The sequence below is a fragment of the Ruegeria sp. AL11 genome, assembly GCF_056540865.1.
The window spans coordinates 55,603-168,667 of the sequence record NZ_JBQFXO010000002.1 but is presented as its reverse complement, the minus strand read 5'-3'; the positions used below and the strand labels follow the sequence as shown (position 1 = coordinate 168,667).

General features: G+C 54.2%; 110 protein-coding genes and 1 tRNA gene (2 of these 111 running past the window's edge). 62 read left to right on the top strand and 49 right to left on the bottom strand.

From position 1 onward, the window contains the following. Nucleotides 1-502: the 5' portion of a bifunctional 2-polyprenyl-6-hydroxyphenol methylase/3-demethylubiquinol 3-O-methyltransferase UbiG gene (gene ubiG, locus ACR0IP_RS04475; RefSeq protein ID WP_170689404.1), read on the bottom strand. It extends 245 nt beyond the left edge of the window; the window shows 502 of its 747 coding nt (coding positions 1-502); its start codon is at nt 500-502; its stop codon lies beyond the left edge, outside the window. 49 nt (nt 503-551) lie between these two features. On the opposite strand from ubiG, the gene pip reads away from it, so the two are divergent. The 7 genes from pip to ACR0IP_RS04440 all read left to right on the top strand — a co-directional run bounded on the left by pip (nt 552) and on the right by ACR0IP_RS04440 (nt 8,859). Further along, on the top strand, nt 552-1,529 hold the full coding sequence (gene pip / locus ACR0IP_RS04470) for a prolyl aminopeptidase (protein WP_170550297.1): 978 nt from the start codon (nt 552-554) through the stop codon (nt 1,527-1,529). Continuing rightward, nucleotides 1,526-2,344 carry an ABC transporter substrate-binding protein gene (locus ACR0IP_RS04465; RefSeq protein ID WP_170764914.1) on the top strand — a complete coding sequence of 273 codons (819 nt, stop codon included), beginning with the start codon at nt 1,526-1,528 and terminating at the stop codon, nt 2,342-2,344. Before pip ends, ACR0IP_RS04465 begins: the two co-directional genes overlap by 4 nt. Nucleotides 2,345-2,503: 159 nt before the next feature. After that, nucleotides 2,504-3,094 carry a ribosome maturation factor RimP gene (rimP, locus tag ACR0IP_RS04460; RefSeq protein WP_170379971.1) on the top strand — a complete coding sequence of 197 codons (591 nt, stop codon included), beginning with the start codon at nt 2,504-2,506 and terminating at the stop codon, nt 3,092-3,094. After that, the gene (gene nusA / locus ACR0IP_RS04455) at nt 3,094-4,704 is read left to right on the top strand and encodes a transcription termination factor NusA (RefSeq protein ID WP_170379972.1); all 1,611 of its coding nucleotides are present in this window, start codon (nt 3,094-3,096) and stop codon (nt 4,702-4,704) included. Before rimP ends, nusA begins: the two co-directional genes overlap by 1 nt. A 23-nt stretch (nt 4,705-4,727) precedes the next feature. Then, nucleotides 4,728-5,351: an RNA-binding protein gene (locus tag ACR0IP_RS04450; RefSeq protein ID WP_170380130.1), complete on the top strand. Its 624-nt coding sequence runs from the start codon at nt 4,728-4,730 to the stop codon at nt 5,349-5,351. An 8-nt stretch (nt 5,352-5,359) separates the two neighbouring features. Continuing rightward, entirely contained in the window at nt 5,360-7,834 is a 2,475-nt protein-coding gene (gene infB, locus ACR0IP_RS04445; RefSeq protein ID WP_170379973.1) for a translation initiation factor IF-2, read from the top strand. A gap of 260 nt (nt 7,835-8,094) precedes the next feature. Further along, nucleotides 8,095-8,859 carry a caspase family protein gene (locus ACR0IP_RS04440; RefSeq protein ID WP_480524067.1) on the top strand — a complete coding sequence of 255 codons (765 nt, stop codon included), beginning with the start codon at nt 8,095-8,097 and terminating at the stop codon, nt 8,857-8,859. Nucleotides 8,860-8,887: 28 nt separating this feature from the next. Here ACR0IP_RS04440 and ACR0IP_RS04435 read toward each other — a convergent pair whose 3' ends face one another. The 6 genes from ACR0IP_RS04435 to ACR0IP_RS04410 all read right to left on the bottom strand — a co-directional run bounded on the left by ACR0IP_RS04435 (nt 8,888) and on the right by ACR0IP_RS04410 (nt 14,513). After that, on the bottom strand, nt 8,888-9,727 hold the full coding sequence (locus ACR0IP_RS04435) for an alpha/beta hydrolase (RefSeq protein ID WP_480524065.1): 840 nt from the start codon (nt 9,725-9,727) through the stop codon (nt 8,888-8,890). Continuing rightward, nucleotides 9,727-10,602 carry a tryptophan 2,3-dioxygenase gene (locus ACR0IP_RS04430; RefSeq protein ID WP_170689398.1) on the bottom strand — a complete coding sequence of 292 codons (876 nt, stop codon included), beginning with the start codon at nt 10,600-10,602 and terminating at the stop codon, nt 9,727-9,729. Before ACR0IP_RS04430 ends, ACR0IP_RS04435 begins: the two co-directional genes overlap by 1 nt. 64 nt (nt 10,603-10,666) lie before the next feature. Further along, nucleotides 10,667-11,695, bottom strand: a complete 1,029-nt coding sequence (gene tdh, locus ACR0IP_RS04425; RefSeq protein WP_170689641.1) for an L-threonine 3-dehydrogenase — start codon at nt 11,693-11,695, stop codon at nt 10,667-10,669. A gap of 19 nt (nt 11,696-11,714) precedes the next feature. After that, nucleotides 11,715-12,665 (bottom strand): PLP-dependent cysteine synthase family protein, encoded by a 951-nt coding sequence (locus ACR0IP_RS04420; RefSeq protein WP_480524063.1) that lies wholly within the window; start codon nt 12,663-12,665, stop codon nt 11,715-11,717. Further along, on the bottom strand, nt 12,662-13,849 hold the full coding sequence (locus ACR0IP_RS04415; RefSeq protein ID WP_480524061.1) for a glycine C-acetyltransferase: 1,188 nt from the start codon (nt 13,847-13,849) through the stop codon (nt 12,662-12,664). Before ACR0IP_RS04415 ends, ACR0IP_RS04420 begins: the two co-directional genes overlap by 4 nt. 100 nt (nt 13,850-13,949) lie before the next feature. After that, complete coding sequence (locus ACR0IP_RS04410; protein WP_170379979.1) at nt 13,950-14,513, bottom strand: XRE family transcriptional regulator; 564 nt, start codon at nt 14,511-14,513, stop codon at nt 13,950-13,952. Nucleotides 14,514-14,631: 118 nt separating this feature from the next. On the opposite strand from ACR0IP_RS04410, the gene ACR0IP_RS04405 reads away from it, so the two are divergent. Continuing rightward, a complete protein-coding gene (locus ACR0IP_RS04405) occupies nt 14,632-15,807 on the top strand; it encodes an acetyl-CoA C-acyltransferase family protein (RefSeq protein ID WP_170379980.1) in 1,176 nt (391 codons plus the stop codon). Nucleotides 15,808-15,905: 98 nt separating this feature from the next. Here the strand turns inward: ACR0IP_RS04405 and ubiB are convergent, their stop codons facing one another. Together ubiB and ubiE are read right to left on the bottom strand one after the other, a co-directional pair. Then, nucleotides 15,906-17,435: a 2-polyprenylphenol 6-hydroxylase gene (gene ubiB / locus ACR0IP_RS04400; protein ID WP_480524059.1), complete on the bottom strand. Its 1,530-nt coding sequence runs from the start codon at nt 17,433-17,435 to the stop codon at nt 15,906-15,908. Further along, a complete protein-coding gene (gene ubiE / locus ACR0IP_RS04395) occupies nt 17,436-18,188 on the bottom strand; it encodes a bifunctional demethylmenaquinone methyltransferase/2-methoxy-6-polyprenyl-1,4-benzoquinol methylase UbiE (RefSeq protein ID WP_170689392.1) in 753 nt (250 codons plus the stop codon). Nucleotides 18,189-18,274: 86 nt separating this feature from the next. On the opposite strand from ubiE, the gene mutM reads away from it, so the two are divergent. The 6 genes from mutM to recF all read left to right on the top strand — a co-directional run bounded on the left by mutM (nt 18,275) and on the right by recF (nt 24,870). Further along, entirely contained in the window at nt 18,275-19,126 is an 852-nt protein-coding gene (mutM, locus tag ACR0IP_RS04390) for a bifunctional DNA-formamidopyrimidine glycosylase/DNA-(apurinic or apyrimidinic site) lyase (protein ID WP_170643547.1), read from the top strand. Nucleotides 19,127-19,192: 66 nt separating this feature from the next. Beyond that, the gene (locus ACR0IP_RS04385; RefSeq protein ID WP_170689390.1) at nt 19,193-19,969 is read left to right on the top strand and encodes an enoyl-CoA hydratase; all 777 of its coding nucleotides are present in this window, start codon (nt 19,193-19,195) and stop codon (nt 19,967-19,969) included. Nucleotides 19,970-20,196: 227 nt separating this feature from the next. Next, nucleotides 20,197-20,460: a 30S ribosomal protein S20 gene (gene rpsT / locus ACR0IP_RS04380; RefSeq protein WP_142638226.1), complete on the top strand. Its 264-nt coding sequence runs from the start codon at nt 20,197-20,199 to the stop codon at nt 20,458-20,460. Between the two features lie 530 nt (nt 20,461-20,990). Further along, nucleotides 20,991-22,367, top strand: a complete 1,377-nt coding sequence (gene dnaA / locus ACR0IP_RS04375) for a chromosomal replication initiator protein DnaA (RefSeq protein ID WP_480524057.1) — start codon at nt 20,991-20,993, stop codon at nt 22,365-22,367. Nucleotides 22,368-22,591: 224 nt separating this feature from the next. After that, nucleotides 22,592-23,713, top strand: coding sequence for a DNA polymerase III subunit beta (gene dnaN / locus ACR0IP_RS04370; RefSeq protein WP_480524055.1), 1,122 nt, complete (start codon nt 22,592-22,594; stop codon nt 23,711-23,713). A gap of 59 nt (nt 23,714-23,772) precedes the next feature. Then, nucleotides 23,773-24,870 carry a DNA replication/repair protein RecF gene (recF, locus tag ACR0IP_RS04365; RefSeq protein WP_480524053.1) on the top strand — a complete coding sequence of 366 codons (1,098 nt, stop codon included), beginning with the start codon at nt 23,773-23,775 and terminating at the stop codon, nt 24,868-24,870. On the opposite strand, the gene ACR0IP_RS04360 is transcribed toward recF, so the two are convergent. After that, the gene (locus ACR0IP_RS04360) at nt 24,867-25,433 is read right to left on the bottom strand and encodes a carboxymuconolactone decarboxylase family protein (protein WP_480524052.1); all 567 of its coding nucleotides are present in this window, start codon (nt 25,431-25,433) and stop codon (nt 24,867-24,869) included. The two genes, recF and ACR0IP_RS04360, sit on opposite strands and share 4 nt — an antisense overlap. A 100-nt stretch (nt 25,434-25,533) precedes the next feature. Here ACR0IP_RS04360 and ACR0IP_RS04355 point away from each other — a divergent pair, with 100 nt between their 5' ends. From ACR0IP_RS04355 to ACR0IP_RS04345, 3 genes are all read left to right on the top strand, one after another. Then, the gene (locus tag ACR0IP_RS04355) at nt 25,534-26,106 is read left to right on the top strand and encodes a TetR/AcrR family transcriptional regulator (RefSeq protein WP_480524050.1); all 573 of its coding nucleotides are present in this window, start codon (nt 25,534-25,536) and stop codon (nt 26,104-26,106) included. A 102-nt stretch (nt 26,107-26,208) separates the two neighbouring features. After that, a complete protein-coding gene (gyrB, locus tag ACR0IP_RS04350; protein WP_170643552.1) occupies nt 26,209-28,626 on the top strand; it encodes a DNA topoisomerase (ATP-hydrolyzing) subunit B in 2,418 nt (805 codons plus the stop codon). Between the two features lie 72 nt (nt 28,627-28,698). After that, entirely contained in the window at nt 28,699-29,220 is a 522-nt protein-coding gene (locus ACR0IP_RS04345) for an endonuclease I family protein (RefSeq protein WP_480524048.1), read from the top strand. A 307-nt stretch (nt 29,221-29,527) separates the two neighbouring features. Here the strand turns inward: ACR0IP_RS04345 and ACR0IP_RS04340 are convergent, their stop codons facing one another. Genes ACR0IP_RS04340 through ACR0IP_RS04330 form a run of 3 tightly spaced genes read right to left on the bottom strand, consistent with a single transcriptional unit; the run spans nt 29,528 to nt 31,873 of the window. Next, nucleotides 29,528-29,818: an HNH endonuclease domain-containing protein gene (locus ACR0IP_RS04340; protein ID WP_480524046.1), complete on the bottom strand. Its 291-nt coding sequence runs from the start codon at nt 29,816-29,818 to the stop codon at nt 29,528-29,530. A gap of 38 nt (nt 29,819-29,856) precedes the next feature. Further along, on the bottom strand, nt 29,857-30,435 hold the full coding sequence (locus ACR0IP_RS04335; protein WP_480524044.1) for an SLATT domain-containing protein: 579 nt from the start codon (nt 30,433-30,435) through the stop codon (nt 29,857-29,859). After that, a complete protein-coding gene (locus ACR0IP_RS04330) occupies nt 30,425-31,873 on the bottom strand; it encodes an SMODS domain-containing nucleotidyltransferase (protein ID WP_480524042.1) in 1,449 nt (482 codons plus the stop codon). The genes ACR0IP_RS04335 and ACR0IP_RS04330 overlap by 11 nt, the downstream gene beginning before the upstream one ends. Before the next feature lie 268 nt (nt 31,874-32,141). Between ACR0IP_RS04330 and ACR0IP_RS04325 the strand changes: the two genes are divergently transcribed. From ACR0IP_RS04325 to ACR0IP_RS04315, 3 genes are read left to right on the top strand one after another with little or no spacing between them, the layout of a single operon-like run. After that, nucleotides 32,142-32,567 (top strand): helix-turn-helix domain-containing protein, encoded by a 426-nt coding sequence (locus ACR0IP_RS04325; RefSeq protein WP_480524312.1) that lies wholly within the window; start codon nt 32,142-32,144, stop codon nt 32,565-32,567. Then, nucleotides 32,564-33,085 carry an ImmA/IrrE family metallo-endopeptidase gene (locus tag ACR0IP_RS04320; protein WP_480524040.1) on the top strand — a complete coding sequence of 174 codons (522 nt, stop codon included), beginning with the start codon at nt 32,564-32,566 and terminating at the stop codon, nt 33,083-33,085. Before ACR0IP_RS04325 ends, ACR0IP_RS04320 begins: the two co-directional genes overlap by 4 nt. Before the next feature lie 22 nt (nt 33,086-33,107). After that, nucleotides 33,108-34,508, top strand: a complete 1,401-nt coding sequence (locus tag ACR0IP_RS04315) for an exonuclease domain-containing protein (protein ID WP_480524310.1) — start codon at nt 33,108-33,110, stop codon at nt 34,506-34,508. 114 nt (nt 34,509-34,622) lie between these two features. Here the strand turns inward: ACR0IP_RS04315 and ACR0IP_RS04310 are convergent, their stop codons facing one another. Continuing rightward, nucleotides 34,623-35,264 carry a hypothetical protein gene (locus ACR0IP_RS04310; RefSeq protein ID WP_480524038.1) on the bottom strand — a complete coding sequence of 214 codons (642 nt, stop codon included), beginning with the start codon at nt 35,262-35,264 and terminating at the stop codon, nt 34,623-34,625. A 190-nt stretch (nt 35,265-35,454) separates the two neighbouring features. Here ACR0IP_RS04310 and ACR0IP_RS04305 point away from each other — a divergent pair. Both ACR0IP_RS04305 and ACR0IP_RS04300 read left to right on the top strand, forming a co-directional pair. Continuing rightward, nucleotides 35,455-36,581, top strand: a protein-coding gene (locus ACR0IP_RS04305; RefSeq protein WP_480524036.1) for an IS3 family transposase whose coding sequence is annotated in 2 segments (ribosomal slippage) — nt 35,455-35,716 and nt 35,716-36,581 — 1,128 coding nt in all. Because the reading frame shifts where the segments join, the coding sequence is not laid out codon by codon here. 411 nt (nt 36,582-36,992) lie between these two features. Continuing rightward, nucleotides 36,993-38,465 (top strand): SidA/IucD/PvdA family monooxygenase, encoded by a 1,473-nt coding sequence (locus tag ACR0IP_RS04300; protein WP_480524035.1) that lies wholly within the window; start codon nt 36,993-36,995, stop codon nt 38,463-38,465. 2 nt (nt 38,466-38,467) lie between these two features. On the opposite strand, the gene ACR0IP_RS04295 is transcribed toward ACR0IP_RS04300, so the two are convergent. From ACR0IP_RS04295 to ACR0IP_RS04275, 5 genes are all read right to left on the bottom strand, one after another. Next, on the bottom strand, nt 38,468-38,713 hold the full coding sequence (locus ACR0IP_RS04295) for a hypothetical protein (RefSeq protein ID WP_480524033.1): 246 nt from the start codon (nt 38,711-38,713) through the stop codon (nt 38,468-38,470). A gap of 410 nt (nt 38,714-39,123) precedes the next feature. Beyond that, a complete protein-coding gene (locus ACR0IP_RS04290; RefSeq protein ID WP_480524031.1) occupies nt 39,124-39,282 on the bottom strand; it encodes a catalase-related domain-containing protein in 159 nt (52 codons plus the stop codon). Then, nucleotides 39,282-39,581, bottom strand: coding sequence for a catalase (locus tag ACR0IP_RS04285; RefSeq protein WP_480524029.1), 300 nt, complete (start codon nt 39,579-39,581; stop codon nt 39,282-39,284). Before ACR0IP_RS04285 ends, ACR0IP_RS04290 begins: the two co-directional genes overlap by 1 nt. A gap of 226 nt (nt 39,582-39,807) precedes the next feature. After that, nucleotides 39,808-40,026, bottom strand: coding sequence for a GDCCVxC domain-containing (seleno)protein (locus ACR0IP_RS04280; RefSeq protein WP_480524027.1), 219 nt, complete (start codon nt 40,024-40,026; stop codon nt 39,808-39,810). 4 nt (nt 40,027-40,030) lie between these two features. Further along, nucleotides 40,031-40,354: a hypothetical protein gene (locus ACR0IP_RS04275; protein ID WP_480524025.1), complete on the bottom strand. Its 324-nt coding sequence runs from the start codon at nt 40,352-40,354 to the stop codon at nt 40,031-40,033. Nucleotides 40,355-40,453: 99 nt separating this feature from the next. On the opposite strand from ACR0IP_RS04275, the gene ACR0IP_RS04270 reads away from it, so the two are divergent. The 3 genes from ACR0IP_RS04270 (at nt 40,454) to ACR0IP_RS04260 (ending at nt 43,003) form a co-directional block, all read left to right on the top strand. Further along, nucleotides 40,454-40,852, top strand: a complete 399-nt coding sequence (locus ACR0IP_RS04270; protein WP_480524023.1) for a MerR family transcriptional regulator — start codon at nt 40,454-40,456, stop codon at nt 40,850-40,852. A 103-nt stretch (nt 40,853-40,955) separates the two neighbouring features. Further along, nucleotides 40,956-42,359, top strand: coding sequence for a sensor histidine kinase (locus tag ACR0IP_RS04265; RefSeq protein ID WP_480524021.1), 1,404 nt, complete (start codon nt 40,956-40,958; stop codon nt 42,357-42,359). Continuing rightward, nucleotides 42,356-43,003, top strand: a complete 648-nt coding sequence (locus ACR0IP_RS04260; RefSeq protein WP_170529248.1) for a response regulator transcription factor — start codon at nt 42,356-42,358, stop codon at nt 43,001-43,003. Before ACR0IP_RS04265 ends, ACR0IP_RS04260 begins: the two co-directional genes overlap by 4 nt. 75 nt (nt 43,004-43,078) lie before the next feature. Here ACR0IP_RS04260 and ACR0IP_RS04255 read toward each other — a convergent pair whose 3' ends face one another. From ACR0IP_RS04255 to ACR0IP_RS04240, 4 genes are all read right to left on the bottom strand, one after another. Then, nucleotides 43,079-43,951: a hypothetical protein gene (locus ACR0IP_RS04255; protein WP_480524019.1), complete on the bottom strand. Its 873-nt coding sequence runs from the start codon at nt 43,949-43,951 to the stop codon at nt 43,079-43,081. 147 nt (nt 43,952-44,098) lie between these two features. Further along, complete coding sequence (locus ACR0IP_RS04250; protein WP_170782187.1) at nt 44,099-44,980, bottom strand: cation diffusion facilitator family transporter; 882 nt, start codon at nt 44,978-44,980, stop codon at nt 44,099-44,101. A gap of 165 nt (nt 44,981-45,145) precedes the next feature. Next, nucleotides 45,146-45,973, bottom strand: a complete 828-nt coding sequence (locus tag ACR0IP_RS04245) for a c-type cytochrome (RefSeq protein ID WP_170689380.1) — start codon at nt 45,971-45,973, stop codon at nt 45,146-45,148. Between the two features lie 94 nt (nt 45,974-46,067). Next, the gene (locus tag ACR0IP_RS04240) at nt 46,068-46,535 is read right to left on the bottom strand and encodes a cytochrome c (protein ID WP_170689379.1); all 468 of its coding nucleotides are present in this window, start codon (nt 46,533-46,535) and stop codon (nt 46,068-46,070) included. 86 nt (nt 46,536-46,621) lie between these two features. On the opposite strand from ACR0IP_RS04240, the gene ACR0IP_RS04235 reads away from it, so the two are divergent. The 4 genes from ACR0IP_RS04235 to ACR0IP_RS04220 all read left to right on the top strand — a co-directional run bounded on the left by ACR0IP_RS04235 (nt 46,622) and on the right by ACR0IP_RS04220 (nt 50,453). Next, nucleotides 46,622-47,467 (top strand): LysR family transcriptional regulator, encoded by an 846-nt coding sequence (locus ACR0IP_RS04235; protein ID WP_480524017.1) that lies wholly within the window; start codon nt 46,622-46,624, stop codon nt 47,465-47,467. Between the two features lie 201 nt (nt 47,468-47,668). Next, nucleotides 47,669-48,484 carry an alpha/beta fold hydrolase gene (locus ACR0IP_RS04230; protein WP_480524015.1) on the top strand — a complete coding sequence of 272 codons (816 nt, stop codon included), beginning with the start codon at nt 47,669-47,671 and terminating at the stop codon, nt 48,482-48,484. Between the two features lie 372 nt (nt 48,485-48,856). Continuing rightward, the gene (locus tag ACR0IP_RS04225) at nt 48,857-49,423 is read left to right on the top strand and encodes a hemerythrin domain-containing protein (protein WP_170471023.1); all 567 of its coding nucleotides are present in this window, start codon (nt 48,857-48,859) and stop codon (nt 49,421-49,423) included. A 76-nt stretch (nt 49,424-49,499) separates the two neighbouring features. Continuing rightward, on the top strand, nt 49,500-50,453 hold the full coding sequence (locus ACR0IP_RS04220; protein WP_480524013.1) for a glutathione S-transferase C-terminal domain-containing protein: 954 nt from the start codon (nt 49,500-49,502) through the stop codon (nt 50,451-50,453). A gap of 154 nt (nt 50,454-50,607) precedes the next feature. Here the strand turns inward: ACR0IP_RS04220 and ACR0IP_RS04215 are convergent, their stop codons facing one another. From ACR0IP_RS04215 to ACR0IP_RS04175, 9 genes are all read right to left on the bottom strand, one after another. Further along, nucleotides 50,608-51,546, bottom strand: a complete 939-nt coding sequence (locus ACR0IP_RS04215) for a helix-turn-helix domain-containing protein (RefSeq protein ID WP_480524011.1) — start codon at nt 51,544-51,546, stop codon at nt 50,608-50,610. Between the two features lie 554 nt (nt 51,547-52,100). Then, nucleotides 52,101-52,697, bottom strand: a complete 597-nt coding sequence (locus ACR0IP_RS04210; RefSeq protein WP_171235225.1) for a hypothetical protein — start codon at nt 52,695-52,697, stop codon at nt 52,101-52,103. Nucleotides 52,698-52,701: 4 nt separating this feature from the next. Further along, the gene (locus tag ACR0IP_RS04205) at nt 52,702-52,890 is read right to left on the bottom strand and encodes a hypothetical protein (RefSeq protein ID WP_170408641.1); all 189 of its coding nucleotides are present in this window, start codon (nt 52,888-52,890) and stop codon (nt 52,702-52,704) included. Between the two features lie 2 nt (nt 52,891-52,892). After that, nucleotides 52,893-53,204, bottom strand: coding sequence for a hypothetical protein (locus ACR0IP_RS04200; protein WP_480524008.1), 312 nt, complete (start codon nt 53,202-53,204; stop codon nt 52,893-52,895). Continuing rightward, nucleotides 53,201-53,356 (bottom strand): hypothetical protein, encoded by a 156-nt coding sequence (locus tag ACR0IP_RS04195; protein ID WP_480524006.1) that lies wholly within the window; start codon nt 53,354-53,356, stop codon nt 53,201-53,203. The genes ACR0IP_RS04200 and ACR0IP_RS04195 overlap by 4 nt, the downstream gene beginning before the upstream one ends. After that, nucleotides 53,349-53,513, bottom strand: a complete 165-nt coding sequence (locus tag ACR0IP_RS04190; RefSeq protein ID WP_170815738.1) for a hypothetical protein — start codon at nt 53,511-53,513, stop codon at nt 53,349-53,351. Before ACR0IP_RS04190 ends, ACR0IP_RS04195 begins: the two co-directional genes overlap by 8 nt. Beyond that, nucleotides 53,503-54,564: a hypothetical protein gene (locus tag ACR0IP_RS04185; RefSeq protein WP_480524004.1), complete on the bottom strand. Its 1,062-nt coding sequence runs from the start codon at nt 54,562-54,564 to the stop codon at nt 53,503-53,505. The genes ACR0IP_RS04190 and ACR0IP_RS04185 overlap by 11 nt, the downstream gene beginning before the upstream one ends. Further along, entirely contained in the window at nt 54,557-54,718 is a 162-nt protein-coding gene (locus ACR0IP_RS04180; RefSeq protein ID WP_480524002.1) for a hypothetical protein, read from the bottom strand. The genes ACR0IP_RS04185 and ACR0IP_RS04180 overlap by 8 nt, the downstream gene beginning before the upstream one ends. Before the next feature lie 19 nt (nt 54,719-54,737). Next, nucleotides 54,738-54,831: transfer RNA gene (locus ACR0IP_RS04175), tRNA-OTHER, on the bottom strand. A gap of 465 nt (nt 54,832-55,296) precedes the next feature. Between ACR0IP_RS04175 and ACR0IP_RS04170 the strand changes: the two genes are divergently transcribed. The 3 genes from ACR0IP_RS04170 (at nt 55,297) to ACR0IP_RS04160 (ending at nt 58,659) form a co-directional block, all read left to right on the top strand. Further along, complete coding sequence (locus ACR0IP_RS04170) at nt 55,297-56,271, top strand: adenylate/guanylate cyclase domain-containing protein (protein WP_480524000.1); 975 nt, start codon at nt 55,297-55,299, stop codon at nt 56,269-56,271. A gap of 265 nt (nt 56,272-56,536) precedes the next feature. Continuing rightward, nucleotides 56,537-57,772, top strand: coding sequence for an adenylate/guanylate cyclase domain-containing protein (locus ACR0IP_RS04165; protein WP_480523998.1), 1,236 nt, complete (start codon nt 56,537-56,539; stop codon nt 57,770-57,772). A gap of 437 nt (nt 57,773-58,209) precedes the next feature. Then, complete coding sequence (locus ACR0IP_RS04160) at nt 58,210-58,659, top strand: DUF411 domain-containing protein (RefSeq protein WP_171239031.1); 450 nt, start codon at nt 58,210-58,212, stop codon at nt 58,657-58,659. A 72-nt stretch (nt 58,660-58,731) separates the two neighbouring features. Here ACR0IP_RS04160 and ACR0IP_RS04155 read toward each other — a convergent pair whose 3' ends face one another. Together ACR0IP_RS04155 and ACR0IP_RS04150 are read right to left on the bottom strand one after the other, a co-directional pair. Next, nucleotides 58,732-59,340, bottom strand: coding sequence for a Spy/CpxP family protein refolding chaperone (locus tag ACR0IP_RS04155; RefSeq protein WP_480523996.1), 609 nt, complete (start codon nt 59,338-59,340; stop codon nt 58,732-58,734). Nucleotides 59,341-59,533: 193 nt separating this feature from the next. Further along, complete coding sequence (locus ACR0IP_RS04150) at nt 59,534-61,237, bottom strand: alkaline phosphatase family protein (protein WP_480523994.1); 1,704 nt, start codon at nt 61,235-61,237, stop codon at nt 59,534-59,536. A gap of 269 nt (nt 61,238-61,506) precedes the next feature. On the opposite strand from ACR0IP_RS04150, the gene ACR0IP_RS04145 reads away from it, so the two are divergent. The 3 genes from ACR0IP_RS04145 to ACR0IP_RS04135 are packed head-to-tail and all read left to right on the top strand — an operon-like array spanning nt 61,507 to nt 66,323. Continuing rightward, nucleotides 61,507-62,502: an HlyD family secretion protein gene (locus ACR0IP_RS04145; RefSeq protein WP_480523992.1), complete on the top strand. Its 996-nt coding sequence runs from the start codon at nt 61,507-61,509 to the stop codon at nt 62,500-62,502. Beyond that, on the top strand, nt 62,499-65,198 hold the full coding sequence (gene rbbA / locus ACR0IP_RS04140; RefSeq protein ID WP_480523990.1) for a ribosome-associated ATPase/putative transporter RbbA: 2,700 nt from the start codon (nt 62,499-62,501) through the stop codon (nt 65,196-65,198). The genes ACR0IP_RS04145 and rbbA overlap by 4 nt, the downstream gene beginning before the upstream one ends. Further along, complete coding sequence (locus ACR0IP_RS04135; RefSeq protein ID WP_480523988.1) at nt 65,199-66,323, top strand: ABC transporter permease; 1,125 nt, start codon at nt 65,199-65,201, stop codon at nt 66,321-66,323. It abuts the gene before it with no gap. A gap of 322 nt (nt 66,324-66,645) precedes the next feature. Here the strand turns inward: ACR0IP_RS04135 and ACR0IP_RS04130 are convergent, their stop codons facing one another. Continuing rightward, the gene (locus ACR0IP_RS04130; RefSeq protein ID WP_480523986.1) at nt 66,646-67,266 is read right to left on the bottom strand and encodes a cysteine hydrolase family protein; all 621 of its coding nucleotides are present in this window, start codon (nt 67,264-67,266) and stop codon (nt 66,646-66,648) included. A gap of 287 nt (nt 67,267-67,553) precedes the next feature. Between ACR0IP_RS04130 and ACR0IP_RS04125 the strand changes: the two genes are divergently transcribed. Then, nucleotides 67,554-68,039, top strand: coding sequence for a GNAT family N-acetyltransferase (locus ACR0IP_RS04125; protein ID WP_480523984.1), 486 nt, complete (start codon nt 67,554-67,556; stop codon nt 68,037-68,039). Nucleotides 68,040-68,644: 605 nt separating this feature from the next. Here the strand turns inward: ACR0IP_RS04125 and ACR0IP_RS04120 are convergent. From ACR0IP_RS04120 to ACR0IP_RS04100, 5 genes are all read right to left on the bottom strand, one after another. Further along, entirely contained in the window at nt 68,645-69,829 is a 1,185-nt protein-coding gene (locus tag ACR0IP_RS04120) for an alpha/beta hydrolase (RefSeq protein ID WP_480523982.1), read from the bottom strand. Between the two features lie 273 nt (nt 69,830-70,102). Next, nucleotides 70,103-71,134, bottom strand: coding sequence for an L-glyceraldehyde 3-phosphate reductase (mgrA, locus tag ACR0IP_RS04115; protein WP_480524308.1), 1,032 nt, complete (start codon nt 71,132-71,134; stop codon nt 70,103-70,105). 440 nt (nt 71,135-71,574) lie between these two features. Next, nucleotides 71,575-72,636 (bottom strand): YeeE/YedE family protein, encoded by a 1,062-nt coding sequence (locus ACR0IP_RS04110; protein ID WP_480523980.1) that lies wholly within the window; start codon nt 72,634-72,636, stop codon nt 71,575-71,577. A gap of 42 nt (nt 72,637-72,678) precedes the next feature. Beyond that, nucleotides 72,679-72,987 (bottom strand): ArsR/SmtB family transcription factor, encoded by a 309-nt coding sequence (locus ACR0IP_RS04105; RefSeq protein ID WP_170380040.1) that lies wholly within the window; start codon nt 72,985-72,987, stop codon nt 72,679-72,681. A gap of 100 nt (nt 72,988-73,087) precedes the next feature. Beyond that, complete coding sequence (locus tag ACR0IP_RS04100; protein ID WP_480523978.1) at nt 73,088-73,462, bottom strand: hypothetical protein; 375 nt, start codon at nt 73,460-73,462, stop codon at nt 73,088-73,090. An 80-nt stretch (nt 73,463-73,542) separates the two neighbouring features. Between ACR0IP_RS04100 and ACR0IP_RS04095 the strand changes: the two genes are divergently transcribed. The 14 genes from ACR0IP_RS04095 (at nt 73,543) to ACR0IP_RS04030 (ending at nt 86,460) form a co-directional block, all read left to right on the top strand. Next, nucleotides 73,543-74,283: a cytochrome c biogenesis CcdA family protein gene (locus ACR0IP_RS04095; RefSeq protein ID WP_480523976.1), complete on the top strand. Its 741-nt coding sequence runs from the start codon at nt 73,543-73,545 to the stop codon at nt 74,281-74,283. Nucleotides 74,284-74,297: 14 nt separating this feature from the next. After that, on the top strand, nt 74,298-74,876 hold the full coding sequence (locus ACR0IP_RS04090) for a thioredoxin family protein (RefSeq protein ID WP_480523974.1): 579 nt from the start codon (nt 74,298-74,300) through the stop codon (nt 74,874-74,876). A 131-nt stretch (nt 74,877-75,007) separates the two neighbouring features. Continuing rightward, nucleotides 75,008-75,484, top strand: a complete 477-nt coding sequence (soxX, locus tag ACR0IP_RS04085; protein ID WP_170380044.1) for a sulfur oxidation c-type cytochrome SoxX — start codon at nt 75,008-75,010, stop codon at nt 75,482-75,484. A 46-nt stretch (nt 75,485-75,530) separates the two neighbouring features. Then, on the top strand, nt 75,531-75,947 hold the full coding sequence (gene soxY / locus ACR0IP_RS04080) for a thiosulfate oxidation carrier protein SoxY (RefSeq protein ID WP_170380045.1): 417 nt from the start codon (nt 75,531-75,533) through the stop codon (nt 75,945-75,947). Nucleotides 75,948-75,981: 34 nt separating this feature from the next. After that, complete coding sequence (soxZ, locus tag ACR0IP_RS04075) at nt 75,982-76,311, top strand: thiosulfate oxidation carrier complex protein SoxZ (RefSeq protein ID WP_170380046.1); 330 nt, start codon at nt 75,982-75,984, stop codon at nt 76,309-76,311. A gap of 70 nt (nt 76,312-76,381) precedes the next feature. Next, complete coding sequence (gene soxA / locus ACR0IP_RS04070; protein WP_170380047.1) at nt 76,382-77,227, top strand: sulfur oxidation c-type cytochrome SoxA; 846 nt, start codon at nt 76,382-76,384, stop codon at nt 77,225-77,227. Nucleotides 77,228-77,314: 87 nt separating this feature from the next. Further along, nucleotides 77,315-79,012 (top strand): thiosulfohydrolase SoxB, encoded by a 1,698-nt coding sequence (gene soxB, locus ACR0IP_RS04065; protein ID WP_170380048.1) that lies wholly within the window; start codon nt 77,315-77,317, stop codon nt 79,010-79,012. A 24-nt stretch (nt 79,013-79,036) separates the two neighbouring features. Then, complete coding sequence (gene soxC, locus ACR0IP_RS04060) at nt 79,037-80,299, top strand: sulfite dehydrogenase (RefSeq protein ID WP_480523971.1); 1,263 nt, start codon at nt 79,037-79,039, stop codon at nt 80,297-80,299. Continuing rightward, entirely contained in the window at nt 80,283-81,608 is a 1,326-nt protein-coding gene (locus ACR0IP_RS04055) for a c-type cytochrome (protein WP_480523969.1), read from the top strand. The genes soxC and ACR0IP_RS04055 overlap by 17 nt, the downstream gene beginning before the upstream one ends. A 38-nt stretch (nt 81,609-81,646) precedes the next feature. Further along, nucleotides 81,647-82,318: a c-type cytochrome gene (locus ACR0IP_RS04050; protein WP_480524306.1), complete on the top strand. Its 672-nt coding sequence runs from the start codon at nt 81,647-81,649 to the stop codon at nt 82,316-82,318. Between the two features lie 24 nt (nt 82,319-82,342). Continuing rightward, nucleotides 82,343-83,605 (top strand): FCSD flavin-binding domain-containing protein, encoded by a 1,263-nt coding sequence (locus ACR0IP_RS04045; RefSeq protein WP_480523967.1) that lies wholly within the window; start codon nt 82,343-82,345, stop codon nt 83,603-83,605. A gap of 78 nt (nt 83,606-83,683) precedes the next feature. Then, nucleotides 83,684-84,118 (top strand): DUF302 domain-containing protein, encoded by a 435-nt coding sequence (locus tag ACR0IP_RS04040; RefSeq protein ID WP_170722266.1) that lies wholly within the window; start codon nt 83,684-83,686, stop codon nt 84,116-84,118. A gap of 1 nt (nt 84,119) precedes the next feature. Beyond that, complete coding sequence (hemA, locus tag ACR0IP_RS04035; protein WP_480523966.1) at nt 84,120-85,343, top strand: 5-aminolevulinate synthase; 1,224 nt, start codon at nt 84,120-84,122, stop codon at nt 85,341-85,343. Nucleotides 85,344-85,401: 58 nt separating this feature from the next. Then, the gene (locus tag ACR0IP_RS04030) at nt 85,402-86,460 is read left to right on the top strand and encodes a YeeE/YedE family protein (protein ID WP_480523964.1); all 1,059 of its coding nucleotides are present in this window, start codon (nt 85,402-85,404) and stop codon (nt 86,458-86,460) included. A 1-nt stretch (nt 86,461) separates the two neighbouring features. On the opposite strand, the gene ACR0IP_RS04025 is transcribed toward ACR0IP_RS04030, so the two are convergent. Next, nucleotides 86,462-87,403: an MBL fold metallo-hydrolase gene (locus tag ACR0IP_RS04025; RefSeq protein ID WP_480524304.1), complete on the bottom strand. Its 942-nt coding sequence runs from the start codon at nt 87,401-87,403 to the stop codon at nt 86,462-86,464. 2 nt (nt 87,404-87,405) lie between these two features. Continuing rightward, a complete protein-coding gene (locus tag ACR0IP_RS04020; RefSeq protein WP_480523962.1) occupies nt 87,406-88,329 on the bottom strand; it encodes an MBL fold metallo-hydrolase in 924 nt (307 codons plus the stop codon). A gap of 934 nt (nt 88,330-89,263) precedes the next feature. On the opposite strand from ACR0IP_RS04020, the gene ACR0IP_RS04015 reads away from it, so the two are divergent. After that, the gene (locus ACR0IP_RS04015) at nt 89,264-90,157 is read left to right on the top strand and encodes a YegS/Rv2252/BmrU family lipid kinase (protein WP_170380058.1); all 894 of its coding nucleotides are present in this window, start codon (nt 89,264-89,266) and stop codon (nt 90,155-90,157) included. A 121-nt stretch (nt 90,158-90,278) separates the two neighbouring features. On the opposite strand, the gene ACR0IP_RS04010 is transcribed toward ACR0IP_RS04015, so the two are convergent. The 4 genes from ACR0IP_RS04010 to ACR0IP_RS03995 all read right to left on the bottom strand — a co-directional run bounded on the left by ACR0IP_RS04010 (nt 90,279) and on the right by ACR0IP_RS03995 (nt 94,426). Continuing rightward, nucleotides 90,279-91,373 carry an AI-2E family transporter gene (locus tag ACR0IP_RS04010; protein ID WP_480523960.1) on the bottom strand — a complete coding sequence of 365 codons (1,095 nt, stop codon included), beginning with the start codon at nt 91,371-91,373 and terminating at the stop codon, nt 90,279-90,281. 862 nt (nt 91,374-92,235) lie between these two features. Then, entirely contained in the window at nt 92,236-92,814 is a 579-nt protein-coding gene (locus ACR0IP_RS04005; RefSeq protein ID WP_170722252.1) for a TetR family transcriptional regulator, read from the bottom strand. Then, the gene (locus ACR0IP_RS04000; RefSeq protein ID WP_480523958.1) at nt 92,811-93,350 is read right to left on the bottom strand and encodes a dihydrofolate reductase family protein; all 540 of its coding nucleotides are present in this window, start codon (nt 93,348-93,350) and stop codon (nt 92,811-92,813) included. Before ACR0IP_RS04000 ends, ACR0IP_RS04005 begins: the two co-directional genes overlap by 4 nt. Nucleotides 93,351-93,715: 365 nt before the next feature. Then, nucleotides 93,716-94,426 carry a M48 family metalloprotease gene (locus ACR0IP_RS03995; RefSeq protein ID WP_170722250.1) on the bottom strand — a complete coding sequence of 237 codons (711 nt, stop codon included), beginning with the start codon at nt 94,424-94,426 and terminating at the stop codon, nt 93,716-93,718. 397 nt (nt 94,427-94,823) lie between these two features. Here ACR0IP_RS03995 and ACR0IP_RS03990 point away from each other — a divergent pair, with 397 nt between their 5' ends. The 3 genes from ACR0IP_RS03990 to ACR0IP_RS03980 are packed head-to-tail and all read left to right on the top strand — an operon-like array spanning nt 94,824 to nt 103,182. Further along, the gene (locus ACR0IP_RS03990; RefSeq protein WP_480523955.1) at nt 94,824-101,819 is read left to right on the top strand and encodes a GAF domain-containing protein; all 6,996 of its coding nucleotides are present in this window, start codon (nt 94,824-94,826) and stop codon (nt 101,817-101,819) included. Between the two features lie 3 nt (nt 101,820-101,822). Then, entirely contained in the window at nt 101,823-102,164 is a 342-nt protein-coding gene (locus ACR0IP_RS03985; RefSeq protein ID WP_170380064.1) for an Hpt domain-containing protein, read from the top strand. Then, nucleotides 102,157-103,182, top strand: a complete 1,026-nt coding sequence (locus tag ACR0IP_RS03980; RefSeq protein ID WP_480523953.1) for an adenylate/guanylate cyclase domain-containing protein — start codon at nt 102,157-102,159, stop codon at nt 103,180-103,182. The genes ACR0IP_RS03985 and ACR0IP_RS03980 overlap by 8 nt, the downstream gene beginning before the upstream one ends. A gap of 265 nt (nt 103,183-103,447) precedes the next feature. Here the strand turns inward: ACR0IP_RS03980 and ACR0IP_RS03975 are convergent, their stop codons facing one another. Together ACR0IP_RS03975 and ACR0IP_RS03970 are read right to left on the bottom strand one after the other, a co-directional pair. After that, nucleotides 103,448-104,611 carry a trimethylamine methyltransferase family protein gene (locus tag ACR0IP_RS03975; RefSeq protein ID WP_480523951.1) on the bottom strand — a complete coding sequence of 388 codons (1,164 nt, stop codon included), beginning with the start codon at nt 104,609-104,611 and terminating at the stop codon, nt 103,448-103,450. Then, on the bottom strand, nt 104,586-105,461 hold the full coding sequence (locus tag ACR0IP_RS03970) for a LysR family transcriptional regulator (RefSeq protein ID WP_480523949.1): 876 nt from the start codon (nt 105,459-105,461) through the stop codon (nt 104,586-104,588). The genes ACR0IP_RS03975 and ACR0IP_RS03970 overlap by 26 nt, the downstream gene beginning before the upstream one ends. Before the next feature lie 105 nt (nt 105,462-105,566). Here ACR0IP_RS03970 and ACR0IP_RS03965 point away from each other — a divergent pair, with 105 nt between their 5' ends. The 8 genes from ACR0IP_RS03965 (at nt 105,567) to ACR0IP_RS03930 (ending at nt 112,994) form a co-directional block, all read left to right on the top strand. Further along, nucleotides 105,567-105,800 carry a hypothetical protein gene (locus ACR0IP_RS03965; protein ID WP_170380068.1) on the top strand — a complete coding sequence of 78 codons (234 nt, stop codon included), beginning with the start codon at nt 105,567-105,569 and terminating at the stop codon, nt 105,798-105,800. A 75-nt stretch (nt 105,801-105,875) separates the two neighbouring features. Then, nucleotides 105,876-106,724, top strand: a complete 849-nt coding sequence (locus ACR0IP_RS03960; protein WP_480523947.1) for an alpha/beta fold hydrolase — start codon at nt 105,876-105,878, stop codon at nt 106,722-106,724. A 149-nt stretch (nt 106,725-106,873) separates the two neighbouring features. Then, a complete protein-coding gene (locus ACR0IP_RS03955; protein WP_480523945.1) occupies nt 106,874-107,350 on the top strand; it encodes an aspartate/glutamate racemase family protein in 477 nt (158 codons plus the stop codon). 36 nt (nt 107,351-107,386) lie between these two features. Beyond that, the gene (locus ACR0IP_RS03950) at nt 107,387-107,578 is read left to right on the top strand and encodes a hypothetical protein (protein ID WP_480523943.1); all 192 of its coding nucleotides are present in this window, start codon (nt 107,387-107,389) and stop codon (nt 107,576-107,578) included. A gap of 297 nt (nt 107,579-107,875) precedes the next feature. After that, complete coding sequence (locus ACR0IP_RS03945; protein WP_480523941.1) at nt 107,876-108,388, top strand: TetR/AcrR family transcriptional regulator; 513 nt, start codon at nt 107,876-107,878, stop codon at nt 108,386-108,388. 112 nt (nt 108,389-108,500) lie between these two features. Next, nucleotides 108,501-109,607, top strand: coding sequence for an alkene reductase (locus tag ACR0IP_RS03940; protein WP_480523939.1), 1,107 nt, complete (start codon nt 108,501-108,503; stop codon nt 109,605-109,607). A gap of 340 nt (nt 109,608-109,947) precedes the next feature. Further along, nucleotides 109,948-111,837 (top strand): SLC13 family permease, encoded by a 1,890-nt coding sequence (locus ACR0IP_RS03935; RefSeq protein WP_480523937.1) that lies wholly within the window; start codon nt 109,948-109,950, stop codon nt 111,835-111,837. Between the two features lie 236 nt (nt 111,838-112,073). Continuing rightward, nucleotides 112,074-112,994 carry a haloalkane dehalogenase gene (locus tag ACR0IP_RS03930; protein ID WP_480523935.1) on the top strand — a complete coding sequence of 307 codons (921 nt, stop codon included), beginning with the start codon at nt 112,074-112,076 and terminating at the stop codon, nt 112,992-112,994. 16 nt (nt 112,995-113,010) lie between these two features. Here the strand turns inward: ACR0IP_RS03930 and ACR0IP_RS03925 are convergent, their stop codons facing one another. Then, nucleotides 113,011-113,065, bottom strand: partial view of a LysR family transcriptional regulator gene (locus ACR0IP_RS03925; protein WP_480523933.1) — the 3' end only. Its footprint extends 833 nt past the window's final position; the window shows 55 of its 888 coding nt (coding positions 834-888); its start codon lies off the right edge, out of view — the gene reads right to left on this strand; it ends in the stop codon at nt 113,011-113,013.

Below are 113,065 nucleotides of genomic sequence, written 5' to 3'. Positions count from 1 at the left end.
GGTTGATGGTCGAGCAAATCTCGAGCCCGCCGGGTTTCAGCAATTGTTGCGTGGCGGTCAGGTAGCTAAGCGGGTCGGCGACGTGTTCGACCACTTCCATGTTCAGCACCACGTCGAATTGCTCTCCCGCGGCGGCCATGTCCTCGGCGGTGGTGTGGCGGTAGTCGATCTCAAGCCCGGATTGCTCGGCATGGATGCGCGCGACGGGCAGGTTGCCTGCAGCGGCGTCGGCCCCCACGACCTCGGCCCCAAGGCGAGCCATGGGCTCACTCAGTAGCCCTCCGCCGCAGCCGATATCCAGAAGGCGCAGGCCCTCGAACGGCATAGGCGCGGTCAGGTCGCGGTCAAACTCACCCGCAATTTGCTGTGTGATATAGTCCAGTCGGCACGGATTCAGCATGTGCAGAGGTTTGAATTTCCCATGCGGGTCCCACCATTCCGCTGCCATCGCCTCGAATTTAGCGATCTCGGATGGGTCGACCGTGTTCGGATGCGCTTGCATTCCTGTCTCCGTATGCTCTTTTACGTCTTAAGGACTATATAGGGCCATAATGGACAAGTACCCGGACCAAAAGCGCGCAGTGCAATATCTCTACCCGCCGATCGATCCTTTTGATCAGCGGTTGGTCAGTGTGGGCGATGGGCACCAGATTTATATGGAGCAAAGTGGCAATCCCGACGGGGTGCCGGTGGTTGTGCTGCATGGGGGGCCGGGCGGTGGCTGCAGCCCTGCGATGCGGCGGTACTTTGATCCACGTGTCTTCCGGGTGATTCTGTTTGATCAGCGCGGATGCGGGAAATCGCGGCCTCATGCTTCGGTCGAAGACAACACGACGTGGCATCTGGTTGAGGACATCGAGCGGCTGCGGTCGCTGTTGGATATTGACGAATGGACCGTGTTTGGCGGTAGCTGGGGCGCGACTCTGGCGTTGATCTATGCGCAGGCGCATCCGGATCGCGTCAGCCGTCTAGTCCTGCGCGGGGTTTTTCTTGCGACGCAGGCCGAGCTGGATTGGTTCTACGGCGGCGGCGCGGGCAAGTTCTGGCCCGAGCAGTGGGCAAAATTCACCGCCCTGCTGTCCGAGGAAGAGCTGTCGGACACGATTGCGGCCTACAACAAACGCCTATTCTCGGGCGACCGGGCGACCGAAGTCCTATATGGGCGCGCTTGGTCGGCGTGGGAGAACGCCCTGGCGTCGATCCATTCCAACGGATCGACCGGTGAAAGCCCCGGTGAATATGCGCGGGCCTTTGCGCGGCTCGAGAATCACTATTTCACCAACAGTGCCTTTCTACAGAAGGACGGGCAGATTCTGGATCAGATGGTTCGCATCGCGCATATCCCCGGACATATCGTGCAGGGGCGCTATGACATGATCTGCCCGCCTCAGGCGGCTTGGTCTTTGGCCGAGCGTTGGCCCAATGTAGAACTGAAGATGGTTCGCCATGCAGGCCACGCCCTGTCGGAACCCGGAATAAGTGCTGAGCTGGTCCGCATCATGGACCGTGTGGCCGAGGGGGCCGCATGACCCGGATGGACCGTCGTGCCCTGTTTGCCTCGGGTGCCGCCGCTGCGTTGCTGGCAGCCACGGGGGCGTCGCTGGCCGATACTCCGAAGAAAGGTGGCGCGCTGCGGCTGGCAGTTCCGCGCGATGGCAGTTTGGACCAGCTGGCCCGTGGGGCCGTGTTCGATACCCTGAGCGAGATCGCACCGGATGGCACATTGCGTGGGGAGTTGGCGACAGGGTGGCAGACCGAAGACAATGCGCGTGTCTGGCGGTTTGATCTGCGCCAAGACGTCTCGTTCCACGATGGAACGGCGCTGCACGCCGATGATGTTGTGGCCGTGCTGGCCGAACTTGGGCAGGCCGAAGCCCTGGCCGCTGATCTCGTGCGGCTGGAACTGGCCGAGGCCAATCCCGGTCTTCCTTTCCTGCTGGCTGATAGCCGTTTTGTCGTAACGCGCGATGGGCAGTCGGTTACGCCTTTGCATGCGGCCAACGGGACCGGATGCTACCGGGTCGAGCGGGCCGAGGATGGGCGTCATTTCCTGGGCCGCAAAGTTGCCGGGCACTACAAGGACGGGCAGGCCGGTTGGGTCGATACGGTCGAAATCATCGTGATCCCCGATGCGCGTGTTCGGGCCGAAGCTTTGCGCGACGGGTATGTGGACATTGCCGCCCTGCCCGAAAGGGGCGAACTTAAGTCCCAACGGGGGCTGCGCTACTACCCTAGCGAATCGGATATGGCGCTGGCTGTGGCGGCTCAGGTCGGGATGCCGCGGCAGATCGGCAAAGCGACGCTGGATGATGGTCGCATCGCTGAACGGTGGTGGTTGGCGTAAATCCGATCACGAATTGCGCCGGGGGTTGCAGACTCGGGAACTCCTGCGTATATGCAGTTGCAACAGCGGCGCGTTGGACTTCTGGTCCAAGGCTCCACCGGAAAATTCGACGGGCCGCGCGCCCGTTTTTTTGTGCCCGATCGAAGGGTAGAGAACCTGATGACAAACGACCTGATAGCCAAAGCGGCCATTGACCGGCGACTGGCCGAGATCATCACCCCCGTGATCGAGGATCTGGGGTATGAACTCGTCCGCGTCCGTTTGATGAGCGGCAAGCAAACCACGCTGCAGATCATGGCCGACAAGCCCGATGGCGGTATCGAAGTGGATGACTGCGCTGAGATTTCAAACGCCGTCAGCGCCACGCTGGATGTCGAGGACCCGATCCTTGACGCCTATACGCTAGAGGTCTCGAGCCCCGGTATTGACCGCCCTCTGACCCGTCTCAAGGACTTTGAGAATTTCGAAGGGTATGAGGCCAAGATCGAAACTGCCGAGCTGATCGACGGTCGCCGCCGATTCAAGGGTGAATTGGCCGGGATCGAAGGGGATGAGGTTCTGATCAACATCCCCGAGGGGTCTGAGACGATCACTATCGGTCTGCAATTCGACTGGCTGAGCGACGCCAAGCTGGTCCTGACCGATGACCTGATCAAGGAAATGCTGCGCCAGCGCAAAGACGCCGGTGCCCTGAACGAAAACGCTTTCGACGAGATTGAGACCGAAGGGTCCGAAGAGGAGACGAACTGATGGCAATCACCTCAGCCAACCAGCTGGAGCTGCTGCAGACCGCCGAGGCCGTGGCCCGCGAAAAGATGATCGACCCCGGTCTGGTTGTCGAAGCGATGGAAGAATCGCTCGCCCGTGCCGCCAAGAGCCGTTACGGCGCCGAAATGGACATCCGCGTGTCGATCGACCGCAAGACCGGCAAGGCGACCTTTACCCGCGTCCGCACCGTGGTCGAGGAAGAGGAACTGGAAAACTACCAGGCGGAGATGACCGTCGAGCAGGCGCGTCAGTACATGGAATCGCCTGAGGTTGGCGACGTGTTCGTTGAAGAGGTTCCGCCGGTTGAAATGGGCCGTATCGCGGCTCAGTCCGCCAAGCAGGTGATCCTGCAGAAGGTCCGCGAAGCCGAGCGTGACCGTCAGTACGAAGAATTCAAGGATCGTGCGGGCACTATCATCAACGGTGCGGTCAAGCGTGAAGAATTCGGCAACGTCATCGTCGATCTGGGCGGTGCCGAGGCCGTTCTGCGCCGCAATGACAAGATCGGCCGCGAAAGCTATCGCCCGAATGACCGTGTGCGTGCTTACATCAAAGAAGTTCGCCGCGAGGTTCGTGGCCACCAGATTTTCCTGTCGCGCACCGCGCCGGAATTCATGGCCGAGCTATTCAAAATGGAAGTGCCGGAAATCTATGACGGCATCATTGAGGTCAAGGCCGTGGCCCGTGACCCCGGCTCGCGCGCCAAGATTGCTGTGATCTCGTATGACGGCTCGATCGACCCCGTCGGTGCCTGCGTTGGTATGCGCGGTAGCCGCGTGCAGGCCGTTGTGAACGAGCTGCAGGGCGAAAAGATCGACATCATTCCGTGGAACGAAGATCAGCCGACTTTCCTGGTGAACGCGCTGCAGCCTGCCGAGGTTTCCAAGGTGGTTCTGGACGAAGAAGCAGGCAAGATCGAAGTTGTTGTTCCTGAAGAACAGCTGTCGCTCGCCATCGGTCGCCGAGGTCAGAACGTGCGTCTGGCCAGCCAGCTGACCAACCTGGACATCGACATCATGACCGAAGCCGAGGAGTCGGCGCGTCGTCAAAAAGAATTCGAAGCCCGCACCCAGCTGTTCATGGACAGCCTGGATTTGGACGAGTTCTTTGCGCAGCTGCTGGTTTCAGAAGGCTTCACCAACCTCGAAGAGGTTGCCTATGTTGAGCTGGACGAACTGCTGGTCATCGACGGCGTTGACGAAGGCACCGCGCAGGAACTGCAGGCCCGTGCCCGCGATTTCCTTGAGGCGCAGGCCAAAGCAGCATTGGATGCCGCGCGCGCTCTGGGTGCCGAGGACAGCCTTATTGAATTCGAAGGCCTGACACCCCAGATGGTAGAAGCGCTGGCCAAGGATGATGTGAAGACTTTGGAAGACTTCGCAACCTGTGCTGACTGGGAACTGGCCGGTGGCTGGACCACGGTCGATGGTGAGCGTATCAAGGATGACGGTGTGCTTGAGCCGTTCGGCGTAACGCTGGAAGAGGCGCAGGATCTGGTCATGACTGCTCGTATCATGTTGGGCTGGGTTGATCCGGCCGAGCTGGAGCAGGCAGAAGAAGACGTTGATGCCGAAGAGGAGGCCGAGGCCTGATCTCAGGGCCTCGGGTGGCTGAGATGGGTCGCGGTGGCGTCCATAAGGATCGGTCCGACGGACCTGAGCGCAAGTGCATCGCCACGGGCGAAGTTCAGCCCAAATACGGGTTGATCCGCTTTGTGTCGGGGCCGGATGGTCAGGTCTATCCCGATGTCGCGGCGAAATTGCCGGGTCGTGGGGTCTATGTGGCGGCAGATCGCGCAGCCTTGGACAAGGCGGTCAGCAAAAAGCTGTTCTCGCGCGGGTTCAAGTCGCAGGTTTCGGCCCAAGCGGACCTGGCCGATGAGGTCGAAAAACAAGTCGCGCGCCGTGTGGTTGAGCTTCTCAGCCTGGCGCGTAAGTCCGGCGATGCGGTCGCCGGATACGAAAAGGTCAAAACGTGGCTGGACCGGGAAGAGGCTCAGGTACTGATTCAGGCCAGCGATGGATCGGGGCGCGGCAAGTCGAAACTCAGCACGCCGCACTTCGGAAAATACATCGGATGGCTCACGGCGGACGAGTTAGGGGCGGCATTTGGGCGCCAAACCGTGATTCATGCGGCGCTGGCCTCTGGCGGACTCGCCAAACGTGTTGTAGAGGAAGCGCAGCGCCTGCGTGGCTTGCGCGAAACGGATGACGGCGGCAGGGGCCGCGCGGAAGGGTAAGAAGCTTTATGAGCGATAATGACGGCAAAAAGACATTGGGTCTTCGTGGCGGGGCACGCCCCGGAAATGTGAAACAGAGTTTCAGCCACGGACGCACCAAGAATGTCGTGGTGGAAACCAAACGCAAACGCGTGGTGGTCCCCAAGCCGGGTGCCGGAAAGCCGGGTGGCGGAGCAACGCCCTCGGGTGATCCGTCGCGCCGTCCTGCCGGGATCTCCGACGCGGAAATGGCCCGCCGGATGAAGGCATTGCAGGCCGCCAAAGCGCGCGAGGTCGAAGAGGCCGCCGCCCGTGAGGCAGCTGAAAAGGCGCGTGAAGAAGAACGCGCCCGTCGCCGTGCGGAACAAGAGGCCAAGGAACGCGAACAGCGTGAGGCCGAAGAGAAAGCCCGCGCCAAGGCCGAAGAAGAAGAGCGTAAGCGCCAAGAGGCGGAAGAAGCTGCCAAACGCGCTGCTGCCGCCCCGGCCCCGGAAGAGCCCAAAGCGGCCCGTAGCCCGGCCAGCAAGCCTGCGCCAGCAGCTGCTCCACGCAAGCAGGATCGTGAGCGTGAACAGCGTGGTCGTGGCAAAGGCCGTGACGACAACCGCCGTTCGGGCAAGCTGACACTGGGTCAGGCCACCGGTGGCGAAGGCAACCGCCAACGTTCGATGGCCGCGATGAAGCGTAAGCAAGAGCGTGCGCGTCAGAAAGCCATGGGCGGTTCGGTCGAACGCGAAAAGGTCATTCGTGACGTTCAGCTGCCCGAGGCCATCATGGTCTCTGAGCTTGCCAACCGTATGGCCGAGCGTGTGGCTGATGTTGTCAAATCGCTGATGCAGATGGGCATGATGGTCACTCAGAACCAGACCATCGACGCTGACACTGCGGAACTGATCATCGAAGAGTTTGGCCACAAGGTCACGCGTGTCTCCGATTCGGATGTTGAAGACGTCATCAAAGAGGTCGAAGACAGCGAAGATGATCTGCAGCCACGTCCGCCGGTCATCACCATCATGGGTCACGTTGACCACGGTAAAACCTCGCTGCTGGATGCAATCCGCGACGCGCGCGTTGTGGCAGGTGAGGCCGGTGGCATCACCCAGCATATCGGCGCCTATCAGGTGAAAACCGATGGCGGTACCACGCTGACCTTCCTGGATACTCCGGGCCACGCGGCGTTTACGTCGATGCGTTCGCGCGGTGCTCAGGTCACGGATATCGTGGTTCTGGTTGTTGCGGCTGATGACGCCGTGATGCCGCAGACGATCGAGGCGATCAACCACGCCAAAGCGGCCGGAGTGCCGATGATCGTGGCGATCAACAAGGTCGACAAGCCCGATGCAAACCCGGACAAGGTGCGGACCGATCTGCTGCAGCATGAAGTGATCGTCGAGAAAATGTCGGGTGAGGTTCAGGACGTCGAAGTCTCTGCCATCACCGGTCAGGGTCTGGATGAACTGCTGGAAGCCATCGCGCTGCAGGCCGAAATTCTGGAGCTGAAAGCCAACCCCGACCGCGCCGCCCAAGGTGCCGTGATCGAAGCGCAGCTGGATGTGGGTCGCGGCCCTGTGGCCACCGTTCTGGTTCAGAACGGCACGCTGCGTCAAGGCGATATCTTCGTTGTGGGTGAGCAATACGGTAAGGTCCGTGCGCTGATCAACGACAAGGGCGACCGCGTCAAGGAAGCCGGCCCCTCGGTTCCGGTTGAGGTTCTGGGTCTCAACGGTACGCCCGAGGCCGGTGACGTTCTGAACGTGACCGAGACCGAAGCGCAGGCGCGTGAGATTGCTGCCTACCGCGAGCAAGCCGCCAAGGACAAACGCGCCGCCGCCGGTGCCGCGACCACCCTTGAGCAGCTGATGCAGAAGGCCAAGGAAGACGAAAACGTCACCGAGCTGCCGATTCTGATGAAAGCGGACGTACAAGGTTCGGCCGAAGCCATCGTTCAGGCGATGGAAAAGATCGGCAACGACGAAGTGCGCGTGCGCGTTCTACACTCGGGCGTGGGTGCGATCACCGAGACGGATGTCGGTCTGGCAGAAGCCTCTGGTGCACCGATCTTCGGGTTCAACGTCCGTGCCAACGCATCGGCGCGGAACACTGCGAACCAGAAAGGTGTCGAGATCCGCTATTACTCGGTGATTTATGACCTCGTGGATGACGTGAAAGCGGCCGCTTCCGGCCTGCTGAGCGCAGAAATCCGCGAGAAGTTCATCGGTTACGCCGAGATCCGCGAAGTCTTCAAGGTCACTGGTGTGGGCAAAGTTGCTGGCTGTCTGGTCACCGAAGGCGTTGCCCGCCGCTCCGCAGGCGTCCGTCTGCTGCGCGACAACGTGGTGATCCACGAAGGCACGCTGAAGACGCTGAAGCGCTTCAAGGACGAAGTGGCCGAGGTTCAGTCGGGTCAGGAATGCGGTATGGCGTTCGAGAACTACGACGATATCCGCGCAGGCGACGTGATCGAAATCTTCGAGCGCGAAGAAGTCACCCGCACGCTGGATTAATCCGGTTCTGCAAGTAAGTTTGAAAACAGCGGCTCGACTTGGGCCGCTGTTTTTTTTGGCACATCGCGATCTACGTCTATTTTTTGGTTCAACGTGTTCCTCGTTACATTCAAGCTATGCAGGGGGCTGTAACAAGTTCGTATATGGACTTTCGAGGCCCGGTCTTGATTTACTGTTGGTCGGGAATGAACGGACCCGCAGCACTTAAGGGCCAAACGAAGAGACCTGCTTTTCTCGTTCGACAGGATTTGGAGATAGAATTGACGCGTATTTTTTTAGCACTTTGCTTTGTCATTACCCTGATCGCCGGGCCCGCATTGGCGCATGAGCGGTTCGCCCTCGTGATCGGAAACGCTGGGTACACAAGTGTCCCCGCCCTCGACAACCCTGTGAACGACGCGCGCTTGATGAGCGAAGAGCTGCGCGGTGCGGGATTTACGGTCACGACTCTGACGGATGCAAGCCGCGCTGAGATGGAGCAGGAGGTTGAAGCTTTTGCCAGCACCGTGCGTGCAGCGGGGTCCGAGGCCCTTGCAGTGTTCTATTTTGCCGGGCACGGCGTGCGCAGTGATGAGTTCAACTACCTTCTTCCGCTGGGTGTGAACATTCAGTCCGAGGCCGATATTGCGGACCAGGCTGTCCCGGCCGAGTGGGTTCTGGATCGCATTCACACGCCTCAGGCAGTCAGCGTCATGATTCTGGACGCTTGCCGCGACAATCCTTTTGGTAGTGAAACGGACGGTGCACTGGATGTCGGCGACGGGCTTGCGCGTATGACGGCTCGAACCAACAACCTGATCGCCTATGCCACCGGACCCGGCGACGTCGCTTTGGACGGGACCGGAGCCAACAGCCCCTACACAGCAGCCATTGCGCGTGCGATCGGAACCCGAGGTCTCACCCTTGAGCAGATGTTTGATAAGGTGCGCACGGATGTGATTGGCGAAACGGACGGAGTGCAATCCCCTTGGGCCCGGTCATCCCTGAACATACGGATTGGCATCAAGGACCCGAGTTTGAATTGACAGAGGCCAGCCCCGTGCATCGCGAAGGCTAGGACGTTCCCGACTGCTTTGAAGCTGTGAACGTCCCGGGATGCATGATGATGTCGAAATGCTGCATCCCCTTTTTCAGATCGAAGCTGACAGAGTGTCCGGCCTTTCGCAGGTGCTCGGCGTAGTCGCGGCTTTGGCGGATGAATTCCGGTGTGTCCCTCTCGGCCACGGTCACGTGGTAGCGCGGTCCGGGTAGTGGTACGTGACGTATGGGGGACAGGTCATTGACCTCAACCGGTGTCAGTTGCAGCGGGTCGTTGACCGAGGTCAGGCTGATCGGTTCCAGATCGTAGACCCCGCTGATCAGGATCACATCTCGCACCCGCAACCCGGCGCGGGCCAGAGCGTTCGCAGATTGCGCCATAACCATGCTAGCCAATTGCGCCCCGGCGCTGTGCCCTGACAAAGTTATTCTGCTGCGGTCAAACCCCAGCGACTCAGCCTGCGTCGCCAACCAGAGCAACGCATCACGGCACTCCTCGATCATGTCCGCGATGCGGGCATCAGGGGCCAGAGTGTAGTTCAGTGTCGCAAAAGCCTGACCCGCTTCAATCAGCGCCGGTGCCATCATGGCGGACTCGCGCTGGCTGAGGGCCTGCCAATAGCCGCCATGGATAAAGACATGCAGCGGCGCGCCTGCTCCGGCGGCTGGGAAGTAATCCAGAACCTGTGCCGGGCCTCCGCCATAGGTCAGATTTTCCTGAACCGTCAGACTGGCCCTCGCTTGCGCACTGAGGGCGCTATAGCTTGCAATGTAAGGCGTCAGATCACCGCCGATCATTGATCTCGGCGAATATTCCTGTTCCAGTTCAGCCTGTGAAAACCCGCGATACAGCATCAGTCCCCCGCATAGATCAGTTCTGTGCGCATATCATACAAATCGTGGAAGAAGCGCAATTCCAATGCTTTGCGTAAAAAGCCGACGCCGCTGGAGCCTCCTGTTCCCGGCTGCATCCCGATAACACGTTCAACGGCGGTTGCGTGATCGAACCGCCACCGTTGGAACAGGCATTCCACATCCATCAGCTTCTCTGCCAGCGCATAAAGCTCCCAGTGTTTTTCGGTGTCGCGAAAGACCTGAACCCAGATTTTCACCACCCGAGGATCGCCGGAGTAGGGCTGCGCATAGTCTCTCTCCAGCAGGTCCTGCGGCACGTCGAAGCCTTGGCGGGCCAGCATGTGCAGCACCTCGTCATAGAGAGACGGCTTGGTAAGGGCTGCGTTCAGTATCTCCATTACTTCGGGATCATGGGCGTGAACCTTCAGTGTCGAGGGGTCCTTGTTGCCCAGAATGAACTCAATCTGGCGGTAGCCATAGCTTTGGAACCCGGAGGAACTGCCCAAAGCGTTGCGGAAGGTCATGTAGTCGGCAGGCGTCATGGTCAGCAGAGTTTCCCAGGCCGCGATCAGCTGATGTTGGATGGCTTTGATGCGGTCGAGGTTTTTCATCGCCGGACCAAACTCGTCCTGTTGCAGGAAGCGGCGCACCTCGACCAGTTGGTGGTGCATCAGCTTCAGCCACAACTCGCTGACTTGATGGATGATGATAAACAACATCTCGTCGGGCTGGGCGGGGTCCTGAAATGTCTTCTGCAGGTTCAGCAGGGTCTTGAGTTGCAGAAAATCGCCATAGCTTTTGCGATGGGTTTCGGTGAAATCGGTGACCAGCGAGTCTTCGATCCCGCGTTCCAGATACCTGTCAGTGTCGCTCATTTGCTCCTCCAAACGCCTGAGGTTCCCCGATGTGTAAGGGGTCAGCCCGCGCAGCGCCAGAGGGTCAGGTCCAGTCGAGAACCACCTTGCCGGATTGGCCGGATTTCATAGCGGCAAACCCTTCGGCAAAATCGTCGACTTTCATCTGATGGGTGATCACGCGGCTGACATCCAGGCCGTTTTGCAGCATTGCGATCATCTTGTACCAGGTCTCGAACATCTCACGCCCGTAGACGCCCTTGATGGTGATGGCTTTGAACACGATGCGGGACCAATCGACTGGGGATTTGCCCGGCGGAATACCCAGCAGAGCGATCTTTCCGCCCATCACCAGCGCCTCGACCATCTGGTCCAGCGCGATTTGCGAGCCGGACATTTCCAGCCCCACATCGAAACCTTCCTTTAATCCCAGCTCGGCGATGACATCCTGCAGGTCCTCATTGGAGACGTCGACTGTGCGGACCGTTGGCACCACGTGTTCGGCCAGTTTCAGGCGGTCGGGGTTGATGTCAGTGATGACCACATTGCGGGCGCCGGCATGGCGGGCGACGGCAGCAGCCATGATGCCAATCGGTCCAGCGCCCGTGATCAGCACATCCTCGCCCAGCAGATCAAAGCTGAGCGCGGTGTGAACGGCGTTTCCCAGAGGGTCGAGAATGGCTCCGATTTCGTCTGGCACGTCGTCGGGCAGTGGGACGACGTTGAAGGCTGGTAGTTTAAGATATTGCGCAAACGCGCCTTGTTCGTTGACGCCTATTCCGCGCGTGCCGGGGTCGAGGTGGAACTTGCCCGCGCGGCTCTGACGGCTGTCCGTTCCGATCAGATGGCCCTCGCCCGAGCAGCGCTGCCCGATCTCAAGCCCGGTTACATTGCGGCCGATCTCAACGATCTCACCCGCGAATTCATGGCCGGTGATCATCGGAACGGGCACGGTTGCCGCCGCCCAGTCGTCCCAGTTCCAGATATGAATATCGGTCCCGCAGATGCCGGTCTTGTTGATCCGGATCAGTACCTCATCCGGGCCGATCTCGGGCACCGGTGCTTGGATCATCCACAGGCCTTCCTTGGGTTCGGATTTCTCCAGTGCTTTCATTGTATTGGGACGCATTACACTACTCCCATAAATCGGTGGACAGGTATTTCAGGCCGCTGTCACAAATGACGATCGCGACGCAGCCGCCACGCTCCGGGCCGCGCAGCAGATCGATCGCACCAGCAAGGTTCGCACCGGCTGAGTATCCGGCAAAGATCCCTTCGCTGCGCGCGAGCAGCCGGGCGCAGTCTCGGGCCGCGCTGCCTGACACCGAAAGGTGCCCAGCGAGGGAGACGCCGTTCATATGGGTCAGGTCAGCCATGGCATAGCCGCCGCCCTGTATCGGATGGTCGGGCGTGTCGACGACTTCACCAGCCAAGGCCCGTGCGCCTTCGGGTTCGATGGCGTAACACCGCACGCCATGCGGCGCGAAGAATGCCGCTGCTCCGGCCAAGGTGCCGCCTGAACCGGCGAAATCACAGAAGGCCGTGACCGCACCGCCAGACTGCTCCCAGATTTCCGGCCCGGTCCCTGTTGAATGCGCTATTGGGTTACCCGAATGACCGAACTGATCCGCGCGAAACGCGCCGCGTTCTGCTGTGACTTTCTGCGCCGCCTCATCTACCAGCGCCAGATCAGCGCCCGAAACCTCACCCGGTTTGCTGCCAGGGGCCTGAGGCACGATGATCACCTCAGCCCCCAACGCCCGCATCATGCGCGCGCGCTCGACCGAGTTTCCGGCGCTCATCACTGCGACAAAGGGATGGCCCATGATCCCGCAGACAATCGCCAGACCGGTTCCCATATTGCCCGAGGTCAGCTCGACCACAGTTTGGCTCGGTGTAAGCGTTCCGTCGGTGCGGGCCATTTCGATGATGGATTTGGCCGCGCGGTCTTTTTTCGAGAAGCCAGGCAACAGATAATCCAGCTTGGCCAGAATGCGACCGTCCAGCTGAAGCTGCTGGCAGATGCGCGACAAGTCCACCAAAGGGCTATCGCTGATGGCGTCGATGACAGAGGCAAGGGTCATTTGATGACTCCAAGCTCTTTGCCGACGTTCTCAAAAGCGGCAAGCGCCTGGTCAAGCTCCTGCCGTGTCAGTGCGGCGTTCATCTGGGTTCTGATCCGGGCCTGCCCGCGCGGGACCACAGGGAAGAAGAAGCCCGATACATAGACACCTTCATCAAACAACCGAGCCGCCATGTCCTGCGCCAATGTCGCATCGCCCAGCATGACGGGAATGATCGGGTGTTCACCGGGCAAAAGGTCAAAACCCAGCTTCTCCAGCCCCGCCCGCCAGTATTTGGCGTTGCCGAACAGTTGGGCGCGGAGCATGTCGCCTTGCTGGACCAGACGGATCGCCTCAATCCCGGCGGCGACGATGGAGGGCGGCAGCGAGTTCGAGAACAGATAGGGCCGCGCCCGCTGCCGCAGCAGGTCGATCACTGGCTGCGGCCCGGCGATATAACCGCCGATTGCCCCCCCAAGTGCTTTTCCCAAGGTTCCCGTCAGGATGTCGACATCGACACCGAAATGATCCGGCGTGCCCGCGCCGTTCGGTCCCATAAACCCGGTAGCGTGGCAATCATCGACCATGACGATGGCGTCATACTTATCGGCCAGCTCACGGATATTCGGCAGGTTGGCCAGATAGCCATCCATCGAGAACACGCCATCGGTCGCGATCATGATATGCCGCGCCCCATCCTCGCGCGCCTGTTTCAGCCAGGCCTCAAGGTCGTTCATGTCGTTGTTCAGATAGCGATAGCGCTTGGCCTTGCACAACCGTACCCCGTCGATGATCGAGGCGTGGTTCAGACTGTCCGAGATGATTGCGTCCTCGGGGCCGAGAAGGGGTTCGAACAGCCCCCCGTTCGCGTCGAAACAGGCGGCGAAGAGGATCGAATCATCCTTGTTCAGGAACTCAGCCAGCTTCTGTTCCAGCTCGCGGTGAATGTCCTGCGTGCCGCAGATAAATCGGACCGAGGCCATGCCGAACCCTTTGGGGGCCATTGCATCTGTGGCCGCTTCGATCAGCGCGGGATGGTCGGCCAGCCCCAGGTAGTTGTTGGCGCACAGGTTGATGACCTGTTTGTCGCCCACCGTGATTTCGCCGCCCTGAGGCGATGTAATCATGCGCTCGCGTTTATACAGACCTTCGGATTCGATCTGCGCGAGGGTGTCCGTGATATGGGACAGGAATGCATCTGCCATGGCGACCTCCGTTCATCTGAGTCGGATGTCTAACATAGCGGATACAATTCCCAAATAGGAGAATTACACTATACGGGAAAAATTTCCGTGAAGGCGGAATTTAGGCGTTTTTGACGATCAGAAAGACCCGCGCGGGGCCTTTCGAAGCAATGGAATGGGTCACATCAGCTGCATATCGGGCGGTGTCGCCCTGTTGCATCTCAGACATCGCAGTGCCCGAGGTGACGCGCACCGCACCTTCCAAAACCGTCAACTGTTCGCGTGTGCCGCGGGCATGCGGCTGACTGTTCAGTGTGCCGTCGTGGTCAAAGCGGATGTCGTAGACCTCGTGTCCTCCGGCCTCTTCCGGGGGCGACAGGATACGGATGCGGCAGTTCGTGCCCATGTTGTCGATGCTGGGCACTTCGGCCTGACGCAGAACCTCGATCTGGTCCGAGGTCTTGGTCTCTTCCAGCAGCCCTGCGAAATCCACCTGTAAGGCCCGCGTCAGGTTCCACAGGGTCGAGATGGTCGGGCTGCTTTCGCCCCGTTCTATCTGACTGACCATGGAACGAGATACGCCGCTAAGATTGGCAACAGCTTCCAGCGACAGGCCCTTGGCGCGACGCGCCTCTTTCAGGCGGGCGGGCAAAAGGGTCAGGATATCGTCTGTGTTTTCCGTCATGACGGAATCTAGTGCGCTTTTCACGGTGGGTTGTCAATTCTGCTTGTGACGGTACGTCGTATAGGACAACGCGCCAACTGGGCGTAATAGTGCCGCCAAATCCAAGAGGAGTAGAGACATGAAAGATATCGTCATTCTGGATGGGGCCCGTACGGCTGTTGGAACGTTTGGGGGTGCCCTGGCCTCGACCGCACCGATTGATCTGGCGACCGTTGTAACCGAAGCCGCTATGGAGAAGTCGGGCGTCGAAGGCGGCCAGATTGGCAATGTTGTGTTTGGCCATGTGATCAACACCGAACCGCGCGACATGTATCTGTCGCGTGCGGCGGCCAAACAGGCAGGTATCCCGGTCGAAACCCCCGCGATGAACGTGAACCGTCTGTGCGGTTCAGGGGCGCAGGCGATTGTGTCGGCGGTACAGTCGCTGATGCTGGGTGATGCCGAATTTGCTGTGGCTGGTGGGGCTGAGAGCATGTCGCGGAGCCCCTATATCCTGCAGCAGGCGCGCTGGGGTGCCAAGATGGGCGATATCAAATCGCTCGACATGATGCTGGGTGCGCTGAACTGCCCCTTTGGCACCGGCCATATGGGTGTGACGGCTGAGAACGTCGCCGATGAGCATCAGGTCACACGCGAGCAGATGGATGAGTTTGCTCTAACCAGCCAGACCCGTGCCGCGGCGGCCATTGAGGCAGGATTTTTCCAGAGCCAGATCGCGCCAGTTCAGGTCAAGGTTAAGCGCGACATGGTTGATTTCATGGTCGATGAGCATCCCAAAGCGACCTCGATTGAGGCGCTGGCAGGTCTGCGTCCGGCGTTTAAGAAGGATGGTAGGGTAACGGCGGGTAACGCCTCTGGCATCAATGACGGTGCGGCGGCGATGGTTCTTGCCACGGCAGAAGCGGCCGAGAAAGCTGGTCTGAAGCCGAAAGCGCGAATTCTGGGTTACGGCCACGCTGGTGTCCGCCCCGAAGTGATGGGCATTGGTCCGGTGCCTGCGGTTCAGAACCTGCTGGCGCGCACTGGTCTGTCGGTTGAGGATTTCGACGTGATTGAAAGCAACGAAGCCTTTGCTTCGCAGGCTCTGGCCGTGAATAAAGAGCTGGGTTTGGATGCCGCCAAGGTAAACCCGAACGGTGGTGCGATTGCGCTGGGCCACCCCGTTGGTGCAACCGGAGCGATCATCACGTTGAAGGCTTTGTATGAGCTGGAACGCACCGGCGGCTCTAAAGGTCTGGTGACCATGTGCATCGGCGGCGGTCAGGGGATCGCCATTGCCTTTGAGCTTCTCTGATTGCAGATGTTGGTGGGGGGCTGTCTGCCCCCCATCGCGCCGTTGGGCGCGATTCCCCCCGAGGATATTTTCAGCCAGATGAAGCAGGCGGATTGTGCCTAGCTGAGCGCTGTTAGCAACAGGACCACAGCAGCGCCTGCCAGGGCTCCGAGCGTGGCGGGAAGGGCTTTGGACCACAGTCGGGTGTTGGTCTGATCGTCTTTCTGGGTTTGTGCGATCAGGGCGTCTTCCACCAGCGCGGGCAGGCGTGGGCCGAACCGAGCCAGAACCAAAGCGGTTTTGCCAAAGTCGCGGAGCGCTGCGCGGGGGCCGATGGATTTCTTGATGTAATCCTCGACGACCGGACGCGCGACCTCCCATATATTGATATGCGGATCGAGTGATCGAGCGACGCCTTCGACCACAACCATGGTGCGCTGTAGCAGGATCAGCTCGGTTCGGGTTTCCATGCCAAAGCGTTCGGTGACTTCGAACAGGTAATTCAGCAAGCGGCCCATCGAGATATGGGTGGCGTCCATGCCGAAGATGGGCTCGCCCACAGCGCGCAGGGCGCGGGCGAATTCGTCGACGTCTTGATTGGCTGGGACGTATCCGGCCTCGAAGTGCACCTCGGCCACGCGTTTATAGTCGCGGCGGATGAAGCCAAATAGGATCTCGGCATAGACCCGGCGGGTGTATTCGTCGATATGGCCCATGATGCCGTAGTCATAGGCGATGATATCGTTGTTGGCGGCAACCTTCAGGTTGCCCTGGTGCATGTCGGCGTGGAAGTAGCCATCGCGCAGGGCGTGCAGCAGGAACAAGCGCAGGACACGCTCGCCCAGATCGCGGCGGTTATGGCCTGCGGCGTCCAGGGCGTCGTTGTCGCCAAGTGGGATGCCATCCGCCCAGCTGAGCGTCATCACCCGGCGCGCGGACAGAGACCACACGACCGGAGGCAACCAGAACCCGGCATCATCCTTGGTGTTGGCGGCGTATTCCGAGGCTGCCGAGCTTTCCAGACGCAAGTCCAGCTCGCCGCGCACCACGCCATCGAAGTGTTCGATCACTTCCATTGGACGCAAACGACGCGCGCCTGGGGCGCAGAGTTGTACCATGCGGGCGGCGAAATAAAACGCGTCGACATCCTTGCGGAAGGCGCGCTCGATTCCCGGACGCAGGACTTTGACGGCGACGTCCTCGCCTGTGCTGGTCAGCTTGGCCTTGTGAACCTGTGCGATCGAGGCCGCAGCTATTGGTTCGCTGAATTCGCTGAACATTTCTGAGATCGGCTGGCCCAGCTCCTTCTCGACCTCAGCCATGGCCTCGGCCTTCGGGAACGGGGGTAGCTTGTCCTGCAATACGCGCAGTTGTTCGGCCAGCTCGTTGCCGACCACATCTGGGCGGGTCGAAAGGACCTGTCCGAATTTGATGTACGCCGGACCCAGTGCGGTCAGGGCGCGTGTGGCAGGGGGCATCTCAGGGTCGCCCTTGTACCCAAGCCATTGAAACGGTTTGCCGAGCGTATGGGCCAAGATACGGACCGCGCGGGGGGCTTCGAACGCGTCCAGCACGACATTCATCGCGCCCGTGCGCTCTAGCGTGGCGCCTGTTCGGATCAGGCGTATGATGTTGTGAGGGCCACGCATTTAGATCTTCCAGCCGGAATGCAGCGCGGCGATTCCCATACTCAGGTTGCGGTACTTGGCGTTCTCAAAACCGGCGGCGCGAACCATGCCCAGAAACGTCTCTTGATCAGGGAACTTGCGGATCGATTCCACGAGGTACTGATAGCTGTCGTAGTCATTGGCGATTAGTTTGCCCATGCGTGGGATGACGTTGAAGCTATAGAGATCATAGAGCTTTTGCAGACCGTCATTGGGCAACTGGCTGAACTCCAGCACCATCAGGCGGCCGCCGGGTTTCAACACGCGGTAGGCCTCGTTCAGCGCCTCTTGCGGGCGAGTGACGTTCCGAATGCCGAAGGAGATCGTGTAGACGTCGAAGGTGTTGTCCTCGAACGGTAGAGACATCGCATCGCCGACGACCCAGTTCAGGCTATCCGACATTTGGTCGGCCTCAGCCCGTTGGCGGCCCTCGACCAGCATCGGCTCGGTCAGGTCCAGGACGGTGGCGTGGCCATAGCCCGCGCGTTTCAGGAAACGGAACGAGATGTCTCCGGTGCCGCCTGCGACGTCCAGCAGGCGCTGACCGGGGCGCGGGGCAAGCCAGTCCATCATCGCGTCTTTCCAAACCCGATGGATGCCCATCGACATGACATCATTCATCACGTCGTATTTCGAGGCCACCGAGTTGAAAACGCCCTGTACGCGCCCGGCCTTGTCGGCCTCGCGGACGGTTTCGAACCCGAAATGAGTGGTCTTGTCGCTGTTGTCGGACATTTGCCTTGCCGTTTGTCGAATTTCGCCTCTGTTATAGGGCCATCAGAGGCGGGCACAATGCGGCCCTTTGGAATAGGAGCCATCTAATGCCCGAATTGCCTGAGGTCGAGACAGTAAGACGCGGCCTGACCCCTGCGATGGAAGGGGTGGTAATCGAGCGTGCTGATGTAAACCGCCCCGATCTGCGCTGGCCCTTCCCGGAGCGTATGGCCGAGAGATTGACGGGACAGCGGGTGGATCGGCTAAGGCGACGTTCCAAGTACATTCTGGCTGATCTCAGCAGTGGCGAGACGTTGTTGATTCACTTGGGTATGTCGGGGCGTATGACGGTATCAGGTGACCCGTTGGGGCAGTTCGTCCATGACCATCCAATGCCCGAAAAGCATGACCATGTCGTGTTCCACATGGCCAATGGTGCCCGCGTGACGTTCAATGATCCGCGCCGGTTCGGGGCCATGGATTTACTGCCAACCGCAACCGCAGAAGACCACAAACTGATGTCCGTTCTGGGGCCAGAGCCATTGGGCAATGATTTTCACGAACAGCACCTGATTGATGCGTTCAAGGGCAAGAACACGCCGGTCAAATCGGCACTTCTGGATCAGGGAATCGTTGCCGGGTTGGGGAATATTTACGTTTGCGAGGCGCTTTATCGCGGCAAGGTGTCGCCACGTCGCAAAGCCGGACAAATTTCTGCGGCGCGTGTCGCAGCCCTTGTGCCGATCATCCGGCAGGTGTTGCAGGACGCGATCGAAGCAGGGGGATCGTCACTGAAAGATTTCCGTCAAGCCGATGGAGAACTTGGATATTTTCAGCACAGCTTCGATGTCTATGGCCGCGAAGGCGAATCCTGCCGAACCCAGGGTTGCGGTGCCGAAATCAAGAGAATCACCCAGTCCGGTCGCTCATCCTTCTACTGTGCGCAATGCCAAAGATAGCTTGATCCAGCGAAATCGCGTGTTAAGGAATCGTACCTGAACGGAACAACCGGAAGCTTATACCTCATGGCTTTTGAGACGATCATCGTCGAAATCGAAGACCACGTCGCCCTTATCAAACTCGACCGACCAGATGCGATGAACGCGCTGAACACCCAATTGGTGGGTGAGCTGTGCAACGCGCTGGAAGAGGCGGATCAAAACGACAAGGTGCGCTGCATCGTGCTGACCGGCTCGGAAAAGGCGTTTGCCGCAGGTGCGGACATCAAGGAAATGTCCGAGATGAGCTTTGTCGATGTGTTCAGCACCGACCTGTTTGCCTCGGTCAACGAGCGTGTCTCGGCCATTCGCAAACCGATCATCGCGGCGGTTGCGGGTTACGCGCTGGGCGGTGGCTGCGAAGTCGCCATGATGTGCGATTTCATCATTGCGGCCGATACAGCCAAGTTCGGCCAGCCCGAGATCAATCTGGGTGTTATAGCCGGTATCGGCGGCACCCAGCGCCTGACGCGCTTTGTTGGGAAGTCCAAGGCGATGGACATGAACCTAACCGGTCGCTTCATGGACGCAGAAGAAGCCGAGCGCGCGGGTCTTGTCAGCCGCGTGGTTCCTGCGAAAAAGCTGATCGAAGAAGCTGTGGGTGCAGCCCATAAGATTGCTGAGAAATCTCTGCTGACGGCTGCAGCCGCCAAAGAAGCAGTGAATCGCAGCTATGAGCTACCGCTTAGCGAAGGTCTGCTTTTCGAGCGTCGCGTCTTTCATTCGATGTTCGCCACCGAAGATCAGAAAGAGGGCATGGCGGCGTTTCTGGAAAAACGCGCCGCGCAATTCCGCGACAAGTAGGGTCGCGACAAGGAATTTCGAAAGGGCAGGCTGTGGCCTGCCTTTTTTTGTTGGCGTACGGGGGTAAGAATCGGCTTGGCAAACCTGTAAAACTTGGGTAGAGACCGCCGTCATACATGCGCGTGCGGCCCGCCTGGCCCGACTCACACTCGTGATTTCTGATCCGGTGCGGATAATTCCGTGGCGCGCAACCCTAGACAATCGTACCGAACAAAGGTCAGAGACACATGGCAAATTCGCCCCAAGCAAAGAAACGCGCTCGTCAGAACGAAAAGCGTTTCGCCGTAAACAAAGCGCGCCGTTCGCGCATCCGCACCTACCTGCGCAAAGTTGAAGAAGCGATCGCATCGGGCGACAAAGACGCTGCAACCGCAGCTCTGCGCGCAGCTCAGCCTGAACTGATGCGTGGCGTCACCAAAGGCGTTTTCCACAAGAACACCGCATCGCGTAAAATGTCGCGCCTGTCGGCACGCGTTAAAGCGCTGGGTTGATTCCCGCTGGAACACGTCAAGCGTTTTCCTACGTAAAGGCGTCGCGCATTGCGGCGCCTTTCTTGTTTGTTGCCAGAAAGCCGCGACCTCACGAAGTCGAGAGATTCTTTCGCCCTGAACCCCGAGTCAATATCAGAGTTTCGTTGCCGCGACAGGCAACATCTTGCTACCACTGAGTCAGCGATTCACTCGCTTGGGGGGACAGGCTGTTCCAGCCATCTGACTGACGGGCATTAGTCAGACAGCAGGAACCAGCGTTCGAAAACCGGCCTTGGCCGGTGAAACGATCTGCTCTGGGTCTCGGGTTTTCCGATGATCTCAGCCCTGTCAAACAATTGGGTTACTACGCGTGCCCCGGTTTTCCGGGATCCTGCTGCGGGATACGATTTGTGCATGCTGAGTATTCATTTACCCGCCGGATGGGACAGTCCGGCGCAGGGTACCCTTGTGCGTGAACGTCAATGACCGGGAAACCGGCGACGATTGATAAGACCGACAGGTCAAAAAAAATGGGATGCGTGAGGCGCTTGATGACACAAGAGAAATGGGGACAACTGCGTAACAAACTAATGAAGGCCGTTGGCAAGAACAACTTCACTACCTGGATTGAGCCTCTGGAATTTCAGGAGCTGCAGGACGGTGTAGCCGTGTTCTCGGTGCCAACCAACTTCATGGGGAATTACGTCAGCCAGAATTTCGCAGATTTGATTCTGTATGAACTGAATACCGCGGGTGAGACCGTCCAACGTCTTGCGTTCAAGGCGGCTGCCAATTCGACCACCCGACCGGCAGTTGTCACGGATGAACCCAAGTTGACCGCAGCTGCGGCGCCCGTCGCGGAGTCCGCCAATGCGGCGCTCGAGGATCTGCAGGCCGCACCATTGGATGCGCGCTTTACCTTTGACAGCTTTGTTGTCGGCAAACCTAACGAGCTCGCCCATGCTGCCGCCCGCCGCGTAGCCGAAGGTGGCCCGGTCACGTTCAATCCGCTGGTTCTCTATGGTGGTGTTGGGCTGGGTAAAACCCACCTGATGCATGCTATCGCATGGGAGCTGAAGACCAAAAGCCCCGAGCTGAACGTGCTCTATCTGTCGGCGGAACAGTTCATGTACCGCTTTGTTCAGGCTCTGCGCGAACGCCGGATGATGGATTTCAAACATCTGTTCCGCTCGGTCGATGTGCTGATGGTCGATGATGTGCAATTCATCGCGGGCAAGGACTCGACCCAGGAAGAGTTCTTTCACACCTTCAATGCGCTGGTGGACCAGAACAAGCAGATCATCATCTCGGCGGACCGCGCCCCGGGTGAGATCAAGGATCTGGAAGATCGCGTAAAATCCCGCCTGCAATGTGGTCTGGTCGTCGATCTGCATCCCACCGACTACGAATTGCGTCTGGGCATTTTGCAAAACAAGGTCCAGCAGCACATCGCCACCTATCCCGATCTTGTTATCGCCGATGGCGTGCTGGAGTTCCTGGCGCATCGCATCTCGACCAATGTGCGCGTTCTCGAAGGCGCTCTGACCCGTCTGTTCGCCTTTGCCTCGCTGGTGGGGCGTGAGATCGACATGGAGCTGACTCAGGACTGTCTGGCTGACGTGCTGCGCGCCTCAGAGCGGAAGATCACCGTCGAGGAAATCCAGCGCAAAGTGTCGGACTACTACAACATTCGTCTGTCGGACATCATCGGCCCCAAGCGCCTGCGGTCCTATGCTCGTCCGCGTCAAGTGGCCATGTATCTGTGCAAGCAACTGACCAGCCGCTCTCTGCCTGAGATCGGCCGCCGTTTCGGAGGGCGCGACCATACAACCGTCATGCACGGGGTGAAGCGCATCGAAGAGCTGAAAACGACCGATGGTCAGATCGCAGAAGACGTGGAAATGCTGCGCCGCTCGCTAGAGGCCTGAGCCGCACCATTGTCGGTAAATGCCCTGGGCCAGTGCGTCCGGGGCATTTTCTTGTGCGCTATTCTCCACGGTTGCGGAGGAATGGACGCGTTTCGCGCGCGTACCTCTTGACCACCGGGGTATTCCCACCCAGAAATCGGTAAAAAATCCTTGTGCCTCAGGGCTGAGACGCTAACGTGCCAGTCCCGCCCATTTTCGGCACGCAAGTCAGAGGAACAGAGGGTATGAAGATCAGCATCGAACGCGGCACCCTTCTCAAGGCCGTTTCCCAGGCCCAATCCGTTGTGGAACGTCGCAACACGATCCCGATCCTTGCCAATGTGCTGATCGAGGCCGAAGGCGACCAAACCCTGTTCCGAGCCACCGATCTAGACATTGAGGTTGTCGACAAAGCACCTTCGCAGGTCGAAAAGGCCGGTGCGACGACTGTGGCCGCTACTACCCTTCATGAAATTGTGCGTAAACTGCCTGATGGCGCTTTGGTCACCCTGACGGCCGACAGCGCCGCTGGCCGTCTGACGGTCGAGGCGGGGCGGTCGAACTTCTCTCTGGCGACCTTGCCGAAAGAGGATTTCCCGGTCATGGCGTCCTCGGAATATCAGTCAAATTTCACCGCGTCGGCGGCGTTGCTGCGTCGTTTGTTCGACAAATCGAAATTTGCCATCTCGACCGAAGAGACGCGGTACTACCTGAATGGAGTCTACATGCATGTCGCGGACGGGTCCGAAGGCGGCAAGGTTCTGCGCTGTGTGGCCACCGATGGCCACCGTCTGGCGCGGATTGATGCAGACTTGCCGGATGGCGCTGCGGACATGCCGGGTGTGATCGTGCCGCGTAAAACCGTGGGTGAGCTGCGCAAACTGTTGGACGATGACGAGATGGATATCGCTGTCTCGGTCAGCGAAACCAAGGTGCGCTTTGCCACGCCGGATATCACGCTGACCTCGAAGGTCATTGATGGCACCTTCCCCGATTACACACGCGTCATTCCGCAGGGCAATACGCGCCAACTGGAAGTGGATGCTGCCGAGTTCGCGCAAGCCGTGGATCGGGTTGCAACGGTTTCGTCAGAGCGTTCGCGCGCTGTGAAGCTGCAACTGGATGCCGATAAGCTGGTGTTGTCGGTCAATGCGCCGGATAGTGGCGCGGCTGAGGAAGAGCTGGCCGTTGCTTATGGCGATGAACGTCTCGAGATCGGGTTCAACGCGAAATACCTGCTGGAGATTGCATCGCAGGTGGATCGTGAGAACGCGGTGTTCCTGTTTAACTCGGCCGGTGACCCAACTTTGATGCGCGAAGGCAATGATCTAAGCGCGGTTTACGTTGTCATGCCGATGCGCGTCTGATCGCGCTGGCGCGCGACGCCTCCGGCGGAGGTATTTTTGAACAGAAGAAGGGAGGGGTCATGGGATTGGCCCTGACCGAGCTTACGGTCTCGCATTTTCGGTCTCATAAGCTGGCACGTTTGTCTTTGGATGGGCGCCCGGTTGCGATCCATGGGCCGAACGGGGCCGGGAAGACCAATATCCTTGAAGCGGTGTCGCTGTTCTCGCCCGGTCGCGGGATGCGGCGGGCCAGCGCGGCGGAGATGACCCGGCGGCCTGAGGCCTTGGGCTGGAAACTGTCCGGCCTGCTGAACGCGCAGGGCGGGCGATATGAGATCGATACGTGGTCCGAAGGTGGCGCTGCGCGTCAAGTTCGGATTGATGGCAAGGCTGCCAGTCAGATTGATCTGGGCAAGCTCGCGCGCGTGGTGTGGTTGATCCCGTCGATGGATCGGCTGTGGATCGAAGGGGCTGAGGGGCGGCGGCGGTTTCTAGACCGCATCGCGCTGAGCTTTGATCCCGCACATGCCGAAGCGTCGCTGACCTATGAGAAAGCTATGCGTGAGCGGAACCGGTTATTGAAAGATCAGGTCCGGGATGCCCATTGGTACACGGCTTTGGAAGGTCAGATGGCCGAGACGGGGCATCGGATCCATGCGGCGCGTCTTGCCGCATTAGACCATTTGCGTGCCGCGCAGGATCAGTCCGAAACGGCGTTTCCTTCAGCCGAGTTGGAGTTGATCCAAACGGAAGGCGCGATGCCCGAGACGGCCGATGATCTGCGCGAGGCGCTGAGCGAAAGCCGTTTCCGCGATCTTGCAGCAGGGCGGACTCTGGTCGGGCCGCATCGCTCGGACCTGTACGGGGTGTTCGCTGCCAAAGGGGTTCCGGCCAAGGATTGTTCCACGGGTGAGCAGAAGGCGCTGCTGGTGTCCCTGATCCTGTCAAACGCACGGGCGCTGGCGGGAATGGTCGGTGCACCACCGATTGTGTTGCTGGATGAGGTAGCCGCGCATCTGGATGCAGGACGACGCGCAGCGCTCTATGATGAGATCTGTGCGCTGGGCGCTCAGGCCTGGATGACGGGCACCGGGCCTGAGCTGTTTGCGGAATTGGGCGACCGGGCCCAAACGCTGGTTGTAACCGAAGGCGATGAAGGCTCGGTCGTGTCGGCTTAGGCTGGTTCGCCCACTTTACGTTCCCACAGGAAGCCGCGCATGACCTGATCGACCGGAGTTTTGGCCATGTGGTTGACGTAGTTCGACATGGTTTTCTGTGCGAGGCCCAGAACAACATCCAGAACGGCGCGGTGCGAATAGCCTGCGTCAAAGAACGCTTGCAATTGCTCTTCGGTCGGGTTGCCGTGGGTTTCCATCACTTGCAGGGTGAAAGTGCGCAGGGCCTCCAGCTTGGCAGTCGGCAGCGGGGTTTCGTTGCGCAGAGCTTCGGTGATCTCGTCCGAAATCTTCATCATCTTGGCGATGCCGGTATGGGCGGGGACACAGTAGTGGCAGTCATTCTCAACGTTGATGGTCTGCCAAACCACGGTTTTCTCATCATTGTCGAAATCGGTTTGCAGGAAGAGGCCGTGCAGAACCTGATAGGCCTCAAGATGCTGCGGGCTTTCCGCCATCACCTTGTGCAGACCGGGCAGGCGGCCAAAGGCGGCTTGCGATTTCTCCAGCAGCGGTTTGGACCCCTCAGGGGCGGATTCGAGATCGTGAGACGGGAAGTTGGCCATGTCAAAACTCCTGATTTCTGGCGCGATGAGCCGTATTTAGGGTTTCTTGAGCGATCACTCAAGTATATATTTGAGCAAATGCTCAAGAATTGGTGATCCAATGCCCCGCAAACCCGCATATGACCGAGACGCGCTGATCGTGCAGGCGCGTGATATCTTCTGGCGTCACGGCTGGGCCGGGACGTCGCTGAAGGACCTTGAGCGCGAGTTGAAGCTGAAGCCGGGTAGTTTCTATGCGGCGTTTGGCTCGAAAGATGCCCTCTATGCGCTGGCGCTGGAGCGCTACGCCCAGGACGGGGTCGCCAGTATGTTGGCCTTGGCTGAAGAGCTGGGGCCGCTCGGGGCGCTCAAGGCGCAGCCCTATCGCGTGATTGCTGCCTCTGACCTGCCGACCAAAGCTTGTATGCTGGCCAAGACCTATGCCGAGTTGCAGGCAAAGGATCACGATTTGGCCGGTCAGGCAGGTGCGCACATGATCGCTATGAAATCCTGTTTCGCAGACCTGTTCCGCCGTGCTCAGAAGGCCGGAGAGATCAGCCCTGATCACGATCCCGAACGCCTTGCTGCGCGCTATCAGTCGGACCTTCTGGGCCTGCGATTGACGGCCGAACGGGACGACGTCAACGCCGCCGAAATTGCAGCTGATATCGCGGCAGACCTCGATCGGCTTTGATCCGCAGATAAATCGGATCTCAACCACAAAATCTTGGGGGAGCGCGTGACATTCCCCACCAGAAAACGTATAAGTTACCAAAATAATATAGGTACTAACGGCATGTCCGAAGACGCACAGGCACCCCAGGAATACGGCGCAGATTCCATCAAAGTTCTCAAAGGCTTAGAGGCGGTTCGCAAACGTCCCGGTATGTATATCGGGGATACGGATGATGGCTCGGGTCTGCACCATATGGTGTATGAGGTCGTGGACAACGGAATTGATGAGGCTTTGGCCGGTCATGCCGACCATGTGACCGTGAAAATTCACGCGGATTCCAGCGTCTCGGTCAGTGACAACGGGCGCGGAATTCCGGTCGATATTCACCCCGAAGAGGGCGTCTCGGCGGCCGAGGTTATTATGACCCAGCTGCACGCGGGTGGTAAGTTTGACAGCAACTCGTACAAGGTGTCGGGCGGTCTGCACGGCGTGGGCGTTTCGGTTGTGAATGCGCTGTCCGAATGGCTGGAGCTGCGCATCTGGCGCGCGGGCAAAGAGCACGTTGCACGTTTTGAGCGTGGTGAGACCGCTGAGCATCTGAAAGTCGTCGGCGAATGCGGCGATCGCACCGGGACCGAGGTGCGTTTTCTGGCCTCGACAGATACGTTCTCGAACCTCGAATACTCGTTTGAGACGTTGGAGAAGCGCCTGCGTGAGCTGGCCTTTCTGAACTCGGGCGTGCGCATCATCCTGATTGATGAACGCCCTGCCGAACGGCTGGAGACCGAGCTATTCTATGAGGGTGGCGTCAAGGAATTCGTCAAATACCTCGACCGGTCGAAAAGCCCGGCCATGCCCGAGCCAATCTATATCAAGGGCGAGCGGGACGATATCGGTGTCGAAATCGCCATGTGGTGGAATGACAGCTACCACGAGACGGTTCTGCCTTTCACCAACAACATCCCACAGCGGGACGGTGGCACGCACGTGGCCGGTTTCCGCGGCGCTCTGACCCGGACGATCAACAACTATGCGCAGTCCAGCGGGATCGCGAAGAAGGAAAAGGTCAGCTTTACCGGCGACGATGCACGCGAAGGTCTGACCTGCGTGCTGTCGGTGAAAGTGCCGGACCCAAAATTCTCGTCGCAAACCAAAGACAAGCTGGTGTCGTCCGAAGTCCGCCCTGCAGTCGAAGGCCTGATGAACGAAAAGCTGGCTGAGTGGTTCGAAGAAAACCCCAATGAAGCTAAGGGTATCGTCGGCAAGATCATCGAGGCCGCATTGGCCCGTGAGGCCGCCCGAAAGGCGCGCGAGTTGACCCGCCGCAAGACGGCGATGGATGTGAACTATCTGGCCGGGAAGCTGAAAGACTGTTCCGAGAAGGACCCGTCCAAGACCGAAGTTTTCCTGGTGGAGGGTGACTCGGCGGGTGGCTCAGCCCAGACCGGTCGCGACCGTCTGACTCAAGCTGTTCTGCCCCTGCGCGGGAAAATCCTGAATGTCGAACGCGCTCGGTTTGACCGGATGCTGTCGTCGCAGGAGATCGGCAACCTCGTGATGGCGCTGGGCACCGGCATTGGCCGCGATGAGTTTAACATCGAAAAGCTGCGCTACCATAAGATCGTCATCATGACAGATGCGGATGTCGATGGCGCGCACATCAGAACCCTGCTGCTGACCTTCTTCTACCGTCAGATGCCGGAATTGATTGAAGGTGGCTATCTCTACATCGCGCAGCCACCGCTCTATAAAGTTTCACGTGGAAAATCAGAGGTTTACCTGAAAGATCAGGCCGCGCTGGATGACTATCTGATCAACCAGGGGGTCGAGGGTGCTGTTCTGAAGCTGGGCTCAGGCGAGGAAATCGTCGGCCAAGACCTGACTCGTGTCGTCGACGAAGCGCGCCAGTTGAAACGCGTTCTGGATGCCTTCCCAACTCACTACCCGCGTCACATTCTGGAACAGGCTGCTGTGGCCGGTGCCTTTGTGCCCGGTGCCGTCGATGCCGACCTGCAAGGCGTTGCCGACAAGGTTGCCGCCCGTCTCGACCTGATCGCGCTGGAATATGAACGCGGTTGGCAGGGCCGCATTACGCAAGATCACGGCATCCGCCTCGCCCGTATCCTTCGCGGAGTTGAAGAGGTCCGTACGCTGGACGGCCCGATGCTGCGCTCGGGCGAGGCCCGCAAGACCGGCAGCTTCACACAAAGCCTGCAGGAAGTTTACAACACTCCGGCTACCCTAATCCGCCGCGACCGGATGCAGGCGATCCACGGCCCGCTGGACCTTTTGCGCGCCATTTTGGAAGAGGGCGAAAAGGGCCTGTCGCTTCAGCGCTACAAGGGCTTGGGCGAGATGAACCCCGATCAACTATGGGAAACCACGCTGGACCCGGACGCACGCACCCTGTTGCAGGTACGTGTGGATGACATGGTTGAAGCGGATGATCTCTTCACCAAACTGATGGGTGACGTGGTGGAACCACGCCGTGAATTCATTCAGCAGAATGCTCTGAGCGTTGAGAATCTGGATTTCTGAGAACTTGTAGATGTTGCTGATGACGGGCGCGTCTATGGCGTTTACACCGGTTTCAATCAAGAAGCGCGGGACGTGACATTCCTAGATCCAATTAACCCTGAGCACACGGTCCCTCAGAGTTGGTTCAGTAAAGCTGAGCCCATGCGCAGCGACATTCTGCACCTGTTCCCAACCCACAAAGACGTAAACTCGGCCCGTGGATCAGACCCATTCGCTGAAATCCCCGATGCGGTTACGACGCGTTGGTACGGACTTACCGATGGTAATCGATTCACGATAAAAACACAGTCTCCAACAGAAGACATCGACTTGTACTCCGAAGACACACGTACCGAATTTGAGCCGCCGGAATCCCACAAAGGTGATCTCGCCCGTACAGCCTTCTACTTCTATACGATGTATCCTGGCCGAGCAGGCGAAATTGACGAACTCGCTGTCGATGGTATCGAGCAGTTTGGTGATTGGCATCGAAACGACCCAGTGGATGATTGGGAACGCGAGCGAAATGGCCGCGTGGAGCAGGTTCAAGGCAACCGCAATCCGTTTATCGATCACCCGGAGTTGGTCTGTCGCGCCTGGCCCGGTGCCTGTTGAGCGACGCCAAATGGCGATCACAGATTGAAACATCAGTAGAAGGTTTGTTGTTGCCTGAGAAATTCAGGAATGCCGCGTGACAAGACGGCTCCGTGTCACTCTCGCCTTGGCGTCTTTAGAGTGTTGATGATAACCAAGACCTCTCAGTACAGTAATCCGACTTTGCTAAATGTGCCGAGCGGCAGATCCCGATGTTAAACTAAATGCCTTACTGTGCGGTTGGGTTGAGATACCTACCAATTGTTTTTTGGGGCGCAGTTAACACTGATCATAGCGCCAGTAGCGCTAAAGGCGCTCTTTTTCGAGTTTACCAGCGGCGCTTGCGACTAGCAGTATTTGTGCGTGCGGGCGTCTTGTTCGATTTTCGTTGGTTAGCGCGAGTTTGCAGAGCCTGAAGATTCCGCCGTGCATTTGTTCCGCCCTTGGACTTGGGCCATACATGATCGACCTGCCATCCCATTGGGCTGTTTTTGCCATAAGCCGGTTTGTAAATCACGTTACCTTGGTTGTCCCGACGATAGAGGTTTGGGTTTTTACCTTCGATGCGACGCGCTTTGGACCAAACATGCCGAGCTTTCCAGTTAGTCAAATAGGGCATTAGTCTTCCTTTCCATTTCACTTCTTGCAGTTATTGTACTAGTCGATTGGACGTTTGGGTCTTCCCCCAGATCGCTTCAATGAGAGCGGAAGAAAGCAGTCAATTTCTTCGTCTGAGAAGGTCATGTCTTCCATTGTCTTCAATCGCTCTTGGGCCTCTGCGTATGCCTTTCCATTCGTACTGGGTGCCCCAACATAGAGAGCTGCGAGCGTGGCTTGCAGCTCATCGCGACGCTCGACGGCCTTTTCATGTGGAAGCAATGGCAGATCTGTGAGCAACGAAAGATAGCACTCTCGGACGTTCCAGAGACTGGCCGCTGCATCTCTGTGTTTTTGGGCTGTGGCGCCGGGTTCAAAATTCTTGAAGTATGCGGCAACCAGCAATGTGAGAAATGACACTACGACTGTGCCGATCTCGATCCAGTACTCATCTCGGACAACTATGCCGACGACGCCGGCGCTCGTAAGCGCAGAAAGAGCAATCTGAGCCCATTTGAACCGACGGAGGTCTAGATCAAAGTGATCCGCCATCCGCTCATGCGTTTTATGGGTATAGACCACTCGCCCATAACACTCACGAATTTGATCTTCGAGCTCGACGCTATAGCTATGCGGCATAGTGATCTTCCTCAGCGTCTTGCGCACGGATCGGAACAAGTATCGTGTCGCGTGCGACCACTACGCCCCGACTGATGGCATAGCATTCAACAAGATGGTCGCCCCGGAAGTTTGTTGTTTCTTGACGCTCGCCTCGGCCACCGTCTCGAGCAATTTGACCGCGGATCATGTCTCGGCGCTCTGCTTCTTCACCTCGGTTCAACACTTTCCAGTAGAATTCCACGTCTTCTGGCAGATCCGATACATCAGCTAGAAAGAACCGAAGTTTCTTTTGTGGTAAAAGAACACCGAGGCCTTCCAAAATTTCGCGAAGCATTGTTGGTCGGAATCCATTTTGGGTTACTTCGCAATTGATCCTCAGGTCGTAACGGACATCGACAGGGAACCTATCTTCAACGAACTCTTCTGTGTTCCTAAAGACATGAGCGAAAGCCGCAGCCTCACCTGCCGCGCTTCGCACGGGTGCAGGGTAGGCATTTCCAAAAATGTCACGCCATTTCTGACGTTCATTCTTTTGTCCGCTTGCGTTTATCGCCTTGAGACACAGCTCATATGCCTTTTTCGCCTTTCGTTCAAAGCGCTTCTTAACCCGAACACGTTGACGGCTGCCCAAGGCAGCGTATTCGGATTGCTTTGGTTGATCGGCCAGAAACTTAAAGAAGTCTCGGCACATATAGTCGAAATAGTGGTAGCTCTTCGTGTCGTATTTTTCGTTCGACTCCAAGAAGTTATAGGCAAGAGTATCGATCAAAAGACCACCCATCGCTACGCCATGTTTATTCTTCCAGGCCCGCGCCATTTTGCACAAACGACGAAGGTTCTGGTTCTTGCGCTCGTTGGCTTCTCTCATCTCATCAAGTTCAGCCTGCGGTTTTGTAATCTTCCACGATCCTTCATTCGCCGTGTCAGGATATTTGTAGCTACCATCGCCTTGCTTAAATGCGGGCATCACTTCGATGTGGAAATCATTGTACAAAACGCGAACAACTAGTCGGTCGACCTTGACGGTAGTTGATGGGTAGCGCCGTTTGATTGCGTCTTTTGCGTTCCTAAGGAGTTTGTACTGGCCTCCATTTTTGTAAGTGTCCCAGTCCGCCGCAGGCATGATGTAAATCATGTCTAGATCCGAGATTCCCTTGATTGCTGTCCTTCGACCATAAGAGCCAACTTGGAGGCTATTCGATGTCTTGGATTCAGTATCGCGAAACTCCTTGTTCAGTGCCGCGGTAACTTCTCCATATCGCGAGGAAATCGTTGCGACATTGTCAATTTTGATGTTGTTTAGAAAGGTCTTGAAATCGTCTGAGATGCCCATTTCTGCCTCGATGTATTTAAGGCCTTCAGTGGGCCAATTGATTGGTTGGTATTTGAGAACGTCGCATTGCCGAAGCTGCTTGTTACTTTTCCCTGAGAGTGGTTTTCGGGTTCGCTTTGCCATACTTCGCTGTCACAAACCTACCGCTTACAGCACTTCGGTAACTCCCACCTGTTGATCCGCTCCTACCTGGCGACTCTTTCACAGTCGTCCGCGGATGCGACTTCCCGTATGCATTTGATACATAGCGACCCGACTTTGCGCTCCGGTATCCGCCACCTTTCCCACTACCTGCCATTTTTCCGCTCCTTCTTTGTTGCGTTTTTCAGCACTTCGATTCGATGTTTTCAGCTTGAACGGTAGCCTAAATGTTGTCAATACAATCATTGTAATGTTTAATATACAAACAAATGTTTGTAATATTGACAAGTGCATGACAACCTTTGTAACAAGTACTATGTCAAAAGATCTGATACATGCGGCGTTCGGTCGTGCAGTGGCCATTCGACGAAAACAGCTGAACAACATGACCCAATTGGATCTTGCAAATAAGACCGGGTTATCTCGGGCGTCGATTGCGAATATAGAACGTGGCCAGCAGAACGTGGGTCTACACCACCTTTTTTCGATAGCGAACGCTCTAGAGGTGTCGGCTGTGTCTGATCTATTGCCACCTTTAAGTATTGGCCGTGAAGACAGGGAGGGGAAAGCAATGATGTTAACTAATGAGGTATTGTCCGAGACCAGCAAAGCGGGAGTTGAAGAGCTAATCCTCAAGGCACTCAATAGTAGATCAAAACAGAGTGGCGGACGATGAAAGCCAACAAGGATCGTGCTCGTAACGCTGCTCGCGGAGTTCTTGAAGAGCACAAGATTAAACGCGCGCCGGTTCCGATAGAGCGTATTATCAAGAGCAGAAATATAGTGCTCGATTATACGCCGTTGGATGAAGACTTATCGGGGATGGCATACAGCCAAGATGGAGTATCTATCATTGGTCTAAACGCGTTACACCATCCAAATCGCCAGAGGTTTTCAGCAGCACATGAGCTTGCCCACCATATTCTCCATGAAGAAAGACTGCGTGGAGAGGTTCATGTTTCTAAGGGGCTGCGCGCATTGCGGCGCGACTCAATTTCCTCAGAAGGTACAGATCCGTTAGAAATCGAAGCAAATACTTTTGCTTCTGAACTCCTAATGCCTCATGAGTTTCTGCTAGAGGCTTGCGGTGAGGAGGGCTTGGACATGGATGATGAGGTCAGTGTCGAAAAGCTAGCTAAGAAGTTTCGTGTTAGCGTTTCGGCAATGCGGTATCGTCTTGCAAGCTTGATGTAGTGCGAGCCAACGCTTGTCTTTTGTGTTTTTTGATACTGAAACCTCCGGGTTACATGCCGGATTTGATCAGATCGTTCAGTTTGCTGCGATTAGAACGGACAACAATCTCAATGAGATTGACCGAGTGGAATTGCGCTCACGGCTTGATCCGAACGTGGTTCCAAGCATCGGAGCCTTAAAGGCCAATGGCTTTTCAATTGAAGATTTGATCGACGGTCGCCACCTCACTCACTATCAGATGGTCAGAGAAGTGTGCGCGCGACTAACTTCTTGGTCCCCTTCCATTTTTTTGGGATACAATTCCATTCGTTTTGACGAAGAATTCCTTCGTCACGCACTATTCAAAACACTGCACTCTCCCTATCTCACCAGTCTGCATGGCAATGGAAGAAATGACATTATGTCGTTAGCATTGGCATGCCACGCGATTGGTGACGGTTCTATTGTTGTTCCACCAAAAGACAATGGTGGCGTGAGCTTTCGGCTTCAAGATTTGGCGGTCGCGAATGGCATCGAGGCCGTCAGAGCCCATGATGCACTATCAGATACCGAAACCGCGTTAGAGGTTTGCCGCCTCGTAAAACGAAGGACACCTGATTTGTGGCAGCGGTTTGTGCGGTTTTCCAATAAAGCGTCCGTTGCAGATTTTGTTTCTTCAGGAGAGCCTTTCTTGCTTACCGAGTTTTTTGCAAACGAAGCCTTCCATACGCCAGTGGTTTTTGTTGCAAGTGAACCGGGGCAGCCAAATGGAATGCTGTGTATGAACCTGAGCTCACCGGTAGACAGCATAACCTCTTTGACACACGAACAACTGAAAGCGAAGCTATCTAGTAGACCCAGTCCAATTCGAAGAATTCGAACGAACGCCGGACCTACAATGATGCCTTTGTGGGAGGTGGCAGACGAATTCTTCGGGGAAACATCGTGTGAAGAATTGGAAGAACGAGCTGCTCAAATTTCTGATGATGAGCACCTTGGTAGCAAAATCGTTGCCGCCTTTGCTGATACCCGTACGGAATATCCAGAACCGACGCACGTTGAAGAAAAACTGTATTCATGCTTTCTGACTAGGGATGACGAGGCGCTTTGTCGCCGTTTTCATGAAGCACCCTGGAATGAAAGATTGGACATTGTGCGGCGTTTTAACGACGACCGATTAAAAGAGTTAGGAAAGCGCCTAATCTACTTCGAAAGCCGTTCGTCTTTACCAAAGGACGTTGCGCGAGAAATGGACATTGGTCTTGGGGAACGTTTGATGTCTTTGGACGGTAAACCGTTGTCTATTGTGCAGGCGTTGAAACAAGTTGAGACAATGAAGCTTGAATCAGAGGAAAGCCCGAAATCCGGAGCTTTGGTAGATGGGTATACAGCTTACTTGACAGAGCGCAGCTCAAAGGTCTCCCGGTATCTCGGATCTATTTGAGCCATACTGTTTTGACCATCGCACTCTTTGATTGCGCGCGCAAAGAAGACCGGCATTCCTATCAAGTAGTTTACATAAGTTCCTGTCTGGGCTGCTATCGTAGCTTATTTCTAACTACCGCAGTATCCAGCTTGTACAGCTTTTATTCAGACAATGCCTTTCATTGCGCCACATTCTTTCCGCTTCTAGTGCCGCGGCGCGGCGTTGTTCTTCAAGACGTTTTTCTTCCTCAAGACGTTGCCGCTCAAGCTCTTCATCACGCTGACGCTGCTCCTCAAGTGTGCGCTGCTCCTCCGCTAGTCGCGCCTGTTCAGCTTCCATTACCGCTTGCCTCTCAGCTTCTAAGCGAACACGTTCAGCTTCTTCAGTAGCCGCAATTTTAGCCAACCGGATCTCTTCTAGTCTGGCCTTCTCCTTTGCAATTGCTTCTTGACGCTCCACCTCTACCAGACGTCGCTTCTCAATTTCTGCTTCAACTTGAGCGCGGTATTCTTGTGAAACAATCATTCTATGTGCTGCCCACGAACGTTTCAGATCACGGTCGATTAGATCAAGGTATTCCAACTGCCGAACAAGGTTCTTTTCTGCTGTAAATTGCGCAAAGCCAATTTCGACGGACTCTTGCAAACGATCATCCGCATCAATGTTTGGCCATATCCAGGGAATGAGAGAGATTACCGCTGCGACTACAGCTACGAATAACCCTCCCAGGAAGCCGTAGATCGCCTCTGTCTTATTCGGCTTGGCCAGTTTCAATTTCGTCGATCCAAAACTATTTGCTGCTGATTGATTATCAAAGACTGCAAAGATCCGGCAAGAATTAACAAGTGATGCATTTTCACTCTATTTTGCATCGCATCAACGTGATTGTAAAAGCCATGTTTCTGCACTGAGCCTCCCCACCTGAACTGGTCCACCGTTATGTTTAGGAAACGGAGGACCACGAATGGCAAACAAGAGACCGAAGCCCGAAGAGATTGTCTCGAAGTTGCGGCAGGTTGAAGTTCTGATGGGACAAGGCATATCCCGTCTTGATGCGATCAGGCAGATCGGCGTTGTCGAACAAACCTATTACCGCTGGCGCAAGAAGTACGGCGGAATGGGTGTAGATCAGTTGAAGGAACTGAAACGGCTTCAGAAAGAGAACGAGCGATTGCGGCGCGCGGTTTCTGACCTGACGTTGGTCAAACTGATCCTGACGGAAGCCACAAAGGGAAACTACTGAGCCCCGCTCGTCGTCGTGCCTGCATCGATCATGTCCGCAGCCAGCTCAAAGTATCTGAGCGCCGCGCCTGCCGCGTGCTTGGACAACACCGGTCCACGCAACGGCGTATCCCAAGAGGTCGCGCAGACGAAGACCGATTGGTGGCCGACATGATCGAGCTGACCCGTCAATATGGCCGATATGGCTATCGCAGGATCGCTGCACTGCTGAGAGAGGCTGGATGGTCTGTCAGCGATGGGCGAATTGAACGGCTTTGGCGACGAGAGAGGCTGAAAGTGCCAGTGAAACAACCGAAGAAAGGACGGCTCTCGCTGAACGATGGCTCGTGTGTTCGGCTGAGGCCGGAGTATCGCAATCATGTATGGAGCTATGACTTCGTTCATTGCCGAACCGATGATGGCAAAGCTTTCCGGACGCTGAACATCCTTGATGAGCACAGCCGGGAGTGCCTGGCGATTAGAGTGAAGCGCAAGCTGAACTCGGTCGATGTGATCGATGCCCTGACGGATCTGTTCATACTTCGCGGCGCGCCCAGTTTAGTACGTTCTGACAATGGGCCGGAATTTGTCGCCCAAGCTGTCCGAGACTGGATCGCCGCTGTTGGCGCCAAGACGGCTTACATCGAACCTGGCAGCCCGTGGGAGAACGGATACTGTGAAAGCTTCAATGGCAGGTTCAGAGACGAACTGCTCAACGGCGAAATCTTCTACAGCCTACGCGAAGCTCAAATTCTGATCGAACAATGGAGGAAACACTACAACACAAAACGCCCCCACAGTGCTCTGGGCTATCGCCCGCCAGCGCCCGAAACCATCATCCCGATGGATCACAGGCCGACTATGCACTAACAATCAATTTGGACCAGTCAGATGAGGCTGCTCACTGAAGGAAACGTTATGGTACGGGCGCGCTGGAGTGATGCCCGACTGGTCGGGTCGTTTGACGCCCGCTGAGATCCGGCAGCTCACCATGTACGTTGTTTGGGCGGGGATGTTCGACCGTGACAAGTAACCGTGAGAGACAGAGCAAACACATGATTGCGCTCATCATTGCCGTTTTGCTGGTGTGCTATGTCGGAATGAAGTTTTGGCATGTCCGGTTGGTTATTGATGTATATGAAGGACAACCGCTGTCTGTAGGCAGTTTGGAAGTAGGCCAATAGTTGTACTCTGAAGTGTTTTGCTTAACGTTTTTCTGAGCGACGAAAACACTAAATGATCCGACTTCGGGTAGTTCCCCAATGAAGACAAAATGATTCGTTGCAAGACAGAATTGTCGACTGGAAATCGCGTAAAGCGATATATAAAAAGAACAAAATAGAAGAGCAGCAATCATGCGAAGGAGCGGATGTGACCAAATCTAGATTGGCAATTATAGGTGGAGGTCCCAAGGCGTGTGCAATCGCCGCGAAGGTGGCAATACTATCTGAGGCTGAGTACAAGCATCCGGCAATCACTGTTTTTGAACCGGTAGGTGCAGGCGCACATTGGTCCGGTGGAAGTGGTTTTACAGACGGTTTTCAGGAACTTTGCACATCGGCACTAAGGGATGTCGGATTTCCGTACAACGACCCAGTGACTAATGAACTGGATGAGAAGATGTTGGCCTACTCATGGCCCAGTTACTTGATTTCTCGCGAGAACGACATGAGTTATTCAGACTGGGTATCTTCTGACTCACCTAGACCTTCCCATTCACTTTTTGCAGAGTACCTGCAGTGGTGCCTCGAGCGCGCAAAGGCCTCTAGTTCAGTTGAGGTTGAAGAGGCAAGCGTGACAGAGATTGATTTTGACTTTGAAAAGCAAGAGTGGATCGTCACAAGTTCTGACGAGAATGAGAATTCAAAGTCATTACGCTTCAACGGGGTTGTTGTTACCGGCATCAAGGAGCGAGACAGTGGGCTAATAGCGGGTGAGAAAGGGCCGTTTTACTTCAACGGTAAAAGCTATTGGGAAGAAGAGGGCTATTCTGCCCTCGCTGATCTGTATGAGCGTCGCAAAGATAGCCACGAAGAAGACCTTGATTTATCAGGCGTGGTCATCGGTGATGGTGGTACTGCAGCGGCAATAACTCTTTCGCTGAGCGAGCGTTTCGCTGATGCTGACTTGCAGATGATTGGTTCTGGCGTATTTCTTCAAAGTCGCCCGCCGAATTTCTTTTCAGATCGTATCTTTGGCAACCGCGATGACTGGGAGGAGCTTTCTGATGCTCAACGCGAAGCTTTCTCGGCGAGACTAAGCTCGGGTGCCATCTGGCAACCGATTGTAGATCGGCTGACTAAAGCGAGCCGCTTCAAATACCATATTGGAAGAGCCGAAAAGATTGAGTGGTACGAGGAAGTTGTTTCCAGGGATAGAGTTCCAGACTTTAAGTATTCGATCAAACTAGAAAAAGACTCGTCTACAGAACCAGAGGATGTATCTGAAGAGATAGAAACCTTCACTGCGGACTTCGTCGTTGATGCGACCGGCTTTGAGGTATTTTGGTTCAAGGAGTTGCTTTCTTCCAACCTGAAGGAATTCCTGAATTGGAATGATCGGAGCACTTTAAGTAAGCTAAGAGCAGACTTAAGCGACGGCTTAGACATCGTGTACACCAATTCGGAGGGGCAAGCGTTCCCAACTGGCTTGGTTGTTCCGATGATCGGAGATTTGCGCCATCCGGCTGCGCCGAATTTGATGGCATTGGGGAGCGTTGCAGATAAAATTCTGCAACGCTTTAGGAGGCCTTGAGGTTAGTCCGAGGTAGCATAGAGGCGTTGCATCGCCTCTTTTGCACGCTTTGACGCTTTCTTGTGATCAACCTCAACCTCATTGATTGAGAGTTGGTTCTTGTTGTTCTCCAGCTCTGTCCAAGCTTGCTCCAGTCCGACAGCAATCATTTTACGAACGAGCGTGGCTTTGCTTTCGTTGGTATGGGTTGCGAGCATACGAAGTTCGCTATCCATACCGGCGGGTAAGTGGAAAGACCGCAGAATCATAGGTGCCTCCATTCCTTGATAGACCATCTATACATATATATGTACATATGCCATGTCAAGATGTAAGGGCACTTGAATAGAAAAGTGATTAATCTCAATAAAGAGGAGCACAGAATCATTGGCCCATCGCAACTCTGCAAGCTCCACAAGTGGCTAGCCTCGCTGCATACTTCCTCCGCGCGCATAAAGAAATGCGTAAATTTACAAACTTCTAAATGACCACCAAGACTAAGTTCAACGGGAAATTGAACGTAAAAAGTAATCATCGAGCCATCCAAATGTAACCGGACCCGCATAAATTTAAGGGAAAGAACTTGCTGACTTCATTTGGCTCAGATTTGCAAAAACGAAGAGTGCCCGACTAGAGTCTGAGTTCAACAGGCTCCAATCGGGCGTTGTTCAACGAAGTCTTATTCCACAGCCATACCAAGTGCGTCTGCGATACCCCTGCCATAAGCTGGATCGGCAAGTGAGTAATGCCGGATATGGCGCTTCTTAACCTCTTCTTTCGCATCACCTATGGAGCCTGCGGTGTTTTCAAACAAACGTTGTTGCTCGTCTGAGCTCATCAGTCTGAAAAGGTTGCTGGTTGGGAAAAGTAGTCCTCGTCGGTGCGATGGTTCCATCGATCTGCTGCGCCAGACAATTCCATCGGAGGTTCAGAGAAATCAGGCTGCTCTTGCCACTCTCCGTTACTATTGGGCTCATAGGATGTTGACCCCCCATAGTTACCATCTACGCGCATTGCGCCGTCGCGATGATAAGCATGGTAGGGGCACCGGGGCGCATTGACCAGGATCTGATGGTGGTTCACGTATAAGAATTGCGGATTTTTCCCCCGATCCACAGACTGATTGGGATTTAACATAAGTCGCAATTATGGAGCGGTTGCGTTCTAGTCAGCCAACCACCGGCTAGATCCGAACAACGGTCAGTCGTGAAATCTAGATCAGTGGCAGTTTTTAGTCCAAAGTTCAAAGTGCTTTTTCGCACTTAAAGGTCAGCGATGCGCAGAAACCAGACTTTGCTAACTTTGGCGGACGAACCAGTGCGGACAATCAACACCTTTCTCGGATGTTGCTATTGCGGCCCGTTTATCCGCAACAGCAGTCACCTAACTGAATTGGCGGACACGGGACAGTTGCGTAGGAACAAAAAACACAGCAATCGCCTTCCAATGGTTTCAAAACTGCCTTGCATGATTTGCATTCATAAAACCACTGGCACGAGTCGGTTGGCATTTTCTCGGTTTCAAAGTGCCCACACTCAGGGCAGGTCAAAGTACTATCGAGCACCACAGTTTGTTTTGTCATTGTCTCACATCTGTATGATTAGAAGATCGTTGATTTGAGCCTCATTGAACAAGATGACCCATGCCAACGCGGTGATCGTCGTGCTTCCACCAAGCCACCACTTCAGATTTGCCAAGGTCGCGTTTCGATGCGCTACGATCCATGAAACCGCGACCAGCGCTGTTGAGATGGCGAGGACATAGTAGCTTGCTGCCGCTATTTTTCCGAATGTCGCCAACCAACTGCCACCCAAGCCGAGCAACATCATGGCCATTGGAAGAACACAGCATGTCGCGACCCCCAGAGCGGCAACCGATCCCAGGTAGCTGAGGGTCACATATTTCTTCATCTTTTGCTCCCGAGGTGCTCGATTTGATTGTGTTGAGGCACCGGCATTCAGAACGTATAACTCCTGTAGCAACTACAGGATCAATAGGGGGCACTTCACATGATTGCGATAGGTGAGGCTTCCCGGCAAAGCGGGGTCGGCATAGAAACTATCCGCTACTACGAACGCGAAGGTTTCGTACCAAGACCCGCACGAGCTCTGAACAATCGTCGCCTCTATTCGGCAAACGATGTGGGAAGACTTCGATTTTTGAAGAAATGCCGCGACCTGGGGTTCTCTCTCTCAGACGCAAAGGCGCTTTTGGAGCTGTCAGAAGGAAGCGCCGACGACTGCCGATCAGTTAAAGAATTGGCCGAGGCTCACATTGCCAGCGTTCGAACCAAGATAAAGGAGCTCAGACGCCTGGAGCGTGCCTTGAGTGAGCTTACAGCCAATTGTGATAGTGGTAAGGTTCACTGCCCGATGCTGCAAAGACTGAGAACGATGGATGACATCTGACTGTGGCCGCTGCGCGGAAGCTCAGGGTCTGAGATTTAGCTAAATGACGTCAGACCAAGGTCTGTGGTGCGATAACAGATTGTAGTTCATAGTCGATTTCACGATGAGAACGAAAGTAGCTGACCTGACGATTGGCAATTGGTCGTTGTCGCGAGTCTTCCTTGCGGCCAGCATTTTCGTGATGGGTACTGCTACCGCAATCGTCGGGGTCTGGGTGTCTAATCGAATCCAGAACGCCGTCGTGCAAAACTCTGCCAACTCTGCAGCGCTGTATATGGAAAGTGTAGTATCCCCGCTCAGCCAGGAATTGGCACATGGCGACCGCCTTTCGGAGCAAGCGAGCCTGGCGCTGGACGAGATTTTCATGACCCAGCCAATGCGAGACCGCATTGTCTCCTACAAATTCTGGAAGCAAGGCGGTGTGATTGCGCACGCCTCGGATACAGCCATCATTGGAAACCGTTTCAATCCAACGGATGATCTAAGGCGAGCGTGGAGCGGTGACATCTCCGGCTCATTCGAAGAGCTTGATCATGCCGAAAGCGCCGCTGAGGCGGCATTGGGGATACCACTACTTGAAGTTTACAGCCCGATCCGCGAACTCTGGTCTGGCGAGATCATCGCAGTTGCGGAGTTCTATGAAAGAGCTGATCAGCTGGAGTTAGACTTAGCCAAGGCCAGACGAACAAGCTGGTTGGTCGTCGGTTCCGCATTTCTGGCAAGTACGATTGTTTTGTATTCCATCGTCGCAATTGGCGACAAAACAATTCGACGACAGGGGTCTCTTCTTAAACAACGCCTGACAGAAAGTGAGAGGATGGCGGAGCAGAATGCCCTGCTGCGGTCGCGTGTGGTCGAGGCGTCGGAAAGATATGCCACGCAAACAGATCGATTCCTCAAGAAACTTGGCTCCGAGCTACATGATGGTCCTGCGCAATACTTGTCACTCGCCGCCCTTAGATTGGAGGCGGCGTTTGCCAAAGAGTCCGAAATGCCTAAAGAGGCAGTGGAAATTCAGCAATCTTTGCAAAAATCTCTGGCTGAAATTCGCGCGATATCGCGAGGGCTGTCCGCGCCGGATATCGATGGTCTGTCACTCGTCGATGTCGTGAAGAGAGCTGTAGAAGATCACGCCGAACACAGCCCATTGCGACCGGATATTTCGTTCTTGGGTAGCCAGGCCCCAGAGTTGTCATTGTCCGACAAACTGTGCGTTTTTCGGTTCCTTCAGGAAACGCTTTCCAATGCCGCGAGGTATGCTCCAGCATCCAAGTGCACGGTTATCTCTGAGGCGCAGAACGACCGCATAGTTGTAAAGGTCAAAGACGACGGACCTGGATTTGACAGGTCAGAAGAAACCGCGTTGCGAGACGATGGTGGCCAGGGGCTAATGGGCTTGCGAGATCGGGTCGAGAGTATTGGTGGCAGGTTCGAAGTCGCATCAAGACCGGGCGAAGGCACCACCATAGCTATGACACTCTTTCCCAGAAAGTTAGGCACATCATGACTACATCTGTCGTAATAGCTGATGATCACCCGATATTCAGGGATGGCTTGCAACGAACGTTGGATGAAGCGGATGGCTTCGAAGTTTTGGCCGCTGGGTCCAACGCTGAAGAGGCAGTATCGCTGGTCGGCACGCATCAGCCGGACATAGCTATTCTTGACCTCTCTATGCCCGGTGGCGGGATAAGCGCGACACGTAAAATTGCGGCGATGGAAAATCCACCCGTCATTGCAATCTTGACGGTCTCAGAGAACAGCAGCGATGTCGCGGACGCCTTGGAGGCGGGCGCGATTGGGTACATTGTGAAGGGAGTAACCGCAAGCGAACTAACCGCTTCCTTACGCAGCATCGCCGCAGGTGAAGGGTTCGTTTCTCCGGGCTTGGCTTCACGAGTATTGCTGCAAATCAATGCTGACACCGGCATGTCTACTAACAGCTGCATTCTCGATGACCTTACGCATCGTGAGGAAGAAATACTTCGACGTGTGGCCAAAGGACTGAGTAATCGTGAAATCGCTGATGAGTTAGACCTTCAGGAAAAGACCGTGAAGCACTACATGACGGCAATCCTGTCCAAGCTTCACGCGCGAAATCGGGTAGAGGCCGCGCTAATTGCACATGATGTTTGGAATAAGGGAGATTAACGGCGGTCTCGTTAACGACGATGGCGGCCCCTCTCTATGAGAAGCCGCCAACGGATAATAGACTGGTGTTGCTGCTCAGTTGGCAACCGATTGTAACCTCTGGCGATCAGAGGCCGTTGCGTTTCTCTCAACAACAGTCCGGTTGTACGGGTCTTTCAACTCGTAGCGCCCGAACTCGATCTCCTCTTTCCACCCATTGGCATAGTTCACTTCGATATTATTGCCCTGGCGTTCGATTTTCGTGGGCCGACTTCCAGCAGTTCCGCCTTGCCCAGAAGAGCGCACGTTGTCGATTGAGATACCATTTGCCAAAGACCGAAGCCTTGAGACGTCAGCGCCGGTCGCGGGGCGTTCCTCAACAGTTCGGTTCTGCGCATTCTTTCTCTCATACCGCCCGTTTTCGATCTCCTCCTTGGTTCCGTCGGCGTACCGCACTTCAATACCGTTAGCGTTTGTTTCGACCTTCGTTATCCCAGCCGAACCCGACGGATTGCTCCCTGTTTGAGACCGATCCTTCTTTCCGCTGCCTCTATTGGAGCGTTTGGAGTCATCATCATCGTCGTCGCGACCACCTTTGCCTGATCCCGAATTGTCGTCCCGGTCATCATCTCTGTCGTCGTCGCGATCATCGTCTCTATCGTCATCCCGATCATCGTCCCGGTCGCCACCGCCGCCGCTATTGCCCGAACCTGAGTTGTCGTCCCGGTCACCGTCACTGTCACCACTACGGCCGCTATTGCCAGACCCAGAGTTGTCGTCACGATCATCGTCGCGACCATCCCCGTCGCTTCCCCTGCCGCTCTTGGCAAAGGCATATGACGGTTCAAAATGTAGGCGACCATCGGCGTCGAACGCTGGCACATAAGGCGTCGCCGCGATCAACGAAGCCAACGCCGCAGTACTTAGAAGTTGACCCAGCTTTCTTTGAATTTTCATTTTCGCCTCCAATTCTGAGCATCACGTTTCGTGACGTTGGAGACAGGTTACTTCTGGTTCGGCTTTCCCACATCGGGCTTAAGTCTGACGAATTTCAAGCCGAACGTCTTAGTAAGATCACTAAAACCAATAGAGTTTTTGCGGAGCCATGTGACCAGTTTAGTGGGATCTAACCCCGTCACCCTTCAGCTCGTCATCAGGTTCGAGGTGAATGACAAAGACGGAGTCCGGATACAAACGATCCAATTCGTCCTCGATGTCATTGCAAATATCATGCGCCGCGCTGACTGGCATTGTGCCGTCCACAACAAGATGGAACTCCACGAAGATGACATTTGCGGATCTGCGGCCTTTGAGGTCGTGGTACTCTAAGGCCGCGCCGAGATTTGCTTCGATTGCGTTGGAAACAGTCTGCAAGTCATGATCCGAAAGGGTCACATCCATTAGGCCATCGACAGACGCCCGAATAACTTTCCAGCCCTCCCACAAGATGTTCAGCGCAACAAGAATTGCCAGGATCGGGTCGAGGATCAGCCAGCCGGTGGCAAGCGCCAGTAGCAGACCTGCGATAACACCAACTGAAGTCAGGACATCCGTAAAAATGTGCCGAGAGCTTGCCTCCAAAGCAGGCGACCCCTCCCGCCTGCCGATTTTGAGCAATAGGTAGGCCCACGCGCCATTCACACCCGTTGCAATGACATTGACAATGATGCCGAGCAGCGGCGCATCCTCCAGATGCGGGTTTGGGAGCGCCAGCACAGCTTCTCTGATGATCAAGAACGCCGCCAGCACAATCAGCACGCCCTCGACGACAGCGGAAAGATACTCGGCCTTTTTGTGACCAAACGGGTGGTTTTCATCAGGGGGCTTGTTCGCGACCCGAACTGCGAAATACGCCAACAGCGCGGCAACGACATTCACGGTAGATTCCATTGCGTCCGACAACAAAGCCACTGAGCCCGTCAGCCACCAAGCCAACAGTTTTAGGGCCAGTACCGCAATGGATATTGGAATGGACCAAAGAGCGATTTTTTGTGTCATTTGGCCGCGACCCTCAGTCAATCATGAACAGAAACTCGGGTGATTGGTGAGCTCCGATGTTCAAAACGTAAAACAGGTGTTTGGTGAAAAGGGAATAGGCCTCACAGCTTCCTACTGGCGACCGGCAACAGCATCTGGTCCCCGCAGCATGGCGCCGAACGACTGTTACTCTGATGGAAGCCCCGTCGACGAAACAGGAACAGCTTTGAGATAGGCGGCAATCGCCAAACGGTCCTCATCCGTGAGGCGCGATGTGTTCTCAATGACGTCCACCATCTCACCACCTGCGCTGTCATAGTCCGGCGTGAAGCCGGATTTCAGGTACTCGGCGATGTCAGCCTCGGACCAATCAAGCTGGTCTGAGGTGAGGCCCGGGATGCGACCTTTCCCGTTTGGATTTGGTGCACCTGTCAGCCAAAGGTCTCGTTTCAGACCACCTAAGCCATTTCGCGGGGTATGGCATTCAGCACAATGACCCAGCGCCTCGACTAAATACCTTCCATGTCTTTGTTGGTCGGTCAAATCACCTTCGACTACCCAGCCTGGTGTCATGAACAACAGTTTCCATCCCCCCAATCCACGACGAACACTGAAAGGAAAACCTACCTCATGCGGAACGCTTGCAGTTGTGGCTGGCGGCAGAGTGTCGAGGAATGCGTGAAGCGAAACGATGTCATCCGCTGACATGTTGGCGTAAGATGTGTAGGGAAACGCTGGAAAATAGTGCTGCCCTTCGGCTCCGGTCCCATGGATCAAGGCATTGGCCAGATCCAGGGCAGACCAGGACCCAATACCGACTTCTGGGTGACTGGAAATGTTGGGGGCGATGAACGTGCCAAACTCCGTCTCAAACCGGCGACCACCGGAGAGCATCAGCTTTTCTTCACCAACCGCATCCGGCGCTGAATGACAGGATGCGCATCCTGCGGCGTGGAAAACGATTTCACCTCTGGCGAGATCTGGGTTTAAATCGTCAAGTTGAGATTGATCCATTCTTTGTGGTCGGGTCAGCACCAAACCGGCCAACCCAACCAAAAGTGCAGCGAAAGCAGTGAAAAGGAAAAACCGCTTCACAGCTTTCTACCATTTAGTCTTTCGGTGCTCTGTACGCTTTGTGACATGCCGAACAGCTTCCACCCAGATCTCCCATAGCCGCTTTCAGGGCATCAACATCTTGGCCAGCCGCAGCTTGCATCGCAACCGCGGCGTCTGCCATGGCCTGCCCTTTCGCACCAACGTCAGGGAAGTTTTCCCAGATCGCAGGTAGCGCGCGGGAGGACGGATCGGACACATTGTCAGATCCCGGAGGCCACATTGCGGATTGATCGATCTGCGTTAGCACAAGAAGGTTGTTTGCAGCCCGTGTCGCGGCCACGGCATCATAGTCCACCTCGCCTTTGGCCATGCCGCCAAGTGTACCAAGATTGAAGGCATAGAGCTGCATGATCGAGGTTCGAGCCTTCACAGCCGGGTTTTCACTTTCGTGGGCGATGGCTGTGCCAATTGCGGCCAATGACAAAAGACCCGCCGCGAAGATTGAGTACTGCTTCATCATGATGTGTCTCCCTGTTCAATGCTCCGAATGTTAGCTTGAACGAATTTTCTTGTAATTGTTTGTTATTGGTCGTCACTTGTTAATTTATGAACAACGAAAACTGGGATGACATTCGATACGCGCTAGCCGTAAGCAAATACGGTTCGTTGAACGCGGCGGCGACGGCCATGGGCGTCACGCATGCCACAGTCTTGCGCAGAGTAGCCGCATTCGAAGAGCGCAATGGCTGCCGGATTTTTCAAAAAAGCCCGTCAGGATACTCCATTCTCTCCGAAGCCAGTGCGATCTTTTCGGCCATGGAAAGCGTGCAAGAAGCAGTGCTGTCGGTGGAGCGGGCAGTTGTCGGAGCAAATCGCTCTCCTATGGGTCAGGTGCGCATTACATCGACCGATAGTCTTTGTCAGATTGTTCTCCCTCGCATCATAAACGAGATCTCAGCCCTTTACCCAGGTTTGAAACTGACTCTGCTAAGCCAGAACAGCCACCATGATCTTTCCCGACTGACAGCAGACATTGCTGTGCGCCCATCGATAAAGCTCGGGGAAGGACTGATCGGGCAGCGCGCGGGAACGCTGTCATTTGGCGTCTTTGACGATGGTTGCCCCAATCGCAATTGGATGAGGCTTGACGGAGCGTTGAGCCGTTCCCTCCCAGCTAAATGGCTAGCGGAGAATGTGGACTCTGACGAAATGACCAACGGAGCAGACAGTTTTCTGGTGCTACAGCAGATGGCTGCCTCAGGAGCTGGTAAAACTTTTCTGCCGTCATTTTTTGGCGACGTGGATACCCGCCTTAAAAGGTCGCAGGTCGTATGTCCTAAGATTGAGGTTCCCCTGTGGGTTGCGACGTTAGAGGAAATTGCGCAAACCCCAAGGTTTGCCGTTGTTCAGAAGGCGTTAGTTGAACGCATATCAGAAGCGCTAGCTAAGTGATTTGATGCAACACAGATATTCGATATCATGCAATTTTGACTTTCCAAATTTGCAAAGCCCAGTCGGAAATGCCCGCTTTTGGCTGCAAACAGTCCATTGGATAGGGCTTGGGAAAAGGCTTTGCGAACCAAAATTGGAACGCTCTAGTGAACTTTCGCCAGATTTCTGTTATTTTCGTCATTCCTAAGCAAAGAGAATTCAATGCCGACGGTTAGCCTAAACGGTGCACAGATCCACTACGATGATACGGGTGGCAAAGGAGAGACGGTCGTCTTTTCTCATGGCCTTTTGTTCAGTGGAGCGATGTTTGAAGCGCAGGTTTCTCAACTACGAGATCGCTATCGGTGCATTACATTCGATCATCGAGGGCAAGGCAGGAGTGGCGTTACGGATGCCGGTTGTGACATTGACACACTCACTTCGGACGCAGCTGCACTGATCAAGCATCTGGATGCAAAGCCGTGCCATTTTGTTGGACTAAGCATGGGCGGATTTGTCGGGATGAGATTGGCCGCGCGGGAGCCAAGCCTGGTCAAAACACTGACCCTGCTTGAAACAAGCGCCGATCCTGAAGATTCCCAAAACGCTCCGCGCTACAGAATGCTGAACTTTGTGGCACGATGGATTGGACTATGGGCTGTCATTGGACGGGTGATGCCAATTGTGTTTGGCCGCACGTTTCTCGAGGACACTAAACGCACTGAGGAAAAAACCAGATGGTCCAAGGCTATTACGGGAAATGATCGGATCGGCATTACACGTGCAGTCAAAGGCGTGATCGAACGGGCGGGCTGCATTGACCTTCTCGTCAACATTAAAGTTCCCGTTGGGATTGGCGTCGGGGACGAAGATGTGGCGACAGTTCCCGAAAGGTCCGAGCGCATCCGTCGAGAAATCAAGAGTTCTGAGCTGGTGGTGTTTCGCAGAGCGGGCCACTCGTCTTCTATTGAAACGCCTGACCAGGTGACAGAACTAATCGAGCGCACAATCCGAAGAGCGAACTGCCAAAAAAACTGAAGCCGATGAGCAGTTGGCTGCTTGGATCGGCACACGAGCTACCGCCAGCGATATTGGGTTGGCTATGCGTTGCAGAGGCGGGTCGGAGTTTTACACCTCAAGCCCAGATGAAAGTCTGATTTCCAAGTCGCGCAGTCGTCTATTTTCATATTAGGCAAGTCTCGCTTCTAAAGCTTACGTTTTCGCCCGCACCTCTAGCCGTAAAGAGCTGAAAGACTTCATCCAGCACGGCATCGAAGCCTAGAAGCGCAAGGACGCTGGTTTGTGTTGGACCGACTTTGCAGGGGTTCGCTGACGCATAGTGACTGTGCGTTCTCGCTAGTGGCGAGCGGTTGCCTGACCTCCCATCTTTGGCCTGAAAGGAGACAACCGATGCTCGATACATATACCATTCGCCAAGACGACATGCCTCAAGAAATGCGGTTTCTCTTGGACCAATACCCCCGCGACAGTTGGGAAGCCCATCCAGGTTTCAAAGAGAAAACCAAGCATTGGCTCGGCGCGCATGAGATGTTCCGCCGAGTGGCGGAACGTATTCGCCTGGATACAGAAGGGGTTTTGAGCAACGAGATGGGGTTGGACGACTACGTGGGGCGGCTGTCCTACTATGGCGGCAACCTGGTTGGGAACCTGCATGGCCATCACGGCTGGGAAGATCGCAGCTATTTCCCTGAACTATCTGCTGCGGACCCTCGTTTTGATGCGGGGCTTGAGTTGCTGGAACAGGATCACTTCGATCTGGATACGGTGCTGAGTGACTTCACCCGCACGGCGAACCGTGTGATCAAGCTATCCGCGCTTGATGAGGCTCAAGCTTACGATGAAGCCGGACAGCTCCATGCGACGAGCAACACGATTGAAGCGTTCCTGAAACGGCATCTCAGCGATGAAGAAGAATTGGCCGTGCCAATCATCTTGCATCACCGGCTGAGAGGATGATGCTGAAGTCATGACCGACACGTCTACCGAAGAAGACCAGACCGATATCAAAAAGCGCCGCGCACGGGGTGAATTCGTGCGCGGTGTCAGCGGCTTTCGCCACGCTATTGGCGATCCAGTGTTTCCGGCAGAACCTGATCGCTATCACCTGTTCGTAGCACTGAATTGTCCGTGGTGTCACAGAGTCACGCTGGCGCGAAATGTGTTGGGCCTTCAAAACAGCATCACGATGGACGTTGCATTTCCAAACCGCACTGGCGACGACGATCCAGAGGCGCCAAACCTATGGGAGTTTGCACCTGATCGGATTGCTTCGCTCACAGGTGAGGCTTTGCCCGAATGCACGAGTGAGACCGGCACCGGCAAAGGACTGCGCCTTGCCAAAGAAATCTATCGTACCGAAGGCTCTGAAGAGCAATCCCTTCCAATCCTGTATGACAAGATTGCAGGGCGCATTGTGAACAACGAAAGCGCTGAAATTGTCCGAATGCTGGACGCCTCAGCGGATTCTCTTGGCAGCACAATCCCAGCAGCTGAACGCGTTAGGCTTTACCCAGACGAAGTGCCGCTTCACCAAATTCACGACCTGAACGAACGGATTTATACAGCGATTAACAATGGTGCCTACAAGGCCGGGTTTTCGTCTGATCAAACGATCTATGAAACAGCCTTTGACGCCTATTTTGAGACACTCGAATATTTGGAGGAGCATCTCTCAGATGGTAGGCCCTATTTGACAGGCAACCACTTTTCAGAAGTAGATCTTCGCCTGTTTCCAACTCTCTATCGCCACGATCCCATCTACTATGTGAGAATGAAGCTTAATGGTGCGAGAATTCTAGATTACCCACACTTGTGGCGGTGGCTGTGCCGTGTATACGCGTCGCCCGGAATTGCCGAGGCAGGTTCTCTTGTACACTGCCGCCAGGGTTATTTCGGACGCAGTTGGAATAGCGTCGTGCCCAATGGGCCTTTCAAGCCAATGTCGTACCCAGAGGCCTATCGCCACCCTGACCTCGCAACACTGTAGGCCTCGTCAAGGTATATTGCCTTCGCAGCATATGCGGTTTTTGCCCAAGATGACGAAAGTGAGCTTCCTAGCCAAGTCGCTCGGATACTTCGCAATACCGCGAGTTCGTTTGGTTGAGCACCTCAACCCGAAGCGGAACTGGAAACTTTCAGCGTCAACCTGGCGGGAGTGTATTTAGATAAGCATCTCGAAGTTTAGCACTTCGACGCCCAACAATTGAATTGGCTATATCCGAGCAATGCAAAGCCCAGACCCCGAAGCCAGTGTATCTCTGGTGAGCTCCAAGAAACTTGAGGCCAAGATCCTCGCACAATTGAGTTCCAAGACCGTTCACTGAGATTGCTCCAATCTCACGAACAAAGATCTCTCTGTCGAGAAGCTCTTCCAACTCTGAAACAAAACCTGAGAGGAGCAAGCGAGTCGCATTCTCATGTCCACGCGCAACATAAATCGCCGGGCAGTATGCAAAGTAGTCCCCTGGCAACAAAGGACGTTTTAGATGATCCGGTGTAAGCTCCGCTTCATCGAACAGTAGTTCAAAGAAACGTTCTTCGGGATCGGACTTTGGAAAAATCAAGCCAACGTGTCCAACGATTTTCGACCCAAGCATTACATAGGGTCCAGACAAAAGGCCCGATTTTTGTATGTCACGCCATACCGTATCAGCGGCTGAAAACCCACTGGGTAAGCCATCTCCATAGTCCACCTCCATGCATGCCACGGCTTCTGTTACCGCCGATGAGGAGCCACCGAATTCGTTAAGCACTTCCTGATTGTTTAACAAACGATAGGCAGACCCTGAATGCTGTGGTCGCCCGGCCTCCCAATCCGCCCGGCAAGCAACCACATCCTCTAAGCTCCAACCGAGCTTTTCTTGCAGTTGGTACTCAAGGTCACCACGAATATACGACAGCGAGCGCTCATATTTGCTAATGGCGTCAACACTTACGTTGAGTATCATCGCCAGTTCCTCTTGCGTCATACGGCCATGGCGACCGCTGCCAATTCGATGGGAACGTAGTTTCTGAGCAAAAAGAGACGTCCAATTTTTCATTTTGGTATTGGGAACTGCTGGGTTCAACAGCACCAGCATGCCAAAAGTCTTCGCCTTGCCCAAGCTTCTTACGGGTTTCTTACAGGTTTTTACGGTTGTGGTCCGTGGGTTTCGGCCATGGGCTCGGGCAGCGTGAGCATTGTCGACCTTTGTTAAGGAGAAAGACTATGCCCTACTGGACGATACCCTTTGCGTCACTTTTTGAAATGCTATGCTTTGCGGGGCCGCGTGGTCGGAAAGGTCATGGACGACGAGCAGAAGAGGCAAGAAAATAGAACTAATAGGCAGTCGATCATGAGATCGAGGCTCAGCAAAAACGTTCAGCTTGCAATGCCTTTGTGACCCGCATTGTTCGCAACACTAGAATTGCAAAGTTGGATATTAAAGGCCCGCTTAGGGCTGGTTGCGGTCAACCATACTAATAGTAGAGACTGGTGGTACATAGTTCCGCAGAGCAGTGCTGGCGAAATGCTTATCTGGGGCGCTTTGGTTCCTAGCAGGAGAGGAGCTTAGAAGAAGCACGCAATACTACGACGACAGTCGCCATAGACTTCTTATGTCAAATATTGGTTAAGGGCGGCAGGTACGCTGTACTAGCGGTCTGGGTCTGTATCGAGTTTGCCCCAGAGATCATCAACCATATCTGAGAAGCCATCATTCGAGGCCTCCTTGGGCAGTAGACCAGCTCTTCGCCGGCGTTCGACCTCGGCCATTAGTTCTTCCTCTGTGGCTGTCTCAACCACATCACATCGAAGAGCTTCAATCTCGTCCGCTGTCCACGACTCAAATTTGTCAGCGTAGAAGCCCAGGGAATACGGCTCGTCATCAGAAATCTGCTTGATCACAGCATTCCAATCTTCGCTTTGGTTCGATTCCTTCTCGACCCTCTCATCTAGTTCGCGAATGGACTCACGGATCAACGACAGCAGCTTTGCCTGAGCGCTTTCTTCACCAGCACCAGTCCCTGCAAGCCAAAGGTCTGCGATCTTGCGAACAAGCGACCAAACAGTTTGATTTCTAGGGTGGCCTTTAATCCGGCCGCCGAGACCTCTTTCTTGAATGCCAAACTGCTCGGCAGCACGCTCGTTCATCCGGATATTGTAGTCGGACACGTCCGCGAGTTCTGAATCGTTCTCGGCCACAGCTCGGGCGACCTCTTGATCACCAACATAGACAACTACCTTCAACATCCCGCTACCCCTTCCTTCGCCGGTTCATCACTCGGTCCAGGTGGCTGTAGTCCAGATCTCGCATGATCCTTTGCACTTGCTCTGGATCGACTTCGCGATCTTTTCCGGCAGTGCGGACGATGTGTCTTACATAGATCGCCAACGCGACAATGATCACGGCGGATAAGATCAAGCTGAAATGCTCGTCCCCCATCACTAAGTCTTCTTCCTTGGGTCTTCGATCTCGAGGTCGTCAAAAACGTTGCCACTGCCTTCAGTAATTTCGACATCTTCGTCGTCAGTCACTAAATTCCAGTTGTTCTCTTTGACCCACTCGTCCCGCCACTTTGGCGCATCCGGCGGACGTTTTGCAAAATCGGCGATTTGCTCGAAAATCATTTTGCGCAATGCTAGCCAGACTTCCGGCCCCTCTTTACGACGGGCTTGAAGTTCCGCAATCAAGTCATCCAGAGGAACATCCTGTAACGGGCGCCCGAAGATCTCATCTTCTAAAAAATTATCTGTCATTGCTCAACATCCTCGACACTGATCGTCAAGACTAAGATCTTGTTTGGTTTTACAGTGATCTCTTTTCCTTCAATCTCTCGAAGTTTGCCGTTCACCAAAGTCTCGCAGATTACGAAAATTGGGATTTCCTCTTCTGTAGTCTCGTCACTCATCTGGCTTACCCTTCGGATCAGGCACCTTTCGCGACCGGATCTCATCCGAGGTAATCGGCTTGGTAAGTTTTGCTCGACCGGCCGCAATTTCAGCCTCCCGAAGCCTAAGCAAACGCAAGGTTTGTTCATCCAGCTCAATGTCGTCATCATCGCCCATCAGACTTCTCCCGAGTACAGTGACAGTGAGAACAGAGCACTTGAGACCTGTCGGCTGTCCGAACGATGTCACCAACGTGGCCACACTCTTCACACGTCACACCGCATCGAAATTCCATCCAGTCAGCGTACTCCTGAATGAGATCGTGGTATCGACTGAAACCGATGGAAATCTGGCCATCCTGGCCTTTCTTAATATCCGAGATCTGAATAGTTCCAGGGTCCAGTGCCCTGAAATCCTGACTGAAGGAAAGCTTGTGGAGTGCTTGCGAAATCACGACGAGCCAGCCCTTTCCGACAGCAGGAACAAGAGATGCGCAATCCGGAGAAACGAGGTCTGGATAGTTTTCCACAATGTCCAGCCTCAGGCTGTCGGGCCAGGATTCTTCGGCGCCCTCAAATCGCCGCCGCAGAGCATCATTGTAGCACCAGCTGCAAAGCGTCGTCATAAACCCAAGGATGTTCTGGCGTTGGGCAGAATTGGAACAACCTTCACAGGTTTGCTCAATCTGATCGACACGCCATTGAATCTCTTCACTCGTAGCCTTTTTGCAGCCCGGGCCCTCATAGACGCGCAAGCCTCCCCATTTCTGTTTGATCTGAACGATGGGCGGGTGTTCATCACCAAACAGGTCGGGCTGCTCGTCGATCAACCTCTTCACTTTCTCAAGTGCAAGCGTAAGCTGCTCCGCCCACCCGGCACGATGCTCACCAAGCTGCTTGAAGACGCTTCCATGAATATCGTTCCAGTCGACAACACTGCTCATCACTGACCTCCGGGCCCGCGCCTCATTGAGATCGTGTAAAACCTCCGCCATAGCAGTCATCATACGGTCGACCACTTCGAGGTCATCACACTCGACATGCAGACCCTCGGTCGACCATGTTACGTCAGAGACGTGCGGAGCTGGGTAGTTGTGCGCCATCACCAACCGCATCTCCTCGCTGTACCAGACGTCAAAAGATCGGAGATCATCTGGCGCTCCATGGTCCTCGATCACACCTCGGACCTTTTCCCGGAATTCCTTCCAGCTCTTTTCGACATCATCCATCAGTCATATTCTCCAGAACTTGGTCTTGTTGAGATGGAAGACCCCTCTCGAGATCCGGCAAGCCGGACCAGCCTTCGGGTGTGCGTCCGAGGCTCTCCTCGACCGATTGTTTGATGTCTTTGAAATCAATTGCGTTCGTGACGTCGCCCGCCATGTCGGACACCTCCTGAGGATGGTAGGAGGCGTCGGAATCGAACCGACTCGTGCACTCTAATCTGGAGCAATTACAAGGATATAAGCCTCGCCCGCATACCAATGCTGCCTCCCGCGGATTTCGCGTGGGTTATCGACCTCAGGCCGATATTCGATGGCAGTGGATGCGTGTGTACGTCATGACCAGAAGCTGAACCAGTTAGGGCTACTGTGTCAAGTCGACGTGCGCGGCAGCCCGAGATTCACCGCGTAGTTCTGGGAACCTTCTAGCTTAGCGTGTGCCAAAAAGAATGAAGCATCCTATTTTGCGGGTCAGTACAGCGTCGAGTAGCTCTCAGTCAGCGAAACGATTCGATACCCTGTGACCCGGACTCGAACTCAGAAACTCCGTCGATAGTGCGCTCTGAACCGACGCGCTTATTTTGATCTGCGTCTGATGCGCTCCGTTCTGGAGAAATACAAAAGTCTTGATCTGACCAAACCTCAGCGGCAGCATTGACCTGCATCTTTCGAAAAATGGAGATCCCGGTTGCAAGACCTTGTAAGCCTCATTCCATTTAGCGTCTCGAGTCATTTGTGATGATACGTTCCTCACCTGAGCTGCTGGCGGTTTCGAGGCGTTGGTATGAAATACTCAGAACCAAGAAGAATACTGACGAGTTGCAGGATTTTCTGTCGAAAGCAGATGAACTACGGTTCGTTGGGACAGGAGAAGGTGAGTTTTGGAGCGGGCAAGCAGTTCGCGATGGGGTTAGCGGCTTTTTCGCGGAGATCCCGGCACCAGTCGTTTTCGAAGAAGTTGAAGCTGAGGCCTTCGAAAACGGAGAGACGGGATGGTCATCCTTCGTCCACAAGATTCAGTTTGTCGGCTTTGATGAAGCCGTCTTTTACCGCACCGTTCTGATTTTTGTCCTGGAGGGAGCAGCCTGGAAGATCATCAATCGCCACGCTTCAGTGCCAACTCCAAATATTGAACTCGTGGGTAAAGAGCAGCTGGCCATCCAAAAACTGGTTGATGCTGCGCGCGAAGATGGGCCCGAGCTGATCCAAACCGAAGGTTTGGCTTCAGTACTTTTCACTGATGTGGAGGGCAGCACAACGTTGGCGGAGGCGTTGGGCGATCAGCGTTGGTCGGTGCTGATCGAAAACCACTTCCAAGTCTTGGCGGCGATCATTGAAAAGTATCATGGCCAGTTCGTGAAATCCCTTGGAGACGGAACGTTGTCCGTCTTTCCGTCCGCGAAGGAAGCGCTAACGGCTGCTGTCAAGATTCAGAAGGCTATTGCATCGGCTTCCGAGGAGCCGTCTTTCGGTGTCCGGATTGGAATTCACACTGGTGATGTCGTGCAATCTCGTGGAGATTTTTTTGGCACTGTGGTCAACAAAGCTTCACGCATAACCACGGTTGGTGCGGCGGGCGAGATACTCGTTTCAGATGCGACTCGCGCCATGGTCGGAGGACGAACTGATTTCTCGTTTTTTGAAATAGAACCCAGACTCCTGAAAGGTCTACGCGGTCACCACGTCTTGTATCGGTTGGATTGGCAAGATTAAGTGTTGGGGGCGCCGTAACTCCGGCAAATCGCCTAGTCTCCTAGGGGAGCAGCACCGCCAGTTGTTTTGAGGTTCGCAGCACACCTTACATCGCCAGTAATTCCCGATGAATTGCGACCATCGCCCAGGTGTCGCGCGTGCAATACGCCACAAGATCAGCATATACCTTAGGGCTGCAAGCGCAGTGGGAGAATTGAATTTGATGTGTCCTTGAAGTGAATTAGACTACGAGCCAACTGTTCAGATAGCTCACTAAGAGGACATCATGGCAGCTCCTTTAGTCCAAAACTGGGAACTGACTGCCGCCGTTAAGGACATAGCCGATTGGCTGGTTCAACAGGGCTTGGAGAATGCGCCTGTGGAGCTCTGGCTTGAGGCATTCTGCCAACGTCTTGTTTCGGCAGGAATTCCACTTCAAAGAGCAAACATCACTGTTCGCGCTCATCATCCCGAGATTGGGACTGTCGCTTTTCGCTGGCACAGGGAAGGCGGTAATGAGCGAGAGAACTTTGTCCGAAGAACGGATGCGCCTGAGCAATACGTTCTAAGCCCGATTTACCATCTTTTGGCAAACAACGTTGAAGAGATCAGACAAGATCTGACAGTCGAAGAACCCGCGCTCAACTTTCCGATCTTCGACGAACTTCGCGAGCGCGGTGCAACTGACTACTTCGCTGTTAAACGGTTTTTCCTTATTCAGGACAATACTACGCCAGTCGATCCAATGCAGGCCGAGGAAGGTGCCATAATCTCATTGACAACCGACGCGAGCGGGGGCTTCACAAGCGAGCAACTTGATGGTTTGCGTCAACTGATATCTCCACTTTGCCTGACGCTGAAATGTGGGGCAAACCGGCTGATGGCTGAAGACATAACCGCCGCGTATCTGGGCAAAGACGCCAGTAGGCGCGTTCTTTCCGGGGACATCACCCGAGGTTCATCGGAAACTATTTCAGCGGTGATTTGGTATTTTGACCTGCAAGGATTTACCAAATTGTCAGAGGCGCTTCCGGGGGACTCAATCATAGAATTGCTAAACGACTACTTCGCGGAAGCTGTTGACGTAGTCGAACGCAATGGCGGTAACGTTTTGAAATTCATGGGAGATGGAATGCTTGCCATCTTCGATATCAATCAAGTTCCGGACGCTCGCCGCGTCGCAATTCACGCGGCCGTGGAGTTGCGAAATACCTTTGAGGAACTCAACCAACGACGGCAAGCTGATGGTTTGCCAACGACCGGCTTCACTCTCTCGTTGCACGCAGGCGATGTTCTTTACGGCAATATTGGCGGTAGGTCTCGCTTGGATTTCACAGTGGTCGGCCCAGCGGTAAATACAACTTCGCGCATTTTAGGCATGTGCAGCGCGCTTGATCAGAACATTGTGGTTTCCGATAAGGTGGCGGGTGACTTAGTGGGCTCCATTCCAAGTCTTGTTTCCCTGGGGCAATACAGATTGCGCGGTGTTGCTGAAAGACAGGAGCTGTTCACGATAGACTAACTGCCGCTATTTGGAAGCTGCCGCAATGGGGTGTTGACCTGCGTCAAAGCAAAGGTAGCCGGATTGCTACTAGGTTGGTTTGCACATGGAACAGAACTGTTGGATCAAGCACCCGCGAAGAGCGGCATTCTTGGTCATAGTGATTGCATTGTCAGGGTGCACGGGCAGGCACCACCAAGGCAATTGGCATGGCCACGGCTTAGAAGGTTGCTATGGACCTCACCACGACGTTGATCGCGAGGTCCATTGCCGAACGCTCGAGTGAACTTGAGCCATACGCGATGCAACTCACAAAACGTTTGGCGACCAGTGTTATTTGGATTGAGATTCAGATCTTGTATCGAAACTGCCCGTTTGATGCTCAGTCCGGTAACATTGAAAAATTTGGCCTTGGCACAATATCTTTGTAGTCCCATGAGGAAGCGGAGAAGAGACCAATGAAACGACGCGAATTTCTATTAGCGGGTACAGCAGCAGTGTTGGCTACTCCTTCCGTCGGACAAGAAGCCCCACTCATCAAAGTCTACAAGACTCCAACCTGCGGCTGTTGTGCCGCGTGGGTAGATCACCTGATTTCCGCAGGATTTCGTACCGATACGCTAGACGTAGGGCAGGAGCAGCTGTGGTCGCTTAAAGAACAAATGAAAATCTCAGATGAGCTTTCCAGTTGCCACACTGCATTTGTTGGGGGCTATTTTGTCGAAGGTCATGTCCCGGCAGAAGACATAAATCGACTTTTGTCTGAACATCCTGAAGGCCTCGGCCTGACAGTTCCAGGCATGCCGATGGGTTCACCGGGGATGGATTTTTCAGATGAACGAGAACCATATGAAACCTTGCTCGTTGGTCTGGATGGGACGACGAGTGTGTTTGCTCGGCACAGCTGAGAGATTGGATGAAGGGCAATCAGATTTCCCAGCTCCATGTCCAACATTAGTTTGCTCTGATTTCAAAACAATTCAGCTGCAACCGTTGTGTTTTTTCCACATGGCTGGGTCGTGGCCTTCAGGCACAGTAGAACACGGGTCGTTCGCATACCCTCTTAGAATGGTGTATTGCTGGATTTGATCAGCGCTCAACAGCGGTGTTGTTTGCAGGTGCCGGGACAGATGAACCAGTCGTAATTCGGCCCTGGCAGCTTCGGCCTCTTCAACAAGTTTGTTTAGCTCGACTAAGTCAAGCTGGTCACCGGCAAACGCTTCACCTAACGCCGCTTCGGCCTCAATGAACCGCTCACCTACGACGATTGCCTGTTCGCGCATTTCAGAATGGATCGCCTCAATTTTTTTCACCTGATCTTTCGAAAGTCCAAGTTCATCTTGCAATTCAAGCAAGTGTGCAGGGCCTGGTTTACCGTTAAGCTCCGCAGGTAAGGCAAAACCCCAACCTCCGCCACGCCGCAGCTCTTCTAAATCGGTCTCAGATAGGCTTTTGATGGTCCTGGATTGCAAACCAGCGTACGGCGTGGCTTCAGCGTCGTGAGTGTGACTTTGCGCGAGTGTTTCATGAGAGTAGTGGATCGTACAAAGCACTGTTGCGAACAGAAACCTAGGTAAAAACTTGATCATGAAGTCTCCTTGTGGGCTTACCCAAAATTCCTTCTTCGACATCGTATTTTAGCCCGGAGACTATTTTTTGCACTGTAATACCTGGAAGTGAGGTGGCTGTTTAGTAAATTCCGATCAATGCACGCCTTGTGGACGATGTCGTCGCGGTCTGGACTAGCGTGCTTCAGTATCAGGTCTCGCGCTTCACAGCGGTCTAATCCAAGACTTCTTTTAACACTTCACCGCTCGCACCATTAGGACGCGCCGTGCTCAATAATGCAGACAGTGTGGATGCGAGAGCAGTCGTGCAAACACGGCGTGCGACCCGTTGCGGTTTTAAGTTCGGTCCAGCAAAGATAATCGGCACATGTGTGTCACCGCGCCACGGTGATCCGTGGGTGGATGTGACGGACAGACCATCAAAGTCTGCGATGAACCAGCCGGGTTTGAAGACTACGTATATGTTCCCGGATCGGGTCGGATGATAGTTGTTGCGGATCAGGCGCATGATGTCTGTATCGGGCAGGAGGTTTGCTTCGATAGCCGTACTGGGGACGGCGAATGCCACATCGGGAAAGGATAGAAGCGCTTCTGCAATAGCTGACTCCAGCGTGGGTAAATCAATATCACTGCGAGCCAATACTTCGGGGGCGATATTGAGATAGGGGTGACTATAACCCTCAAGCAATTCCCCGGTGATCCCAAACCGCTCCTTAAGCTTGGCTATCTGTTCCGTCGGGTCCCAGGTGTCCGGAGCAACAAGGCCAGTTCGGATACCAACACTCTCCAAATAGCCCGGCGCATCGGTGGTGCCGTGGTCCGCCGATAGAACTATCAAAACGTTTTCCAGCCCAATCCGTTCGTCGATAAACGCGAATAGATTCATGAGAGTCTGATCGAGGCGGTATATCGTGTCCTCGGCTTCAAGACTGGAGGGGCCAAACACATGGTTGACGTAATCCACGGACGAGAAGCTAATCGCCAGATAATCCGTTACCGCATCTTGCCCGATATCCTCAGCATCAATCAATCGTTTGGCAAATTGCGCCGTCAGATCGTCGCCAGCGGGACTAAGCGTTAAAAAGGTCGTAAAGTAGGGATTTTCTAGCGGGTCAAACCCATTTTGCGTCGAAGAATAGCGATGAGGAAAGGTTATGCCGAACCCGGCGACATCCGTCTCCCATGGTTGGTTGTCGCGGTCGCCAAAGAGATAGGTTTCCTTTGGGTGCATCAACTCCCAAGAGGTTCCTTCAAAGGAGGCGCTCGGCGATGCGTCATTCCATGCGGAAACCCAATCCGGGTATTTGTCGTAGTAATAGGAGCTTGTGACAAAACGATTTGCGGCTTTTGAGAACCAGAAAGCTTTGCCGCTTTGTCCCGCCATCGTAATAGCCCCTCGATCTTTGATTGAAACTCCAAAGACCTTGGCCGCGCCAGCAGTGGAAGCGCTTAACTCGTCCGAAAGCGTCGTAACAAGCATAGCGCTTGGTGACCGCCCATCTGTGCCAGCTGCCGCCTGTGTTGGGTCAATTTCAATATCGTCATTGACGCCAGCGCCATCTCCAAGAAGCGGAGCGGTGCTGTCTTCAACGTTGTAGACAACGCGGTCCAAGGTTCTGTCGAACCAAATGTTTCCGATCATCCCGTGCACTGCCGGTGTTGCCCCGGTCGCCAATGTGGCGTGCCCGACAACCGTCTCTGTATTGGCATGGCAATGATGGGCGTCCAGATAGTGTACACCGTTTTTTAGTAAATACTTAAGGCCACCCTCCCCAAGATTCTCAAAGTAGCGTGTCGGCAGATCGCCCCGAAACGCGTCAACCGTCAGCTGCAAAACGAGACGAGGAGGTTCTTGCGCATACGCAGGAGCGATTGAAACCAACCACAAAGACAAACAAGCTCTCAGTGTTTTGGTCATAATGCTTCCTTTCGCTGTATTGCGCAGCAGGTTGGCGGCGACCGCAATTGCGCGTTAGAACAACCCGTTTCAATACCAAACTGATAACAAAAACGCTTCAAGTCTACTTCTTCCGACTTATCGCGAAAGAGCCTGCAACACCCAAACCGGTGTTCATACAGACAATTGCATGGCACTGAGGTGCCCGGATCGGTTTTGATCCAAAACAAGGCTTTGAGTCTTTTGAGACACTAGACTCTGCGCCAGAAACCCAGTTTCAGGTGAAAGCTATGACCAAAAACCTATCGGTTTTTCTTTTTTTGGCTGGTTTAGTAGTTGCTGGTGCGTTGCTGTATGTCGTTGTTGCTGAGGATGGCGATGAATTGCCGGTCGGATTTGTGCAAGGAAACGGGCGGGTTGAAGCGGAACAAGTCGAAATAGCACCAACTAATGCAGGTCGGGTTGCAAAGGTAACGGCAACAGAGGGCAGTATGGTTGCAGCCGGTCAAATCCTGGCCGAAATGGACATAGATGAGCTATCTGCCGCCCTGGACCGGGCTAGAGCCGAGGTAGCCTTGGCAAATCAGACAAGGGCCGAAGCAGAAGCGCTCGTTGTGCAACGCGAAAGCGAACAGCGCAGGGCCGAGCAAGAGCTTGATCGTGCCACGGCGTTGCTGGCAGGACAAAACATCTCCAAAACTATTTTTGAAGATCGCGATACCACTCATAAGGTTGCTACAGCAGTATTGGGCGCCGCCAAAGCCCGAGTTGCAACCGCGGAAAGCCGTATTGCTGCCGCTGAGGCGGAAGCCCGCAGGATTGAGGCACAGATTGAAGACAGCGCTCTAGTGGCACCTTTGCCCGGACGCGTGCTTTACCGGCTTGCAGAACCCGGAGAGGTGGTTGGCGCGGGCGAACCAATCCTGACTATTCTTGGCCTTGAGAACGTTTACATGGAAGTTTTTCTTCCCGCGCGTGAAGCTGGACTTTTGCCCATTGGAGCTGAGGCTCGCATCGTGCTCGACGCTTTGCCGGAATATGCGATACCTGCATACGTGAGCTTTGTTTCTCCCGAGGCACAATTCACCCCCAAACAGGTCGAAACCCTGGATGAACGAGAGCAACTGGTTTTTCGCGTTCGCGTCCGTATCCCAATAGACTTGGTTGAAAGTCGGATTGAGCACGTCAAAACCGGTCTGCGCGGTGTCGCAGTGATCCGGCTGAACCCAGCCGCTGCTTGGCCTGAGGCGCTTGAACAACGCATCCCAGAAGAGCTGTTCGAATGAGAGTAGAGGATGACGCTTACGATATTCACATTTCAGGTGTCACGCACCGCTATCGCAAGCATGTTGCGTTGGATTCTGTTTCGTTGGAACTGCCAGGCGGCCAGCTTGTTGGCTTTATCGGGCCGGATGGGGTGGGAAAGTCTACACTGCTTGGTTTGATCACCGGCGCAAAGAAACTGCAATCCGGCGATATCGACGTTTTAGGCGGCCCGATTGGCGATTCTGGCCATCGACACAGCATTTGCCCAGCCATCGCTTTCATGCCGCAAGGGTTGGGTCGAAACCTGTATCCGGAGCTGTCTGTACGCGAGAACCTCGAGTTCTTCTCAGGTCTCTTTGCTCAAGGGCATTCAGAGCGGGACGAACGTATCGCAGCGCTATTGGCTGCGACAGGGCTTGCGCAGTTTGAAGACCGTCTGATGGGCAAGCTCTCGGGTGGGATGAAGCAAAAACTAGGTCTTTGCTGTGCGTTAATCCATGACCCCAAACTTTTGGTTTTGGATGAGCCAACTACCGGGGTCGACCCGTTGTCGCGTCGGCAGTTCTGGGCTTTGATTGATGCAATCCGAGCAAAAAGCCCTGAACTGTCGGTATTGGTTTCAACGGCGTACATGGAAGAAGCCGACGGTTTTGACCGGATTGTCGCGATGGACGCGGGTCAAGTCATCTTTCATGGGAAGCCAGCCGAATTGAAAGGGAGTGATGTAGACCTCGAAAATGCATATCGGCGTCTGAGAGCACGGGAGTTGCCTGTCGAACCGGCGGGGAAAAACAAAATGAATGGGAAGATTGAAGCAAGCCCAGTGATAGTTGCGCGTGGACTGACACGACGCTTTGGTGATTTCACGGCCGTAGACAACGTCGACTTCACAATCAATCGTGGAGAGATTTTCGGGTTTCTAGGATCAAACGGTTGCGGCAAGTCCACGACAATGAAGATGCTGACTGGCTTGTTACCTTCCAGCTCAGGTGAAGCACTGCTGTTTGGCAACCCTGTCGATGCATATGACCGAAAAATGAGGCGTGAAATAGGCTACATGAGCCAGGCCTTTTCCTTGTATGGCGAGTTGTCGGTCCATCAGAACCTACAATTGCATGCGCGGATATTTACAATTACCGACCGAGAACAACGTATTTCGGAACTCACTGAGCGCTTTGGGCTCGAGGAGCACCTTCATACGTTGGCGACGGCACTGCCCCTGGGGATCAAACAGCGACTGTCGCTAGCCGTAGCTGTGATCCACCGTCCGAGAGTGCTAATACTCGACGAACCAACATCCGGTGTGGATCCAGAGGCACGCGATTCCTTCTGGGACTTGTTGATTGAGCTGTCGCGAAATGAGTCGGTAACGATCTTTGTTTCCACTCATTTCATGGGTGAGGCGGAACGCTGTGATCGCGTTTCTTTTATGCATGCTGGTAGAGTTCTAGCCGAAGGTACTCCGGCTGACCTGATCGCTGTTGAAGGGGCGGAAAACCTAGAAGACGCCTTCATTTCGATATTGGAAGCAGCAGAAAAACCAGTCTCTGTAGTCGCGCCAGAGGTGGGCTTTAGGACCAAATCCCACGCCGGGGGAGGAGCGTTTTCTCGTGTATTGGTATATGCGCGGCGCGAAACCGTTGAAGTAGCTCGCGACCCGGTGCGTCTGGCTTTCGCGTTTCTGGGTTCTGCTATTCTAATGTTAGTTTTTTGCTTTGGAATTACGCTGGATATCGATGAGCTTGAATTCGCTGTACTTGACCTTTCTCAGGGGCCGGAGAGTCGTGCTTATTCGGCTGAATTCGTCGGATCGTCCTACTTTAAAGCCACATCGCCGCTGCAAAGCGCCAGCGAAGGGCGCGACCGTCTAGTGGCAGGTGAGGTCTCTCTGGTTGTTGAGTTGCCACCTGACTTTGACCGAAAGATGAGTACGGGTGAACCGACCCAGATACTTGCGACTGTAGACGGTGCTATCCCATTTAAGGGTGAGACGGTTGAAGGCTATGTTTCCGGACTGCACCAATCATTTCTCGCGGAATATGCCGTTAACAACGGCAAAAGCCAGATAGATATCGCCAGGATCGAACCCCGGTTTCGCTACAATCAAAGCTTTGAAAGCATCGCCGCAATGGCTCCGGCAATGCCTGCTATCCTACTGATTATGCTGCCAGCTGTTTTGACTGCCGTAAGCGTAGCAAAGGAACGAGAGCTGGGGTCAGTTGTCAATTTCTACGTGACACCAACCACGCGGCTTGAATTTCTAGTCGGCAAACAAATTCCGTACATTTTGATTGCCTACGCAAACTTTCTGCTTTTGGCCGGAATGACCGTTCTTCTTTTCGGGGTGCCGTTAAAAGGAAATCCTTTCCCCTTGGCTCTTGGTGCCCTTCTTTACGTTTGGGCAACGACATCCTACGGGCTGTTGATCGCTACAATGACATCCAGTCAGGTGGCCGCAACATTTGCAACTGCCATCGCCTCAGTTGTCCCAACAATCCAGTTCTCAGGTCTGTTGCAACCTGTTTCAACGCTCGAAGGAGGCGCACAAGTGGTGGGCTCTCTTTGGCCTTCCTCATATTTCCTACACCTGAACGTTGGTGCCTTCACTAAAGGTTTGGGTTGGGAAGCCCTTGCGCCAGACATTCTGGCCCTCGCCTGCTTCGGACCCGTTCTGACACTGATCGCAGTCCTATGCCTTCGGGCGCAGGAGAAGTGAATGCAGCGCTTCTACTGCATATTCTGGCTGGGCTTGAAGGAAGTGATGAGCCTGCGCCGTGATTGGGTGATGATGGCATTGTTGGTTTGGTCTTTCACGCTGGCCCCGATCATGGAAGCAACGGGAGTGGCAAGTTCTGTAAACAACGCCTCGATAGCGTTCGCGGATGAAGACGACTCGCCACTTTCTCGAGCACTTGCCACAGCGTTTTTCCCACCAGAGTTCCAACCGGTCGTCCAAATCGAACCCGGAAAAGGACCTGCGTACATGGATGCTGGGCGTTTTATTTTCGTTGTGGCTGTGCCCCCCGGATTCGAAAAGGATTTGCGCGCAGGGCGCAGTCCGGAGATTCAAGTTCTTATTGACGCAACCGCTATGGAACAGGCCGGTATTGGTGCAAACTACATCACCAGTATCTTGAGCGCTGAAATACATCGCTATGCAATTGGTATCGATCTAGTAGATGCTCCCTCAATCAGTGTCATTCTAAGAAGCGCCTTCAACCCAAACAGAGACACCGTACGTTTTGCTGGTATCGTTGCTTTGATCGGCCAGATCATGTGGCTCACAACTATATTGACCGGAGCGGCAATGATTAGAGAGCGAGAGCACGGGACCATTGAACATCTCCTTGCCATGCCGCTTGCTCCATTTGACATTGCCATTGCCAAAATTTGGGCGAATGCAGCAGTGGTTTTGGTCGCCGCTGGTCTTTCACTAACCTTTGTGATGCAGGGTTCTTTGGGCATCAGTATCGCTGGATCCAAGATGTTGTTTTTGGTTGGCACGGCGTTGTTTCTTTTTACTGCGACGGCGCTTGGGGTGTTTCTGGCAACCATTGCACGCTCTATGGCGCAGTTCGCGCTTCTGGTCATGTTGATTGTGCTGCCAATGCTAATGCTGTCAGGTGGAGAGACCCCAATTGAAGGGCAGCCGGCGTGGTTGCAGGCAGGTACTTTGGTTCTGCCGTCACGCCATTACATGTCAGCAAGTCAGGCTATTGTTTTCAAAGGCGCTGGTATTGAGACTGTCTGGCCGGAATTCGTTTGGATGACGTTGTTGGGAATTGCTTTGTTACTAATGAGCCTACGGCTTTTTCGGCGTTCTCTTGCTCAGATCAGCTAGCGCTCCAATCTGTTGGCTGTGACAGATTGGAGCGCTATCTGATCTGCCTCAGAAAACAGTTTGGAAATCTGCTCGGCAGAGGTCAGGGCATCAGCGATTGTCTAAGCGTTAGCTTCACTATCTATAGTCATATTCGCATTATATCGCCGACGGCTGGATTGCAGTGCAATCGAGGTTTTAAAGGGCCATAGTCGCAAACTCAAAGGGTTGTATTGAAATTGCCGATTCCTTCTGCATCAAACGGGCAAGTCCAAAGCGTTCAAGCGACAAAAATCTCCGCCCGTTTCCGCACCCCAACCGGTACTAGCCGTTCGATAGCAATTTAGAGCGACGAGATGGCCTTGATCACTGCTTCTCGGCTCTGAACAGCGCCGGTTTGTAGATACTCCATTGCTTTGAGAGCAGCTTCATGGGCTTGGACAGATGACCCGCCAACGCAATCTTCTACTACACGGCAGAAGTAGTCTGATTGGTGGCCATCGACGAATGTGTAGTGCAAACAAACATCTGTCAGCCCGCCGCACAACAAAAGTGTGTCTACCTTTAAACCTCGCAGCAGGATTTCGAAATCGGTGCCAAAAAATGCAGAATACCGTCGCTTCGGTACGATGTAGTCACCTTTGCGATATCCCATCTCATCTTTTGCAGCTTCCGTTCTTGGATCACCTTCGAGACAGTTTATGTCTTCGTCACCATCCAGTTCACGGCCGAAGTCTATCCTATCGGGACGATGCACTTCTTGGATGAAAATGACGGGCACTTTGTTCTCATGCGCGGCGTCAACCAAGTCACGCGCAGCGATCATGCGCTGTTTGTAGCCCGGCATGTTGTCGATGGAGCGTACTTCGCTGTCATCAATAAACGTGCTTTTTTGAGTGTCGATTACGATTAGGGCAGGTCTACCCTCGATCAGTTTCCTGGCTTGTTTGGTTTTAGTTGTCATGTTCGACCTCTAATTTGCCAGGTCGTCCTGAAAATAACGCCCTTGCTTGGCCGGGTCGTCCCAGCGGGCAGATCAAACTTGGCTAATTGTGCAACTGATTACGGTCAAGGGTGTGCTGCGTTGTTGTGGAATGAAAAGCATGTGTTCGTGCCTAGGGCAACATTGCCCGCAAAGCCGCCGCTAGGGGTAGGTGCAGAGAGTGTCTGCGCCGAGCGCAGATTGAGCAATGGTGCGAACAAAACCGTCGGCGGCTATACAACTTGACCCATCGTTCATAGTGTAAATGCATGAGCCGAATTCGAAACGCCCAACCCTCTGATGCAATTCGATGCTTTGAGATCGAGACTGATGCCTATGAAGGCGGCGAAGCGGCTACCCTCGAAAAGATAGCAAAGAGAATCGAGGTCTATCCCGATGGTTTCCTTGTTCTTGAGGTCGAAGGCGAGGTCGTCGGCTTTGTAAATTGTGGATGTGCATACGACGTCGAAATGTCTGATGAGGAATTCAAAGAGCTTGTAGGGCATGACCCCGACGCGCCAAATGTCGTTATTATGTCTGTCGTCGTGGATCCGGAGCATCAAGGAAAAGGCCTATCGCGGGCATTGATGACTGAATTCGTCGGCCGTATGAGAAAAATGGGCAAATCCGCGATCTACCTTATGTGCAAAGAGCATCACGTCCCGCTTTATCAGAGATTTGGGTACAAGTATCTTCGCCCATCAACCTCTGATCATGGAGGAATGACTTGGCACGAAATGTCCATGCATCTTTGAACTGTTCTTTGGTTGAGCCTCGGTGAGTGGACATTCAAGGCCGACCGAGCAGCGCTACATTGAAAGGGATCTGCCGCGACCTCTCAATTGAGTTGTGTTGTTCGGTTTTGAGTTGAACTTAACTAGACAGAATGTACTTTTGATTGAGTTTTGATGCGTTAAAGCTGATCGAATTACTCTACAACAATCGAAGTTTGAGCGTGTATAGTGAACCGTGCAAACTTATGGGCAAATCGTGCAAACTTATGCGCAAATGCTGCGCAAAATTATGGGCGAAGCCCCCCAGATTTTCTGAATAAAATCAGTGTTAGGAATGCAGCGTTATGCGCGCACCTACAAACTTTTAGGATTACGCAAAATCGTTCGAGAACGTACTATGGCAAGCGTTGTTAGCTTTGGTAGTAGCCATGACTGACACTAACGCAATCTTGCAAAAGGAATGCCCTAGACTTCGCTTAAAATTTCCCACCTAGCTGCACCCCAACGTCGAGTGCGGGCGTAAACAGGCATTCGCTGCGCTTGGCGCCAATGACAGCATTGCGTACAAAGCCGCCGTTTACATTTCTAATCGAAGAAGACTTAAAACATAGGGGAAAACGATCAGACTATCGTGTGCCCACGATTTCCACAGAAGCGTCACCGATCAGATCCTGAAGTTCTACAGTCGATCGTCTACTGGAACGTTTGCTTGTCCGGATTGCTTCACCAGATATTCGAACGACTTCTGGCGAAGCAGCGAATTTTGAGTGGCTGGTGCTCTTGGAATCTCTTACTTGGCTTAGATCGATAACGGTTACTCCGGACTTCGCGAGTTCCGCTGCATCTGTTGCGCCAACGCGATCTACTCCACCAGAAACGAATTTTGAGAAGTTTAGAATCTTATCGTCTGACGACACGAGGACAAAGATCTTTTGATTGTCGTGTTTTATTTTGGAAAGCTGGTTCTCAAAAACGGCCAAGTCTATATCCGGCGCCGCTAAAATAATGTTTCGCACTCTTTTTCGAGGATTGAATTCTCCGGCCAACTCCGCTTGCGAGATTGCTTCCATTGTAAGAAACGCTCCCATTGAGAATGCAAGAATATCGAATTGCTGAGCTTTTGATCGCGTAACTATTTCACCAGCTTTCAAGAAGTCCGATCTAGCAGCAAGCGCACTGTTGATATCGTAAACATACTTGAGGGTTTCTGCCGCAGAAGCCCAAGACATTAACACCGGAACCCCATCGTACTCGGTATCCTCAACAAATTGTGCCAATCTAAGAATGGCGTCACTTAGGGTCGTATTGTAGCCGTGAACAAAAAATAGGACGTTTCGCTCCGAAGCACCAAGTGCAAGAAGTTGTTTGTCAATGCCCGAAACAAAAGCGTTTTCCGATGCATAAACCTTTGGGTCGATGATAGTGAAATGCTTCGAAGGGTTGGGGGGGAGAGCGTTGGTTCTTTCTATTTTTCCAACTTTGTGAATTGGCGGAATGGTGACTACCACCGAAGCTAGTCCAAGTGTATCGCTGCGGTCGCCCGAATAAAAAACACCCTCTGCTCCGGACGCCTGTCGCGTTGTGGCAATAAAGACTGTCTGGCGTTTGGCCTCAACTACATCTGACGCAGGATATTGGGGATTTTCGACGCCTACGAGTTCTGGAGGTCGAATGCATGAAGTTACGCTTAGAACTACTACTAAAAAAAAGAAGCGTAGCCCTAGCGTTTTAGTTAGACCTGAAATCCCATTCCAAAGAGGCTTCATTTTCAAATGTTCATGCAACATGACTAGATCAATATTTTTTAGCATGCTGCTTGTCTGTCAACAGACTAGCGATAACGGCCCTCTTTTTGATCCGAGTAGTGATTTCTGTACAAACGTTTTGACTTCACTCTCCATCAATTCATGCTGCTTCAGCGATTGGTGGCTTGGGAGGGTCAAATTGCAGAAGAGTGGTTCTTTGGCCAATGAACATATTGGGCCGATGGCTCATGTTAGCAGGTAGGCCGAACTAAAAACGTTCAATCCGCCAAAGATCGTAAGCCTCAAAGAACCAGGGTTTTGCGTACGTTCAAATTATGGTCATTCTGTTTCTGACGACCGCGCCCACAAATTGATATCTTCTTCCGAACTGATTTCATCGATCTTTTTGAGCTCGTCAGCACTGAAGTCGAGATTATCAACGACGCCTGCGCAATCTATGATCTGTTCCGGCCGGGACGCACCAATCAGAGCGGTCGTCACCCGTCCACCTCTGAGTACCCAGGCCAGCGCCATTTGCGCCAGAGTCTGCCCACGTGCCTGGGCCATATCATTTAACGCCCGGACACTTGCCAGCGACCGCGCGTTGATCATGCCATCAAGCAATGACTTCCCTTGCGTGGCACGGCTGCCACTCGGAATATCGGTCAGATATTTGGAAGTCAGAATGCCTTGTGCCAGCGGCGTGAACGCAATCGACCCAACCCCAAGATCATCCAGACTATCGAGCAAACCGTCCCGCTCCACCCACCGATTGAGCAGATTGTAAGAAGGCTGGTGAATCAGACAAGGTGTCCCAAGGTCGTTGAGAATTTTCACCGCCTCGCGCGTGCGTTGGGAGTTGTAGCTCGAGATACCTACGTAGAGCGCGCGGCCCGATCGTACGATATGATCCAACGCGCCCATCGTCTCTTCGAGCGGGGTGTCGGGGTCAAAGCGGTGGGAATAAAAGATGTCTACGTAATCAAGCCCCATGCGCGCAAGTGATTGGTCACAGGACGCTATCATGTACTTGCGCGACCCCCACTCTCCGTAGGGTCCCGGCCACATGTCGTAGCCTGCTTTGGAGGAAATGATCAGCTCATCCCTGTAATCCGCGAAGTCCGTTTTGAGGATCTGGCCAAATGCTTCTTCGGCTGAACCGGGCGGTGGACCGTAGTTGTTCGCCAGATCAAAGTGAGTGATCCCATGATCAAACGCAGTTCGACACATGGCGCGCTTATTTTCGTGCGTCGAGTCCGCTCCAAAATTGTGCCACAGCCCTAGGCTGACAACAGGAAGCTTCACTCCGGATCGCCCACATCGACGATACGCCATCCGCTCATATCGGTCCGGCTCCGGAGTGTAGGGAATTGGTTTTGGCTTTGGCGGTCTTTGAGCTTTGGTCATGCGCACATAATCAATGGATTGTTGGGCCTGTCAAACGGATCACCTCCAGCAAGATCGACGCGAGCTCATTTTCGTCCTGGTGGTTAGCCTTGCTCCATGTGTGAAAGATTTCACGATCCGATAATTCGCATTCATCGCCAACTCTCCAACGCAGCGGATGTCTCCTATGGTGAACCACACCGCAGCGAAGAGCAAAACAAACGGGAAGGTTTTGAGGCGTAAATCGGAAGTTGCGGGTCTTTTGCTTACACACCGGCGGCATGGACCGCGATGGTCATCTTACTTTTCGAACTGCTAACGGGCATGGTTTGCGGAATATTTGCCTTCAAAAGCGATCGGTTTCTCAACAAGAGCGAACTACTGAAACCGTCCTCCACACGTGAATTCTAGTTTGAACTGTGACGTCAACGCTCAGCTATGAAGGACAGCCCAGACACGAGTTGTTTCAACCCAATCGCCGCACCGGCGAATATGGCAGCGAATGTTACAGGCGCGCTGTAGGCCAAAAGTGAGAAGGCAGATATACCTTGTCCGACGCTGCAACCGACCGCGATGATCGCGCCTGGCCCCATGATCGCCGCGCCGAGCATCTGACGCTTGAGTTCACGTGGATCCTCGCATGCTTCCCATCTGAAATGACCTTTCGACCAGGACCCCAAAAATGCGCCAATGAGAACGCCGGAGACTGATCCTACCGCAAAGGACAAAGTGTTTCCGGAGGCTGTCATTAGGTAGAATATTGTGTCGCCAAGGGGCGCAGCGAAGGTATGGGTTTGAACTGGCTCACCGTCGAAACCGTGCGTCGCCACCCAATTCGTACCGAGCCACCCAGATACGATCGCCAGTCCAACTACAGATCCCCAGAACACCTGTGCGGGAGTTCGGCGGAAACGCTGGTTTGCCAAGGCGAAAATCACCAATGCAACGCCAATAACGGAGCCAATGAGCCAAGCTGGGATAGAGGTCAGTTGTTCGGCAAGGAAGCTGATGCTTTGGGGGCCACTAAGACCCATCTCCTCGGGGAAGACCCAAACGCGCAAATAGGCCAGGGGCCCGGACATGACAACGTAAGCAGATAGACCCATGATCAATACTATGACGAATGATCGAAGGTCGCCGCCCCCAAGCCTTGCCAGCGCGCCATAGCCGCAATTCCCGCTGATGGCCATTCCGTAACCGAACATGAGGCCACCTACGATCGACCCAAGTGGGTTCCAGGTCTGTGCAAGATACCTTGTTTCAACAGGCTCCAGCCACCCGAAAGCCATAGCCAAGTGGCTGCCGACAATTGCTACGCCGATCGCAATTGCCCACATGCGCAGCCGCCGGTCATCATCTGCGTAAAGGTAGTCTTCAATTGCACCCAGCGTGCAAAAACGGCCAATGCGTGCGGCCAAGCCCAACACAATGCCACCGATCAAACCGATCAGGGCGACGGTGTTGGCGTCTCCCAATGTTTCAAACATTGCCAGTCTCCTCCCAAAGCTGGCGGGTATTTTTGGCGGCTTCTACTTTTCCCTGCAGAATAGATCGTAGACGACTTCCAGAATCTGTGTCGATCGATCATCCGCCAATCTGTAATAGATCGTTTTCCCCTCGCGTCGCGTTTTGACCAAGCCCTCGAAGCGTAAGCGAGATAGTTGCTGAGACACGGCGGCCTGGCGTGCCGAGAGCATTTCTTCCATCTGCGTGACAGATTTTTCACCCGAAGACAGGTAGCACAAGATCATCAAGCGCCCTTCATGGCTGATTGCCTTGAGGAAATTTGACGCCGTCTGAGCATTTTCCATCATTCTGTCCAGGTCTTCGGCGCACATGTCCTTGGAGAACACAGGCAGTTTCGAAGATTTGTCCAACAAGATCGCCTCGCTTTCATAGCTTCACGCATTCGAAACAGTTTATTTTATTGGCCACGTTTTATCCAGAGGTCTCAATCGGAACCCCAGCGTCACGCAGCAAAACGCCCAGCAACCCCCAGAAAAAGTCTTCGCCGGGATAGCCTTCGATCCGTCCAACCTCTTGACCATTGTCCAGCAGAACAAAGGTCGGCGTGTAGTAGAGAGGCCGCTCCAACGCGATGCCTTCAGGCATAGCTGCGTGGATATCGATGCGTTGAAGCGGCGCCGCATGTCCTTCGGACGTCTTGGGATAGATCTCCGCGATTTCGGTGTCCCAACGTGCGCACCACATACATCCATCTTCTTCGGCCATAAGAAGCGTCATTTCTGCCCGTGAAATCACCGGAGAAACGAGCAACGTGATTGCAAGCAAAAGCAGAAATAGGTGGCGCATCTTAAGCTCCGATTGACCGCAGCGGCATATCTTTACTATTTTGAATATGTGAATGATAACGTGCCAGGACAGGTTTGACCATGCTCGACATTACATTTGCAGGAGCTTTGGTCGCAGGACTGTTGTCTTTCCTGTCGCCCTGCATCCTACCTATCGTGCCGTTTTATCTTAGCTATCTGGCAGGCGTCGGGATTGATCAGATATCTGCGGGCTCAACACTTTCCGCCGGTGTTCGTCGCAGGGCAACGCTTTCTGCGATAGCATTTGCAGCTGGGATCATAACGATTTTCATGGCGCTAGGGGCGACAGCTTCGATCTTCGGGCAGCTGGTCCGAGAGTATTTCGACATCCTGCGCTGGATTGCAGCGGCCATCATCATTGCGATGGGGCTGCATTTCCTGGGGGTCATTCGCATCGGGTTCCTGTATCGCCAATTTCGTGCGGACGTCGGTGAGACATCAAATGTAAGCCTTGTTGGGGCATATGTTCTTGGATTGGCATTTGCTTTTGGCTGGACACCCTGTGTTGGGCCTGTGCTCGCTGCGATCCTGTTTACAGCGGCCGGAACCGAGACGGCTTGGCGTGGAGCGGTGCTTCTATTCGTCTACGGGGTTGGAATGACCGCACCGTTTGTTCTGGCGGCCTTTCTGGTCCGCCCTTTCATGCAATGGATGGCGCAGTTCAGAAAGCACTTGCCCCTCATCGAAAAGGCCATGGGTGGCTTTCTGGTGCTCTTCGGCATCCTCATCGCAACCAATTCCATCAACTACATCGCACAATGGATGCTCGACCATATGCCTTGGCTCGCAGCCATTGGATAATCCGGGAGGAAGACATGAAACGAGTTTTGTCAGTATTGATCGCGTGTCTGATCGGCGGGACAGTTTCCGCCGCTGAGCTGGGCGACGACGGTTTGCATAAAACACAGTGGATGCGCGACACGTTCAAAGACCTCCGAGAGGATCTTGAAGAGGCCTCAAGCGAGGACAAGCGGTTGGTTTTATTTATTGAGCAACAAGGCTGCATCTACTGCAAAAAAATGCATGAAGAGGTGTTCCCCCAGCCTGACCTTGCAGCGTTCATCGAAGAGAATTTCTTTGTCGTCCAACTGGATCTGCATGGCAGCACCACCGCTACCGACTTTGACGGGGAAGAAAATGAGCAAAGAGCGCTGATGCGAAAATGGGGGATTCTGTTTACCCCGACGCTTGTTTTTCTGCCGGAAGAGGTGCCGGAGGGCGCGACAGCCATCGATGCTGCGGTCGCTGTTATGCCCGGAGCGTTCTCAAAGGGAACAACCTTAGACCTTTTCACCTGGGTCGATGAAAAGCGATATGAGCTTGATAACGGTGAAGATTTCCAACGGTATCATGCGCGGCGCATTCAAGAGCGAAACAATATTTCTCAAGATTGAGCGCTGCCGTTATAAATAAAAAAATTCATTATTATGAATTTAATGTTGCGACAAGCGGTACTCGTCGACTACGGTACACAGAGGCTTTGGGTCGCAAGGCGCCGTCGGCGCGTTAGCAAATGGGAGGGATCATGAAGCTGAGACTCTTAACATTGGTCTGCGCAATGACGGGCGTTGCTGCATATGCGGCAGATACAGACCCGCAGGACGTAACCTATGACGACTATGGTGCCATTGAGGCTTCGTTGACCGGTGCCGCTGGCGACGCGGCCAATGGCGCGCTCATCGTTGGCGACAAGTCAAAAGGCAACTGCGTTGCGTGCCACGCGGTCACGGTTTTGGCGGACATCCCGTTCCACGGTGAAGTCGGTCCAATGCTGGATGGTGCCGGTGATCGTTGGACCGAAGCAGAGCTTCGCGGGTTGGTCGCAAACGCAAAGATGACATTCGAAGGCACGGTGATGCCAGCTTTCTACAAGGATGACGGCTATATCCGCCCGGGCGACGCCTATACCGGAAAAGCGCCAACCGCGCCTTTGACGTCGATCCTGACAGCGCAGGAAATCGAGGACGTGGTCGCGTTTCTTGCGACCCTGAAAGAGGAATAGTCGCGCTTTTAGGCGTGTATTCACGAAGTTTCAAAGGAGATTGAAAATGGAACTCTCTCGCCGCGAGACACTGGCCCTAGGGCTGGGCGCCGCGTTCCTGACAATTATGCCGCTTCGGGCAAATGCAGCTGCTGAAGATGCCATCGCGGCATTTACAGGCGGTGCAGATGTGGCTGACGGCGGTGTTACATTGACCGCACCGGAAATCGCAGAAAACGGCAACACCGTACCAATCGAAGTCAGTGCTCCGGGCGCAGCTGCAATTCTTATCGTGGCTGCAGGTAACCCCGAACCGGGCGTTGCAACTTTCAATTTCGGTCCATTGGCTGCTGAACAAGCCGCATCAACCCGTATTCGTCTTGCCGGAACGCAGGATGTCATTGCCGTGGCGAAGATGGCAGATGGCAGCTTTTCCAAAGCGTCCGCGACCGTAAAAGTGACAATCGGCGGCTGCGGCGGCTGATCGCCACGCGCCCTGAAGAACAGGAGACTAACCAATGGCATCCGGTGTAAAACCCCGCGTCAAGGTTCCAAAGACAGCCGCTGCTGGAGAAACCGTTACGATCAAGACATTGATCAGCCACAAGATGGAAAGCGGCCAGCGCAAGGACAAAGAAGGCAACGTCATCCCGCGTTCGATCATCAACCGTTTCACCTGCGAGTTTAACGGAGAAATGGTGGTTGATGTGACGATGGAGCCGGCGATTTCGACCAACCCGTACTTCCAGTTCGAAGCGACTGTGCCCGAGGCCGGTGAGTTTGTCTTCACCTGGTACGATGATGACGGCTCTGTCTACGATGAGAAGAAAACGATCGAGATCGCCTGACGGCTCGACGACTAAGGCAGATCAGCGCGGGTCCGAGGAATTGGCGCTGATCCACCAAGGGAGGAACGCAATGAATACCAAGGCAATTACGGCGATCGCGGCAATTCTGGTTGTCCCGGCTGCAGCGATGGCTGGACCGGACGAAGACAATCTCACGATCAATGATGAGCTGGACATGACCTCGGTCACTGAAGCTCCGGCACATCTGGAAAATTTGGACACGATCTATTCGGGTTGGCATTTCCGCACGGATGAAACGCAAGCGCTTCAAATTGATGACTTCGACAATCCTGCAATGATCTTCGTCGATCAGGCCGCCGATCTCTTCGAGACCGTTGATGGTGCCGCTGGCGAGAGCTGCGCCTCATGCCACGATGGGGTGGAAAGCTTCAAGGGATTGCAGGCGTCCATGCCGAAGGTGGATGCCGAAACCGGCAAGCTGGTCGTCATGGAAGATCTGATCAACAAGTGTCGTACGGACCGCATGGAAGCGGATGCCTGGAAATGGTCCGGGGGCGATATGCAAGGCATGGTCGCTTTGATCGGTCTGCAGTCACGTGGGTTGCCAATGAATGTCGCAATTGATGGCGATGCTGCCCCGTACTGGGAGCAGGGTAAGGAGATGTATTATACCCGCTATGGTCAGTTGGAGTTGAGCTGTGCCAATTGTCATGAAGACAACTGGGGCAACATGATCCGTGCTGACCACCTGAGCCAAGGTATGATCAACGGGTTCCCGACTTATCGTCTGAAACAGGCCAAGCTGATCTCGCGCCACAATCGTTTCCGCGGCTGTATTCGCGATACGCGGGCGGAAACTTTTGCGGAAGGATCGGACGAGTTTCGCGCGCTTGAGCTCTACGTGGCCTCACGTGGCAACGGGCTTTCAGTCGAAACTCCTGCAGTACGCCAATAACGAACGAGCCGCGCGGGCGTTGTCCTGCGCGGGTTTTTCATGCATATAACATTCACACATTTATATGTGTCATAGGAAAGCTGATAGATGATTTCTCGACGTGACTTCTTGCAGGTTTCAATGGCAGCCTCGGCTCTGTACGGGGCGTCCGGGTTTGGCAACTGGTCCAGGCTCGCTGCGCAACAAAGCCTAACGCAGGATCAATTGCTGGAGTTCGAGACCTTCGGCAATATCAGCTTGATCCATGTCACCGATATTCACGCGCAACTCAAGCCGATCTATTTTCGCGAACCTGAGATAAACCTTGGTATTGGCGATGCGCGAGGGCAGATGCCGCATGTCACAGGGGCGGCTTTCCGCAAGGCGTACGGGATCGAAGATGGAAGCCCGTCGGCCTATGCGCTGACCTACAATGATTTCTCTGCGCTGGCCAAGACATACGGTCGGGTTGGTGGATTGGACCGCGTCTCAACTGTCATCAACGCCATACGTGCTGACCGCCCCGATGCGCTGCTGTTGGACGGGGGTGATACCTGGCACGGTTCCTACACCTGCTATCAGACGGCCGGTCAGGACATGGTCAATGTCATGAACGCGCTGAAACCCGATGCTATGACCTTCCATTGGGAGTTCACTTTAGGTAGCGACAGGGTTAACGAAATCGTCGAAGGTTTGCCCTTTGCAGCCTTGGGTCAGAACATCTTTGATGCCGAGTGGGACGAACCTGCAGAATTATTCCAACCCTATAAGTTCTTTGATCGGGGCGGTGCAAAGGTCGCTGTTATTGGGCAAGCGTTTCCTTACATGCCAATCGCGAACCCAGGTTGGATGTTCCCCGAGTACTCATTCGGTATCCGGGATGAAAACATGCAGGCTATGGTCGACGAGGTTCGCGATGCCGGTGCTGATGTCGTTGTCGTCCTGAGCCACAACGGCTTTGACGTGGACAAGAAGATGGCAGGTCAGGTGCAAGGGATCGACGTGATCCTCAGCGGTCACACCCATGACGCACTTCCCGAGCCGGTCCTGGTCGGACAAACGCATATCATCGCGTCTGGCTCGAACGGAAAATTCGTCAGCCGCGTCGATCTCGACGTGAGAGATGGACAGTTGATGGGGCTGAAGCACAAGCTGATCCCGATCTTCTCTGACGTCATCGCTCCTGATCCTGCGATCACCGCTCTGATAAATGATCAGCGCGCGCCTTATGAAGCTGCGCTGAGTGAGGTGATTGGCAAAACGGATTCGTTGCTCTACCGCCGCGGCAACTTTAACGGCACTTGGGATGACCTGATTTGCGATGCTCTGATCAATGAGCGTGAGGCAGACATCGCAATGTCGCCTGGCGTCCGTTGGGGGCCGTCAATCCTGCCGGGACAAGATATCACGCGCGAGGACATCTGGAACGTCACATCGATGTCGTATCCCAATGCCTATCGCACGGAAATGTCAGGCGAATTCATCCATGTGATCCTCGAGGATGTCGGTGACAACCTGTTCAATTCCGACCCCTACTACCAGCAGGGCGGCGATATGGTCCGGGTCGGTGGGCTTGGCTACCGCATCGATGTGACCAAACCACAAGGGCAGCGGATCAGCGAAATGACCCTGCTCAAAACCGGTGAGGCGATTGATCCATCGAAAACCTACGTCGTGGCTGGTTGGGCCAGTGTCAACGAAGGCACCGAGGGTCCGCCGATCTGGGATGTCGTCGAAAACCACATTCGCAACCTTGGCACCGTTACGGTGCAAGAGAACACCAGCGTCGATGTTGTCGGCGCTTAAGAAACAGATGGAGACCTAAGAGATATGGATGACGCGTTCAAACCGTCCCGCCGGGCCTTCCTGAAAGGCAGTGCTGCGGTCGCCGCAGGGTCAGTCGCGGGTGCGGCAGCGGCAGACACGCCCGATCCGCTGATAACAGAGCTTCAGGATTGGGCGTCTTACACGGGCGCCGGTGTCGATGAGTCACCTTATGGCATGCCAATCAGCTTTGAATCCCATGTCGTGCGCCGCAATGTGGAATGGCTGACCGCCTCTCCGATTTCGTCGATCAATTTCACGCCGATCCACGCGCTTGATGGCACGATCACTCCGCAAGGATGCGCTTTTGAGCGTCATCATTCGGGCGCGATTGAGCTGCGCAAAGAAGACTATCGCCTGATGATCAACGGGCTGATCGATCGCCCGCTTGTGTTTACTTACGACGACATTGAGCGTTTCCCGCGCGAAAACCATGTGTATTTCTGCGAATGTGCGGCAAATACCGGTATGGAGTGGGCGGGTGCGCAACTCAATGGCGTCCAATTTACGCACGGTATGATTCACAACATGGAATACACCGGTGTTCCACTGCGTACGCTGTTGCAGGAAGCGGGTGCCGATATCTCACCAGACAAATGGGTCTATGTTGAGGGCGCAGATGCGTCATCCAATGGCCGCTCCATCCCGATGGAAAAAGCACTGGATGACGTGTTGGTGGCTTTCAAGGCAAATGGTGAAGCACTGCGCATGGAACATGGTTACCCCGTGCGACTGGTTGTTCCCGGGTGGGAAGGCAACATGTGGGTCAAGTGGCTGCGCCGCATTGAGGTTGTCGATATGGCGGTCGAAAGCCGCGAAGAAACATCAAAATACACTGATGTCTACGCCGATGGCACAGCCCAGAAATGGACGTGGGTGATGGATGCAAAATCCGTCATCACCTCACCCAGCCCGCAAATGCCGATCAAACACGGACCGGGGCCTTTGGTCATTTCCGGACTTGCCTGGTCAGGCCACGGGCAAATTACGCGGGTCGATGTGTCCAAGGACGGTGGGATCACCTGGGAGACGGCGCGTCTTGGCAAGCAGGGCGACAGCAAGGCTTTGACGCGCTTCTATCTCGACACGAACTGGGACGGAGCACCGATGTTGTTACAGGCCCGGGCGATAGATGAGACCGGCTATGTGCAGCCGACCAAAGACCAGCTACGCGAAAAGCGCGGAGAAAACTCGGTCTACCATAACAACTGTATCCAGACTTGGTACGTGAGCGCAGAAGGGATCGCCGAGAATGTCGAAGTCTCTTAGTCATGTTTTCCTGCCTGTATTCGGCGGCACGGCGTTGGTGCTTGCGGCGGCAGTGGCTATTGCGAACCGGAACTACGGCCAATCGCAGATAGAAACCTTGGAAACCCGGATCAGTCAAGTTGAGGCGCACGCAGCTACAGCCCAGGAAACCGCGCAAGCAGAGTCCATCCGGGCAGCCGAACTTGCGGCCAAGGTCGAAGAAATCCAGACTGCAGCGGCCGATCGGGTCGCGAACGGGATGAACCTGACAGCGCCTGCGCCCAACAACGAGGGCACATACGGGCTTGGGCGCCCCGCGCTGGAGCAAGAGATCGTGGCCTGGGACGTTGATGTGTTGCCCGACGGGCGTGGCTTGCCAGTTGGATCAGGAGATGTCTGGACCGGAGAAGAAGTGTTTGTCGACCGGTGTGCGTCCTGTCACGGTGAGTTCGCCGAAGGCGCCGACAATTGGCCTGTTCTGGCCGGCGGTTTCGACACACTTGCCGACGAAGATCCTGTGAAAACCGTTGGGTCTTATTGGCCGCATTTGTCGACCGCCTGGGATTACATTTCCCGCTCAATGCCGTTTGGTGAAGCGGGCACGCTGACAGCGGATGAGACCTACGCAATCGTCGCCTACATCCTTTATTCCAATGATCTGGTGGATGACGACTTCGTTCTTAGCAACGAAAACTTCGCCGATTTCGAGATGTACAATATGGACGGTTTTGTCGTCGATGTTCGACCCGAGGCGGAATACGCGGAATGGCGAGAGGAACCTTGCATGGAAAACTGCAAGACAGAGGCCGCGGTTACTATGCGTTCTGTCTTTCTGGTTGAGACACCACCAGAAGGCGGTTCGAATTCGGTCATGAATGAAGCCAGTGCGGACGGGTTACCGACGTTCACGGCGGAAGGGCCCTCGTTCATTCCAGCCGCAGCGTCAAAACCTGAGGAAGAAGCCGCCGCAACACCGGCTGTTCAGGAAATCGACGAGGCTGACCAGACTACGGAACTGTTCGCAGCCGGTGAAAAGGTCTTCAAGAAATGCAAATCCTGCCATCAGGTTGGTGACGGTGCAAAGGACAGTACGGGTCCGGCGCTGAACGGGGTTATCGGAGCCAACGCAGGGTCGGTTGAAGGGTTCAAATACTCCAAAGCTATGAAAACAGCTGCCGAGGCAGGTCTTGTTTGGACCGAAGAAGAAATGGCGGCTTTCCTGGCAAAACCCAAGGACTACATGAAGGGCACACGCATGTCCTTTGCAGGACTTAAGAAACCAGACGATATTGAAGCCGTGATCGTTTACCTCAAGTCGTTCGGAAGCTGATCATGCGGTGGTTGAACATTTTGACCTGCGCGGCGGTTATGGTTGCTGTTGCTCCATCGACCCAGGCCACCGAAGGCCTCGGCGACGCCGAAGCCGGGAAAGAAGTGTTCGCCAAGTGTAAAGGCTGCCATCAGGTGGGCGAAGGAGCCCAAAACAAAATCGGGCCGCATTTGAATGGTGTCTTTGGGCGCAAGGCTGCTGGTCTGGATGGTTTCAATTACTCAAAAAGCCTAGAGCGTGCGGGTAACTCGGGTCTGGAATGGCACGCTGATACTCTGTCCGCCTACATTGAAAACCCACGCGCATTTGCGTCGGGCACGAGGATGAGTTTTCCCGGTTTGAAAGACCCGGAAGACCGCGCCAACGTGATCGCCTATTTGCGGGCGTTTTCTGACAATCCTCAGGACATCCCGGAAGCAGACCCAACGGCGAAAGGCACGGATCATTCGATCGACCCCGCAATTCTCGCGATTCAAGGAGATCCTGAGTACGGCGCATATCTCAGCAGCGAATGTACGACATGCCACCAGATTGAAGGAGGCGATGAGGGCATTCCTTCGATTGTGTACTGGCCTGACGAAGACTTCGTGGTCGCCATGCACGCTTACAAGGACAAACAGCGGCCACATCCGGTCATGCAAATGATCGCTGGACGGCTGAGCAATGACGAGATCGCGGCATTGGCCGCCTACTTCAATAATCCAGAATGAAAGTGCCCAAGGGGAGGAAACGCGATGACACTCAATAGACGAGTATTTCTTGGAGCCGCCGGGGTAGTGGCCGCCGGGCTATCCGCTCCGATGGTGCTGGCTCAAGGCAAGCCCCGTGTAGTGGTTGTTGGTGGCGGTGCAGGCGGTGCAACTGCCGCGCGGTACATTGCAAAGGACAGCAAAGGTGAGATTGACGTGACGCTGATCGAGCCGTCTCGGACCTACTACACCTGTTTCTTCTCAAACCTTTATTTGGGAGGTTTTCAGGAGCTATCGGACATCGCCCACAGCTACGGCACGCTTGCCGCGAACTACGGTATCAACGTCGTGCATGATTGGGCCACTGGGGTCGACCGCGACGCACAGACGGTGTCCTTGGCAGGTGGTGGGTCAGTTCCTTATGACAAGCTGATCCTTAGCCCCGGTATCGACTTTGTTGATGGCGCGGTCGAAGGCTGGGACCTCTCGGCCCAAAATAAGATGCCGCATGCTTACAAAGCCGGTTCTCAGACAGAGCTTTTGAAAGCGCAGATCATGGCGATGCCCGAAGGAGGTACCTTCGCGATGGTCGCTCCTCCTAACCCGTACCGTTGCCCGCCGGGGCCGTATGAAAGGGTTTCGATGGTGGCGCACGTGCTGAAGGCAAACAACCCAACAGCAAAGATCATTGTAGCCGATCCGAAGCCCAAATTCTCGAAAATGGCTTTGTTCCAAGAAGGCTGGGGAAACAACTATGAAGGAATGGTCGACTGGATCGGCGAGGATTTCGGCGGCGGCAATGTATCCGTGAATCCGGAAGCAATGACGGTGACCATCGACGGCGAAGAGACAAAGGTCGATGTTTGCAATGTGATACCGGCGATGAAAGCCGGTCGCATTGCGGAAATGGCGGGAGTGACCGATGGCAACTGGGCACCAGTAAACGCTGCGGACATGTCTTCCAAAGCCGATCCGGATATCTACGTTCTTGGTGATGCCAGCCAGCAGGGCGACATGCCGAAATCCGGTTTTTCGGCAAACAGCCAGGCAAAGGTCTGTGCGAACGCAGTAAGAGGTGCGTTGACCGGGTCAAAAGTATTCCCGGCCAAGTTCTCGAACACATGCTGGTCGCTCATTGACACCGATGATGGTGTGAAAGTTGGCGCGACTTATGAGGCGACGCCTGAAAAGATCGCCAAAGTCGATGGCTTTATCAGCCAGACCGGTGAAGATGCCGACCTTAGGAAAGCAACTTACGAAGAGTCTCTTGGTTGGTACGCCGGTATCACGTCGGACATGTTTGGTTGAGGTAATCGGGCTTTGACCGGTGTCAAAGACCCCGATGATCAATCTGAGAAAATGCGGTTTAGGAGGAGGACTAAAACCATGAAACACTTTATCGCCGCAGCCGCGTTTTCCACTGTTCTGGCGAGCCAAGGGCTTGCAGAAGAGATCATCACTATCCCCTTCGACGGCAGTTTTGATGATGCAACGTTCGCCGTGGAGTCCGCGATTGTGGGACAGGGGCTGGTCATCGACTATGTGAGCCATGTTGGGGAAATGCTGAATCGAACAGGCGCAGATGTTGGCAGCGACAAGCAGATATTTTCGGCCGCAGACATCTTCATTTTCTGCTCGGCAAAAATTTCGCGTGAGGTCATGGAAGCTGACCCAATGAATATTGGCTTTTGCCCTTACGGGATATTTGTGGCTGAAGACGACAGTGGCGTGATGGTTGGGTACCGAAGCTACCCTGACGGGCCAATGCAAAAGGTCCAGTCTCTGTTGTCAGGAATCGTCGAAGAAGCCGTTGGGAACTGAAATGAACTATCAGCAGTTTTTCCGTGGTCAACTCGACCAGCTTCAGGAGGAAGGGAACTACCGGGTCTTTGCGGATCTCGAACGACAGCGCGGCGCGTTCCCGACAGCACGTAGCTACGCGGAAAATGGCCCCGAGAAAGTCACTGTGTGGTGCTCAAATGATTATCTGGGGATGGGTCAGCACCCCAGTGTTATTGCGGCAATGCACAAGGTGATCGATGAGGTCGGTGCCGGGGCGGGAGGAACGCGGAATATCTCTGGAACCACCCACCAGCATGTTTTGCTGGAGCAAGAGCTTGCTGATTTGCATGGCAAGGACGCTGCGCTCCTGTTTACCTCCGGGTACGTCTCGAACTGGGCCGCGCTGGGAACCTTGGCGTCTCGCATTCCTGGCATCACAGTCTTGTCTGACGAGTTGAACCATGCCTCGATGATCGAGGGCATTCGCCACAGTCGGTGTCAGAAGCGTATCTGGAAACACAACGACGTGGCGGACCTTGAAAGGCACCTTGCTGAACTGCCTGCCAATGCCCCAAAGCTCATTGCGTTTGAGAGCGTCTATTCCATGGATGGCGACATTGCACCAATTGCCGAGATCTGTGATCTGGCCGATCGCTACGGCGCGATGACCTATTTGGATGAGGTTCACGCCGTAGGACTTTATGGACCGCGCGGCGGCGGCATAGCTGAGCGCGAAGGCCTGATGGATCGGCTAACAGTCATCGAGGGGACATTGGGCAAAGCGTTTGGCGTGGTTGGTGGATACATCGCCGCGTCGACAGAGCTTGTCGACTTTGTCCGATCCTTTGCTAGTGGGTTTATCTTCACCACTGCACTACCTCCCGCCGTGGCCGCAGGAGCTGCTGCGTCGGTTCGGCACCTGAAGCAAAGCAATTCGGAACGACATCTACACCAGCAGCGCGTGCGCGAGGTGCGAGACAGGCTGGACGATCTGGGTATTCCGCATACACCGAACCCAAGTCACATCATTCCTGTCATGGTCGGCGATCCGGTCAAGTGTCGCTTCATCTCTGACGTGCTGATGCGTGACTATGGGATTTACATCCAGCCGATCAACTATCCTACCGTCCCCAAGGGAACGGAACGTCTGCGGATTACACCTTCGCCAGTGCATTCCACCGAAGACGTGGATCGACTGGTATCTGCCTTGGGTGAGTTATGGACTCAATGCCAATTGGCGCGCAGGCCAATGGCTGCGCAGTGACAATGACAATTTGACCGAAAACGAGGACGCGCAAGCAACGAAGTGAGAGTTTCTCTTGATGGAAAGGCTCATCGATTTGTTGGGAGACCCTGGCGCTTTGGCATTTGCCGGTGCGCTTGTAGGTATCTTGTTCGGCGTGACGGCCCAGAAGTCTCACTTTTGCTTGCGAGCGTCAACCATCGAAGTCGCCGAAGGCGAGCTTGGTCCGCGCCTTGCGGTTTGGCTGATCGCCTTCACCGCCGCGCTCACCTTAGTACAGGCCTTTGTCGCGTTTGAGTGGTTAAACCTTTCCGAGACACGCGCGATCGCGTCGAGGGGCAGCCTTAGCGGCGCAATAATTGGCGGGGCGATGTTCGGCGTTGGCATGGTTCTTGCGCGTGGGTGTGCATCTCGCCTATTGGTATTGGCCTCCTGCGGTAATTTGCGCGCGCTGATTACAGGATTGGTTTTAACCTTGGTGGCTCAGGCTGCTTACACGGGCGTTCTTAGTCCCGCCCGCGAATTGCTTTCCGGGATCTGGACTGTCTCAGGAGGCGCCTCGAGGGATCTTTCGGAAATACTTGGATATTCGCCAGTGGCTTATACAGCCGTTGCAGCGTTGGGATTGGTGTCGGCAATTGCATTCGCATTCCACCGGAGAGTCGTGCCTGTCAGAATCATAACAGCGGCAGGCGTTGGCGTGGCTGTGGCGCTTGGCTGGATGATGACCTTTGCGATCGCGCAAGCATCTTTTAACGTCGTGCCCGTGTCGTCCATCACATTTACCGGACCGGCCACGGATACATTGATGGCGTTAGTTGCGGAGAGGAACGTTGTTTTGTCTTTCGGTATCGGCCTTGTTCCAGGCGTAGCAATAGGTGCTGCAGGCTCAGCCCTAACTGCAGGGGAGTGGAAGATCGAACGTTTTGGCCCTGATACTCCGATGGAGCGCTACCTTGCTGGAGCTGTCCTCATGGGGTTTGGAGCCATGCTGGCCGGAGGTTGCGCCGTGGGAGCAGGGCTTTCGGGAGGGTCCGCCCTGTCATTGACGGCGTGGCTTGCCGTATTCTTCATGTGGGTTGGAGCGATCAGCACGCATAGGTTATTGAGGCGAATGCCTGTTCTACAAACGTCCTGAGCTATTCGAATTCCATCTGCTCAAATACGCGCCCGGCATTTTTTGTCGCCAGTTCCTCAAACGTGTCCAAATGGGCATATGGTGACTGATCGACATAGTAAGCCTCTGCCAGATCGCCGCCAGCATCCATATGCTCTTGGATCTTGCCGCGCAGATAGGCCAGGTAGTCGCGTGTATAACGGCGCACCTGATCCATGTTCGTCGGATGGCCGTGGCCGGGGATGACATATGTGGCTCCCAAAGCTTCGAACTCGTTGTCCCAAGTCTCAAGCCAATCCGCCGTGTAGGTCTCTTGAAAGATCGGCAGCATGCGCTCGTGAAACGCCATGTCACCCGCGATGACAAGGCTTTGGTTCGGCAGCCAAATCGAGATATCGCCGGGACTATGGGCAGGCCCGAGATATTTGGCCTCAATCCGGAAATCACCCATTTCAACCACGTATTCATCCTCGAATGTCTCGGTTGGGCCAGCCAGAAAGGTTCTTTCCGCCTTGTCCTGATTGTACCGTTGCATTCCTTCAAGGATCTGAGGGCCGTATTCCTCGAACTCAGCCGCAGCATTCGAATGGGCGATGATTGGAACGCCGAGCTCTGACCAGTAGGCGTTGCCAAGCATCGCGTGCCCCTGGCCATTCTCGTTGAAGACAAGCTTAACCGGCTGATCCGTGATCGACTGAATTTCCTGGTGAAGCGCTTCAGCAAGCACATAGGCCGCGCCGCCGTTTATGACGATCACGCCCTCCCCGGTTACGATAAAACTGAGATTGTTGTTATGACCAGAGTTCTCGTAGGTCGGCGGGGCGGTTGCGCCAATGGCAGAGTAGACGCCGGGGACGTATTCGACCGGTTTGGAATACAGCACACTTTGCGGGTATTGGTCTGCAATATCCTCGCTTGCCCAAGCTGGTGTAGCCAGGGCCAAGATACTCGCCAGCGATCGCATCATTATGGTTCTCCAATGAACTTATAAGCAGAGCCAGTCTTCTCGACCCGGCCGATCCCACCATTTGGCAAGTGGAATCCAACTATCTTCATTTGCTCGTGGGAAATCTGATCCAGCAGTGAGTTCCGCGTTGCTGCGGCTGCCTGTTGATCCTGATCCGTGCCGCTGGGCCAGTCGGGGCGTTCAAAAGCTACGTGTGGATTTCCCAACGCGTCGCCCACAACCATCACGGATTCACTGCCGCTGCGAATTTCAAAAGCCATGTGGCCGGGTGTGTGTCCAAAGCTTGCGCGTGCGGCAATACCGGGAAGAATCTCTTGTCGGTCGTCAAAAAACGTGACCTGATCCTCAATTGCTGCCATACGCCGCTTCGCGCCTAAAGCGAACGCAGCGCGATCTTCTCCAAGGGTATCCACCGTCGAGGGATTCCACCAGTAATCCCACTCATCGCGGCCAAAGTGATGCGTGGCGTTGGGGAAAAGAAGGTCATCGAAGTCATCCAAAACGCCCCAGATGTGATCCGGGTGCGCATGGGTGAAGATCACGTGCGAGATGTCTTCGGGCGACAGGTTGATAGTTTCAAGAGATTCCAGAAGCTTGCCAGATGTTGACATGAAATCGGGCCCGGCTCCCACATCGAACAGCACCGTGTTTTGACCATCTCGATAAAGTGCGACATTGCAATCTGGCTCGTACTTGGTCGCGTCCACCTTGTAGCTGTCCAGAAGCTGCCTGAGTTCTTCCTTCGGCATGGCGCCGAAGACCATTTCCGGAGGCAATGAAAGGTACCCGTCTGACATAGTTGCAATCCGAGCCGAGGAACCGAGTTGTAGCTCTGCCCAAGCGATTTTGGACTGAACACCAAGTGCCGCGATACACGCGGCGTTGTGTAAGAAAGTACGTCGAGAAAATGAATTTTTACCCATACACAATCAATAAAATGAATGTTTTAATTTGTAAATGAAGAAAGATGGAGAAGGATGGAATTCGGCCAAGCTATCTGTAGGCGCGGGGCATTTAGAAGAGTTGTTGATTTCAACGCAAAGACGAAGATTCAAGGTTCGCGACCTCAGGCGTTTCCTGAATCAGTGAATCCACAGAACTGTGTTGCCAAGACACCCGATGAGATGGTGAGAGAACTTTTTGAGAAAAAGCCGGGACTCGAGCAGAGATTTCGTCGTCGGCTGCTCTGGCGGTACCCTCATTTCAGACTGCAGATGCGCCTTGAGCGCCTCTTCCGTTAGTTCTCCCAAACAGATACATTCTTCCATGTTTCTCTTGAAACGCGTGTTACTTTTAAGCAGCGCACTGATTTGTGTTGCATGCGCGAAAGGAAACTGAGGGTGCCTAGCTTTAGGGCTTGTGAGTTTGGACGCTCAGGATGACGGTGCTGTATAGGCGTTAGGGATCCCCGAAGCCTCAAGAAAATGCGCAAAATCATCTTTCTATGTTCAGGTTGTTCAGATGGAAAATTAGGGAAATGAGCTCGTTTGTGAATCTCGCAAAACGACTTTGTTTTCTCCCATAGGAGTTCACGAGTGAGATTGAAGCGCGAATTGTTTTGGACAATCGGCGAGAATTTATTTGGGCTGCTGCACGCAAAATTCCTCAATGATTTTGAGAAGCGACGTGAACGCGTTCGCGGCATGCACGTAGTATCAGGGAAGATCTTCGGATAGCCACTTACAGCCCGAAGAGGACCTTCACTACTAAGCTTTGTATACTCCGAGATGCGGAGAAAGCTGACTATCGTCACTTAGAGGTTGGCTAGCACAAATAAGGTTTCAATTGCTTGAGCGCCTCTGCCTTTAGAACTTTTAAAGCAGTTGCTCCAACGTGCGAGAGCTTTATGCTGGAACCATGGCCAAACGTACCCTGCTAATTCTCAATAGGAAGTCCGCAGCAAGACCGGATCTGCGTTCTGCTGTCCGCCCATTGGAAAAAGAGCTAGGCATTAGGGTAAGTATTCCTTGGTCAGGAAAAGACTTGAGGAAGACCCTTCGAGAAGCCGTAGGCGATGGAGTAACCAGGGTGATCGCGGGCGGTGGTGACGGCACTTTGAACTCGGTCGCGAGTGCAGTTTTGAAGTTGAAGACAAAGTCGCCTGTCTCGCTAGGTCTTGTTCCCTTGGGAACAGCGAACGATTTCGCTCGATCGTATGGCGATAAGGGTTTGGACTTGGCAAAATCTATTCGAGTTGCTGCATCGGGAGACGCGCGACCTATCGATGTCGGATACATAAACGGCCGTCCGTTTGTGAATGTTGCAAGCGGCGGTTTTGGCGCGATGATCACCGCAACGACTCCCAAGGAAATGAAGAAAAGACTGGGGGGACTCGCGTACACTCTATTTGGGCTTGCTCGTTTATCAGATGCAAAATCTGTTCCCGCAAAAATCTCAATTGATGACGAAGACCCGTACGACGTTTCCATTTCTGCTATTGCGATTGCGAACAGCCGCTATGCAGGTGGCGGTTTTGACGTGGCGCCTGAAGCGGAAGTATCCGACGGGTTGCTCGATTTAAGCGTGCTTTCCGCAGAGCGTTTAATGCCAGAAAATCTGCCCTTTGGCAGACTGCCGGACATCTCGGATCCCAAGGATGGCGTGGTACAGCGCTCTCGTCTGAGATCTATGGTCTTGGAAACCTCCCAACCGTTTCATATGAATTTGGACGGCGAGCCGTTGATCGATCAACGCTTTGAGGTTTCAATTAAACCAAATGCGCTGAACTTCGTTTTCCCAAGCGGTAAGTAGCTCGGGTTTCTCATTAAACTCAAACGTCGCACGCTGTTTCGAAATATGTGCGGGGCTGCTTCATACATTCGATGATATAGTTAGTTAAAAAGCCGCCATCCAGTCGGTGAACGTCTCTCGCTTAGCTGTTCACGGCGTCAGTGTTGTTTATTTTCCCATCACCGGACATCAGTATCGCGATTGGCTGGGTAGATGGGATATTCGATAGTACAATCATTATGCACACGGTGATAGGGACGCTCATCAACGCTCCGGCAATGCCCCAGATCGCAGTCCAAAACGTGAGCGCCAAAATGACCATGAATGGCGACAAATTCAGGCTTTTCCCAAGTAGCATTGGCTCCAGAATATTGCCGATAGAGAATTGAACTGCTCCACAACCAATTAGAACCACAAGAAATGGCACGACTTCTTCAAACTGTACCAGTGCGACAATGGAAGGAAGCGCGACGCCCACGATGGAGCCGACTGTCGGGATAAAATTCAACAAAAACGCAAAAACGGCCCAAGTTTCAGAGAAGTCCAGGCCGACGGATGCCATCACGGCATAGCTGCCCAAGCCAGTTAGTGCACTCACCAGCGTTTTGATGCCAACATATCTTTGAATGCTGTCGGACGTGCTTTCAAGAACGCGGCGAACTTTTTCAGCGGCTTCCCTGTCTTTGATTGCGAGCTTGATTTTGGCACGCATTGGAACACGTTCGACCAACATGAATGACACATAAAGCAGCACCAGGAAGAAAGCGCTTAGGAATGCCCCAGCAGAGCCGATCACTCCTGTCGCGAGCCCAGCCAGGTTGATCTGCTCCAAGGCTTTGATCGCGGCTGCATAGTTGTCTTGCCCAACCAGTGACACCAGCTTTGCGACTATGCTGGAAAACCGTTCCTCATAGCGCGGAAACGCTTCCGAAACCTCGCCGGCTTGACTGGATAGTATCGACAACACAAGCGAGAGGCCGATCAACACAATTGAAATTGCGGCCAAATGCGCAAGCCACTTCGGGACGGTACTGCCAAATATCTTGAATCTGCCAATTCGATCCGCAGTCGCTGTGAGGAGAACGAACAGGAGGGCCGCAAAAGACAGGGGAACCAGCACAGACGAAGCGAGGACTAACGACGCTATGGTCAAGAACACAAGGACGACCAACTGATACCAGAACGTGAGTCCCAAGAAACCTGATGAAGGATCTTGATGATGCATACCCTTTTTCATTTGTGGGCTCCCTACAGGACTGAGCGTTGTCCGGCCGCTTTCTGCAATGAATGATAGTGTATTAGCTCGCCTTGATCGTAACTTGGCAAGTGGCTCGGGTACTTCTCGATAGCGCGAATAGCTGAGATTTTCAGATGATGGTCCTCATTTCTTTGCCTTGAACTGGCCGTTGATTAGAAACCTTAGGCTGAAAGACTATCAGAAATAGTCTTGTTTTAACCTTCTTTTGAGATCGGATGTCGGATGGTTTGCGTGTGGCTCGGTTCTGTCATCTGAGCACTTTTGTCGGGTGTTCACAAAGCGACTGAAACCGGATTCGCAATACCAGTCAGTACCTCGGCAGCGTCTGTATTTACGTCCCGCTGACCACTTTCGCAGGAATCCGGCTGACAGTCACGAACTCGCGCTGTAGCTTTCCGCTGTAGACATCTCCCACCGGTCCTACAACGACGCCGGCATTCTCGCGGTTTCACCTAAGATGGCGCAGCGAGGCTTCGACTTTATGACCGTCGCTAGCGGCGTGAATAACCCTGTCGACAATGACGGCTTCCATTTTTCCGTTTTCTAAGCGCTTGGAGTGGATGGACCGGACAAGGGCAAATTCGTGCAAAATATGTTGCTCGTGCTTTGAGATATTCATTGGGAAGTCTCGATTTCACGAAAGCACAACAGAAAGGACACTCAGCATCGCGCGTGAGTGTGCTAGTAAATGTTGGTGTTCCTGAATTTAGATCGCAAGGAACAGGCGTTAGACCCGGGTCTCTTTCATAAAATCTCCTTTGTGCGAGGCGCTCTGCCTCAAACGTTTGGCGAACGTAGGCGTTCAAACGAGAACGGTCAAAATCTCAAAGATTTGAATGCCTCATTTTGAACAACCGTGCGCACCGCCGATCGCACGCTCCAGTACCCAATCAATACCTCGTAAAAAGTCGTCGATTGTTAACGGATTGTTTTTGCCGCTTGACGCAGAGAGGACAAAACCATGCGTGTAGTCGATAAGAAGATGCAAAAGCACATCGTTTTCGTCGCCATCGTCAATTTCCCGCGTGCATGCCCGCAGCTTTTCTGTGATGTCCAAGAGATCTTTGCTGATGAGTGTGACGTCTTCCAGAACTGCACGCAGTAGGTTGGCATTCGGCAAAGCTCGAAGATAGTAGGCACTCAGTATGCTACGCGCTTTTGCGCTGGCTCCTTCTTCAACAGTGGCCTGAAGCGTGTTTACAAAGGCCAGTTCAACCAGGTCAGCCAGCAGCTTTCGCTTGCTGCCAGAATGGTAAGTTACCGCCATCGGCGTGACCTTTAGCTTATCCGCAAGCAACCGAAACGAAAGCGCATCGGCTCCCTGCTTTTGAACAATTGGCAGGGCTGTTTGCAGGATAAGCTGTTTCGATAGACGTTCCTTGGCCTTTTTTGGTCGCCCGACAGTTGGTGCTTTGGTCATGCGCTTTTCACTTCGTAAACCAGATCGACCATACCCGATGGAAAGGGTGTGGCAGAGATCAGTTCAAGATCAATATCGCCATCCGTCTCACCGAAAATGCGAATGCCATCACCTAGTAGAATAGGAACCAAAGTAATCTTCATGTCTTGTACAAATCCGGCCTGAAGGAACGACCGAATGATCGCACCGCCATCGACATATACGCGGTTGTAACCGCGCTCGCGAAAGATTCCCCATAACTCTTCGGGGCTGGCAGTGGAGAACTCAATTTTGTCGTGTAGATTCTCAGGTACGTCCTGTTTCGTCATGGAGCGGCTGAGTACCACGACGGGTTTCTTATATGGCCATTCACCAAATCCAAGGACGGTTCGCAGTGATCCTGTCCCCATAACAAGAGCATCTACGCTGTTCATAAACTCGATGAACCCGTGGTCTTCATTTTCAGCGGGCTGTTTATTTAGCCAATCGAGCGAATGGTCTTTTCTTGCAACGAAACCGTCGAGGCTCATGGCCATCATGATGTGTCCGCTTGGCATAGCGTTCTCTTTTCCTCTAAATTATACAACGTATAAATAATTAGACAAATACCTGCAACTTGATAAGTCAAGATGCACCGCTCTAGCGAAGAAAGGGGACACTTGCCTATTCAGTAACCCAAGTGAATTAGGTTCGGCCGGGAAATCCCAACGTTCCAAGAGTGACCAGTTTGTGCAATAAGCCGCTTTAATGCACGATCTGTCATTGCTGGCGCAGCATTTGTACGCGATCGCATCACGGCCATCGCTGCATCAAAGCGAGTGTCAGCGGGGCGACCTTGAGAACGTCGAAATAACCCGGGTTCGAAACTCTCTTTAGCCGCGATCAGGCTTTGCGGCCCGGTGAAGACCTGAACTCAAAATGGTTAGCGACTAATCTGAGCCATTGTATCCTGCACCGCATAGTATCTTTGTGCGTTAGGAGGATGCGTCCCAAGAAAACGATCACCGGGATCAGGAACGCGCGCAAAGTAAAGCGCACCATTGAGTGGATCATAGCCAGCTTTGTAGGCTATTACCGTGCCTAGTCGATCAGCTTCCAATTCAAAGTTTTTTGAATAGCTTCGACTGCCCACAAAGGCTCCGAGATCTTGTGCTGCGGCAATGTCATTCGGCCCAGTCCCCGCAATTGTTGCCAGACCTGCCAAAAGTACCGCACCAGCCGCTGCATTTTGGGCCTGTAGCGCCAAATGCCCTTGAATGTGGTGAGCGGCTTCATGCGCCATGACAAATGCCAACTCATCGGCATTGTTCACATCTCGCGTCAGTGCTTGGGTCATTGTTATGACAGGGCGCCCTGACTTGCTTAAACTCTGATACGCGTTTGAGGGCGCATTTTTGTTTGGATCGATACGGATCAAAAAATCGCAATTCACGCCCCGAGTTTGGCGGCGACACTCGTTTTCGGCAACGGGCTCAATTCGAGAAGCAACCTGCTGAAATCTAGCTTGTGCCTGTTGTGAATTGACCTGGGCACTCGTGCGACCGGGATTTGGGATGGGTGCCGATGGCGGAGGCACGGTTGAAACGCATCCCGCCAGCAAAAATGCAGACAATACCGAGGCAATCCGCTTCATACCTAAGCCTTCCTACCTTTTTGGAGATCCTTAATAGAGCCCTCAGGCGTCGATAACCAACGCCGATACCCGAATCTTAAGGCCTGCAAAAATTGATATTCAATAACAGAGGAGGTTCGCTGTAGCCGCACCCGACTCCGATGCGACCAAAATGGTAGGCAACGTAAACGGCCTTGAGTCGAAGGATCGCAACTGCCCCTCGGGTATTAAATTATTATACCTATTGGTGGCATTCGCTCACATTGTCGTAGCTATCCTAGCTGAAAAAAATGCACTAGTCAGAAGAGGCAGCTCAGTCGCGGATACAGTCCAAAAAGAAACACTGTGACTTCTATCGTATGCCCTCTAAACTCCAGTCTTGTGTGTTTCATTAGTTTGCGTGGGGGCACGAACGCAGGTGGGTGGAAAGAAGGCATCAACAGAGACTGCTGACTCAGCGTCGTCATCTGCGCAAAGCTCTGGGCTCAGCGCGGATGATCAGCAGGCTCGGTTCGAAGCCACCGCGCGGGTTATGCAAGCGATCTCCGAGACCAAGGATGACATCCAGCCAGTATGCGACCTGATTGTAACGCTTGCAAAAGATCTGTGTGATGCCTTTTTTGCCGGTCTGGTGCTCGGGCAAGAAGGGGATGCTCGTCAGCAACTGGTTGCAAGCGTCAATTTACACCCGGATTTTCAACAGCTCTGGCTCGACGGCAAATACACGATGGAGCCAGGCAACTCCATTGTGACTGACACTATTCTCAGCGGTAAGACAAAACGTGTTGTCGATATGGGTGACACCGATTTTCACAAATCGGGCGATGAGCGCTTTAAGCTCATTGTCGACACGCATGGGTGCAGGAGCAATCTCTTTGTTCCATTGAAAGTGGGTGGCAGTGCAATCGGATGCCTGATGTTGGCACGGGATGAGGTGCGACCTTATTCCGACGATCAGGTCCAACTGGTTGAAACTTTCGCCGCACAAGCGGTCATTGCAATCGAAAATGTTCGCCAGTTTAGCGAGTTGCAGGTGCGTCTGGCGCGTGAAGGTGCCACGCGTGATGTTCTGGAGACGATCAGTCGGTCTCGGGATGATGAAGCGCCGGTATTTCAGACGATCTTGGAAAACACGGCCCGGCTTTGCGAAACAGATGTAGCAACGTTGAGCCTGCTAAATGAGGCGGGAACTCATTTGGAATACGCGGCCCATTTTGGTGATCAATTGGCTACATACAAGGTCGGCGTGGATCGCTGGTCTCTGGACTCAAATTTACAAATTGCCGAGTCCGTGCGGGAAGCGCGCGTCATTCACAACGTCGATTTGCGCGAGACAGACCACTACATCAACGGTGATCCCTGGCGTCGGCAATTGGTTGATGAGGAAGGTGTCCGTTCGTTTCTGACGGTTCCTTTGATGTCAGCAAATGGTGACCCTGTAGGTGTCATCGGGATCTACCGGCGCGAAGTGCGACCCTTTTCCGATGACGAGATTTCTTTGGTCGAGAGCTTTGCCGCGCAAGCCGTCATTGCCCTCGATAACACTCGTCAAATGAACGAGCTGCACATTCAGTTGGAGCGACAAACCGCGACGCAAGAAGTTCTGAGCGTCATCAGCAAAAGCCGCGACAATGATGCACGTGTCTTCGAAGCGGTGCTTCAGCAGGCCACAGAGGTTTGTGGGGCAGATCAGTCCGCGCTTCTGTTGGTCAACGCCGTTGGAACCCATATTCGATTGGCAGCAGCATGGGGCCATGACAGAACCGAAGTTGAATTGGGCGAAGAATGGTCTCTTGATAGCTCAATCACGGCAGCTGCGGCGATCCGAACTGGCAAAGTTGTTCGCGTCGAGGATATGGCTGACACCGATTTCTACCGCTCAGGCGATGCCACCGCACATCAAATTGTCGACGTCGAAGGTATCAGGTCGCGCGTTGTCGTCCCGTTGATGCAAGGTGAGCAGGCGATAGGTGCTATTGCGGTTAGCCGCCGCGAAGTGCGCCCGTTCTCTGATCCCGACGTACAATTCATCGAAGAGTTCGCCAATCACGCGGTCATAGCGATAGAAAACACGCGACAGTTTCGAGAGGTTCAGGAACGACTTGAGCGCGAAAAAGCATCGCGAGAAATCCTCGAAGTTATCAGCCGTAGCCGCGACGACGAAAGACCTGTGTTCCAAAGCATTCTCGAAAACTCCAGCCGTTTGTGCAAAGCCCCGCTGGCGTTTTTATGTGTCGCTGATAACGAGCGTGGGCTCGCAACGATCCCGGCCAATATCGGCGCAAGAACCGACTTTGACGAAGCGCTCAAAAACTTTGTCGAGCCGCTGACACGCACGGAATTAATTGCGATCAAACCAATGATCGACGGCGAGGTCATTCGCCAGGACGATATCGCGGACGACCCCCTGTACTTCAGGGATCGTGACCCGAAACGGGTTCAGATGGTTGAGATTGAAGGAGCCCGCTCGGTTCTGGCAGTTCCGTTGATGAAGGATGGCACCGGTCTAGGGGTGATCGTGCTCTACCGTCGTGAAGTTGCACCTTTCTCAGACGACGATGTCGCTTTGGTTCAAACCTTCGCGGCTCAAGCCGTGATCGCAATGGAGAACGTCCGCCAGTTCCGCGAAGTCCAGGATCGCACGGCGGAAGTGACGCAGGCTTTGGAATACCAGACCTCTACATCCGAAGTGCTGCGGGTGATTTCGGCATCACCAAATGAGTTAGCACCTGTTCTCGACGCTATCCTCAAAGAGGCGTCTCGCATCTGCGAATTGCAGGATGCTTATGTTGCTATGCTGAACCCCGACGATCAGCTTTTTCATGTTCATGCGATACTCACGCAGGACACGACCTTTGCGGAATATGTCAAAGCGCATCCTATTTCGCCAGATGAAAGCGGTGTCAGCGGGCGTGCCATTCTGTCGAAACGCACTGTTTATATCGAAGATATTGAAACCGAGACCTCTTATACCTGGATAGAAGACAGCGGCGTCGGGGAATATCGGTCCGTGCTCGGGGTCCCATTGGTCAAGAATGGCGAGGTCGTGGGTGTAATTTCGGTCGGGTCAACCGAGGTTTCGGGATTTTCCGCCAAACAGATTCAGTTGTTAGAAACCTTTGCCGACCAGGCCACTATCGCCATTACGAATGCCAACCTTTTCCGGGAAGTGGAGGAACGCACTGCCGAAGTCGTACAATCGTTAGAATATCAGACTGCCACGTCAGAAGTATTGGATGTCATCTCTCGCTCGCCCAACGATCTTCCACGAGTGCTGGATGCAATCCTGGAAGTTTCCTCGCGTATCTGCGACCCAGAATATGCATTCTTCGCAATGCGGGATGCTGACGATGGGTTGTACCGTGTGGCCATGTCCCACAATGTGAGCGATGCGTTTCTTAACTATTTGTCAGACAACCCTATTGCCCCGGAGGAAGGCTCGTGCATCGGTCGCACGGCTCTTTATGGCAAGACTGTTTACATAAAAGATACGAGTAAGGATCCAACTTACACATGGAAGGTGGCGGCGGAGATCGGTGATTACCTCACCACCCTCGGCGTTCCCTTAGTCAGCGACGGCGTGACCGTTGGTGTTATCGTCATGGCCCACCGGAAGCCCGGCGCGTTTAGTGAAAAACAGGTCAACCTGTTAGAGACATTCGCATCCCAGGCTGTGATAGCCATAAACAACACCCGGTTGTTCAAAGAAGTGCAGGCACGCACCGCGGAAGTTGAAGAAGCGCTCGACTATCAAACGGCCACGTCTGAAGTGCTGGGAGTGATCTCACGCTCGCCAAATGAACTTGATCCAGTTCTCAAAGCTATTTTGCAAGTGGCGGTTCGCATCTGCAAACCCGAAGCGTCATACGTCGCACTTCTAAACGAAGAAACCGGAATTTATGACGTTGCTGCGACCCACAATTCCGCCGCAGCTCACAACGACATCATAAACCGTCAGGTGTTCGTTCCAGACAAGGGCACAACCACGGGACGCGTCGCGCTAACAGGCAAAACGGTCTACATTGAAGATTTTGAGCACGACCCGGATTATGCCTGGAAAGAAGAAGCACTGGGTGCCGGATTTCGTTCAGCTTTAGGGGTTCCGCTGGTCAAGGATGGCGTCACGCTCGGCGTGATTTCACTTGCTCATTCTAAAATTGGGGCGTTCTCAGACAAGCAGATAGCCTTGGTTGAAACCTTCGCCTCGCAAGCGGTCATAGCGCTTGGAAATGCGCACCTCTTCGACGAGGTGACAGCCCGAACGGCGGAAATTGAGGAATCGTTAGAGTACCAAAAAGCCACAAACGAAGTACTCGAAGTTATTTCCCGGTCTCCTGACGCGCTAGAGCCTGTACTGGAAGCATTGCTGGCCGTTTCGTCCCGCATTTGCCGCCTACAGGATGCCTTCGTGGCGCTTAAGACACCCGAAGATGGAAAGTACCATTATTTTGCCGGACACAATGTATCGGCCAAATTCGCGGATTTTCTAAAGGTGCATCCGTTTGAACCCGGGGAAACATCAGCCACAGCACGTGCGCTTTTGCATGGAAGGGCTGACTATGTTGAGGACACTCAAGCTGACCCCAATTATGATCCGCTGCTCAAGTCCAATCTCGAAGGCTATCGATCCGTTCTTTCCGTGCCACTGATCCGTGATGGTGACACAATTGGCGTTATCAGCATGGGGAGCCGAACGGCGGCCGCTTTTGACGAAAAACAAATCAAGCAAATGGAGACCTTCGCGTCCCAGGCGATAATCGCAATTCAGAACTCGCAACTCTTCAACGAAACGCAGACCGCCCTCGCGCGCCAAACCGCAAGCGCGGACGTCTTAAGAGTAATCTCTGAATCCCCAACAGATACCAAGCCGGTTTTTGAAAAGATTGTCGGACTGGCGACGACCCTCATAGATTGCGACCTGTCGATTGCCATTCAGGCGAACAAGACTGAACTTTGGCAGATCGCCGCTGCGACACCCGATGGAGTCGAAGAAATCACATGGACCGAGCGCCTGCCAATTGATCCCGAAGACAATTTGCCGTCCAAGGCAATCAAGAACGGCAAAACCTTGCATTTGCCCGAATGGCGGTACGATGAGCTACCCCCACGCGATCAAGAGATCATCCGCAGGAAAGGGTTCAAGTCTTCGCTGACGGTGCCTCTGATGCGCGGGACGGAATGTTTCGGTGCCTTGGTATTCATCCGAAAAACGGCCAAAGTTTTCAGCGAAGATGAAGTCGCCATTGCCGAGTCCTTCGCCGATCAGGCCATCATCGCGCTGGAAAACGTTCGCCTGTTTAATGAAACTCAGGCTTCCCTGGCACGTCAGACTGCGAGTGCGGACATTCTACGGGTGATCAGCCAGTCTCCTGACGACATCAAGCCAGTCTTCGAAGCAATCGCAGAAGCAGGTGTGCGGTTGGTTTCCACTGATATGGTTGCGGCCATGACCGCTCAAGGTAATACGTTCGAGGTGCTTGCGCGGGTGAGTGCAGACGGTGTTGCTACCCTTGAAGGGAACCAAAGTTTCCCTATCGACCCTGATCCAATGTCCAGCTTTCCCGCTCAGGTTCTTCATGAGAAGAAAATGCTCCATCTTCCAGATTGGGATACGCTCGAACTCTCACCGTTCGAGCAGATTACGTATGATCGTCATGGCGTTCGCGCGGCCCTGTTGCTGCCACTAATAAAAGGCAAGGCGTGTCTGGGTGTGTTGGTGTTCGCTCGGAAAACAGCTGGCGCCTTTACCAAAGATGAGATCGACCTCGCCTACTCGTTTGCAGACCAAGCGGTAATTGCCATCGAGAATGTTCGTCTTTTCCGCGAGGCCGAAGAGGCGCGAAAAGTTGCTGAGGAAGCAAACGAAGCAAAAAGCGCTTTCCTAGCGACGATGTCCCACGAAATTCGAACGCCAATGAATGCCGTTATCGGGATGAGCGGGCTGTTGATGGACACAGAGTTGGATGCAGAACAAAGTGACTATGCCAATACGATCCGCGATAGCGGCGATGCGCTTTTGGGTATCATCAACGAGATCCTCGACTTCTCGAAAATTGAGGCCGGACAAATGGATATCGAGAACCATCCGTTTGACCTGCGCGAATGCGTAGAAAGCGCGCTCGATTTAATCAGCGGCAAGGCTGCCGAGAAACAACTCGATCTGGCCTATGAGTTCGATGACGCGCTACCGCTGGCGATTAGCGCCGATCTAACGAGATTGCGGCAGATTCTGCTAAACCTTCTTTCCAACGCAGTGAAGTTTACCGAAAGCGGCGAAGTAGTTCTGTCTGTTGAGCAATCTGCCAAGGTACAGGGAATACTCGAACTGACGTTTAAAGTCCGAGACACCGGAATCGGCCTGTCCAAAAAAGGCATGAGTCGACTATTTCAGTCTTTCAGTCAGGCAGATAGTTCAACGACCAGGAAATATGGCGGCACTGGTCTGGGTCTTGCGATCTCGAAACGCCTCGCCGAACTTATGGGCGGGACCATGTGGGCTGAAAGCGATGGCGAGGGGAGCGGTTCCACATTTGTTTTCAAGATCCAGGCAAAACCCGCAAAGCCAGTTAAGTCGTCTTCTCGCAGTCTTATCGGCGTTCAGCCTGAACTCGAAGGCAAACAAATTTTGATGGTAGACGACAATGCCACCAATCGTAAAATCCTGTTTCTTCAAACCGAGAAATGGGGCACGCAGACCACGACGTGTGAGACTCCGTTGGAGGCGCTGAGGATACTAGAAGAAGGCGTTGAGTTCGATTTGGCCATTCTCGACATGCATATGCCCGAAATGGATGGAGAAGAGCTTGCCAAAAAGGTTCGCGCCAAGAAGCCGGGTTTACCACTCATCCTTTTCAGTTCACTTGGCCCGCGAGATATAGACTTGGAAGATGGGCTCTTCGCCGCCAACCTCGCCAAACCTTTGCGCCAATCCCATTTGTTCGACACCCTAGTCACACTGTTCGCGACTGAAAAGGTGCGCGTAAAGCCGTCCAAACCACAGGACAAACCTCAAACAGATCCGGATATGGCAACGCGACATCCACTGCGCATTTTGCTGGCTGAGGATAATTTGGTGAACCAGAAACTTGCACTCCGACTGCTCGAGCAGATGGGTTACCGCGCGGATTTGGCCAGCAATGGTGCTGAGGCGGTCGAAAGCGTAAACCGGCAAACATACGATGTCGTTTTTATGGATGTGCAAATGCCCGAGATGGATGGTCTTGAAGCGTCTCGTCGTATCAACAAATCGCATTCGGACGGAAGTCGCCCTCGCATAATCGCGATGACCGCGAACGCAATGCAGGGGGACCGTGAGATGTGCCTGGATGCAGGGATGGACGACTATATCACCAAACCGATCCGTGTACCTGTCCTAATCGAAGCCCTGTTAAATTCCCCAAGAATAAGAAGGTGATTCATGACTGACAGCCCAATTGATCATGAAATCTTGGCAGAGCTTAAAGACGCCACAGGCGAAGAATTTGCAGCCGAACTTGTGAACACCTTTCTCGACGAAGCGCCCGGCATGATTGACGAATTGAAAGCGGCTGCGGCTGCGGCCGATGCCGACCGTTACCGGCGTGCTGCGCATTCTATCAAGTCAAACGCCAACACATTTGGTGCGACGGCTCTTGCCGAACTGGCCAAGAAAGTCGAGCTTGGAGAACTGCCCGAGGCTGGAGACCTAAAAGATGCGACGGCGTTGGAGACAGCCCTCACCACTGCGGCCACGGCTTTACGGAGTCTGATTGATGACTGACGCTCCCGGCCATTTGCTCATCGTCGACGACAACAAGGTGAACCGCTTGCTTTTGTCGCGCAGCGTAGAGCTTTTGGGTCACCAAGCATCGGTCGCGGAAAACGGCCGGGTTGCTATGGAGATGCTGTCTAACCAGCCGTTTGACTTGCTTCTACTGGATATCGAAATGCCGGAAATGGACGGCTTTCAGGTTCTGGAGGCCGTCAAATCCGACACTGAACTGCGCGATCTGCCAGTGATAGTGACGTCATCCGTTGAGGGTCTGGACAATGTCGTGCGGTGCATTGAATTGGGCGCTGAAGACTACCTGCCAAAACCAGTCAACAAAACACTCCTCAGTGCGCGCGTCTCCAGCGGCCTTGAGAAGAAAAGACTCAGGGACGAACAGAAACGACTGCTAGAGCGCTTTGCAACAACGGAGGTTGCACAAGACCTGCAAGAATCTGGCTTTGCGATAGGCGGCAAACGTGCCAACGCTTCGGTACTCTTCTGTGATATTCGCGGCTTCACGACCCTATCGGAAGATCTCGCACCCGAGGAAACAATCGACCTGCTCAACACTTTCTACACGCTGATGTTCGAGGCTGTTACCAGCAATGGCGGGATTGTCAGCCTGATGTTGGGAGACGGTTTAATGGCTCTGTTCGGAGTTCCGCAGTCGCTGTCCAACTCCGCGCAAAGCGCAGTGGCGGCCGGGCATGAAATGCATAACATGATTGAGATATTAAATCTCGAACGGCGCTCAGAAGGGAAAAGTGACCTAAAAATCGGTATCGGAATAGCGACTGGAGAAGTCGTCGCTGGTTATGCCGGCACAGACAACAGGGCAACGTATACTTGTATCGGATCGACGGTAAACCTTGCTGCTCGCCTGGAAGCAGAAACGCAGAAAACTGGAAGTCGAATTCTGGTTGATCAAGAAACCTGTGATCTGTTGGAAACGGTTAATGTATTGGAGACATTTGTCGGCACTAGGATCAAAGGTTTCTCCGATCCGTTCGACATCCATGCGCTATGACCATTCATGCAACGCGTTGGGCAAATCGTGCAAAGTTATGCGCACCCATATGTCTGCGTAGTTTGCCCATAGCCTTTGCGCTGCGCAGTTGTCTGCCAATGCGATGAATTCAATCAGTTTTTGGCGAAGTCGTCGCGGTTGTGGCCCTTTGTGTTGCTCAATCCCGCAAAGGGTCTCCCTGATGAACTTTGGGTTCCATGAGGCCTTTTGCTTGGATTCTCGCGAAGGTCTGTGACGCGCAGACACCAGGTTTTGCAAAGTTTAACTAACGGCCTGCAGCCATGGTTTGGAAACATCCTGATGAATGGCAGCTTTGGAGATTTGAGAGCTGCGCCTTCAGGATCGCCTCATCAGAAGCGAACTTCTCAACACCGACGGTCCGGCCAAACTCCAGCCAGCCCGCCGCATGCAGGATCAGGTCGGCTTCTCCGGTCAAAGATGCTCCGAAGGCGCTGGCGCCTTCATATCCGGCCTGAGCGTCATTGATCTTGGACGACGTGACCAAACCATCGCCACGGCAGGGGACCCCAAGTCGGCGCACCAACTGGCAACTGGCCAATTGAGCCAGGTGAGATTCTGGTGTTCCAAAGATCGGACCCATGAACTGCATCGAAAACGGGGTTGCGAAGATCCCGCCCACTACCGGTGCCCTGGGGCGATAGACTTGCGTCAAAGCCAGCCCAACCATGATTTCCGCAAGCCCCTGAGCCAGCGCCCCGGCAATGGTCACCGGCGCGGTGGCCCCCATCATCATGTAAGAGGCAACAAGGCTCGCCTGACCCAATTCGGCCGACGCCCGCAGGCAGCGCAAAGGATTAGCCTGAAAGACCAACGGGCGCGTCAGGTTGATCAGGTGAAGCAACCGACAGTCTTCGTCCGTATCCTTGACGCCAGCTGCGCTGGCAACCTGGCGCAGGGCGTCTTCGGACAAGACGGTGCCCATCATCGGCTTATCTGAAAGCTCCAGATGGGCGCGGGCGAGCTCCATGTGGGGCACGGGCGCTTCCCCGTCATGGGCGATGCAAAGCTGAAAGCCGGTGCTGTCGATTGCCGACGAAGCATCGCACAGGCGCACGAGTTCGCGGTAGTCCTCGAGCGTGCCCTGGCGGATGGTGTCGTCCGCGTGTCGGACATTCGGTGGGCCATAAAAGGGGACAACCACCGGGCGATCGCCTCCAACTGTGACCGAAGCCGCTTCGGTCTTTCCTTGCCAGATAAAGGAGACGGGCGCATGTGCAATCAGATCGCGCAGACGGTCAGCGTCGATACGTACACGCTCGCCTTCGATCCGCGCCCCGACCGACGCCATGGCGTCGAGGCTGCCGGGATCGCCCTGCAACTCAACCCCGATTTCATCGAGAATTTGGGCTGCCTGTGCTTCGATAGAGGCCAGAGCTGGTTCATCAAGCAACGCGTAGGGGAATTGCATTTCTAACCTGTCGGGAAATTTCCTGGATGAGAGCCTTGACTGCATCATTCCGGTTCTTGGGGCGAGTTCGCGCGACATAGGCGATGGAAGGCGGCTCGGGGAACACATCTTCGACAATCTCCAGGTCAGGCGACAGGTGCAGCCCGTTCATCAGCGCGACCCCCAACCCCGAGCGCACGGACGATAGGATACCCGCCGCACTAGGGCATTCGAAGACCGTTTCAAACCGCTGCCCGCCCCGCGCCCCTTCGGCATTGGCCCAGTGTTTGTAGAAACAGTTGCTGTCAAAGGCGAGAAACGGCACCGGGACCGACAGGTCCAATGGAAGGTCATGCGATTTGATCCAATGCAACTGGTCTTCATAGAGAACCAGATCGTCAGGGAGCACATCGCGGCTGAAGACCTGCATGACTGCAACGTCGATTTCACCGGCCTCCAGCCAATCTGCGAGGGTCAGGCTCTGGCTGATCCGTGTGCGCACTTGGGTCTCCGGGTGCAGTCGGGTGAAGCGACCTAAAATACGAGCCACGTCGCCACCCGTTGTATCTTCGGTCATGCCCAGTTGGATCATACCTTTGAGTGGTTTCTTGCCCAACGCCGCCAGCGCCTCGTCATGCAGATCCATCATGCGCTGTGCATATCCCAGCAACCGCTCACCCGCTTCAGTAAACAGCGGCCCGCCTGCACGGCGCGCCAGAAGATCGCAATCCAGCGCCGTTTCCAGCCGCCTGATCTTGTGGCTAACCGCCGGTTGCGACAGCGCAAGGTGTTCGGCCGCGCGGGTAACGCCCCCATGAGACGAGATTGCCAGAAGCGCCCGCAGGCCATCTATTTCCAGACGTTCAGCCATGGTACAGACCCATTCGCATTTTTTATTGATTCATGACAATCATTCATTTGATAGATTGATTGCTCTGAAAGTACAATCGGGGAAAGTCAGAAAACGGATTGAAACATGACAACCGATGCAAACAAATCTCTTGAGTGGGGTGGAGCCTTTTTGTCCATCGCCTATTCCCTGCTCATCGCCTCCAACACTGGATACGAGGTACTTTCCTTCGTGTTTTTCCTGTTGTCGGCGCTCCTTCTTTTCACCCTTGCGGTGCGCAAGCGGATGTGGGGCTGGACAACGATGCAGGGCTTCTACATCGCCGCCGGCGCCTACGGCATCTTTGCCTGGAGCGTCTGACCGGTCCTGCGCTCCCTTTCCTTGAAATCATCCCGAATAGCTGTCCGTCCAGCCCACCTAAGCAGGAGAAACATCATGACCCAACTTGTTGACCGACACTGTGTGATAAACGGAAACCGCATCGCCCACGGCGTGCATGGTGAAGGCGCGCCTGTAGTTCTCATCCACGGCACTCCGTCCTCATCCTGGATCTGGCGCAACATCCTGCCTTCGCTGGTCGAGGCCGGATACAAAGTGCATGTATTCGACTTGCTCGGGTATGGCCTGTCGGAACGTCCACGCGACCCGAGCATCGACACCTCGGTCACCGGACAGGTTCCGATCCTTGAAGGGCTGCTCGACATCTGGGGGCTGGATAACCTGCACGTCATCGCCCATGACATTGGTGGTGGTATCGCCCAGCGGTTCGGCATCCAATCCTCTGAGCGTGTCCGCACGCTGACCATGATCGACGTGGTAAGCTATGACAGCTGGCCCTCGAAGCGTACCCATGAACAGATGCAAGCGGGTCTTGAGAAGCTGATCAAGGCACCGGATGCAGAACACCGTGAGCATTTCCGGGATTGGCTCTATTCGACAGTACAGAACAAGAAACGTCTTGCCGAGACCTCAATGGAAACCTACCTCGATTTCATCTGTGGTCCCGTAGGCCAGGGCAGTTTCTTTCAGCATCAGGTTATGCACTACGACCCCAGGCACACCGATGAAGTCGCACCGCGCTACGCCGAGCTCGGTGAGCGCCCGGTTCAATTGATCTGGGGCGCGGATGACGCCTGGCAGGTGGTTGCGTGGGCCCATAAGCTGAACGCCGCCATCCCCGGCTCGGAACTGCATGTGCTCGAGGACTGCGGCCACTTCTCGATGGAAGACCAGCCTGAGAAGATCTCGACCCTGCTAGTCGACTTCCTCAAACGCGACAGCTGATCGGGCTGGGGCGGGTCGACTGTATTTTGGCCTGCCCAAATTTCCTGCCAGGAAAAGGCTCAACCAAATGTTTTATGCTCCCCTGACCCCGGCATCCAAGATATCCGCGTGCGTCAGAACCATGTGGGCTATGGGATGGCCTTGGCGTCATGCTTCTGGAAGACGCCTATCCGGGCTTCCCCGGCGACGTGCGAAACCCAAGCGCGTTTCCCTTTCCGATCCAATACGACATCGCAACGGAGGTCAGCAACAAGACCTTGGTTTGGGATCAGGACAAAACACCAGTTCGCGCGCCGATCATTGCATCCGCAAAGCGGTTGGAAAGATACGGATGCCGCGCCATTGCCGCAGAATGTGATTTCTTTGCCTATTTCCAGCAGGATGTCGCCACCGCCGTAAGCGCGCCAGTGTTCACGTCCAGCCTGCTGCTGTCGCCATTTGCCCAGACCGTCATAGGCAGCCGCAAGAAGGTGGTAATCCTTTGTGCTCAACGCCGCTTCCTGACTGATCGCCACCTCGAAGCCGTCGGAATTGATCCGAATTCCAACCTGATCGTTGGCGGCGCCCAGGACGAGCTGGGGGTGACCGAGTTCGACAAACTCTGGGATCCGGAAAAACGCCCGTAAGAGCCGCACGCACGTTACGAAGCCTGCGAAATACAGATGGTCGAAGCGACAAAGGCACTCGTGGCACGCGATCCGAATGTCGGCGCCATCGTTTATGAATGCACAGGGATGCAACCGTTTTCTCGTGCAGCACAGCGCGAGGTTGGCATGCCGATTTTCGATTGGGGGACCTTGCTGTACTATGCCTACTCAGCAGTCGTTTCTCGCGACTACTACGGTCATGTTTGATTGGGTTTGTCCAACTTCGTGGCCAATCAACTCCGGAATGCATAGGTCTCCGTCGGCAGTTTTGGCGTACATCAGCCATATAGCGAGCGCGACGGGCGGGTCCTGTATTCCTACAAACCTAAAATCCTGTTGTTGGCTACAATTCGGACTGATTAATCCAGAATCCTCAACAGGCCCCTTGAATTTCTGGACCAACCATTCCAAATCTAGCGCATGAGCGAAGATACTCTTATAGTTGGCGACAACAATTCGCCTGTTGGCCCGGGTCGGCCTCGTGGCTTTGATGAAGCCGAGGCTTTGGAAAAAGCCCTGTGCGTATTCTGGCACAAGGGATATGAGACCGCATCTGTGGACGATTTGACCAAGGCCATGGGTTTGAGCCGGTCCAGCTTCTATGGAACGTTCGGCAGCAAGCGAGCTTTGTTTCACAAAGCCCTCAGCCACTATTCCAAGCGTGGTTTGAAAACTCTGCGTGAGGTCGCGGACACGGGCGGAGATGACCCCGTTGGTGCAATAATGGAAGCTTTGGCGAACCCGCAAGGCGGTCGTGACGGCTGCATGCTGATCAACTGCCTAACGGAGCTTGCTCCTCATGATGAGGAAGTCGCGGCTCTCGGGCGACAACATTTAGAAAGTATTGACGAGATTATTGCGAAAGCGCTTGAGCCTTCGAATCCGGGACAGGCCCTCGACAAGGCGCGTGCCTTTGCCTCCCTTGCAATCGGTACTTTAGCTTTGCGGAAGGCGGGTGTTCCCGCGGAGCAGATATCGCAAACTCTGAATCAAGCTCGGTTGGTGATATCACCTTAGCTCCACCTAACTTAATGTTTTGAAATCAAAAACATGAAGAAATCGCAGCCCTAATTTTGGACCAAATAGTCCAAAACTGTCTGATAGAAGTAAACCAAAGAAGGAAGCAGCAATGGCTGATGAAAAACTGTTCTCCGGCATCAAAGCTGGCGCAATTGAACTGAAAAACCGCGTTGTCATGGCGCCACTGACCCGCAACCGGGCAAGAGCCGAGGATGACAGCGTCCATGAATTGCAGGCCAAGTACTACGCGCAAAGGGCGGGTGCTGGTCTGATCATCACGGAAGCTTCGCAAATTTCGCCCCAAGGCAAAGGCTATGCATGGACGCCCGGTGTTTATTCCAAAGCACAGATCGACGGCTGGAAAAAAGTGACTGAAGCCGTCCATGCTGAGGGCGGAAAGATTGTGATCCAGCTTTGGCATGTGGGCAGAATTTCGCACAACAGCTTGCAGCAGGATGGCGGTGCCCCTGTTGCGCCATCCGCGATTGGCGCTAAGGCCAAGACCTTTGATGGTGAGCAGTTTGTTGAAACGTCTGAGCCGCGTGCTCTGGCGATCGAAGAAATAGCTGGCATTGTTGGCGACTACCGGAGGGCCGCAGAAAACGCCAAGAAAGCTGGATTTGACGGTGTCGAAGTTCATGCAGCCAACGGATATCTTATTGATCAGTTTCTGCGGGACGAGTCCAACAAGCGTGAAGACAAATATGGCGGTCCTGTCGAGAACAGAGCACGGTTCCTCAAAGAAGTCATGGACGCAGTTGTCGACGTATGGGGCGCCGACCGTGTTGGTGTCCGCCTCAGCCCCTTCTCGAACGCCAACAACATTTCCGACAGTGACCCACAGGCGACGTTCTCGCATGCGATCAAATTGTTGAATAGTTATGGGTTGGCCTATCTCCATCTCGTAGAAGGACAGACCGGTGGCCCGCGCGATATTCCCGAAGGTGGCGATCTAAAGGCGCTCTATGATTTGTTTGACGGTCCGAAGATGGGCAACAATGCCTATGACCGCGAAATGGCAATAGAAGCGGTTGATACCGGCGCCGTCGATCTGGTGGCCTTTGGCCGACCGTTTATTTCCAACCCGGATCTTGTCAGTCGGCTGGAGAAAGATGCCTCGCTGAGTGAGTTGGATGAAACGACCCTCTACGGCGGCAATGAAAGAGGATATACCGACTACCCGGCACTGGAAGAGGAAGTGGTTGCCGCAGAGTGATGCATCACTCTTAACTCCTTGGTGACAGGCAATAGCAAATAGAGTGAGCGCGCCGGTTTGGACGCGCTCATTTCTCGAGTAAGGCAATAGATATTCTGGACGCGGGGATTTATCACAAGTCTGGGAATGGACGCCTTCCCTCCGATTGAGGTGACTAAGAGACACTTTTGAGTTTATCATCAGGGTCTCTTTGAGTTGGCGAATTCCATGTTTCAGAAGATATCATGTCCGAGAAAACGAGCTTCATGAGCCGGCCTGATAGAATTTGGCCTTACCTTCGGCGCAGAGTTGGTCCTTCGCATTTGCTACCAATCAGGTAACGTTAGTTTGGGAGTGCGATATGGAATTACCAACACTGACGTACGAAATGATAGTCGTACTGAGTCTATTGTCTTTCACGGTCTTACTTTTTGTTACTGAGATTATTCGGATCGATGTCGCAGCAATTCTCGTAATGGTGCTGCTTGGCGCACTGAGCTATCTACCGGGGCTGGGTAATCTTGCCGATGTCTCCAGGCTCTTTGAAGGTTTTTCCTCAAACGCAGTGATGTCCATCATCGCAGTTATGATAATTGGCGCTGGGCTTGATAAGACCGGACTTATGTCAAAAGTTGCGGCCTTGATCCTTAAGAACGGTGGCACGACAGAGGCCCGGATAATCCCAATCATATCAACAACGGTTGGTGTCATCAGCTCCTTCATGCAGAACGTCGGAGCTGCCGCGCTTTTTCTGCCTGTTGTAAGCCGCATCTCAGCACGTACGGAAATCCCGATGAGTAGGTTGCTGATGCCCATGGGGTTTTGCGCGATTCTGGGTGGTACGATCACATTGGTCGGGTCGTCGCCCCTCATCCTGTTGAATGACCTGATTGTTTCGGCAAACTCATCCCTTCCAGCTGATCAACAAATGGAGACGTTTGGGTTGTTTTCAGTAACGCCTATCGGTGTGATGCTGGTGCTGACAGGGGTACTATACTTTGTGCTCTTTGGTCGTTGGGTCCTTCCAGCGCGGCGGGAACGTGGAGAAGACGCAAGCTCGGCGCGATCCATGCAGGCTTATGTCGAAGCCACATACGGGCTTCGGGCCGATATGTTTGAGATACGTGTCCCTGAAGGCTCGATCATTATCGGGCAAACGCTTTCGGATCTGATGGTCGCCCATAACATGTACATTCTGGGCACATCTTATCGCGGCCACAAGGTCATCGCGCCGATGGCTGATACTAAGATTGAAGCCCCGGCGCGGCTCGCCGTGCTTGGCCTGCGTCGGGTGGTTGAGCACCAGTTTGCTGAGCCTTACGGCTTGGAGATCCTGCCCCAACTAGATGTCTTTGCAGACGATTTCGCCGCGACCCAATCGGGTGTGGCCGAGGTTGTTATTCCTCCCGGTTCTTCAGTGATCGGCCAGACTCCGATCGATTTACGTCTCCGCCAAACACATGGTTTGTCTTTGTTGGCCATTCAGCGTGGCGAAGAAACACTAAGCCACGTTGAGACCGAAGATCATTCAGCCACTCATATAGGGCAAGTTCCTTTGCAAGCCGGTGACACGTGTGTGGTGCATGTGCAGTGGGACCGTCTGACACGAGTGAAGTCAGACAGGGATTTCGTCGTTGTCACCTCGGACTTTCCCCAGGAAGAGTTGCGGCCACACAAGGTCGGATGGGCGCTCGCCTTCTTCCTAATAGCGTTGAGCTTAATTCTGTTTTCTGACCTTCGTTTATCATTGTGCCTGTTAGTTGGCGCTGTTGGCATGGTTTTGAGCCGGGTGCTGTCGATCGATGAGGCCTACGAGTCGATAAGTTGGAGCACAGTTTTTCTACTCGCTTCACTGATCCCGTTGGGTCAGGCGGTTCAGAACACCGGCACTGCGGATTGGATTGCAGCGCATGTGTTGGCCCTTTTGAAGGGGTGGCCGATCTGGTCTTTGCAAGCGGGAATAGCCGTTTTGGCGACGGCGTTCACGCTGGTCATGTCGAACGTAGGTGCAACTGTTCTGCTGGTGCCGCTAGCAGTTTCTATTGCTGTATCGGCGGGTGGAAGCCCGGCTGTATTTGCTCTCACCGTGGCAATTTCAACGTCCAACTCATTTTTGATCCCAACACACCAGGTGAACGCGTTGATCATGGGCCCAGCAGGTTACAGGGTGGTCGATTTTGTTCGCTCGGGCGGTATCATGACTCTGCTTTTCTTGGTTGTCTCAATGACTGGACTTGCGATTTTCTTCTGAGCCGCCTCTCGGCGATCCGTACAGATGAACTCATAATATAGGGTTTTTGAGACTAAATTTTTTTGTCGGAACGTTAGATTCAAGACGTCTGCAAAAAAGACCTCCGTCGCGAGGGAGCGAAGAAAGGCGTCGAAGTCAACCAAACCTGAAGTCGATATACGCTGGAACTGGACCGTTTTAGTTTTATCCATCACTGTTGTCGGACCAAGACCGTCGGCAATTTTGGAGAGTTCACGATGAAGTTCCTTCGTACACCGGACCACCAGTTTGACGGATTGCCAGATTTCGACTTTGGCCCGAACTATCTTGATGTGGATGATACCGAGGGCGGTCTTCTCCGTCTGCACTATTTGGACGAGGGACCGGCGCAGGCACCGCCAGTATTGTTGATGCATGGAGAGCCAACCTGGTGCTTCCTGTATCGGCACATGCTTCCGTTATTCAAAGATGCGGGTCATCGAGTTCTGGCTCCTGATTTGATTGGGTTTGGCCGGTCGGACAAGCCCACTGAGCGATCCGACTACACCTACCAACGCCATGTAGACTGGATGTCCGAGTGGTTGCGGAAAGTTGACCTGACCGGCATCACATTGGTTTGTCAGGACTGGGGGGGACTCATTGGCTTGCGGCTGGTTGCGAGTATGCCCGAGCGGTTCTCTCGTGTGGTTGTGGCGAACACGGCCCTACCTACTGGTGACGTGCCCTTGGGCAACGCATTTCTTTCATGGCGGGAATACTCACAGTCTGTGCCTGAATTTAATTCGGGCCGTATCGTATTTGGCGGCACAACATCGAAGATTTCAGATGAAGAGGTTGCAGCCTATAACGCACCGTTCCCGGATGCGCGCTATCTGGCAGGCGCTCGCGAGTTTCCAGTGTTGGTGCCCGACTCGCCTGACAATCCAGCTTCAGAAGCCAACCGAGCCGCATGGGAAACCCTCAAGACCCTGAACACTCCGTTTCTGACAGTTTTTGGAGAAGATGACAGGGTCATGGCGGGGGTAGACAAACTGTTCCAAAAGTCGATCCCTGGGGCAAATGGTCAAAACCATATCGTTGTGCCAAAAGCTGGGCATTTCATTCAAGAAGATGCTGGCAGAGAGCTGGCACAGGCGACTTTGAAATTCGTTGAGCAAACACAGAGGCTATCAATTTAGAGTCTTCCCTGCGGCCTCAACTCACACCAAATTTGCGACGCAAATGCTCGGCCAAGGCCGTTATGCGACGT

Excerpts from the sequence above, each read along its gene's own strand:
- pip (WP_170550297.1), top strand. The coding sequence starts at position 552 with ATGGACAAGTACCCGGACCAAAAGCGCGCAGTGCAATATCTCTACCCG.
- ACR0IP_RS04465 (WP_170764914.1), top strand. The coding sequence starts at position 1,526 with ATGACCCGGATGGACCGTCGTGCCCTGTTTGCCTCGGGTGCCGCCGCT.
- rimP (WP_170379971.1), top strand. The coding sequence starts at position 2,504 with ATGACAAACGACCTGATAGCCAAAGCGGCCATTGACCGGCGACTGGCC.
- nusA (WP_170379972.1), top strand. The coding sequence starts at position 3,094 with ATGGCAATCACCTCAGCCAACCAGCTGGAGCTGCTGCAGACCGCCGAG.
- ACR0IP_RS04450 (WP_170380130.1), top strand. The coding sequence starts at position 4,728 with ATGGGTCGCGGTGGCGTCCATAAGGATCGGTCCGACGGACCTGAGCGC.
- infB (WP_170379973.1), top strand. The coding sequence starts at position 5,360 with ATGAGCGATAATGACGGCAAAAAGACATTGGGTCTTCGTGGCGGGGCA.
- ACR0IP_RS04435 (WP_480524065.1), bottom strand. The coding sequence starts at position 9,727 with ATGCTGTATCGCGGGTTTTCACAGGCTGAACTGGAACAGGAATATTCG.
- ACR0IP_RS04430 (WP_170689398.1), bottom strand. The coding sequence starts at position 10,602 with ATGAGCGACACTGACAGGTATCTGGAACGCGGGATCGAAGACTCGCTG.
- tdh (WP_170689641.1), bottom strand. The coding sequence starts at position 11,695 with ATGAAAGCACTGGAGAAATCCGAACCCAAGGAAGGCCTGTGGATGATC.
- ACR0IP_RS04420 (WP_480524063.1), bottom strand. The coding sequence starts at position 12,665 with ATGACCCTTGCCTCTGTCATCGACGCCATCAGCGATAGCCCTTTGGTG.
- ACR0IP_RS04415 (WP_480524061.1), bottom strand. The coding sequence starts at position 13,849 with ATGGCAGATGCATTCCTGTCCCATATCACGGACACCCTCGCGCAGATC.
- ACR0IP_RS04410 (WP_170379979.1), bottom strand. The coding sequence starts at position 14,513 with ATGACGGAAAACACAGACGATATCCTGACCCTTTTGCCCGCCCGCCTG.
- ACR0IP_RS04405 (WP_170379980.1), top strand. The coding sequence starts at position 14,632 with ATGAAAGATATCGTCATTCTGGATGGGGCCCGTACGGCTGTTGGAACG.
- ubiB (WP_480524059.1), bottom strand. The coding sequence starts at position 17,435 with ATGCGTGGCCCTCACAACATCATACGCCTGATCCGAACAGGCGCCACG.
- ubiE (WP_170689392.1), bottom strand. The coding sequence starts at position 18,188 with ATGTCCGACAACAGCGACAAGACCACTCATTTCGGGTTCGAAACCGTC.
- mutM (WP_170643547.1), top strand. The coding sequence starts at position 18,275 with ATGCCCGAATTGCCTGAGGTCGAGACAGTAAGACGCGGCCTGACCCCT.
- ACR0IP_RS04385 (WP_170689390.1), top strand. The coding sequence starts at position 19,193 with ATGGCTTTTGAGACGATCATCGTCGAAATCGAAGACCACGTCGCCCTT.
- rpsT (WP_142638226.1), top strand. The coding sequence starts at position 20,197 with ATGGCAAATTCGCCCCAAGCAAAGAAACGCGCTCGTCAGAACGAAAAG.
- dnaA (WP_480524057.1), top strand. The coding sequence starts at position 20,991 with ATGACACAAGAGAAATGGGGACAACTGCGTAACAAACTAATGAAGGCC.
- dnaN (WP_480524055.1), top strand. The coding sequence starts at position 22,592 with ATGAAGATCAGCATCGAACGCGGCACCCTTCTCAAGGCCGTTTCCCAG.
- recF (WP_480524053.1), top strand. The coding sequence starts at position 23,773 with ATGGGATTGGCCCTGACCGAGCTTACGGTCTCGCATTTTCGGTCTCAT.
- ACR0IP_RS04360 (WP_480524052.1), bottom strand. The coding sequence starts at position 25,433 with ATGGCCAACTTCCCGTCTCACGATCTCGAATCCGCCCCTGAGGGGTCC.
- ACR0IP_RS04355 (WP_480524050.1), top strand. The coding sequence starts at position 25,534 with ATGCCCCGCAAACCCGCATATGACCGAGACGCGCTGATCGTGCAGGCG.
- gyrB (WP_170643552.1), top strand. The coding sequence starts at position 26,209 with ATGTCCGAAGACGCACAGGCACCCCAGGAATACGGCGCAGATTCCATC.
- ACR0IP_RS04340 (WP_480524046.1), bottom strand. The coding sequence starts at position 29,818 with ATGCCCTATTTGACTAACTGGAAAGCTCGGCATGTTTGGTCCAAAGCG.
- ACR0IP_RS04335 (WP_480524044.1), bottom strand. The coding sequence starts at position 30,435 with ATGCCGCATAGCTATAGCGTCGAGCTCGAAGATCAAATTCGTGAGTGT.
- ACR0IP_RS04330 (WP_480524042.1), bottom strand. The coding sequence starts at position 31,873 with ATGGCAAAGCGAACCCGAAAACCACTCTCAGGGAAAAGTAACAAGCAG.
- ACR0IP_RS04325 (WP_480524312.1), top strand. The coding sequence starts at position 32,142 with ATGTTTAATATACAAACAAATGTTTGTAATATTGACAAGTGCATGACA.
- ACR0IP_RS04320 (WP_480524040.1), top strand. The coding sequence starts at position 32,564 with ATGAAAGCCAACAAGGATCGTGCTCGTAACGCTGCTCGCGGAGTTCTT.
- ACR0IP_RS04295 (WP_480524033.1), bottom strand. The coding sequence starts at position 38,713 with ATGATTCTGCGGTCTTTCCACTTACCCGCCGGTATGGATAGCGAACTT.
- ACR0IP_RS04290 (WP_480524031.1), bottom strand. The coding sequence starts at position 39,282 with ATGAGCTCAGACGAGCAACAACGTTTGTTTGAAAACACCGCAGGCTCC.
- ACR0IP_RS04285 (WP_480524029.1), bottom strand. The coding sequence starts at position 39,581 with ATGTTAAATCCCAATCAGTCTGTGGATCGGGGGAAAAATCCGCAATTC.
- ACR0IP_RS04280 (WP_480524027.1), bottom strand. The coding sequence starts at position 40,026 with ATGACAAAACAAACTGTGGTGCTCGATAGTACTTTGACCTGCCCTGAG.
- ACR0IP_RS04275 (WP_480524025.1), bottom strand. The coding sequence starts at position 40,354 with ATGAAGAAATATGTGACCCTCAGCTACCTGGGATCGGTTGCCGCTCTG.
- ACR0IP_RS04270 (WP_480524023.1), top strand. The coding sequence starts at position 40,454 with ATGATTGCGATAGGTGAGGCTTCCCGGCAAAGCGGGGTCGGCATAGAA.
- ACR0IP_RS04265 (WP_480524021.1), top strand. The coding sequence starts at position 40,956 with ATGAGAACGAAAGTAGCTGACCTGACGATTGGCAATTGGTCGTTGTCG.
- ACR0IP_RS04260 (WP_170529248.1), top strand. The coding sequence starts at position 42,356 with ATGACTACATCTGTCGTAATAGCTGATGATCACCCGATATTCAGGGAT.
- ACR0IP_RS04250 (WP_170782187.1), bottom strand. The coding sequence starts at position 44,980 with ATGACACAAAAAATCGCTCTTTGGTCCATTCCAATATCCATTGCGGTA.
- ACR0IP_RS04245 (WP_170689380.1), bottom strand. The coding sequence starts at position 45,973 with ATGGATCAATCTCAACTTGACGATTTAAACCCAGATCTCGCCAGAGGT.
- ACR0IP_RS04240 (WP_170689379.1), bottom strand. The coding sequence starts at position 46,535 with ATGATGAAGCAGTACTCAATCTTCGCGGCGGGTCTTTTGTCATTGGCC.
- ACR0IP_RS04235 (WP_480524017.1), top strand. The coding sequence starts at position 46,622 with ATGAACAACGAAAACTGGGATGACATTCGATACGCGCTAGCCGTAAGC.
- ACR0IP_RS04230 (WP_480524015.1), top strand. The coding sequence starts at position 47,669 with ATGCCGACGGTTAGCCTAAACGGTGCACAGATCCACTACGATGATACG.
- ACR0IP_RS04225 (WP_170471023.1), top strand. The coding sequence starts at position 48,857 with ATGCTCGATACATATACCATTCGCCAAGACGACATGCCTCAAGAAATG.
- ACR0IP_RS04215 (WP_480524011.1), bottom strand. The coding sequence starts at position 51,546 with ATGCTGGTGCTGTTGAACCCAGCAGTTCCCAATACCAAAATGAAAAAT.
- ACR0IP_RS04210 (WP_171235225.1), bottom strand. The coding sequence starts at position 52,697 with ATGTTGAAGGTAGTTGTCTATGTTGGTGATCAAGAGGTCGCCCGAGCT.
- ACR0IP_RS04205 (WP_170408641.1), bottom strand. The coding sequence starts at position 52,890 with ATGGGGGACGAGCATTTCAGCTTGATCTTATCCGCCGTGATCATTGTC.
- ACR0IP_RS04200 (WP_480524008.1), bottom strand. The coding sequence starts at position 53,204 with ATGACAGATAATTTTTTAGAAGATGAGATCTTCGGGCGCCCGTTACAG.
- ACR0IP_RS04195 (WP_480524006.1), bottom strand. The coding sequence starts at position 53,356 with ATGAGTGACGAGACTACAGAAGAGGAAATCCCAATTTTCGTAATCTGC.
- ACR0IP_RS04190 (WP_170815738.1), bottom strand. The coding sequence starts at position 53,513 with ATGGGCGATGATGACGACATTGAGCTGGATGAACAAACCTTGCGTTTG.
- ACR0IP_RS04185 (WP_480524004.1), bottom strand. The coding sequence starts at position 54,564 with ATGGATGATGTCGAAAAGAGCTGGAAGGAATTCCGGGAAAAGGTCCGA.
- ACR0IP_RS04180 (WP_480524002.1), bottom strand. The coding sequence starts at position 54,718 with ATGGCGGGCGACGTCACGAACGCAATTGATTTCAAAGACATCAAACAA.
- ACR0IP_RS04170 (WP_480524000.1), top strand. The coding sequence starts at position 55,297 with ATGATACGTTCCTCACCTGAGCTGCTGGCGGTTTCGAGGCGTTGGTAT.
- ACR0IP_RS04165 (WP_480523998.1), top strand. The coding sequence starts at position 56,537 with ATGGCAGCTCCTTTAGTCCAAAACTGGGAACTGACTGCCGCCGTTAAG.
- ACR0IP_RS04160 (WP_171239031.1), top strand. The coding sequence starts at position 58,210 with ATGAAACGACGCGAATTTCTATTAGCGGGTACAGCAGCAGTGTTGGCT.
- ACR0IP_RS04155 (WP_480523996.1), bottom strand. The coding sequence starts at position 59,340 with ATGATCAAGTTTTTACCTAGGTTTCTGTTCGCAACAGTGCTTTGTACG.
- ACR0IP_RS04150 (WP_480523994.1), bottom strand. The coding sequence starts at position 61,237 with ATGACCAAAACACTGAGAGCTTGTTTGTCTTTGTGGTTGGTTTCAATC.
- ACR0IP_RS04145 (WP_480523992.1), top strand. The coding sequence starts at position 61,507 with ATGACCAAAAACCTATCGGTTTTTCTTTTTTTGGCTGGTTTAGTAGTT.
- rbbA (WP_480523990.1), top strand. The coding sequence starts at position 62,499 with ATGAGAGTAGAGGATGACGCTTACGATATTCACATTTCAGGTGTCACG.
- ACR0IP_RS04135 (WP_480523988.1), top strand. The coding sequence starts at position 65,199 with ATGCAGCGCTTCTACTGCATATTCTGGCTGGGCTTGAAGGAAGTGATG.
- ACR0IP_RS04130 (WP_480523986.1), bottom strand. The coding sequence starts at position 67,266 with ATGACAACTAAAACCAAACAAGCCAGGAAACTGATCGAGGGTAGACCT.
- ACR0IP_RS04125 (WP_480523984.1), top strand. The coding sequence starts at position 67,554 with ATGAGCCGAATTCGAAACGCCCAACCCTCTGATGCAATTCGATGCTTT.
- ACR0IP_RS04120 (WP_480523982.1), bottom strand. The coding sequence starts at position 69,829 with ATGCTAAAAAATATTGATCTAGTCATGTTGCATGAACATTTGAAAATG.
- ACR0IP_RS04110 (WP_480523980.1), bottom strand. The coding sequence starts at position 72,636 with ATGTTTGAAACATTGGGAGACGCCAACACCGTCGCCCTGATCGGTTTG.
- ACR0IP_RS04105 (WP_170380040.1), bottom strand. The coding sequence starts at position 72,987 with ATGTGCGCCGAAGACCTGGACAGAATGATGGAAAATGCTCAGACGGCG.
- ACR0IP_RS04100 (WP_480523978.1), bottom strand. The coding sequence starts at position 73,462 with ATGCGCCACCTATTTCTGCTTTTGCTTGCAATCACGTTGCTCGTTTCT.
- ACR0IP_RS04095 (WP_480523976.1), top strand. The coding sequence starts at position 73,543 with ATGCTCGACATTACATTTGCAGGAGCTTTGGTCGCAGGACTGTTGTCT.
- ACR0IP_RS04090 (WP_480523974.1), top strand. The coding sequence starts at position 74,298 with ATGAAACGAGTTTTGTCAGTATTGATCGCGTGTCTGATCGGCGGGACA.
- soxX (WP_170380044.1), top strand. The coding sequence starts at position 75,008 with ATGAAGCTGAGACTCTTAACATTGGTCTGCGCAATGACGGGCGTTGCT.
- soxY (WP_170380045.1), top strand. The coding sequence starts at position 75,531 with ATGGAACTCTCTCGCCGCGAGACACTGGCCCTAGGGCTGGGCGCCGCG.
- soxZ (WP_170380046.1), top strand. The coding sequence starts at position 75,982 with ATGGCATCCGGTGTAAAACCCCGCGTCAAGGTTCCAAAGACAGCCGCT.
- soxA (WP_170380047.1), top strand. The coding sequence starts at position 76,382 with ATGAATACCAAGGCAATTACGGCGATCGCGGCAATTCTGGTTGTCCCG.
- soxB (WP_170380048.1), top strand. The coding sequence starts at position 77,315 with ATGATTTCTCGACGTGACTTCTTGCAGGTTTCAATGGCAGCCTCGGCT.
- soxC (WP_480523971.1), top strand. The coding sequence starts at position 79,037 with ATGGATGACGCGTTCAAACCGTCCCGCCGGGCCTTCCTGAAAGGCAGT.
- ACR0IP_RS04055 (WP_480523969.1), top strand. The coding sequence starts at position 80,283 with ATGTCGAAGTCTCTTAGTCATGTTTTCCTGCCTGTATTCGGCGGCACG.
- ACR0IP_RS04050 (WP_480524306.1), top strand. The coding sequence starts at position 81,647 with ATGGTTGCTGTTGCTCCATCGACCCAGGCCACCGAAGGCCTCGGCGAC.
- ACR0IP_RS04045 (WP_480523967.1), top strand. The coding sequence starts at position 82,343 with ATGACACTCAATAGACGAGTATTTCTTGGAGCCGCCGGGGTAGTGGCC.
- ACR0IP_RS04040 (WP_170722266.1), top strand. The coding sequence starts at position 83,684 with ATGAAACACTTTATCGCCGCAGCCGCGTTTTCCACTGTTCTGGCGAGC.
- hemA (WP_480523966.1), top strand. The coding sequence starts at position 84,120 with ATGAACTATCAGCAGTTTTTCCGTGGTCAACTCGACCAGCTTCAGGAG.
- ACR0IP_RS04030 (WP_480523964.1), top strand. The coding sequence starts at position 85,402 with ATGGAAAGGCTCATCGATTTGTTGGGAGACCCTGGCGCTTTGGCATTT.
- ACR0IP_RS04025 (WP_480524304.1), bottom strand. The coding sequence starts at position 87,403 with ATGCGATCGCTGGCGAGTATCTTGGCCCTGGCTACACCAGCTTGGGCA.
- ACR0IP_RS04020 (WP_480523962.1), bottom strand. The coding sequence starts at position 88,329 with ATGGGTAAAAATTCATTTTCTCGACGTACTTTCTTACACAACGCCGCG.
- ACR0IP_RS04015 (WP_170380058.1), top strand. The coding sequence starts at position 89,264 with ATGGCCAAACGTACCCTGCTAATTCTCAATAGGAAGTCCGCAGCAAGA.
- ACR0IP_RS04010 (WP_480523960.1), bottom strand. The coding sequence starts at position 91,373 with ATGAAAAAGGGTATGCATCATCAAGATCCTTCATCAGGTTTCTTGGGA.
- ACR0IP_RS04005 (WP_170722252.1), bottom strand. The coding sequence starts at position 92,814 with ATGACCAAAGCACCAACTGTCGGGCGACCAAAAAAGGCCAAGGAACGT.
- ACR0IP_RS04000 (WP_480523958.1), bottom strand. The coding sequence starts at position 93,350 with ATGCCAAGCGGACACATCATGATGGCCATGAGCCTCGACGGTTTCGTT.
- ACR0IP_RS03995 (WP_170722250.1), bottom strand. The coding sequence starts at position 94,426 with ATGAAGCGGATTGCCTCGGTATTGTCTGCATTTTTGCTGGCGGGATGC.
- ACR0IP_RS03985 (WP_170380064.1), top strand. The coding sequence starts at position 101,823 with ATGACTGACAGCCCAATTGATCATGAAATCTTGGCAGAGCTTAAAGAC.
- ACR0IP_RS03980 (WP_480523953.1), top strand. The coding sequence starts at position 102,157 with ATGACTGACGCTCCCGGCCATTTGCTCATCGTCGACGACAACAAGGTG.
- ACR0IP_RS03975 (WP_480523951.1), bottom strand. The coding sequence starts at position 104,611 with ATGCAATTCCCCTACGCGTTGCTTGATGAACCAGCTCTGGCCTCTATC.
- ACR0IP_RS03970 (WP_480523949.1), bottom strand. The coding sequence starts at position 105,461 with ATGGCTGAACGTCTGGAAATAGATGGCCTGCGGGCGCTTCTGGCAATC.
- ACR0IP_RS03965 (WP_170380068.1), top strand. The coding sequence starts at position 105,567 with ATGACAACCGATGCAAACAAATCTCTTGAGTGGGGTGGAGCCTTTTTG.
- ACR0IP_RS03960 (WP_480523947.1), top strand. The coding sequence starts at position 105,876 with ATGACCCAACTTGTTGACCGACACTGTGTGATAAACGGAAACCGCATC.
- ACR0IP_RS03955 (WP_480523945.1), top strand. The coding sequence starts at position 106,874 with ATGCTTCTGGAAGACGCCTATCCGGGCTTCCCCGGCGACGTGCGAAAC.
- ACR0IP_RS03950 (WP_480523943.1), top strand. The coding sequence starts at position 107,387 with ATGGTCGAAGCGACAAAGGCACTCGTGGCACGCGATCCGAATGTCGGC.
- ACR0IP_RS03940 (WP_480523939.1), top strand. The coding sequence starts at position 108,501 with ATGGCTGATGAAAAACTGTTCTCCGGCATCAAAGCTGGCGCAATTGAA.
- ACR0IP_RS03935 (WP_480523937.1), top strand. The coding sequence starts at position 109,948 with ATGGAATTACCAACACTGACGTACGAAATGATAGTCGTACTGAGTCTA.
- ACR0IP_RS03930 (WP_480523935.1), top strand. The coding sequence starts at position 112,074 with ATGAAGTTCCTTCGTACACCGGACCACCAGTTTGACGGATTGCCAGAT.